Source organism: Massilia sp. Masssp94, from assembly GCF_059491305.1.
In genome coordinates, this window is the sequence record NZ_CP168501.1 from 3,582,034 (window position 1) to 3,694,394 (window position 112,361).

105 protein-coding genes, 1 tRNA gene, 1 pseudogene and 1 other annotated feature (2 of these 108 only partly in view) are annotated in these 112,361 nt (G+C 63.8%); of the genes and pseudogenes, 64 read left to right on the plus strand and 43 right to left on the minus strand.

Going from position 1 to position 112,361, the window contains the following annotated elements; genetic code table 11:
- The 4 genes in view from gmd to ACEN9G_RS15890 are tightly spaced (at most 25 nt apart) and all read left to right on the plus strand, a layout consistent with a single transcriptional unit that may run on beyond the window.
- Positions 1-279: the final stretch of a GDP-mannose 4,6-dehydratase gene (gene gmd / locus ACEN9G_RS15875; RefSeq protein ID WP_413342770.1), read on the plus strand. The gene continues 765 nt to the left of window position 1, outside the view; the window shows 279 of its 1,044 coding nt (coding positions 766-1,044); its start codon lies beyond the left edge, outside the window; it ends in the stop codon at positions 277-279.
- Position 280: 1 nt separating this feature from the next.
- The gene (locus ACEN9G_RS15880; RefSeq protein WP_082577100.1) at positions 281-1,222 is read left to right on the plus strand and encodes a GDP-mannose 4,6-dehydratase; all 942 of its coding nucleotides are present in this window, start codon (positions 281-283) and stop codon (positions 1,220-1,222) included.
- Positions 1,219-2,484, plus strand: coding sequence for a glycosyltransferase family 4 protein (locus ACEN9G_RS15885; protein ID WP_483126752.1), 1,266 nt, complete (start codon positions 1,219-1,221; stop codon positions 2,482-2,484). The genes ACEN9G_RS15880 and ACEN9G_RS15885 overlap by 4 nt, the downstream gene beginning before the upstream one ends.
- 25 nt (positions 2,485-2,509) lie before the next feature.
- Positions 2,510-3,661: a glycosyltransferase family 4 protein gene (locus ACEN9G_RS15890; protein WP_413345295.1), complete on the plus strand. Its 1,152-nt coding sequence runs from the start codon at positions 2,510-2,512 to the stop codon at positions 3,659-3,661.
- Positions 3,662-3,696: 35 nt separating this feature from the next.
- On the opposite strand, the gene ACEN9G_RS15895 is transcribed toward ACEN9G_RS15890, so the two are convergent.
- Together ACEN9G_RS15895 and ACEN9G_RS15900 are read right to left on the minus strand one after the other, a co-directional pair.
- Positions 3,697-4,719 (minus strand): response regulator, encoded by a 1,023-nt coding sequence (locus tag ACEN9G_RS15895; RefSeq protein ID WP_413345293.1) that lies wholly within the window; start codon positions 4,717-4,719, stop codon positions 3,697-3,699.
- A complete protein-coding gene (locus ACEN9G_RS15900) occupies positions 4,716-8,072 on the minus strand; it encodes an MHYT domain-containing protein (RefSeq protein ID WP_483126753.1) in 3,357 nt (1,118 codons plus the stop codon). Before ACEN9G_RS15900 ends, ACEN9G_RS15895 begins: the two co-directional genes overlap by 4 nt.
- 222 nt (positions 8,073-8,294) lie before the next feature.
- On the opposite strand from ACEN9G_RS15900, the gene ACEN9G_RS15905 reads away from it, so the two are divergent.
- Positions 8,295-9,035, plus strand: a complete 741-nt coding sequence (locus tag ACEN9G_RS15905; protein WP_413338595.1) for a substrate-binding periplasmic protein — start codon at positions 8,295-8,297, stop codon at positions 9,033-9,035.
- A gap of 64 nt (positions 9,036-9,099) precedes the next feature.
- On the opposite strand, the gene ACEN9G_RS15910 is transcribed toward ACEN9G_RS15905, so the two are convergent.
- A complete protein-coding gene (locus ACEN9G_RS15910; protein WP_413338593.1) occupies positions 9,100-10,209 on the minus strand; it encodes a helix-turn-helix transcriptional regulator in 1,110 nt (369 codons plus the stop codon).
- Between the two features lie 95 nt (positions 10,210-10,304).
- Here ACEN9G_RS15910 and ACEN9G_RS15915 point away from each other — a divergent pair, with 95 nt between their 5' ends.
- Together ACEN9G_RS15915 and ACEN9G_RS15920 are read left to right on the plus strand one after the other, a co-directional pair.
- The gene (locus tag ACEN9G_RS15915; protein ID WP_413338591.1) at positions 10,305-11,354 is read left to right on the plus strand and encodes a hypothetical protein; all 1,050 of its coding nucleotides are present in this window, start codon (positions 10,305-10,307) and stop codon (positions 11,352-11,354) included.
- Entirely contained in the window at positions 11,329-12,723 is a 1,395-nt protein-coding gene (locus ACEN9G_RS15920; RefSeq protein WP_413338590.1) for a hypothetical protein, read from the plus strand. Before ACEN9G_RS15915 ends, ACEN9G_RS15920 begins: the two co-directional genes overlap by 26 nt.
- A 390-nt stretch (positions 12,724-13,113) precedes the next feature.
- Here the strand turns inward: ACEN9G_RS15920 and ACEN9G_RS15925 are convergent, their stop codons facing one another.
- From ACEN9G_RS15925 to ACEN9G_RS15955, 7 genes are all read right to left on the minus strand, one after another.
- Complete coding sequence (locus tag ACEN9G_RS15925; RefSeq protein ID WP_483126754.1) at positions 13,114-14,031, minus strand: XAC2610-related protein; 918 nt, start codon at positions 14,029-14,031, stop codon at positions 13,114-13,116.
- Between the two features lie 56 nt (positions 14,032-14,087).
- Complete coding sequence (locus ACEN9G_RS15930; protein WP_413338587.1) at positions 14,088-14,699, minus strand: GAD-like domain-containing protein; 612 nt, start codon at positions 14,697-14,699, stop codon at positions 14,088-14,090.
- Between the two features lie 83 nt (positions 14,700-14,782).
- Positions 14,783-15,388, minus strand: a complete 606-nt coding sequence (locus ACEN9G_RS15935) for a GAD-like domain-containing protein (protein WP_413338585.1) — start codon at positions 15,386-15,388, stop codon at positions 14,783-14,785.
- Between the two features lie 84 nt (positions 15,389-15,472).
- The gene (locus tag ACEN9G_RS15940) at positions 15,473-16,078 is read right to left on the minus strand and encodes a GAD-like domain-containing protein (RefSeq protein ID WP_413338584.1); all 606 of its coding nucleotides are present in this window, start codon (positions 16,076-16,078) and stop codon (positions 15,473-15,475) included.
- An 11-nt stretch (positions 16,079-16,089) separates the two neighbouring features.
- Positions 16,090-17,514 carry a DUF6861 domain-containing protein gene (locus tag ACEN9G_RS15945; protein ID WP_413338582.1) on the minus strand — a complete coding sequence of 475 codons (1,425 nt, stop codon included), beginning with the start codon at positions 17,512-17,514 and terminating at the stop codon, positions 16,090-16,092.
- A 488-nt stretch (positions 17,515-18,002) separates the two neighbouring features.
- Positions 18,003-18,551 carry a DUF2726 domain-containing protein gene (locus ACEN9G_RS15950; RefSeq protein ID WP_413338580.1) on the minus strand — a complete coding sequence of 183 codons (549 nt, stop codon included), beginning with the start codon at positions 18,549-18,551 and terminating at the stop codon, positions 18,003-18,005.
- Between the two features lie 10 nt (positions 18,552-18,561).
- Positions 18,562-20,316 (minus strand): class I SAM-dependent methyltransferase, encoded by a 1,755-nt coding sequence (locus ACEN9G_RS15955; RefSeq protein ID WP_413338578.1) that lies wholly within the window; start codon positions 20,314-20,316, stop codon positions 18,562-18,564.
- 238 nt (positions 20,317-20,554) lie between these two features.
- Between ACEN9G_RS15955 and ACEN9G_RS15960 the strand changes: the two genes are divergently transcribed.
- Positions 20,555-20,689: a type IV toxin-antitoxin system AbiEi family antitoxin domain-containing protein gene (locus tag ACEN9G_RS15960; RefSeq protein ID WP_495605559.1), complete on the plus strand. Its 135-nt coding sequence runs from the start codon at positions 20,555-20,557 to the stop codon at positions 20,687-20,689.
- Positions 20,690-20,784: 95 nt separating this feature from the next.
- Here the strand turns inward: ACEN9G_RS15960 and ACEN9G_RS15965 are convergent.
- Positions 20,785-20,869, minus strand: a tRNA-Leu gene (locus tag ACEN9G_RS15965).
- Positions 20,870-21,009: 140 nt separating this feature from the next.
- Here ACEN9G_RS15965 and ACEN9G_RS15970 point away from each other — a divergent pair.
- Positions 21,010-22,968 carry an APC family permease gene (locus tag ACEN9G_RS15970; RefSeq protein ID WP_413338574.1) on the plus strand — a complete coding sequence of 653 codons (1,959 nt, stop codon included), beginning with the start codon at positions 21,010-21,012 and terminating at the stop codon, positions 22,966-22,968.
- A 6-nt stretch (positions 22,969-22,974) separates the two neighbouring features.
- Here the strand turns inward: ACEN9G_RS15970 and ACEN9G_RS15975 are convergent, their stop codons facing one another.
- On the minus strand, positions 22,975-23,448 hold the full coding sequence (locus tag ACEN9G_RS15975) for a hypothetical protein (RefSeq protein WP_413338572.1): 474 nt from the start codon (positions 23,446-23,448) through the stop codon (positions 22,975-22,977).
- A 285-nt stretch (positions 23,449-23,733) separates the two neighbouring features.
- Between ACEN9G_RS15975 and ACEN9G_RS15980 the strand changes: the two genes are divergently transcribed.
- Positions 23,734-24,339, plus strand: coding sequence for an FxDxF family PEP-CTERM protein (locus ACEN9G_RS15980; protein WP_483126755.1), 606 nt, complete (start codon positions 23,734-23,736; stop codon positions 24,337-24,339).
- 4 nt (positions 24,340-24,343) lie between these two features.
- On the opposite strand, the gene ACEN9G_RS15985 is transcribed toward ACEN9G_RS15980, so the two are convergent.
- From ACEN9G_RS15985 to hutC, 6 genes are all read right to left on the minus strand, one after another.
- A complete protein-coding gene (locus tag ACEN9G_RS15985; RefSeq protein ID WP_413381874.1) occupies positions 24,344-26,104 on the minus strand; it encodes an ArnT family glycosyltransferase in 1,761 nt (586 codons plus the stop codon).
- A gap of 180 nt (positions 26,105-26,284) precedes the next feature.
- Positions 26,285-26,554 (minus strand): type B 50S ribosomal protein L31, encoded by a 270-nt coding sequence (locus tag ACEN9G_RS15990; protein WP_056124537.1) that lies wholly within the window; start codon positions 26,552-26,554, stop codon positions 26,285-26,287.
- Positions 26,555-26,718: 164 nt separating this feature from the next.
- Positions 26,719-27,015 (minus strand): hypothetical protein, encoded by a 297-nt coding sequence (locus ACEN9G_RS15995; RefSeq protein WP_413673529.1) that lies wholly within the window; start codon positions 27,013-27,015, stop codon positions 26,719-26,721.
- Between the two features lie 124 nt (positions 27,016-27,139).
- Positions 27,140-28,402, minus strand: coding sequence for a transcription termination factor Rho (rho, locus tag ACEN9G_RS16000; RefSeq protein WP_413343042.1), 1,263 nt, complete (start codon positions 28,400-28,402; stop codon positions 27,140-27,142).
- 138 nt (positions 28,403-28,540) lie between these two features.
- Positions 28,541-28,867, minus strand: coding sequence for a thioredoxin TrxA (gene trxA / locus ACEN9G_RS16005; RefSeq protein WP_036236119.1), 327 nt, complete (start codon positions 28,865-28,867; stop codon positions 28,541-28,543).
- 280 nt (positions 28,868-29,147) lie between these two features.
- Entirely contained in the window at positions 29,148-29,867 is a 720-nt protein-coding gene (gene hutC / locus ACEN9G_RS16010; protein ID WP_413343044.1) for a histidine utilization transcriptional repressor HutC, read from the minus strand.
- A gap of 130 nt (positions 29,868-29,997) precedes the next feature.
- On the opposite strand from hutC, the gene ada reads away from it, so the two are divergent.
- Positions 29,998-31,080 (plus strand): bifunctional DNA-binding transcriptional regulator/O6-methylguanine-DNA methyltransferase Ada, encoded by a 1,083-nt coding sequence (gene ada / locus ACEN9G_RS16015; RefSeq protein WP_413673530.1) that lies wholly within the window; start codon positions 29,998-30,000, stop codon positions 31,078-31,080.
- Entirely contained in the window at positions 31,077-31,763 is a 687-nt protein-coding gene (locus tag ACEN9G_RS16020) for a 2OG-Fe(II) oxygenase (RefSeq protein WP_413345197.1), read from the plus strand. The genes ada and ACEN9G_RS16020 overlap by 4 nt, the downstream gene beginning before the upstream one ends.
- A gap of 9 nt (positions 31,764-31,772) precedes the next feature.
- On the opposite strand, the gene ACEN9G_RS16025 is transcribed toward ACEN9G_RS16020, so the two are convergent.
- Positions 31,773-32,441: a transposase gene (locus ACEN9G_RS16025; RefSeq protein ID WP_413345199.1), complete on the minus strand. Its 669-nt coding sequence runs from the start codon at positions 32,439-32,441 to the stop codon at positions 31,773-31,775.
- A 256-nt stretch (positions 32,442-32,697) separates the two neighbouring features.
- Here ACEN9G_RS16025 and ACEN9G_RS16030 point away from each other — a divergent pair, with 256 nt between their 5' ends.
- The gene (locus ACEN9G_RS16030) at positions 32,698-33,198 is read left to right on the plus strand and encodes a hypothetical protein (protein ID WP_413345201.1); all 501 of its coding nucleotides are present in this window, start codon (positions 32,698-32,700) and stop codon (positions 33,196-33,198) included.
- A 9-nt stretch (positions 33,199-33,207) separates the two neighbouring features.
- Here the strand turns inward: ACEN9G_RS16030 and ACEN9G_RS16035 are convergent, their stop codons facing one another.
- On the minus strand, positions 33,208-33,846 hold the full coding sequence (locus ACEN9G_RS16035; protein WP_483126756.1) for a glutathione S-transferase family protein: 639 nt from the start codon (positions 33,844-33,846) through the stop codon (positions 33,208-33,210).
- Positions 33,847-34,017: 171 nt separating this feature from the next.
- Between ACEN9G_RS16035 and ACEN9G_RS16040 the strand changes: the two genes are divergently transcribed.
- From ACEN9G_RS16040 to ACEN9G_RS16080, 9 genes are read left to right on the plus strand one after another with little or no spacing between them, the layout of a single operon-like run.
- Positions 34,018-35,688 carry an amidohydrolase gene (locus ACEN9G_RS16040; RefSeq protein ID WP_413342058.1) on the plus strand — a complete coding sequence of 557 codons (1,671 nt, stop codon included), beginning with the start codon at positions 34,018-34,020 and terminating at the stop codon, positions 35,686-35,688.
- Positions 35,688-36,338 (plus strand): hypothetical protein, encoded by a 651-nt coding sequence (locus ACEN9G_RS16045; RefSeq protein WP_495605439.1) that lies wholly within the window; start codon positions 35,688-35,690, stop codon positions 36,336-36,338. The genes ACEN9G_RS16040 and ACEN9G_RS16045 overlap by 1 nt, the downstream gene beginning before the upstream one ends.
- Positions 36,339-36,393: 55 nt before the next feature.
- The gene (hutU, locus tag ACEN9G_RS16050) at positions 36,394-38,100 is read left to right on the plus strand and encodes a urocanate hydratase (protein ID WP_413342054.1); all 1,707 of its coding nucleotides are present in this window, start codon (positions 36,394-36,396) and stop codon (positions 38,098-38,100) included.
- A 17-nt stretch (positions 38,101-38,117) separates the two neighbouring features.
- Positions 38,118-39,662: a histidine ammonia-lyase gene (gene hutH, locus ACEN9G_RS16055; protein ID WP_413342052.1), complete on the plus strand. Its 1,545-nt coding sequence runs from the start codon at positions 38,118-38,120 to the stop codon at positions 39,660-39,662.
- Between the two features lie 13 nt (positions 39,663-39,675).
- Complete coding sequence (gene hutG / locus ACEN9G_RS16060; protein ID WP_413342050.1) at positions 39,676-40,476, plus strand: N-formylglutamate deformylase; 801 nt, start codon at positions 39,676-39,678, stop codon at positions 40,474-40,476.
- Positions 40,473-41,834 carry a formimidoylglutamate deiminase gene (locus ACEN9G_RS16065; RefSeq protein WP_483126757.1) on the plus strand — a complete coding sequence of 454 codons (1,362 nt, stop codon included), beginning with the start codon at positions 40,473-40,475 and terminating at the stop codon, positions 41,832-41,834. The genes hutG and ACEN9G_RS16065 overlap by 4 nt, the downstream gene beginning before the upstream one ends.
- 25 nt (positions 41,835-41,859) lie before the next feature.
- The gene (locus ACEN9G_RS16070; RefSeq protein WP_413345854.1) at positions 41,860-42,477 is read left to right on the plus strand and encodes a HutD/Ves family protein; all 618 of its coding nucleotides are present in this window, start codon (positions 41,860-41,862) and stop codon (positions 42,475-42,477) included.
- A complete protein-coding gene (hutI, locus tag ACEN9G_RS16075; RefSeq protein ID WP_483126758.1) occupies positions 42,470-43,681 on the plus strand; it encodes an imidazolonepropionase in 1,212 nt (403 codons plus the stop codon). The genes ACEN9G_RS16070 and hutI overlap by 8 nt, the downstream gene beginning before the upstream one ends.
- 45 nt (positions 43,682-43,726) lie before the next feature.
- Positions 43,727-45,187 carry an ABC transporter permease/substrate-binding protein gene (locus ACEN9G_RS16080; RefSeq protein ID WP_413340351.1) on the plus strand — a complete coding sequence of 487 codons (1,461 nt, stop codon included), beginning with the start codon at positions 43,727-43,729 and terminating at the stop codon, positions 45,185-45,187.
- Here the strand turns inward: ACEN9G_RS16080 and ACEN9G_RS16085 are convergent.
- The 6 genes from ACEN9G_RS16085 to ACEN9G_RS16110 form a co-directional block, all read right to left on the minus strand.
- Positions 45,175-45,342 (minus strand): hypothetical protein, encoded by a 168-nt coding sequence (locus tag ACEN9G_RS16085; protein ID WP_371767179.1) that lies wholly within the window; start codon positions 45,340-45,342, stop codon positions 45,175-45,177. The two genes, ACEN9G_RS16080 and ACEN9G_RS16085, sit on opposite strands and share 13 nt — an antisense overlap.
- Positions 45,343-45,585: 243 nt before the next feature.
- A complete protein-coding gene (locus ACEN9G_RS16090; RefSeq protein WP_413340336.1) occupies positions 45,586-46,077 on the minus strand; it encodes a GNAT family N-acetyltransferase in 492 nt (163 codons plus the stop codon).
- Complete coding sequence (locus tag ACEN9G_RS16095) at positions 46,074-47,015, minus strand: DMT family transporter (protein ID WP_413340338.1); 942 nt, start codon at positions 47,013-47,015, stop codon at positions 46,074-46,076. The genes ACEN9G_RS16090 and ACEN9G_RS16095 overlap by 4 nt, the downstream gene beginning before the upstream one ends.
- Before the next feature lie 48 nt (positions 47,016-47,063).
- Positions 47,064-47,519 (minus strand): outer membrane lipoprotein, encoded by a 456-nt coding sequence (locus ACEN9G_RS16100; protein WP_036236083.1) that lies wholly within the window; start codon positions 47,517-47,519, stop codon positions 47,064-47,066.
- A 14-nt stretch (positions 47,520-47,533) separates the two neighbouring features.
- Positions 47,534-47,965 (minus strand): Mpo1 family 2-hydroxy fatty acid dioxygenase, encoded by a 432-nt coding sequence (locus ACEN9G_RS16105; RefSeq protein WP_056124490.1) that lies wholly within the window; start codon positions 47,963-47,965, stop codon positions 47,534-47,536.
- Positions 47,966-48,008: 43 nt separating this feature from the next.
- Positions 48,009-48,971 carry a LysR family transcriptional regulator gene (locus ACEN9G_RS16110; RefSeq protein ID WP_413340340.1) on the minus strand — a complete coding sequence of 321 codons (963 nt, stop codon included), beginning with the start codon at positions 48,969-48,971 and terminating at the stop codon, positions 48,009-48,011.
- Positions 48,972-49,128: 157 nt separating this feature from the next.
- Between ACEN9G_RS16110 and ACEN9G_RS16115 the strand changes: the two genes are divergently transcribed.
- The 6 genes from ACEN9G_RS16115 (at position 49,129) to ACEN9G_RS16140 (ending at position 57,026) form a co-directional block, all read left to right on the plus strand.
- The gene (locus tag ACEN9G_RS16115; protein ID WP_413340342.1) at positions 49,129-49,344 is read left to right on the plus strand and encodes a hypothetical protein; all 216 of its coding nucleotides are present in this window, start codon (positions 49,129-49,131) and stop codon (positions 49,342-49,344) included.
- Between the two features lie 2 nt (positions 49,345-49,346).
- On the plus strand, positions 49,347-50,201 hold the full coding sequence (locus ACEN9G_RS16120) for an alpha/beta hydrolase (RefSeq protein WP_413340344.1): 855 nt from the start codon (positions 49,347-49,349) through the stop codon (positions 50,199-50,201).
- Between the two features lie 139 nt (positions 50,202-50,340).
- On the plus strand, positions 50,341-51,552 hold the full coding sequence (locus tag ACEN9G_RS16125; RefSeq protein WP_413340346.1) for an efflux RND transporter periplasmic adaptor subunit: 1,212 nt from the start codon (positions 50,341-50,343) through the stop codon (positions 51,550-51,552).
- Positions 51,553-51,579: 27 nt separating this feature from the next.
- Positions 51,580-54,792 (plus strand): efflux RND transporter permease subunit, encoded by a 3,213-nt coding sequence (locus ACEN9G_RS16130; protein ID WP_413340348.1) that lies wholly within the window; start codon positions 51,580-51,582, stop codon positions 54,790-54,792.
- Position 54,793: 1 nt separating this feature from the next.
- The gene (locus ACEN9G_RS16135; RefSeq protein WP_483126759.1) at positions 54,794-56,299 is read left to right on the plus strand and encodes an efflux transporter outer membrane subunit; all 1,506 of its coding nucleotides are present in this window, start codon (positions 54,794-54,796) and stop codon (positions 56,297-56,299) included.
- Positions 56,300-56,528: 229 nt separating this feature from the next.
- A complete protein-coding gene (locus ACEN9G_RS16140) occupies positions 56,529-57,026 on the plus strand; it encodes a DNA-deoxyinosine glycosylase (protein ID WP_413337805.1) in 498 nt (165 codons plus the stop codon).
- 426 nt (positions 57,027-57,452) lie between these two features.
- On the opposite strand, the gene ACEN9G_RS16145 is transcribed toward ACEN9G_RS16140, so the two are convergent.
- Entirely contained in the window at positions 57,453-58,511 is a 1,059-nt protein-coding gene (locus ACEN9G_RS16145) for an alpha/beta fold hydrolase (protein ID WP_413337806.1), read from the minus strand.
- Between the two features lie 222 nt (positions 58,512-58,733).
- On the opposite strand from ACEN9G_RS16145, the pseudogene ACEN9G_RS16150 reads away from it, so the two are divergent.
- Positions 58,734-59,963: pseudogene (locus ACEN9G_RS16150) on the plus strand (IS3 family transposase).
- Positions 59,015-59,131 (plus strand) — a sequence feature (AL1L pseudoknot). (Overlaps the previous pseudogene by 117 nt.)
- Here ACEN9G_RS16150 and ACEN9G_RS16155 read toward each other — a convergent pair.
- Entirely contained in the window at positions 59,955-60,467 is a 513-nt protein-coding gene (locus tag ACEN9G_RS16155; protein ID WP_413337820.1) for a tyrosine-type recombinase/integrase, read from the minus strand. The pseudogene ACEN9G_RS16150 and the gene ACEN9G_RS16155 overlap by 9 nt on opposite strands.
- 267 nt (positions 60,468-60,734) lie before the next feature.
- Between ACEN9G_RS16155 and ACEN9G_RS16160 the strand changes: the two genes are divergently transcribed.
- From ACEN9G_RS16160 to ACEN9G_RS16170, 3 genes are all read left to right on the plus strand, one after another.
- Positions 60,735-61,676, plus strand: a complete 942-nt coding sequence (locus tag ACEN9G_RS16160; RefSeq protein ID WP_413337807.1) for a HamA C-terminal domain-containing protein — start codon at positions 60,735-60,737, stop codon at positions 61,674-61,676.
- Position 61,677: 1 nt separating this feature from the next.
- Entirely contained in the window at positions 61,678-63,867 is a 2,190-nt protein-coding gene (locus tag ACEN9G_RS16165) for a DEAD/DEAH box helicase (RefSeq protein WP_413337808.1), read from the plus strand.
- Positions 63,868-64,208: 341 nt separating this feature from the next.
- Positions 64,209-65,852: an RNA-directed DNA polymerase gene (locus tag ACEN9G_RS16170; protein ID WP_413337809.1), complete on the plus strand. Its 1,644-nt coding sequence runs from the start codon at positions 64,209-64,211 to the stop codon at positions 65,850-65,852.
- 262 nt (positions 65,853-66,114) lie between these two features.
- Here ACEN9G_RS16170 and ACEN9G_RS16175 read toward each other — a convergent pair whose 3' ends face one another.
- Complete coding sequence (locus ACEN9G_RS16175) at positions 66,115-66,750, minus strand: lasso peptide biosynthesis protein (RefSeq protein WP_413337810.1); 636 nt, start codon at positions 66,748-66,750, stop codon at positions 66,115-66,117.
- Positions 66,751-67,164: 414 nt separating this feature from the next.
- Between ACEN9G_RS16175 and ACEN9G_RS16180 the strand changes: the two genes are divergently transcribed.
- The 4 genes from ACEN9G_RS16180 (at position 67,165) to ACEN9G_RS16195 (ending at position 70,944) form a co-directional block, all read left to right on the plus strand.
- A complete protein-coding gene (locus tag ACEN9G_RS16180) occupies positions 67,165-67,689 on the plus strand; it encodes a DNA-deoxyinosine glycosylase (protein WP_413337811.1) in 525 nt (174 codons plus the stop codon).
- Between the two features lie 195 nt (positions 67,690-67,884).
- Positions 67,885-69,183 carry a hypothetical protein gene (locus tag ACEN9G_RS16185; protein WP_413337812.1) on the plus strand — a complete coding sequence of 433 codons (1,299 nt, stop codon included), beginning with the start codon at positions 67,885-67,887 and terminating at the stop codon, positions 69,181-69,183.
- On the plus strand, positions 69,170-70,345 hold the full coding sequence (locus ACEN9G_RS16190) for a hypothetical protein (RefSeq protein ID WP_413337813.1): 1,176 nt from the start codon (positions 69,170-69,172) through the stop codon (positions 70,343-70,345). Before ACEN9G_RS16185 ends, ACEN9G_RS16190 begins: the two co-directional genes overlap by 14 nt.
- A 218-nt stretch (positions 70,346-70,563) precedes the next feature.
- On the plus strand, positions 70,564-70,944 hold the full coding sequence (locus tag ACEN9G_RS16195) for a DNA-deoxyinosine glycosylase (protein ID WP_413337821.1): 381 nt from the start codon (positions 70,564-70,566) through the stop codon (positions 70,942-70,944).
- Between the two features lie 5 nt (positions 70,945-70,949).
- Here the strand turns inward: ACEN9G_RS16195 and ACEN9G_RS16200 are convergent, their stop codons facing one another.
- Together ACEN9G_RS16200 and ACEN9G_RS16205 are read right to left on the minus strand one after the other, a co-directional pair.
- Positions 70,950-71,435: an RICIN domain-containing protein gene (locus tag ACEN9G_RS16200; RefSeq protein ID WP_413337814.1), complete on the minus strand. Its 486-nt coding sequence runs from the start codon at positions 71,433-71,435 to the stop codon at positions 70,950-70,952.
- A gap of 41 nt (positions 71,436-71,476) precedes the next feature.
- A complete protein-coding gene (locus ACEN9G_RS16205; protein WP_483127737.1) occupies positions 71,477-74,437 on the minus strand; it encodes an EAL domain-containing protein in 2,961 nt (986 codons plus the stop codon).
- Between the two features lie 386 nt (positions 74,438-74,823).
- Here ACEN9G_RS16205 and infA point away from each other — a divergent pair, with 386 nt between their 5' ends.
- Positions 74,824-75,087 carry a translation initiation factor IF-1 gene (gene infA, locus ACEN9G_RS16210; RefSeq protein ID WP_056124464.1) on the plus strand — a complete coding sequence of 88 codons (264 nt, stop codon included), beginning with the start codon at positions 74,824-74,826 and terminating at the stop codon, positions 75,085-75,087.
- 49 nt (positions 75,088-75,136) lie between these two features.
- Here infA and ACEN9G_RS16215 read toward each other — a convergent pair whose 3' ends face one another.
- Positions 75,137-76,315: a tetratricopeptide repeat protein gene (locus tag ACEN9G_RS16215; protein ID WP_413337816.1), complete on the minus strand. Its 1,179-nt coding sequence runs from the start codon at positions 76,313-76,315 to the stop codon at positions 75,137-75,139.
- Positions 76,316-76,397: 82 nt separating this feature from the next.
- Positions 76,398-77,270, minus strand: coding sequence for an HDOD domain-containing protein (locus ACEN9G_RS16220; protein ID WP_413337817.1), 873 nt, complete (start codon positions 77,268-77,270; stop codon positions 76,398-76,400).
- Positions 77,271-77,420: 150 nt separating this feature from the next.
- Between ACEN9G_RS16220 and ACEN9G_RS16225 the strand changes: the two genes are divergently transcribed.
- A complete protein-coding gene (locus ACEN9G_RS16225; protein WP_413337818.1) occupies positions 77,421-77,990 on the plus strand; it encodes a DNA-3-methyladenine glycosylase in 570 nt (189 codons plus the stop codon).
- Positions 77,991-77,994: 4 nt separating this feature from the next.
- Here the strand turns inward: ACEN9G_RS16225 and ACEN9G_RS16230 are convergent, their stop codons facing one another.
- Together ACEN9G_RS16230 and ACEN9G_RS16235 are read right to left on the minus strand one after the other, a co-directional pair.
- Positions 77,995-79,677 (minus strand): methyl-accepting chemotaxis protein, encoded by a 1,683-nt coding sequence (locus tag ACEN9G_RS16230; RefSeq protein WP_483126760.1) that lies wholly within the window; start codon positions 79,675-79,677, stop codon positions 77,995-77,997.
- 81 nt (positions 79,678-79,758) lie between these two features.
- Entirely contained in the window at positions 79,759-80,217 is a 459-nt protein-coding gene (locus ACEN9G_RS16235) for a cache domain-containing protein (protein WP_413342364.1), read from the minus strand.
- Positions 80,218-80,514: 297 nt separating this feature from the next.
- On the opposite strand from ACEN9G_RS16235, the gene ACEN9G_RS16240 reads away from it, so the two are divergent.
- Genes ACEN9G_RS16240 through ACEN9G_RS16250 form a run of 3 tightly spaced genes read left to right on the plus strand, consistent with a single transcriptional unit; the run spans position 80,515 to position 84,065 of the window.
- Positions 80,515-81,921 carry a KamA family radical SAM protein gene (locus ACEN9G_RS16240; protein ID WP_413342363.1) on the plus strand — a complete coding sequence of 469 codons (1,407 nt, stop codon included), beginning with the start codon at positions 80,515-80,517 and terminating at the stop codon, positions 81,919-81,921.
- 16 nt (positions 81,922-81,937) lie between these two features.
- Positions 81,938-83,245: an MFS transporter gene (locus ACEN9G_RS16245; protein ID WP_413342361.1), complete on the plus strand. Its 1,308-nt coding sequence runs from the start codon at positions 81,938-81,940 to the stop codon at positions 83,243-83,245.
- Entirely contained in the window at positions 83,214-84,065 is an 852-nt protein-coding gene (locus ACEN9G_RS16250; RefSeq protein WP_413342360.1) for a fumarylacetoacetate hydrolase family protein, read from the plus strand. The genes ACEN9G_RS16245 and ACEN9G_RS16250 overlap by 32 nt, the downstream gene beginning before the upstream one ends.
- A 20-nt stretch (positions 84,066-84,085) precedes the next feature.
- On the opposite strand, the gene ACEN9G_RS16255 is transcribed toward ACEN9G_RS16250, so the two are convergent.
- A complete protein-coding gene (locus ACEN9G_RS16255) occupies positions 84,086-85,420 on the minus strand; it encodes an aspartate aminotransferase family protein (RefSeq protein ID WP_413342358.1) in 1,335 nt (444 codons plus the stop codon).
- Positions 85,421-85,512: 92 nt separating this feature from the next.
- Between ACEN9G_RS16255 and ACEN9G_RS16260 the strand changes: the two genes are divergently transcribed.
- The 6 genes from ACEN9G_RS16260 (at position 85,513) to ACEN9G_RS16285 (ending at position 91,465) form a co-directional block, all read left to right on the plus strand.
- Positions 85,513-86,067, plus strand: coding sequence for a carboxymuconolactone decarboxylase family protein (locus tag ACEN9G_RS16260; protein WP_483126761.1), 555 nt, complete (start codon positions 85,513-85,515; stop codon positions 86,065-86,067).
- A 117-nt stretch (positions 86,068-86,184) separates the two neighbouring features.
- Positions 86,185-86,748 (plus strand): transcriptional regulator, encoded by a 564-nt coding sequence (locus tag ACEN9G_RS16265; RefSeq protein ID WP_440966234.1) that lies wholly within the window; start codon positions 86,185-86,187, stop codon positions 86,746-86,748.
- An 8-nt stretch (positions 86,749-86,756) separates the two neighbouring features.
- The gene (locus tag ACEN9G_RS16270; RefSeq protein WP_413345695.1) at positions 86,757-87,788 is read left to right on the plus strand and encodes a sensor histidine kinase; all 1,032 of its coding nucleotides are present in this window, start codon (positions 86,757-86,759) and stop codon (positions 87,786-87,788) included.
- Positions 87,785-88,522 (plus strand): LytR/AlgR family response regulator transcription factor, encoded by a 738-nt coding sequence (locus ACEN9G_RS16275; protein WP_483126762.1) that lies wholly within the window; start codon positions 87,785-87,787, stop codon positions 88,520-88,522. Before ACEN9G_RS16270 ends, ACEN9G_RS16275 begins: the two co-directional genes overlap by 4 nt.
- Positions 88,523-88,547: 25 nt before the next feature.
- The gene (locus tag ACEN9G_RS16280) at positions 88,548-89,573 is read left to right on the plus strand and encodes a S41 family peptidase (protein ID WP_413337748.1); all 1,026 of its coding nucleotides are present in this window, start codon (positions 88,548-88,550) and stop codon (positions 89,571-89,573) included.
- Between the two features lie 191 nt (positions 89,574-89,764).
- Positions 89,765-91,465 (plus strand): tetratricopeptide repeat protein, encoded by a 1,701-nt coding sequence (locus tag ACEN9G_RS16285; RefSeq protein WP_413337749.1) that lies wholly within the window; start codon positions 89,765-89,767, stop codon positions 91,463-91,465.
- 85 nt (positions 91,466-91,550) lie between these two features.
- Here the strand turns inward: ACEN9G_RS16285 and ACEN9G_RS16290 are convergent, their stop codons facing one another.
- Genes ACEN9G_RS16290 through yjgA form a run of 4 tightly spaced genes read right to left on the minus strand, consistent with a single transcriptional unit; the run spans position 91,551 to position 93,625 of the window.
- Positions 91,551-91,748, minus strand: a complete 198-nt coding sequence (locus ACEN9G_RS16290) for a hypothetical protein (RefSeq protein ID WP_105376471.1) — start codon at positions 91,746-91,748, stop codon at positions 91,551-91,553.
- A 2-nt stretch (positions 91,749-91,750) separates the two neighbouring features.
- On the minus strand, positions 91,751-92,419 hold the full coding sequence (locus tag ACEN9G_RS16295) for an alpha/beta hydrolase (protein WP_413337750.1): 669 nt from the start codon (positions 92,417-92,419) through the stop codon (positions 91,751-91,753).
- Complete coding sequence (mog, locus tag ACEN9G_RS16300) at positions 92,416-93,036, minus strand: molybdopterin adenylyltransferase (RefSeq protein ID WP_413337751.1); 621 nt, start codon at positions 93,034-93,036, stop codon at positions 92,416-92,418. Before mog ends, ACEN9G_RS16295 begins: the two co-directional genes overlap by 4 nt.
- Positions 93,020-93,625, minus strand: a complete 606-nt coding sequence (gene yjgA, locus ACEN9G_RS16305) for a ribosome biogenesis factor YjgA (RefSeq protein ID WP_056124414.1) — start codon at positions 93,623-93,625, stop codon at positions 93,020-93,022. The genes mog and yjgA overlap by 17 nt, the downstream gene beginning before the upstream one ends.
- 93 nt (positions 93,626-93,718) lie before the next feature.
- Here yjgA and pmbA point away from each other — a divergent pair, with 93 nt between their 5' ends.
- The 3 genes from pmbA (at position 93,719) to nfsB (ending at position 96,882) form a co-directional block, all read left to right on the plus strand.
- Positions 93,719-95,071: a metalloprotease PmbA gene (pmbA, locus tag ACEN9G_RS16310; protein ID WP_413337752.1), complete on the plus strand. Its 1,353-nt coding sequence runs from the start codon at positions 93,719-93,721 to the stop codon at positions 95,069-95,071.
- 91 nt (positions 95,072-95,162) lie between these two features.
- Entirely contained in the window at positions 95,163-96,167 is a 1,005-nt protein-coding gene (locus tag ACEN9G_RS16315; protein WP_413337753.1) for a DUF4214 domain-containing protein, read from the plus strand.
- A 61-nt stretch (positions 96,168-96,228) separates the two neighbouring features.
- Positions 96,229-96,882: an oxygen-insensitive NAD(P)H nitroreductase gene (nfsB, locus tag ACEN9G_RS16320; RefSeq protein WP_413337754.1), complete on the plus strand. Its 654-nt coding sequence runs from the start codon at positions 96,229-96,231 to the stop codon at positions 96,880-96,882.
- A 29-nt stretch (positions 96,883-96,911) separates the two neighbouring features.
- On the opposite strand, the gene ACEN9G_RS16325 is transcribed toward nfsB, so the two are convergent.
- Positions 96,912-98,048, minus strand: coding sequence for a M14 family metallopeptidase (locus tag ACEN9G_RS16325; protein WP_413337755.1), 1,137 nt, complete (start codon positions 98,046-98,048; stop codon positions 96,912-96,914).
- Positions 98,049-98,154: 106 nt separating this feature from the next.
- Between ACEN9G_RS16325 and ACEN9G_RS16330 the strand changes: the two genes are divergently transcribed.
- Positions 98,155-98,409 (plus strand): DUF2442 domain-containing protein, encoded by a 255-nt coding sequence (locus ACEN9G_RS16330; protein ID WP_413337756.1) that lies wholly within the window; start codon positions 98,155-98,157, stop codon positions 98,407-98,409.
- Here the strand turns inward: ACEN9G_RS16330 and paaX are convergent, their stop codons facing one another.
- Positions 98,410-99,336 (minus strand): phenylacetic acid degradation operon negative regulatory protein PaaX, encoded by a 927-nt coding sequence (gene paaX / locus ACEN9G_RS16335; protein ID WP_413337757.1) that lies wholly within the window; start codon positions 99,334-99,336, stop codon positions 98,410-98,412. It lies immediately after the preceding gene.
- A gap of 101 nt (positions 99,337-99,437) precedes the next feature.
- On the opposite strand from paaX, the gene paaA reads away from it, so the two are divergent.
- From paaA to ACEN9G_RS16400, 13 genes are all read left to right on the plus strand, one after another.
- Complete coding sequence (gene paaA, locus ACEN9G_RS16340; RefSeq protein ID WP_413337758.1) at positions 99,438-100,427, plus strand: 1,2-phenylacetyl-CoA epoxidase subunit PaaA; 990 nt, start codon at positions 99,438-99,440, stop codon at positions 100,425-100,427.
- A 110-nt stretch (positions 100,428-100,537) separates the two neighbouring features.
- Positions 100,538-100,822, plus strand: a complete 285-nt coding sequence (paaB, locus tag ACEN9G_RS16345; RefSeq protein ID WP_036238302.1) for a 1,2-phenylacetyl-CoA epoxidase subunit PaaB — start codon at positions 100,538-100,540, stop codon at positions 100,820-100,822.
- An 8-nt stretch (positions 100,823-100,830) separates the two neighbouring features.
- Entirely contained in the window at positions 100,831-101,586 is a 756-nt protein-coding gene (gene paaC / locus ACEN9G_RS16350) for a 1,2-phenylacetyl-CoA epoxidase subunit PaaC (protein ID WP_413337759.1), read from the plus strand.
- Entirely contained in the window at positions 101,586-102,113 is a 528-nt protein-coding gene (paaD, locus tag ACEN9G_RS16355; RefSeq protein WP_413337760.1) for a 1,2-phenylacetyl-CoA epoxidase subunit PaaD, read from the plus strand. The genes paaC and paaD overlap by 1 nt, the downstream gene beginning before the upstream one ends.
- Before the next feature lie 7 nt (positions 102,114-102,120).
- Entirely contained in the window at positions 102,121-103,200 is a 1,080-nt protein-coding gene (paaE, locus tag ACEN9G_RS16360; protein ID WP_413337761.1) for a 1,2-phenylacetyl-CoA epoxidase subunit PaaE, read from the plus strand.
- A 16-nt stretch (positions 103,201-103,216) separates the two neighbouring features.
- Entirely contained in the window at positions 103,217-104,008 is a 792-nt protein-coding gene (paaG, locus tag ACEN9G_RS16365; RefSeq protein ID WP_413337762.1) for a 2-(1,2-epoxy-1,2-dihydrophenyl)acetyl-CoA isomerase PaaG, read from the plus strand.
- Between the two features lie 2 nt (positions 104,009-104,010).
- Complete coding sequence (gene paaH, locus ACEN9G_RS16370) at positions 104,011-105,501, plus strand: 3-hydroxyacyl-CoA dehydrogenase PaaH (RefSeq protein ID WP_413337763.1); 1,491 nt, start codon at positions 104,011-104,013, stop codon at positions 105,499-105,501.
- The gene (gene paaI / locus ACEN9G_RS16375) at positions 105,491-105,922 is read left to right on the plus strand and encodes a hydroxyphenylacetyl-CoA thioesterase PaaI (RefSeq protein WP_413337764.1); all 432 of its coding nucleotides are present in this window, start codon (positions 105,491-105,493) and stop codon (positions 105,920-105,922) included. Before paaH ends, paaI begins: the two co-directional genes overlap by 11 nt.
- Positions 105,923-105,937: 15 nt before the next feature.
- On the plus strand, positions 105,938-107,248 hold the full coding sequence (paaK, locus tag ACEN9G_RS16380) for a phenylacetate--CoA ligase PaaK (RefSeq protein ID WP_413337765.1): 1,311 nt from the start codon (positions 105,938-105,940) through the stop codon (positions 107,246-107,248).
- Between the two features lie 10 nt (positions 107,249-107,258).
- Positions 107,259-108,464, plus strand: coding sequence for a 3-oxoadipyl-CoA thiolase (gene pcaF / locus ACEN9G_RS16385; RefSeq protein WP_413337766.1), 1,206 nt, complete (start codon positions 107,259-107,261; stop codon positions 108,462-108,464).
- A 15-nt stretch (positions 108,465-108,479) separates the two neighbouring features.
- Positions 108,480-109,073 carry a phenylacetic acid degradation protein PaaY gene (gene paaY, locus ACEN9G_RS16390; protein WP_413337767.1) on the plus strand — a complete coding sequence of 198 codons (594 nt, stop codon included), beginning with the start codon at positions 108,480-108,482 and terminating at the stop codon, positions 109,071-109,073.
- 10 nt (positions 109,074-109,083) lie between these two features.
- Positions 109,084-111,135 (plus strand): phenylacetic acid degradation bifunctional protein PaaZ, encoded by a 2,052-nt coding sequence (paaZ, locus tag ACEN9G_RS16395; RefSeq protein ID WP_413337768.1) that lies wholly within the window; start codon positions 109,084-109,086, stop codon positions 111,133-111,135.
- A gap of 42 nt (positions 111,136-111,177) precedes the next feature.
- Entirely contained in the window at positions 111,178-111,771 is a 594-nt protein-coding gene (locus ACEN9G_RS16400) for a cupin domain-containing protein (protein WP_413337769.1), read from the plus strand.
- 15 nt (positions 111,772-111,786) lie between these two features.
- On the opposite strand, the gene ACEN9G_RS16405 is transcribed toward ACEN9G_RS16400, so the two are convergent.
- Positions 111,787-112,361 carry the 3' portion of an HAD-IA family hydrolase gene (locus ACEN9G_RS16405; protein WP_483126763.1) on the minus strand. Its footprint extends 97 nt past the window's final position, so only the last 575 of its 672 coding nucleotides appear in the window; its start codon lies off the right edge, out of view — the gene reads right to left on this strand; it ends in the stop codon at positions 111,787-111,789.

Below are 112,361 nucleotides of genomic sequence, written 5' to 3' on the forward strand. Positions count from 1 at the left end.
GTGCGCGACTTCGTCACCATGGCCTTCCGCGGCGCCAACCTCGACGTCGAGTGGAAAGGCAAGGGCGAGCAGGAAACGGGGCATTGCGCCCGCACCGGCAAGCTGCTCGTGCGCGTGTCGCCGAAGTTCTACCGTCCGGCCGAGGTCGACCTGCTGATCGGCGACCCGTCCAAGGCGCAGCAAGAGCTGGGCTGGAAGGCCGAGACGTCGCTCGAACAGCTGTGCCAGATGATGGTCGACGCCGACCTGCGTCGCAACGAGACCGGTTTTTCGTTCTGACATGAACCGCATGGTCACGGAAGACCTCGTCCGGATGGTTGAGCCCAAGGAAGGCGAGGGCAAGCGCGCCCTCATCACCGGCCTGCGCGGCTTCACCGGCTACTACATGGCGCGCGAGCTCACCGCTGCGGGCTATCACGTGTTCGGCACGGTGTTGCCGGGCAGCGAGACCGGACCGGACATCTTCACCGTCGACCTGACCGACCGCGCCGCGCTGGCCGCCGTCATCGAACAAGTGCGGCCGGACGTGGTGGTCCACCTGGCCGCCATCGCATTCGTGGCCCACAACGACGCCGAGCAAATGTACCGCGTCAACGTGGTCGGCACCCGTAACCTGCTGGAAGCGCTGGCGCACGGTGCGCACAAGCCGTCCAAGGTGCTGCTCGCGTCGTCCGCCAATATCTACGGCAACGCCGCGGTGCCCGTGATCGACGAATTCGTGCCGCCCGCGCCGGCGAACGACTACGCCGTCAGCAAGCTCGCGATGGAATACATGGCGCGCCTGTGGATGGACAAGCTGCCGATCGTGATCGCGCGGCCGTTCAACTACACGGGCGTCGGCCAGAACGAGAACTTCCTGCTGCCCAAGATCGTGTCGCACTTCCGCAAGGGCGCGCGCCGCATCGAGTTGGGCAACCTGGCGATCGCGCGCGATTTTTCCGACGTGCGCACGGTGGCGAAGAGCTACCGGCGCCTGCTCGCGGCGGCACCCGCCGGCGAAGTCTTCAATGTCTGCTCCGGCCGCTCGCACTCGCTGGAGAGCCTGATCGACATGATGAGCGACATCGCCGGCTACCGCATCGAAGTGCACGTCAACCCCGCCTTCGTGCGCGCCAACGAGGTGCTCACGCTGTCCGGCAGCAACGCCAAGCTGGCAGGCACGATCGGTACGATCGAGCCCACGCCGCTGGTCGACACGCTGCGCTGGATGTACCAGGCATGAACAGGGTGCCGACCGGCCTGGACACCACCATGATCGAACTGGGCCTCCCTAAACGACGACCGGACGGCACGCCCGCCCTGCAGGACCGCCTGCGCGCGCTCCCCGGTTCCGCCGAGGCCGCCAACGATGCGCTCTTGCAGCCGGACCTGCGCATCGGCATCGGCACGACCATGATCGAGCCGGCCTTCACGGGCGGGCACCTGGACGGCATCGGCGTCTATACGCAGGCATTGCTGCGCCACCTGCCGCACGCCGGCTGCGCGATGCGGCCGTATTCCTGGCCGCGCCTGCGCAGCGCCGGGCCCGTGACGAAGGGCGAAGCGTTGCCCCGTACCTTCGAACGCGCGTCCTTCGTCGACCTCCTGACCCCGGACGCGCACCGCGTGCACATGCCCGTCGACGTGTTCCACGTGACCGACTACCGCGTCGTGCGCATGGATTGCCCCGTGGTCGCCAGCCTGCACGATGCGCTGCCCGTGAAACATCCCGAGTGGTGCAATCCGCGCATGCGTGGCCTGAAGAACTGGCTGCAGCGCAAGGCCGCGCAAAAGGCCGACCACGTGATCGCGCTGTCGCACTTCGCCATCGACGAACTGGTCGACTGCTTCGGCATCGACGAGCGCCGCATCACCGTCGTGCCGTGCGGCGTGGATGAAGAATGGCTGGCGCCGCCGCCGGCGCATGCCGTGGCGATGACCCTGCAGGCCAACGGATTGCGGCCGGGGTATTTCCTGTTCGTGGGCACGCTGCAGCCACGCAAGAACGTCGAGCGCCTGCTGGACGCCTACCTGTCGCTGCCGCCCGCCGTGCGCGCGGAGCGCCAGCTCGTCATCGTCGGCAGTGCCGGTGCGCGCTCGGAAGACCTGCTGCGCCGCATCGCCGCCGCCGTGCAGGACGGGGCGAACGTCGTCTGGCTGAACCGGCTCACCGACAACACCGAACTGCGCCACGTGTACGCCGGCGCGGGCGTGTTCGTGTTCGCGTCGCTGTACGAAGGCTTCGGCATCCCGGTCGTCGAGGCGTTCGCGTCCGGCGTGCCGGTCGTCGCGTCGAACACGACGTCGCTGCCGGAAGTGACGGCCGGCGCGGCGCTGGAGGTCGATCCGCTCGACACCGGCGCGATCGCCGACGCCATGCTCGCGCTGGCGCGCGAACCCGCCGTGCGGGCGCGCTGCATCGCGGCCGGGCGGGCGCGCGCCGCCCAGCTGACCTGGAACGCGACGGCGCGCCAGACCGCCGCCGTCTACCGCTCTTTACTCTGACCAGACTGCCTCCATGTCCCAGCCCATGCGTGTCCTGCACTTCTACAAGACCTATTTCCCCGATTCGGTCGGCGGCGTCGAACAGGTCATCCGTCAGATGTGCGTGGGAACAGGGCGTCTGGGCATCACGAACCAGGTGTTGTCGCTGTCGCGCGACCGCCGCCTGGAACCGTTCGACTACGAAGGCCATACGGTGCACCGCGTGCCGCTGAACTTCGAGGTGGCGTCGAACGCGGTGTCGGTGCAGGCGATCGGCAAGCTGGCGCGCATGGCGGCGGAAGCCGACGTCGTGCACTACCACTTCCCGTGGCCGTTCATGGACCTGGCGCACTTCATCGCCCGCATCGACAAGCCGACCGTCGTCACGTACCACTCCGACATCGTGCGCCAGAAAGCGCTGCTGAAGCTGTACCAGCCCCTGAAGCACCGGTTCCTGGAAAGCGTCGACACGATCGTCGCGACGTCGCCCAACTACCTGGCGTCGTCGGCCGTGCTCGACCGCTACCGCGACAAGACGCGCGTGATCACGTTCGGCCTCGACAAATCCAGCTATCCGGAACCGGACCAGGCCCGCCTGGACCACTGGCGCGCGCGGGTCGGCCCGAAATTCTTCCTGTTCGTGGGCGTGCTGCGCTACTACAAGGGCTTGCACATCCTGCTCGACGCCGTGGCCGGCACGGATTACCCCGTCGTGATCGTCGGCGCGGGGCCGATCGAGGCGGAACTGAAGGCGCACGCCGAGCGCCTGGGCCTGAAGCGCGTGCAGTTCGTCGGCGCCGTGGACGACCTCGACAAGGCGGCGCTGCTCAAGCTCTGCTACGCCGTCGCCTTCCCGTCGCACCTGCGCTCGGAAGCCTTCGGCATCTCGCTGCTGGAAGGCGCGATGTACGGCAAGCCGATGATCTCCAGCGAGATCGGCACGGGCACCACGTACATCAACGTGCACGGCGAGACGGGCCTGGTCGTGCCGCCGTCCGACCACGAGGCGCTGCGCGCCGCGATGACGCGGCTGTGGCACGATCCGCAGATGGCGCAGGAGATGGGCCAGCGCGCGGAGGCGCGCTACTGGCAGCTGTTCACGTCGGCGCAGATGGCCGACAACTATGCGCGCCTGTACCAGGAACTGGTGGCGCGCCGGGCGGATGTGCGACTGGCTGCCGCGCCGCGTCTGGGCTAAGGTCACGCGTGGGCACGGGGTGCCCACCATGCATATCACGCCGCCACGGCGATCGGCGCCGGCACCGCGTCCTGCTCCGCCCACCGCTCGCGGATCGCGCGGATCGCCGGCATCTGCGCGAGAAACAGGTCGACCAGTTCCGCATCGAAGTGCTTGCCCTTCTGCTTGACGAGGAAGTCGAGCGCCTCTTGTTCCGTCCACGCCTTCTTGTACGGTCGGATCGACGTCAGCGCGTCGAACACGTCGGCGATGGCGCAGATGCGGCCTTCGAGCGGAATGTCCTTGCCGGCCAGGCCGTTCGGATAACCGCTGCCGTCCCATTTCTCGTGGTGCGTGAGCGCGATGTTGCGCGCCAGCGCCAGCACGCCGTGGTCGTGGTGGCCGATGATCTCGGCGCCGATGCGCGCGTGGCTCTGCATGATCTTCCATTCGTCCGGATCGAGCGGTCCGGGTTTCTGCAGCACGCGGTCGGGAATGCCGATCTTGCCCACGTCGTGCATCGGCGCGGCGTGCAGCAGGTCGTCCGCTTCCGCTTCCGTCATGCCGGCCGCGAGGCCAAGGATGCGCGCGAAGTGGCTCATGCGGATGACGTGCAGGCCCGTCTCGTTGTCCTTGTATTCGGCGGCCAGGCCGAGGCGCTGGACGATCTCCAGGCGCGACGCGCGCAATTCTTCCATGCGCACGAGCGACAGGTGGGTGCGCACGCGAGCGCGCACGATCGGCGGGCTGACGGGCTTGGTGATGTAGTCCACGGCGCCGGCCTCGAAGCCTTCCACCTCGTCGCTCGTGTCGTTGAGCGCGGTGACGAAGATGACGGGGACGGCGGCCAGCGCCGGATCGGCCTTGAGGGCGGCGCACACTTCGTAGCCGCTCATGCCGGGCATCATCACGTCGAGCAGGACCAGGTCGGGCGTCTCTTCGCGCGCCAGTTCGAGCGCGCGTGGGCCGTCCTTGGCGAAACGCAGGCGGTAGTGGTCTTGCAGGATCTGGCGCAGCAGCTGCAGGTTGCTGGCCTCGTCGTCGACCGCGAGGATCAGCGGTTGGTTGACGGTGGTCATTCGATGGTCTCCTGTGCCGGCTCGTCGATGGCGGCCAGCACGGTGTCAAGTTGTTGCAGGGCGAGGTCGAAGTCGAAATCGGAGATGGCGGCGTGGACTTGCGCGACGCGGGAGGCGAGCGGATGGCCGCTCGTGGCGGCGGCGAGGCCCGCCAGCGCGGCGTCGTCCAGGCCGCCGCGCTTGAGCGCGTCGCGCAGCACGTTGGCGGCGCGGCGTGCGCGGTCCAGGTCGGCCACGGGGCGGGCCGCCTGCGGCTTGGCGGCGGCCGGCTGGGGCAGGGCGGCGCGGATCGCGTCCAGCGCGGCGTCGAGCAGGCCGCAGAGGTCGTCCAGCGACGCTTCCAGCGTGGGCTCGGCGGCGGGATACAGCTTGCCGCTGTCGCCGTCGACGAGGCCTTCCAGCCTGGCCAGCGCATCGGCCAGCAGTTCCAGGCCGAGGTTGGCGGCGACGCCGCGCACCTTGTGCGCGTGCATGCGCAGCGCGCGGTAGTCGGCCGCCGTGGCTTGGGCCGCGAGCGTGGCGCCGAGGCCGTCGTGCTGGGCGGCGAAGTGGGCGAGGGCTTCCAGCCACGCGTCTTCCTTGTCGCTCCAGCGGCGCAGGCCGGCGTGGCGGTTGAGGGTCTGGCGTTCCTGCGCCGGCAGGTCGTCCGCTTGGTGGCCGGGGCCGAGGCCCAGCACGCGCGCGATCTCGTGCGACAGCGCGAACCAGTCGACCGGCTTGGTCGCGAAGCCGTCCATGCCCGCCTCGACGCTGGCGCGGCGGTGCTCGGCCAGCACGCTGGCGGTCATGGCGATGACCGGCACGCGCGTCCGGCCGCCGGCGGCTTCCTGTTCGCGGATCATGCGCGTGGCGGTGAGACCGTCCAGCGTCGGCATCTGGAAATCCATCAGGATGACGTCGAAGCGCTCGCGGGCCGCGATCTCGACGACGGCGGCACCGTCGCCGACGGCCGTCATCGTGTGGCCGCGGCGCGCCAGCAGCAGTTGCAGCAGTTCCTGGTTCTGCGGCACGTCGTCCGCCACCAGCACGCGCAGCGGCGGCAGGGCGGCGGCCGTGCGCACGCGCGGCTGCTGCGGAGCGAAGCGCGCCAGTACGAGCGGCAGCACGACGTGGAACGTCGTGCCGCGGCCTGGTTCGCTCTCGGCCCAGATGCGGCCGCCCATCAGCTCGACGAGCTGCTTGCAGATCGTGGTGCCGAGGCCCGTGCCGCCGAAGCGGCGCGTCATCGACGCGTCGGCCTGGGTGAACGGTTCGAAGATGGCGGCCAGGCGCTCCGGCGCGATGCCGATGCCGGTGTCGCTGATCGTGAAATGCAGGTGTTCGTCCTTCAGGTCGGCGCGCAGGGTGACGCTGCCCTGTTCCGTGAACTTGATCGCGTTGTCGAGCAGGTTGGTGAGCACCTGGCGCACGCGCAGCTCGTCGCCGCGCAGGCAGGTCGGCAGCGCCGGATCGTAATGGATGTCGACGTGCAGGCCCTTGGCGCGCGCGTTGGCCGCCAGCGTCGACGACAGCTCGTCGATCAGCGACAGCAGGTTGTAGTCGTTCTGTTCCAGCTCCACCGCGCCTTTTTCCAGCTTGGCGGTGTCGAGGATCTCGTTGAGGAGGCGCAGCAGGGCGCGGCCCGAGCTGCGGATCGTGTCCAGGTGGCGGCGCTGGTCGGCGTTCAGTTCGCCGTCCAGCAGCACGTCGGTGAAGCCGAGGATGGCATTCATCGGCGTGCGGATCTCGTGACTCATGTTGGCGACGAAGCTCGCGCGCGCCGCGGCCGCCTGTTCGGCGTTTTCCTTCGCCACCCGCAGCGCGTCTTCTATCTCGCGCCGCTCCGTGATGTCGAGGATGACGCCGTCCAGCCAGCACAGCTCGCCCGCCTCGTTGCGCACGCCGGTGCCGTTTTCCCACATCCAGCGAGTGCTGCCGTCCGCATGCAATAAACGGTATTCGACGAGGTACGGCCGGTCCTCGCGCAGCGCGGTGGCGATCGTTTCCGACACGCGCACGCGGTCGGCCGCGTGGATCAGCGGCGCGAACGTGCGGCGCGGCGCCGCGCCCAGGAAGTCGCGGCCCGGATAGCCGGTGATGCGCTCGACGGCGTCGCTGATGAACAGCATCGGCGCCTCGCCTTCGATCAGGCTGCTGCGATACGAGATGCCGGGAATGTTGCCGATCAGCGAACGGAACTGCTGCTCGCTGGCGCGCAGCGCCTGCTCCATCTTGCGCCGGTCGGTGATGTCGGTGATGAAGCAGACGAACAGGTCCTGCCCGTCCAGGCGCGCATGGCCGAGGGCGCGCCGGATCGGCACGATGCTGCCGTCCTTGCAGCGGCCCGTCACGTCGGCGCCGCGCGCGCCGGGGCTGATCTGGCCCGTGCGCAGCGAGTGCAGCAGGCCGACTTCCTCGGACGCGGTTTCGTTGCCGATCACGAGGCGGATGTTGTGGCCGACGATCTCGTCGCGGCGCCAGCCGAAGATGCGTTCGGCCGAGGCATTGAATTCGCGGATGGTGCCCTGGCGGTCGACCGTGATCACGCCGTCGACGGTGGTGGTGAGCAGTGCCCGCATCCACGCCTCGCTGCGCGACAGTTCGCGGAACAGCTGGCGGTAGCGCAGCAGGCCGTTGGCGGCCAGCACGAAGACGGTGAACGCGACGGTGATCAGCGTGATCGCCAGTGCGAGGAAGGTGCTGGTCGTGTGGGTCGCCGGCGTTACCGTGTGGCCGACGAAGCGCGCCGCGGCCATGCCCGTGTAATGCATGCCGGCGATGGCACAGCCCATCACGATGGCGGCCAGGAGCAGGCGGCGTTGTTCGCTCAGCCGGTGCGACAGGCTGGACAGGCCGAAGCGCACCCACAGGGCCAGCGTCGCCAGCACGACGGCGACGACGATCGACAGGCCGAACATGAGCGGGTCGTAGCGCAATTCCAGGCCCATCTGCATGCCGGTCATGCCCGCGTAGTGCATCACGCCGATGCCCGCGCCGACGATCACGCCGCCGGCCAGCAGGCCCCAGCCGCCCAGGCGCTCGCGCGCGATCAGGGTCAGCGCCACGAACGAGGCGCCGATGCTCGGCAGGCTGGAGAGGATGGTGGCGGACGGGTCGTAGTCGACCTCCGTGCACAGGTCGAACGCGAGCATGCCGATGAAGTGCATGGCCCACACGCCGGCGCCGAGCGCGAGGCTGCCGGTGGCGAGGATGATCCAGCGCTGGGCGCGATTGGCGGCGGCCTGGCCGGCGATCTGCAGGCCCATCCAGGATGCGAAGATGGCGACGAGGATGGACAACGCGACGAGCTTCGGCGTGTACAGCCCGTAGCTGAGCAGCGACGGATCGGAAGGAAGCGTGAACACGGACAGCATGGCGTGTGATTTTTGGTGAGAATGACCAAAGTATGGCACTTTCACCACTGAAAGTCTTGCTTGTAAGAATTAAATGCCGAACGAGCCGGCAAAATGTCGCAAATACGCTACCGGTGAGCAGTCAATATTGCCGGCTTGTTACGCGTTGCCGCGTTCTCGATGTTGCTGCTATGCTAGTTAAACGGGTTGTCCGCCGGGGACGCCCGCACTGGGTGCGAACGTATGAAAACGACAGTTCTTGCCGCATTGCTGGCGGTAGCCTGCGCGTGGGCGTGGGCGGAGCCGGCGCCGCGGCTGTACCTGACCACCGAGACCTCGGCACCGTACAGCATGCGCGAAGGCGACCGCGTGACGGGGATCGGTACCGACATGGTGCGCGAGATCATGGTCCGCTCCGGCATCGCCTATTCGATCGACCTGCTGCCCTGGAAGCGCGCCTACACGGCCGCGCTGGAACACAAGGACGCCTGCGTCTATTCGACCACGCGCACGCCCGAGCGCGAACCGCATTTCAAATGGATCGGACCGATCGGCGAGGCCGAATGGGTCCTGATGGGCCGCGCCGGCCGCCGCTTCGACGTGCGCACCCTGGACGACGCGCGCGCCTACCGCGTGGGCACCTACAACGGCGACGCGCGCGACCAGTTCCTGCGCGCGCGCGGCTTCAACGTCGACCCCGCGCCGAACGACCTGATCAATCCCCGCAAGCTCATGATGGACCGCATCGACCTGTGGGCCGCCAGCATCCGTCGCGGCAGCCTCACGCTCGACCGCCTGGGCTACACGGGCAAGGTGGTCCCCGTCCTCGTGTTCAACCGCATCCGCGTCTACCTGGCCTGCAACCGCGCCGTGCCGGATGCGCTCGTCGCGCGCATGAACGGTTCCCTGGAAGCCATGGAACACGACGGGACCTCGCGCGCGATCGTGCACAAGTACGACGACTGGGGCGTGAAGTCGCGCTGACCGTCCATGCGGCCGGGATCGGGCAGGCGACCGACATGCCGGTCAAGCCTGCCTGGCCGTTCCGTCAGTCGCCCTGTTGCAAGGCGAGCGCCTCGGCCAGGAAGGCGCATATCTCCTGTTTGAGATCGTCCGGCGCCAGCACCTTGGCTTCGCGGGCCATGCTTTGCAACATGCGGCGCAGCGTCGACGTATTGGTCACGGTGGCCATCAATTCCCGTTGTCCGGCCGTGTTGAGGAAGATGGTTTGGTCGTCGGACAACGGCATCTCTTCCAGTGTACGCGCGAAGACGTCCGCGTTCTCGCCGCCAGCGAAGCGCAGGTGCAGGGTGATACGGCCCTTCGACCACATCTCCAGCGTGCCGCGCGCGAGCGCCTCGTCCAGCGTGGGTACCCTGATGTTGCGCGCGACCGGATCGTCCAGGGTCGCTTCCCGCATGCGGTGAAGGTGGAAACTCTTGACCGTCATCGCCGCTGGATCCTTGGTGACATCGGCCTCGTCGACAGCCAGCAGGCGCAGCGTGCGATCATGGATCACGAGGCCGACGGGATACACGCGATGCGTCCTGTTCACCTCGGACCTGGCCGCGCGGTAGACGAGACGCAGCATCAGGTTCTTCATCAAGGCGTCGTTGACGGTCTGCAGATGCGCTGGAGCTACCTTGCCAGGTCCCATCGGCCGGCCGTCCGGCAGGCGGCGGATCTTGTCCTGGTAGGCGATGGCCTGCCGATGCGCGTCGGTCTGGTGCAGATGCCGCTGTTTCCGTTCGATCGTCGCGACCTGCTCGTCCAGCGCCCGGCGCGCGTCGCGCGGCAGGAACGGCCCCAGTTCCTGGCGGGCGAAGCTGGCCACCAACGCGTCGACGGCCGTCACGGATTTGAACAGGGGGATCTTGCTATGCGCGGTGGTGAACCATTCGTTGACCCTTCCGTCGTCCGCGCTGGGACGGGACTCCACCTCGAGGCCGAACTGTCGCCGCCACGGACCCTGCGGGTCGGCGAGGTCCCGCAGGTCACGTTCGAACGTGCGCCGATCCACCGCGAAGGCGTCGCCCAGCCTGGTAATGAGCTGGTCGACTGTCGCGCCCTGTCCGGTACCGTGCTCGGGCAGAAGGGGCAACAGGTCGATGATCGCCAGCCTGCGGGCCAGCTGTCGTTCGGTGGAATCTCTGGGCATGGTTTCCGGCGTATTTTGTCGCTAATCCGTCGCACTATATCGGTACCGGTGCAGGGCAACAAGCCGCGGGAACCGGATATCGAAAGGAGAACGCATTGAAGCAGACGACGATCACGCAGGCGACGAGCGCGCCATGCCTGCTGCGCGAACTGACGGAGCTGGGCAATCTCGTGTTCGGCATGTTTGCCGGTCCGCACGTAATCGTCCGGCACTGGCCAGTGTATTACCGCGTGTACGTCGAAGTCGACGGGCTTTGCCGTGAAGTCAACCGGCTGGCCGGACATCTCGCGCGCGGGTTTATCCACGCCGACGACACGGTCGACGCGGACAGGATCGCGGATGCGAATGCGTGCTTCGCCCGCGTCGACGGACATGTGCACACGACGGTGGCGCTACTCGCGGACGTCGTGCGCGACCGGCTCGTGATCCCCGGCAATCCAACGCTGGTACAAATCGTGGACCGCCATTTCGCGCCGGAGAGCCGGTGGTACCGCGGCGTGCAGGCGCACTACCGGTCGGGATGCGTCGCGCCGGACGGACGCACGCTGGCGCGCACCGTTCTGCCGATCGATCCACATCCGGCCCGGTGGGGTGGGGACGAGGCCTCCATCGAACAGCAGCAGTTCGAGCTGGCGCCGGCGTACGTGCGCACGCTGAACGACCGAACCATCCGGCAGGTGCAGACGGCTCTGAACCAGGTGTATGCCGCACTCGGCGGGTGTTTCGTCCAGCGGTGTCCGTCGGTGGGCGCCTTGCTGCATCCGCGTTCGACGCCCGGGCCCGCATCCATGGGTTTCTTCTACAGCGTCAGGACCCTGCACGAGGAGCATGAACCGGTCAGGGAGCTGCCGGGTGGCCTGGCCGTGTACGTCAGCCGCGACCATACGTTCGCGACAATCGGCACGCGCGGGATCCGGCCGGCGGACGGGACGCCGGGGCTGATCATCCACGTAACCGTCGACATCGCGGAAGAAGATCCGGCGAAGCGGTCGGCGCGCTTCATTCCCGCGCAATCGCATCACAACGGCGAATACACCGCGGCCAGTGCGGATGAACTCAGGACTTTGCTCTTCCGCACATTGATCGACGCCGGCCTCGTGCCCCCGGGCGCCAGGTTCGATGACGAGCGCTGGCGTTATTTTTGACCGATACGCGCGCTCGACCCGCATTGCTATAATTCGGATTGTAGTTTCTTTAAAGAAAGATTTTCGCATGAACAGAAACGCATTTATCGCGTCGTCGGACGTCGCCGCATTCACGGACTGGCTGGCTGAACACTACCGTAGCCTGTCGATCCGGCTCGACATCAAATCGTCGCGCTTCGTCCCCGGCGGCATCCGTACGGACGCATCTGGACTGGACTTGCTGCGGCATTACCGCTGGCGTACGAAGGGCAGCGAAACAGGCAACTGGCAGGAAACGCGGGATTACCTGCACGAGCTGGGCGATGCGTTGAAGCGGGCCATCGCCGGCCGCAACGAGGACGAGGTGCTGGACGCCTGCCGCCGGGTTCTCGCTTGGGGTGGCAACCGTAACGATGCAAAAGGCGCCATGCCGTTTCTGAAAGCGTTGCATGCGGAGGGAAAGCTGGCGGAATACCTGGGCACGTCGAGCCGCGCATTCGCGCTCGACGTCGCCGTCGTTGACGCCAGTCGGCCGCAGGCTACGAAGATGAATTCGATGCTGACCAAGGTCCACGCGCTCGCATCGCACGATGGATTGCCGATTTACGATTCGCGGGTCGCGGCGGCGATCGCTGCGCTCGTCGAGTTGTGGCGCCGCTCGCAGGGCAAGGCAGGCGCACCGCTGCCGTCCGAACTGGCCTTTCCGGCGATACCGTCCGACCGCTCCGTGCACAGCCTGTTCGCGGATGCGCAGAGCCCCGGCGTGCTGTCGTACGCGCCCGCCGCTGCCGCCGCGACGGCCGCCGACTGGTGCGGCGCAAAGATCCGGCTTGGCTGGCTGATGGCTGCGGTGTCGGAGAAGGCGCCCGGGCTGTTCGCGGGAGAGGCGGCCGAAGACCGCATGCATGCGTTCGAAGCGAGCCTGTTCATGATCGGCTACGACGTCAGCTGCCTGAAGCAGAACGCGCCGGGTGCGGGCATCGACGAGCGGCAACGCAAGCACATCCAGCGGGCGGGCGCAGCACGGCTCAGGCGCGATCATGCGGGTTTGCCGCGTACGCTGATCAGCACGCTGAACGGCAAGACACCCAACATCAGCTACGCGGGCAACGTCCACATCGGGTTTTCGGGTGACTGGAGCGAGACGCCATTCACCATCGACAGCGACTTCCTGCAGGATTTTCTGAACGATTTTCCAGCGGGCGCGGAAGCTGGTCTCGGTGCCAACATGACCGGCGATGTCGAGCCCGACACGCTTGGCTACTGGATCGATCAACACTACCCGGCCAAGTCGCGCAGGCTGGCGTCCGTGCTGGCGCCGATTCTGGTCGCTGAAGGCTGCGTGGAATCCATCACTGGCGTATACCCGATCCGCTTGCGTTTTCTCTGAACGCAGTGAATCCGGCGGGCGCCGCGCAATCAGGAGCGGACTGCTGATTCAAACTTCGGCGCGCAAAAAAACCGCGTTCCCGGAGGGAGAAACGCGGGTTCTTGGACTTTGCGGGTTACTACGGATGAGTAGGTTCCGGCCGGAATCGATGAGTCGGCTGGCGGACGCGCGGCAGCTGGGTTTTCTTGGCAAGCTCATCTGTGGCATGGATACACGTGTGGATACACAGCCGTTTAGGGTATGGGTGCGGGTTTCTAACGCGGAATCCCGCTGATCACTTTGACCTTTGTCGCGGATCTTGGTTCACTGTCGTTTCTAGGCAAATGCGAGCAGCAGCGGGACGGTCTGCGTTACGACGCCGACTGAAGCGCATCACTACCTCGCGCGCCGTCAGTCTTCCTTGGCCTTGCATTGCGACACTGGATATTTTTTCGTGCTGGTCTTCGCTGTCTCGGGTTCGCCGGACACTGTGGTTTCCTCGATCGGGCAATATTTGCCGCCCGCGTATTTGTAAACATTCATACCTTTAGACTTTGACCCGCCGCTCCACTCCTCGATGATTTCATTGGTGCTGTACCGTGTGTGCGTGACGTTAATGTCGCGCAGCGACGCCGGCGCGTCCACGTAGCGGAGTTGTGCCGGGTCGTACAGCCAGTAGAGTTGTTCTCCATTCTCGACTGGTACCGCGAGATCGGGATAACCGTCGAAATTCATGTCGCGGTTGTCGTACCGGAGATTCGGGAGCGATGTGAAGATGTTGGCGTCGGCCGGGAGCGATTGCGTCAGCTTCTGGTCGCGATAGATGTCGATTCCCTTCAACTTCATGTCGCCGTTCGTACGCGCGACACGGGCGAAGATCTTGAGATTGCCTGGCACCCCGACGGCGGTCGCCGTGAATTCCAGGCTCTTGCCTTCCGGCGAACGCCACATCCCCGAAAAGACGTTGCCGGCGATTTTGCCGTCGAACTGGCCCGTCATTTTATCCTTGAATTTTTCGACCAGCGTCACGCTGCCAATGGCTGTCGCGGTGCCGTTCAAATCAATCCAGCGTGGTGCTTCGTTGGCGCCTTGTTTCACGTAGGCGTAGGCGCCCTCGACAGTCGCCCCCTGCTGTGACAGAACCATCAGGATGCGCTTGTTGGACAGAGTCCCTTCGTAGCGTGTCGGCGGTTTGCGGACAGCGTTCAGCGCGACGCTTTCTATCTTCGACGGTTCGTTTGCCGCGAAGGCGGACGGCATGTTTAAGAAGGCGCCGGCCACGGCCAAGCACGAGAAGCGTTTCTTCATGTTGTCGACTTCGTCTTTCATTTAAAAGCGGGGACTGGACCAAAGGCCGATCACACGGCCGGATGGCGCCCGCCCGATCAGATTCCGGTTTCGGTCACGTAAAGGGGCTCGATCTGCGCTAGGATAACGAGGTGCTCGACCGCCTTGACCTTTTTCAGGTTGGCTAGCGTGGGCGCGCCTCCGAGCGCCAATGCGGGAACGAAGCCGTACATTTCGTCGTGTGCCAGACGGCCCAACTGCTTGAGCGCCGGCGCGAATAGTCCTTCGACGTCGTTAGTGTCGCGCCACAGCGAACCAAAGAAGACGCGCATTTGGAAATCCCGATCGACGTCGTTGTCAGCCGCCGATGAGAAACCGCATGACGCAGGCGCAAAGATACGCAGCGTGTCACCGGTTTGCTCGCCCCAGAGGTAAAGCGTGCCGAACGCACTTCGGGCGATGACGTGATACACGTCCTGTTCCATGAACGGCGTATCGCCGATCCACGCACCGAGCGCAGGTTCGTATTCCTGAGGATCGGCGGTCCAGAACAACCCATCCGCATAGCCGCACCAGCCGTACTCGTCCCAGTACGCTAACAACTGGTCCGGCAGTTTGCCTCGATAGCGCGCGATCGTCGATGGCGGCACGTAGCGCTTATCGATTGCCGGTCCAAACTCTGCCAAGAAGCAGGCGAAATCTTCATCCATATCAAGGGTCCTTTGGCAGGAAGCGGCTGCGCCATCACGGCCTGGACTGAGGCCGGTCACGCGGCTAGACGGCGCCCGCCCGATCACATTACGGTTACGTCAAGCGGCGCAAGCTGTGCAAGGAGGACGAGGTGCTCGACCGTCTTGACCTTGCGCAGGTTGGAGAGCGTTAGAGCGCCGCCCAGCGCGAGCGCCGGAACGAAGCCGTACATTTCGTCGTGCGCGGGGCGCCCTAATTGCTGCAGGGCCGGCGCGAACAGGCCCTCGACGTCAATGCCCTTGCGCGACATTCCCCCAAAGAACAAACGCATTTCGAAATCGCGGTCGATGTCGTTGTCGGGAGACGATGCGAAACAGGTCGAGGCTGGCGCGAATATGCTGAGTGTGTCCCCGGTCTCTTCGCCCCAGAGGTAAAGCTTACCGAAAGCGCTGCGTGCGATGACGTGGTAGGCGTCCTGTTCCATGAATGGCGTATCGCCGATCCACGCTTCGAGCGCAGGTTCGTATTCCTGAGGATTGACGGTCCAGAACAACCCATCCGCATAGCCGCACCAGCCGTACTCGTCCCAGTACGCTAACAACTGGTCCGGCAGTTTGCCGCGATAGCGCGCGATCGTCGATGGCGGTACGTAGCGCTTATCGATCGCCGGTCCAAAATCTGCCAAGAAGCAGGCGAAATCTTCGTCCATGTCAAGCGTCCTTTGACGGGAAGCGGCTGCGCCAGCGCGAGCCTACACTGAGGCCGGTCACGCGGCCGGACGGCGCCCGCCCGGTCAGATTTCAGTTACGTGAAGCGGTGCAAGTTGTGCAAGGATAACGAGGTGCTCGACCGCTTTGACCTTGCGCAGGTTGGAAAGCGTTAGAGCGCCACCGAGCGCGAGCGCCGGAACGAAGCCGTACATTTCGTCGTACGCGAGGCGCCCCAACTGTTGCAACGCCTGCGCGAACAGGCCCTCGACATCATTGGCCCCGCGCGACATCCCCCCAAAGAACAAACGCATTTGGAAATCACGGTCGATGTCGTCGTCGGGAGGCGAGGTGAAACAGGTCGAGGCCGGCGCCATCACGTTGAGTGTGTCGCCGGTCTCTTCGCCCCAGAGGTATAGGGTGCCGAAAGCGCTGCGTGCTATGACGTGGTAGGCGTCCTGCTCCATGAACGGGGTCTCGCCGATCCATGCCTCCAGCGCCGGCTCGTACTCCTGGGGATTCACGGTCCAGAATAACCCATCCGCATAGCCGCACCAGCCGTACTCTTCCCAGTACGCCAGCAACTGGTCAGGGAGTTTTCCGCGGTAACGATCGATCGTCGAGGGCGGCACGTAGCGCCTGTCAATCGGCGGTCCAAAATGCGTCAGAAAAAGAGCGAAATCCTCATCCATATTGGGCATCCTCATTTGCAGCGTTCAAGTTTTGCGTTCATTTTCATCGTAGTGCGCAGCGATTCGGGTACGCGTTCGGCGGCTTTGTCCAGCTCGGCCAGTCGAGTGGTTCTCATGCCGTTCTCTTTAGTCCACGCCTTCCATTGTGCTCCGATACGCGAATTGATCGAGCGGTCGCCAAACCCGGCGATCACGTCCCTCCCGCCGGCGACCATATCCGGATTATGCAGTGCGGCGAGGACTTTCATCTGGTCGGTCGCCATCTCGGCGGCCTTCGCCGTCGCTTCGAGGCCAGACAATCCCTGATTGCGCAGTGTGTTGAAGAACTTGCGTTCCAACTTGCCTTTATGGGTTGCACGGGCCGTGCGCGCCATATTCGGATTGCGCACCACCGTGCGGGTTTCGAACGCGTCGCGACCATCGAGGTAATCGGCCACCGACATGGCGTTGAGCCCGGTCTCCTGCCCGGCCAGCTGGCGGTCGAATTCAGGAAAGCGTGTCGACGGCAAGCCGTTGGTCTTGAAACACGGAACCCTCGCCGTCGGCATCAGGAGCGGGCGGGAGCCCTCGCTCTCGCGTCGTCCGTCACGCGGCCGCGATGGCGGCGGCTCCTGCGCCGTCCCGTGATGACCGCCAGCGCCTCCATGGGTCGCCTGCAGCGCCGGTTGGCGGCGCAGCCGTTCTTCGTTCTGCTCGACCCAGGCCGCGACGCGCGGACCAAGCCGGGGGCTACGCTCGATTTCGCTCAGCAGGACCGCCCGGTCAGCCTTCCCTCGCGACATATACGCCGTCATGACGGACAGGATCGCCATCATCACGATCACGTGGCCGTTGGCGAGGTCGAACGCTGCCGCGGCCGTGTCGCCGCGCACACCCAGGCCCAGACGCAAGCGGTCGTCCTGCCGCTCGGGGCCCCATGCCTCCGCGATTCCCTTCTGGTAGTGCCGCAGCGCGGCTGGTATCGCCTCTGCGATGCCTTCCACCAGCGACTTCAGGCCCAGCACGCTCAAAACAAGGCCGCCGACGTAGCTGCCCGCCGCAGCGCCGGCTGCGGCGCCCGGTACTGCGCCGATACCGCCGAAGAAGGCGCCGCCGATACCGCCGATGAATCCACCGATAACGGTCGAGCCACCGTAGATCAGTGCCAGGTCCTGGCACGCCGATACGAGGATGGACGCGATCATCGACAAGTCGATACCAGCGAGGCGCTCGACGATCATGCGCTGCGCCAGCGGCCCGGAGTCGTGCAGCGCCTTGCGCACACGGCTTACTCGGCCGAGCTGGTCATAGCCCCACGCGCCGCCCAGGTGAGCCGAGGTGCCGGCGGTCCGCCCCATACTGTCGTACTGTTCGCCGTGACCAGGATAGCCACCGCTCCACGTCAACTGGTCTTCTTTTCGCTTCAGATCGTTCCAGACACGTGACACTTCCTGCATCGTCAGTCCCCTTGCGCACACCGTCCGATATCGCCCACTGCACGTCGCCCGGAGTCGCAGCTGTCGTCGACAGAACTACGTTGGCGCCGCCAAAAAGAAGGCGGCGACACGGAGCAGACGCACCTGCAGACGACAGCGCTAACTCGGTCGAGTTACCGCCCGGCATGATATCCGAATGCCCCGGCTACCCGCGCTCGATAGACAAGAACCTTAGGCTCGCCGGCATGGTTGCTTAGAGCCCTTATTCGTGTCATCCATTTATTTGCAGCGATACCCAGTCGGGAATGGAGGGGCCTTGCATCAGGGAGAGCATCTTTACAAGCGATGCTAAGGAAGGATGCGTACAAATTTCGTCGCGACGAAATCCGGATGTTCACCATGACCGCGCTGCAGCTTCAAGTCGCTCTTGTTCGAAGAGAAGGAGCAACTGGCATCGCGGCGGCCCGGACCACAAATTTCGTCATGACGAAATCTGGCGCGCGGGCGGACTATTGCGGAATGAACGGCGTAGCGCCGGCAGGGGTGGCACCCTGACCAGTGTGTTCGGTCGTGGCCTTGCCGGCTTTGGTCATCGTGGGGCCGAGAATCATGCTCCGGATGGCCTCGACCTTTGGCTTGTTACGGGCCTGGAAGCGGACGGTCCGTATCCCCGCCTGTTCGAGTCGTGCGTCCCGCAGTTCATCCTTTGCGCGTGAGTGCGTTTTGTCGTCCAGTTCGACGACGGCGACTACCTCGCAGCGTCGGGTGCAGACGACGTAATCGACGCGCTGCTGGGCGATGCTCATCCTGTCGCTATGGGCTTCCTTCTTGTCGCTGCTTGCCGCATCCAGCAAGGCGGACATTGCGACTTGCGGGAAAATGTAGTGATCGGGAAGCGCCACGACGAGCCGGCCGAAAAACTCTTCCTCGTTATCGGTCATAAGTTTGCGCTGGCGGTATGTCCCGGTCCGGCTGGTTTTTTTCGCACTCTTCGACTGTGCAGCGACGACGGCGACCAGCAGCACGGCCAGCACGAGGAGGATCAGGATAATTTTCATGTTGGCGAACTCATTCGATAATCGGTTGATGCATTGAAGGGAGGCTTGCGGCCGCAGCCCGGTTGCGACCGGCAGCATAGGCGGGCTCCCAAGGGCGCAGTCCCTGATCCTTGCTCAACCTGATGCGATGGACTTTCATCGCGTCGATGACGTCGGCCGGCTCCGGCGTGGCCACGAGAATCGGCAGCGTCTGCGACGCCTCGAGGAAGAACTGGCGCCTCAGACCGTCGCCCTGGCTCAGGAAGGCGTCGTTCCACCAGCTGCTGATGGTGTCGCTGGCGCGTTCCAGCGCGGCCTGGGTGACGAGCCGGTTCGATTTCTGGATGTTGACCTGCCGTGATGCCGGCATCAGGTTCCACGCGTCTCCGCAGGGCCAGGCAGCGAACGGGAAGCAGTGGTCGACGTCGTACTCGTCGCGCAGGCGCGCGCCGGACCAGACGCAGTACACCGGCTTGCCGGCCGCGCGCATGCGGTCGACCGCCGCCCTGGCGAAGCTGGTGTCGCGTGCGGGATCGACCCATGCGAGCAGCGAGTGGGCGAGGGCGCGAACGTCCGGTCGACCGTCGTTGCAGTAGGACTCGATCAGCCTGACCCACTCCGACACGAGCACGGGCTCGATCCACACGTTGTAATGCGTGAGCGCATGCCAGATCTCGAGTGGGATGCGGAAGTCGCCGAGACTCCACAGGAAGGCTTCGTCGATTTGCAGCGGGGACGGCGTCGGCACCATGCGGCGCCGCGTGACGTCGAAGATCGGCTTGTCGCTCGCGGGCCAGCGCAGGTAGTTCGCGGGCATATTGCGGATCACCTGCGAAATCTCGGAAAGACTCTGGTGCAGGTGCTTCGCCGTCTGGTCGCCGAACACGGAGCCGATCCGCAGTTCGACCGCGGTCACGGACCGCAGCGAGGTGAAGCTGTTGGTGACGAAACCGGGGCCGGTCCTCTGCGGCATCTGGGGCAGGGCATGTTCGATCAGGGGCTTGTACATGCGCAGCCAAAAGAGCGATACAAGACCCAACGGCACGACCACGGATTCCGCGTCGTAGCGGGCCAGCCCCGCCGCGGTATCCGCGATGCGGGCCAGTACGCGCAGCAGCGCGATCTTGTACGTCGACGACTTTTCGTCCACGAGGATCAGGTGCCGCAGCAGGGGCAGGGCACCCAGGCCGTCGTCGGGGAGCCCCAGCACGACGTTCGTCCACGACACTTCGCTTCGTCCCAGCTTGTCCTGGCTGTCGCTGGCGTGGACGATGCGTAGCCCGAATTGCTGGGCAAGGCCGGCCAGTTCCAGTAGCGAGACCTCGTGCATCGCGCGTTCGGTGTCGGGCGCACCGAGCCGGAGACTGATCGCGATGCGTCCTTTCGGCGCCAGCAGCGTCGCCAGCTTGCGCAACGCACGCTGGCGATCGGATGGAGGAATGTGCATCCAGACGGCGGACAGCAGGATGAGGTCGAAGCTCAAGCCGAGGCGGCGCACGTTCGCGAGGTCAGGCAGGCTGTCGGACAGCCATTGGATCCGGCTCGACGTGTGTTTTGCGCGCGCGTGGGCGAGCATGGCTTCGGATGGCTCGACGGCCACGACGTCGTATCCCTTTGCCGCGAGCCACGCCGCGTCCCGGCCGGAACCTGCGCCGATATCGAGGACCGTGCTGCCCGGCGCCGGCAGTATGCCGATCAGGTCCGCGTGAACGTCCTCAAAAGACAGCGACTCGTATTGAGTAACCAGCCGAGTTGCGTGCTGTTCGTAATAGGGGATAGCTGACATCGACTGTTGTCGTTGCTGTTGAGCTAATTGCTATTGTAATGCGGAGCTGTTCAATATCTATATTTTTGATTCAAATGGGCAACCTTTGGCAAGGTTGGCAGGACAAATTCCGTCATGACGAAATCCCGCCTCTTTGCGCGACGCCGGTCGAGGTTTTGTATGGGGTGGTGAGATAAACCTCCAGGCCGACCAAATTCTTGAGCTGGCACGATCCAAGGGCGTGCCGAGTACACGCGCTGTGGACTGCGCCGGCGTATCGCTCGCACTACTCGCGTCGCTGACCGACGAAGGCCGGCTGCTCGAGCTGGGTCGCGGCTTGTATGCTTTGCCCGACAGCGCAGCATCCGCCTACGACAAAAACGATGGCTGGTAATGGACGAGCTCAAACTTCGGCGCACAAAAAAACCGCGTTCCCAGAGGGAGAAACGCGGTTTCTTGGACTTTGCGGGACTACTACGGATGAGTAGGTGGTGCCTCCGGCCGGAATCGAACCGGCACGCCTTTCGGCGCTTGATTTTGAGTCAAGTGCGTCTACCAATTCCGCCACAGAGGCTGCAAGCGCAGGCGCGCATATTAGCACATGGAATGCAAAACTGACCAGAGTGCGTGCGCCCGCAGTGGGCGCAGGGGGCGTTCCGGCGTATGATCTTGCCTACCTGAGCAAACGCGCCGTCCGGCAAGGCGGCCTGTACGATGAAGAATAAGAAAATACGCGAGATCATCCTCGGCAAGCCGCTCGACCCCATGAAGAGCGAGACGCGTCACTCGATGGCCCTGGTCGCCTTCCTTGCCTGGGTCGGGCTCGGGGCGGACGGCTTGTCCTCCTCGTCGTACGGTCCGGAAGAAACCTTTCGCGCGCTCGGCGCCCACACCCACCTCGGCCTTTACATGGCCGTCGCCACCGCCGTCACCGTCTTCATCATCGCGCTCGCCTACAACCAGGTGATCGAACTGTTCCCGACCGGGGGCGGCGGCTACCGCGTGGCCACCAAGCTCGTCGGGCCGTATCTCGGCCTCGTGTCCGGCGCCGCCCTGATCCTCGACTACGTGCTGACCATCGCGATCTCGATCGCGTCCGGCGTCGATGCGCTCGCGTCGTTCCTGCCGCTCGGCTTCCAGCCCTATAAACTCTGGGCCGAGGCGTTCTTCATCGGCCTCCTGATCGTGATGAACCTGCGCGGGCTGAAGGAGGCGATCCAGATCCTGCTGCCGATCTTCCTCGGCTTCGTCGCCACCCACCTCGTGCTGATCGTGTACGGCATCGTCGCGCATGCGTCGCACCTGCCGCAGCTCGTGCCCAGTACGGTGGCCGAGACGGGTTCGCTGGCCGGCGAGATCGGCTGGGCCGGCGTGGCCGGCATGCTGCTGCTCGCGTACTCGCAGGGCGGTGGTACCTATACGGGCCTCGAGGCCGTGTCGAACAACGTCAACCTGCTGGCCGAGCCACGTGTCCGCACAGGCAAGATGACGATGTTCTACATGGCGCTGTCGCTGGCCGTCACGGCCGGCGGCATCATCCTGCTGTACCTGTTGTGGGATGCGCAGCCGACCGCGGGCGAGACGCTGAACGCGACCACCTTCCGCCGCATCATCGCCAGCATGGGCCTGGGCGGCGAACTGGTGAACCAGATCGTGCTGGCCGTCGTCCTCGCGTTCGAGGCCGGGCTCCTGTTCGTGGCGGCGAATACCGGCTTCCTCGGCGGGCCGTCCGTGCTGTCGAACATGGCGGGCGATTCGTGGGTGCCGCACCAGTTCCGCTACCTGTCCACGCGCCTCGTCACGCAGAACGGCATCCTCGTGATGGGCATCGCCGCGCTGGCGATCCTGTTCTGGACGCGCGGCCAGGTGACGCTGCTCGTCGTGCTGTATTCGATCTCCGTGTTCCTCACGTTCGCGATCTCGCTGTTCGGCCTGTGTTTGTACTGGTGGCGGCATCGCAAGGACGCGCGCTGGATCCGGCGCTTCCTGCTGTCGCTGACGGGCTTCATCATCTGTGCCGGCATCCTCGCCGTGCTGCTCGTCGAACGTTTTACGCAGGGCGGCTGGGCCACGGCGCTGATCATCGCGGCCATCGCGGGCCTGTGCATCTTCATCCGCAACCACTACCGCGAAACCAAGCGCGCCATCCGTTCCGTCGACCGCGTATTCGCCAACCAGCCGTTCGGCCCGGTGAAGGAAGCCGTCGATCCGGAACCGGATGCGCAGACGGCCGTCTTCATCGTCGGTAACTCGCGCGGCGGCGGCCTGCACGCGCTGCTGTGGGTGCTGCGCATGTTCCCCGGCCACTTCAAGAATTTCCTGTTCGTGAACGCACGCACGGTCGACGCCCACGCCTATGGCGGCGAGGGCGCGCTCGAAAAGATGCGGAAGGATGCGGCGCGGACGCTGGAATACTTTGTCGATTTCTGCCAGAGCCACGGGATGGCGTCGGCGTCCTACATCGGCTTCGGCACGGATGCGGTGGAAGAGGTGACCCGCATGTGCGAGCAGATCAACCGCGAGTATCCGAACTCGATTTTCTTCACCAGTAAATTGATCTTCGCATCCGATAACTGGTTCACGCGGCTGCTGCACAACCAGGCGTCGCTGGCGGTGCAGCGCCGGCTGCACCTGGAAGGCCTGCAGATGGTGATCCTGCCGATGAAGGTGTGACGCGGGTCAGCAGCTGAGTTGCCGGCGCAACGCATGCAGCGTGCGCACGGGGCCGGCGACTTCGAGCATGTGGTCGCGCACCGTCACCGTGATGTCGGCGTTCTTTCCAGCGGGCCAGCGTGCTGCGCGCATGCGGTAGCGCACGGTGCCGGGGCCGCGTTCGGCCGGCGCGTAGCCGAGACTTTCCATCGCATCGTCCAGGGTGCCGACCAGGTGGCAGGCCGAAAAGCGGGTCGTGACCTCGAAGCGGCCAAGGAGCGTGGGCGCGATCGCCGGCAGCAGGCCGCCCAGCAGTACCGGCACGACGATGTAGCCGAGCGGCGCCGTCGGATCGATGAGGTGGAAGGCGAAGGCCAGCGCGGGCAGGCCCAGCACCATGCTCAGCAGGAGAAGTACCCGGTGTTGCGCGGGGGCGGGGGAGGTGGGGCGATGCGCTCCCTTCCGGACGCGCTCGATTTCGGAAAACGTCACGCTTTTCATGTCGCACTCCTTACGTTCAACGACGGCAGGGACCGATTACAAACCCCATTTTGATCAAGCGCCCCCGGGGCGGATTGACCTTCCTCAAATTCGCCTTTTCCGAGAAGAATTGTTCTGGAATAAAAGGTTCCTGGTCGGAAAATTCTTTTCTATTCAGAAATGATAGAAATTTGTGCGAGATCTAACGGTTAGTCAGGCTTTCGGAACTTAAGCTGTTCCGACGGATCGGTGTAAAGACACCTGCTCCTGGATAGCGAGTCCGATTAATCTCTCAACGGAACTATCATGAAACTCAAATCTCTCGTTCTGGCCATGGTCGCGGGCGCGGCCCTGATGGCGCAAGGCGCGGGGGCGGCGACGGTCAACCGCACGGCCCCGGTCGTCACGACGGACGATGGCCTGGGCGGCTTCAACGCGCATTTCGGCGACACGTTCGCGCAGTCGACCACCGGCAGCACCTTCACCGACGTCTTCACGTTCGACGTCGGCACGCCGTTTGACGCGGCCGCCTCGCTGACGTCGTCCTACCTGAACACGCCGCAGACGAAGGACCTGCTGATCACGGGCTGGTCTCTTTACCGCTACGATCCGGTCACGAAGGCCATGCTGGGGACCGCCATCGCGGGCATCGATCTGACGGGTTCGGGTGCCGATGCGCCGGATTCGTGGGCGCTGTCGGGCTTTGGGCTGGCGAGCGGTTCCTACGCGATCCAGGTGAATGGCGAGGTGCGCGGTGTCGGGGGCGGGGTGTTCGGGGCGGATCTGACGATCTCGCCGGTGCCGGAGCCGCAGGCCTGGGGCATGCTGCTGGCCGGCCTGGGCGTGTTGACGACGCTGGCATGGCGCCGGCGCCAGCCCGCGCGCGTGCGCGCGGACGTGCGGCGCCGCTGAGCGCTCAGCGCACGCGCCGGTACAGGCGGAAGCGTTCGTCGCGGTCGGACGGGCGGCGGCCTTCCCACAGCAGCGTCCAGTCGCGGCCGTGGAACGGCAGCGCCGCACCGCCGCGCACGAGCGCGCCGTTCTGCATCGCGCCCGACTGGGCAGGCACCTTCTGGCCGACGCTGTCCTGCAGCAGCAGATAGCTGCACGCGCCGCCGTCGACGGGCGCGAACGGCAAGTGGCCGAAGTAGGCGAACGACGCACGCTGGGGCGCGCCGACGTTCGTGTCGATGCAGTCCGCGCCGGCCGGCAGGCGCGCGGCGATCTGCTGGGCCACGCTGGCGTAGCTCTTGCCGTAGTTCAGGTCCGGCAGGAACAGCGTCATCAGCAGCACCCACAGCAGGATCAGGCCGCCCGACGACAGCACCACGGCCCGCCACAGCACGGAAGGCTGGCGCGACAGGCGCCAGTGCACGAGGAAGATCCAGCCGACCGTCGTTGCGGCCGCGACGAGGAAGGCGACGATGCCGAATTCCGGCTTGAAGCCCGGGACCAGCTTGAGGGCGTTCTTGGCGAATTGCGCGGGCCAGCCCGTCAGCTTGGCGATCCAGAACACCCAGACGAGGCCGCCCAGCAGCGTCAGAACCATCACGGAGAACCAGTCGATCGCATTGATCGCGCCGCGCTTCATCGTCGGCAGGCCGAACGCGGCCATCAGCGCCATCGGCGGCAGCAGCTTCAGCAGGTCGCCGCTTTCGGGAATCGGGTCGCACAGGATCACGAGCGTCAGCACGCCGACGAAGCAGGTCGGCAGGATGATGTGCAGCAGCCCGTGCTGGCGGCGCCAGGCCCAGGCGGTCCAGGCGGCGAACGGCCACGCCGGCCAGAAATACCAGATGCCGACGCGGAAGAAGGCCTTGATCGCATGCCAGCCTGGCACGCTCAGCTGCTCGGCATTCCAGGCCAGCCAGCCGCCGACGGGCGACAGGCCGTACGGATGCGCCAGCGTGGCCGGGATGGCCCATACGAGCGTGATGAGCAGCGCGGTGCCCGCGGCCTGGCCGAGATGGCGCAGCAGGGAGGCCGACGGCAGCTTGAGGAAGCGGATGCACAGGTACAGGGCGGCCAGCAGGGCCAGCGGCGGCGCGAAGCCGCGCGTCAAGGTGAGCAGGCCCAGCGCTGCGCCGACGTACACGGCGTTGCGCGGCGTGCTGTCCTCGATATAGCGCACCGAGCGGAACAGGAACCACGACAGCAGCGCGCCCTGCAATGTGACGGCCAACGTCTCGTGGCTGTGCAGCAGCAAGCCCAGGCAGCCGAGGTAGATCAGGACGGCCGTGTCGGCCAGTGTGCGGCCATAATCGTCCGGCTCGGGCTGGCCGCCGAAGGCCAGGCGCAGCGGCTGGGCTTCCGAACGCCGGCCGAGGTGGAATGCCGTGTGCCACAGCGATACCGTGCCGAGCGCGAAGATGCCGATGGTCGAGATGCGCGCCCCGAGCACGTCGCCCAGGAGCCAGCCGAACAGTTTGATGCACAGTGCGCCGAGCCAGAACGCCAGCGGCCCTTCCTCGGGCGCGGGAAGGCCGGCGATGTGCGGCATCAGCCAGTCCTGGATGCCGCCGTGCGCCATCGTCCACATGATGCCGAAGCTGGCGGCATCATCCTTCCACGGGTCACGCCCGATCAGGCCCGGCAGGATGTACAACAGGCCGAGTGCGTACAAAGCCCAGCGTGGCAGCGCGAGGGTGGCGGCGGCGGGTAGGCGGACGGGTTTCATCGATAGCGCGCGAAGTAATGCAATAAATTAATGTCGCGTAGTATAAGGGGACCGTGGCAAAGCGTCGCGGGTGGTATTGCTACGAGGCGTAACGTGGGTGGGCAACGACGAAAAAAAAGGAAGCCCCCGGGCTTCCTTTGGGGAGGCCCGAAGGCTTCCCGGATGTTCGCTCGTCGGGAATTAGCCGTTGGCGACGCTGGTCTTCGAACCGACCGAGCCGAACTTCTGGCGGAATTTTTCAACGCGGCCAGCGGTGTCGACGATCTTGTGCTTGCCGGTAAAGAACGGGTGCGATTCAGCGGACACCTCGATCTTGACCAGCGGGTAGTCTTTACCTTCGAAATTGATGGTTTCGCGGGTAGAGATGGTCGAACGGGTGATGAATTTGAAATCGCAGGACAGGTCGTGGAACACGACTTCGCGGTAATCCGGATGGATATCGGTCTTCATGGTTTTGCCTTGGTTAGGTTGGTAGCCAAACGGCACTTCGTCGGTCGACCTGCTTCTTGACCCGATTGCCGATCACTTGCCAGGGTTGGATACGGAACCGGCGATTATAAGCCAGCCCTGCGCCCAAGGCAACCGGCGCTGTTGCTGCGCCGTTTCTGCACCGTTCAGGCGCCATGCAGGCGCGACATCATGGTGAGGATCATGCCGCCGAAACCGAGGCCGAAGCCGATGAGCATCGTGATGGCGGTTGCCGCCATCCACTTGCTCAGGTGGGCCGATTGGCCATGGATGTCAGCCTTGAGTTCGGCCTTCAGTTCCGACAGGTCTGCTTTGTTGGGTAACATGGTCAGCGTGGTGTCGAAGCGGGTTTCGAGAACCGTCAGCCGGCGGTCGAGCACGACGTCCTTGTCGTGCCGCGCCGGGACGTCGCGTAATTCGTTGAAGATCATCTTGGCCTCCATGGTTGTCTTGGTGCGGATTTTCCGCGCCCGTACCACCCTCGGCTTGACCTAGATGAATCGTACCGCATAAAGCAGAAAAGGCGAGTACGACTCGCCTTTTCCGTTCGATGCCAGGGCTGGAGGATCAGCCGCCGCGACGCATCAGGTCGAAGAATTCGACGTTGGTCTTGGTCGCGCGCATCTTGTCGAGGATGAACTCCATCGCCTCGATCTCGTCCATCGAGTACAGCAGCTTACGCAGGATCCAGATCTTCTGCAGCTGGTCCGGCTTGATCAGCAGTTCCTCGCGGCGGGTGCCCGACTTGTTCAGGTTGATCGCCGGGTAGACGCGCTTCTCGGCCAGGCGGCGCTCGAGGTGGACTTCCATGTTGCCGGTGCCCTTGAATTCCTCGTAAATCACGTCGTCCATGCGCGAGCCGGTCTCGATCAGCGCGGTCGCGACGATCGTCAGCGAGCCGCCTTCCTCGACGTTACGCGCGGCGCCGAAGAAACGCTTCGGACGCTGCAGCGCGTTGGCGTCGACGCCGCCGGTCAGCACCTTGCCCGAGGCCGGGATCACGGTGTTGTAGGCGCGTGCCAGGCGGGTGATCGAGTCCAGCAGGATCACGACGTCCTTCTTCATCTCGACGAGGCGCTTGGCCTTCTCCAGCACCATCTCCGCGACCTGCACGTGACGGGTGGCCGGTTCGTCGAAGGTCGACGCGACGACTTCGCCGCGCACCGAGCGTTGCATCTCCGTCACTTCCTCGGGACGTTCGTCGATCAGGAGGACGATCAGCGTGCAGTCCGGGTGGTTGGCGGTGATCGCGTGGGCGATGTGCTGCAGCATGACCGACTTGCCCGACTTCGGCGAGGCGACCAGCAGGCCGCGCTGGCCCTTGCCGATCGGCGAGATCAGGTCGACGATGCGGCCGGTGATGTTTTCCGCGCCGTTCATGTCGCGCTCGAGGCGCAGCGGCTCGTTCGGATGCAGCGGCGTCAGGTTCTCGAACAGGATGCGGTGTTTCGAGGCTTCCGGCGATTCGCCATTGACCTTGTCTACCTTCACCAGCGCGAAGTAGCGCTCGCCGTCCTTCGGCGTGCGGACCTCGCCTTCGATCGAGTCACCCGTATGCAGGTTGAAACGGCGGATCTGCGATGGCGAGATGTAGATGTCGTCGGTGGAAGCCATGTAGCTCGCATCCGGCGAACGCAGGAAACCGAACCCGTCCGGCAACACTTCGAGCGCACCGTCGCCGAAAATCTGTTCGCCCTGTTTCGCGCGCTTCTTGAGGATCGCGAACATCAGTTCTTGTTTGCGCAGGCGAGCTGCGTTGTCGATATCCAGGCTGATCGCCATCTCCAGAAGGGCGGAGACGTGCATTGCCTTCAGTTCAGATAAGTGCATGTGTCGGGTGTCCCGTGACGGGAAAGTAAAGGTAGGGGAGGGAACTGCGTGGGTTAATCAAAGGGATAGGATCGGAATCGATCGCCTACCCGGTCCGGAACAGGCGGCAGTGCGGGCGCGCTGCCGCCACCTATGGTATCAGATGTTGCTATCGATGAAAGCAGTCAGCTGGCCTTTTGCCATTGCGCCGACTTTCTGGGCGGCTGCGACACCGTTCTTGAACAGGATCAGCGTGGGGATGCCGCGGATGCCGAACTTGGCCGGAACGGCCTGGTTCGCATCGACGTCCATCTTCGCGATCAGCAGCTTGCCGTCGTATTCTTTCGCGACTTCTTCCAGGATCGGCGCGATCATCTTGCAGGGGCCGCACCACTCGGCCCAGAAGTCGACCAGGACCGGGCGCTCGGATTTGAGCACGTCGGTTTCGAAAGATGCATCGCTGATGTGTTTGATGTTTTCGCTCATGTTTTCCTCAAGAGAGGTAAGTAATTAACGCCTGCAGGTCTTTCGGACTCTCGTCGATCCTGCTCGGTAGTGTCAGCCGGTTCCCGTACTTGTCAGACTGGCTTGCTGCACAAAGGTGGTGCCAATGTGTGCAATATTCAATAGTGGAAGAGCTGCAAGAGGATGTCAGGCGGGGTTTAATCGGAATAATAACCGATTTTTTTGGAACGTGTTCGTGAGCTTTGTACAAAATCTCAACATGCTCAAGGTTCCTGATTGACCTCACCAATTATCACCACAATCAGCCGACGCTGCCCGTGAATTTATATAAATGTCCCGGGTGCCACATCGTCACGACCGAGGCCACCCGGCCGCCCGACGTCGTGCGGCGCTTGAGCACGAGGCACGACGTGCCGGGTGCGACACCGAGCATCTCCGCCACTTCGCGCGGCGCCGGCAGCGCTTCGATGCTGTACGTGGCACCCTGCAGCGGCGCCGCTTCCATCAGGTGTTCGTTGGGCGTGATGCGCGCGAAGTCCTGGTCCAGGTAGGCGGGCGCGCAGGCCGGATTGACCCAGCGGTCCTCGACCTGGATCGGCTGGCCGTTCTCGTCGTGGACGATCAGCGAATGGAACAGCGGCGTGCCGGGTTCCAGTTCGAACTGGCGCGCCAGCGTCTCGCCCGCCGGGCTGTGTTCCAGCAGGCGCGGATGGCTCGCATGCACGTGGCCGCGCGCGCGCACCTCGTCGGCGATGTTGCGGATCTCGACCAGCGTCGCCTGGTACTTCTGCGGTGCGACGTAGGTGCCCGAACCCTGGCGGCGCGTGAGCACCTGTTCCGCCGTCAGCTCGCGCACGGCGCGGTTGACGGTCATGCGCGAGACGCCGAACTGGCGCACGAGCGCCTGCTCGGACGGCACCAGGTCGCCTTCCTTCCAGCGGCCCGACGCGATCTCGCCGAGCAGATAATCCTTGATACGCTGGAAAATGGGCGTGCTGTCTTGCGCGATCTGTTCGTCCAAACTACTCTCCGGAATCTGTCACCTCGTCGGGGAGGTGACATTCTAGCATCGCGAATTCGAAAGCAAGACCCGAAGTGTTTGCCGCAACGCCCGCGCTTACGATGGGGCCATCGAGAATCTGGAGACCGAGATGAACACCGCCACCATCCCCCAATCCGCTGCCGCCTGGCTCACCGACGACGAGCGCTGGGCCGCCGTGGTCGCCCGCGCGCGCGAAGCCGACGGCCAGTTTTATTATTCCGTGCGCAGCACGGGCGTGTACTGCCGGCCCTCGTGTCCGTCGCGCACGCCGCGCCGCGCCAACGTCGCTTTCCACGCGACGCCGCACGATGCCGAGGCGGCGGGTTTTCGCGCCTGCCTGCGCTGCCGCCCGGACGCGGCGCCGCTGGCCGAACGCCAGGCCGAGGCCGTGGCGAAGGCGTGCCGCCTGATCGAGGCCGCCGAGGAAGAACCGGACCTCGCCAGCCTGGCCGAGGCCTGTGGCATGAGCCGCTTCCACTTCCATCGCATCTTCAAGGCGCACACGGGCATCACGCCGAAGGCCTATGCGGCGGCGCGCCGGGCCGAGCGCTTGAAGCAGGGGCTGGCGCAGGCGGGCAGCGTCACCGCGGCCGCCTACGACGCCGGCTTCAATTCCAGCGGCCGCTTCTATGCCGCGTCGTCCGGCGTGCTGGGCATGACGCCGAAACGCTATCGCGCGGGCGGCGGCGGGGAAGCGATCCGCTTCGCCGTGGCGGCGTGCTCGCTGGGCGCGCTGCTCGTCGCCGCGACCGACAAGGGCATCTGCTGCATCCTGCTGGGCGACGATCCGGACGCCCTCGTGCGCGACCTGCAGGACCGCTTTCCGAAGGCCGAGCTGATCGGCGCCGAACCCGGCTTTGAACGCACGGTGGCGCAGGTCGTCGCCTTCGTCGAGGCGCCGCGTCTCGGGCTCGACCTGCCGCTCGACGTGCGCGGCACCGCGTTCCAGCAGCGCGTGTGGCAGGCGCTGCGCCAGATCCCGGCCGGGCAGACGGTCGGCTACGCCGAACTGGCCGCGCGCCTCGGCATGCCGCAGGGCGCGCGCGCCATCGCCGGCGCCTGCGCCGCCAATCCGGTGGCGGTGGCGATTCCGTGCCATCGCGTGGTGCGCAACGACGGCTCGATCTCCGGCTACCGCTGGGGCGTCGAACGCAAGCAGGCGCTGCTCAAGCGCGAGGCCGAGGCATCATGAGTATCGACTGGGACCGCGTCGCCGACGACCTCGACGCCTTCGGCTGCGCCGTGCTGCCGTCCCTGCTGGATGCGGACCAGTGCGCGGCGTATGCGGCCGGCTATGCTGACGACGCGCGATTCCGCAGCCGCGTCGTGATGGAGCGGCACGGCTTCGGGCGCGGAGAATATCGCTATTACGCGTATCCGCTGCCGCCCGGGCTTTCGGGCCTGCGCACCGCGCTGTACCCGCCGCTGGCACGCATCGCCAACCGCTGGCAGGCGGCGCTCGGGCTGGAGGAGCGCTACCCGGACGCGCACGGCGATTACCTGGCGCGCTGCCACGCGGCCGGCCAGTTGCGGCCGACACCCCTGTTGCTGCAATACGGTGCGGGCGATTACAACTGCCTGCACCAGGACCTGTACGGCGATTTCGTCTTCCCGTTGCAGGTGGCCGTACTGCTGTCGCGCCCCGGCGTCGATTTCAGCGGCGGCGAATTCGTCCTGACGGAACAGCGGCCGCGCATGCAGTCGCGCGTCGAAGTGGTGCCGCTGGGGCAGGGCGATGCCGTCGTCTTCCCCGTGCACACGCGCCCCGTCAACGGCACGCGCGGCATCTACCGCGTCAACATGCGCCACGGCGTCAGCCGCGTGCACAGCGGGCAGCGGCATACGCTGGGAATCATCTTCCACGACGCTAGTTGAGAACCGGGGTCAGAGCCCGATTTTTGGAAATTGCTCCAGCGCGCTGTCTGACGTCGTCTCTCTTGGTGCTGCCGTGCCAAGAGGACGATTGCCGTTGCTGGCGCCCCTGATTTCGGAGATGAGTTGATCGGGCAATGCGTCTTCGCATAGCTGCCTGTATACAGCCTGGCGCGTGATCGTTTCATGGTGCAGGCGCAAATATGCGAGATGCGGTTTGACCAGCGGGCTATCGTGTCCGAGGGCATTTGTTTGGTAGCTGGACCAGGGGTAATGTTCTGGCTTGACCACCATGCGTGCGCGCACAGGATTCAACTCGATGTAGCGCTGGCATGCCAGAAAATAGTCCTCGTCGAGCACGAGGCAGGAACGAAAGCGGCCTTCCCACAAGGTGCCCGTACGCGTGTGGCGACGGTTGAAGTATTGCACGTAACGCTGGCCCAGGCGCCGCATCAATACGCTGGCTCCATGCTCATCATCTGGAGACAAAAGCAAATGGACGTGATTGGTCATCAGTACATAGGCATGCAAAGCACAACCGCAGTCGTATGCGCATTCACGCAATATGTCGAGATACACCAGATAGTCGCTTCGACAGGTGAAGCACGGAATCCGATTGTTTCCTCGCTGGATGACATGGAGCGGTACCGACGGCAGGACAAGGCGGCGCGGACGTGGCATGGCGAAAGCGAAAGGGACGGAAGACGAGACGATACAAAACCGTCGTCCGGAGAGAGCGAGGAAAATCAACTGTGCAACGGTATTCGGACCATTTTCAGGCGGATCTTTCCAAAAACCGGGCTCTGACCCCGGTTTTATGAAATGTGCTAAGGGAAGTAGAATTTTTATCAGATGTTAGGCATGCATACGTTTCCGTCGTAGCATCGAGGAACCTGCACCTCAGCAGGCTTACAACGATAATCCAACGGAGACAACCATGAGCGTATCGCGTCGCCTGTTCCTGGCCGCCCTCGGCGTGGCCAGCGTGTCCGGCGGGAGCCTGGCCCGGGCCGGGGACCTGCCGCAACCCCTTGTCATTTACGATGACGAATTGAAGAACGGTTTCCAGAACTGGAGCTGGGCGAAGACGCAGTTGTCGGTGCCGGTCGGGAACGGCAAGCCGATCCGCGTCGAAGGGGAGCCGTGGAGCGCGCTCGCCCTGCACCACGAACCGTTTTCCACCGAGGGCTACAGCAAGCTGACCTTCGTCATCAACGGCGGCATGAATGGCGGCCAGACCCTGATGGTCAAGGCCATGGCCGACGGCAAGGCGATCGAGGCCGACTTCGTCATCCAGCTGAAGGCGAAGACGTGGGCCGCCGTCGAAGTGCCGCTGAAGGACATCAACGCGGCCGGCAAGACCATCGACACCCTCATCTGGCAGGGCCAGGGCGCCGCCTACCCGGGGTACTACATCACGCGCGTCCAGCTCGAGTAAGCCCGCCCTTCACGGCAGCTCGCCGCCCGCAAACGGATCGATCGAGTACGGGTACACGGTGCCGAGGAATCCCGGTTGTGCACGCACGCGGACGATCCACCCGACGATGCCGGGATAGTCGGCCAGCGCCAGCCCGGCCTCGTCGGCCCGGTGGACGTACGCAAACAGCGACATGTCGGCGATCGTGTACGCGGCGCCCGCGATGAACGGGCGCTGCGTCAGTTCGCGGTCGAGGATCGCCAGCGCCTTGTCCGCGACGCGGCGCAGGCGGTCGACCAGCGCCGGCGCGCGCCGCGCCAGCTTGCCCGTCAGCGTCCAGTGGCGCAGCGTCGCGATCGACGCCACGTGGTCCTGTTCGAACGACAGCCATTGCTGCACCTTCGCCCCGCCGAACGGATCGGAAGGCAGGTACGGCGTGCCGTGCGCCAGGTACGTCAGGATGGCGTTCGACTCGGCCAGCGTGCGGCCGTCGGACAGGCGCAGCGCGGGCACGGCGCCGGTCGGATTCAGCGCGAGGAAGTCGGGGCGCTGGCCTTCGCCTTCGAAGATGCGCACGATCTCCGTGCGATAGGGGATGTCGAGATGGTTCAGCAGCAGGCGGACTTTCCAGGCGTTCTGCGAGGGCAGGTAATCGTACAGGGTGAGCATCGTTATCTCCGGTGAAAAAACACGATTGGACCACCGCGTAAAACGCCGCACCCTCCGGTTCTTGCGATCGAACCACAGGCCCGCGATTGACCACAATGTAAATTTCTATACACTCTGTTTCTTGCTATTGAGCCGTACCCCGGTTCATCCACAACGACAACGGAGACCCCGATGCGCCCCCGCCACAAGCAACTCAGGCACACCCTGATCGCCCTGGCCCTCGCCACCGCCACGGCCCACGCCACCACCGTCATCGACAACGCCAACGGCTACACGCTGAACGCGAAGGGCGACGTCGTCCAGTTCGCGTCGCTCGCGTTCGATGACGCCGGCCGCATCCTCGCCGTCGGCACTGCCGCCGATGTCGCCGCGAAGGCTCCGCAGGCGAAGCACGTCGACATGGCCGGCCGCACCGTGCTGCCGGGCCTCATCGATGCGCACGGCCACGTGTTCGGCCTGGGCGAGATGCTGACGCAGCTCGACCTGTCGGCCACGACGTCGCTGCCGCAGGCGCTGGCCGCCATCGGCGACTACGCGCGTGCCGACGCCAAGGCCGCGTGGGTGCGCGGGCGCGGCTGGAATCAGGAGAACTGGAAGCTGGGTCGCTTCCCGACCGCACAGGAACTCGATGGCGTCGTGGCCGACCGGCCCGTGTGGCTGGAACGCGTCGACGGCCACGCCGGCTGGGCCAATGGCCGCGCGCTGGCGCTGGCCGGCATCACGGACCAGACGCCGGACCCCGTCGGCGGCAAGATCGTGCGCGACGCCGCCGGCCATGCGACGGGCGTGCTGGTCGATGCGGCGCAGGCGATGATCCAGAAGGTGCTGCCGCAACCGACGGAACAGGAAGCGCGCGCGATGCTCGACCGCGCGCTGGGCACGATGGCCAGCGTCGGCCTCACGAGCGCGCACGACGCGGGGATCGGCATCGCCGAGGACCGGCTGTACCGCGATTACGCGGACCACGGCAAGCTGACGGCGCGCATCTACGGGATGATCAAAGGCACCGGCGCCGACTTCGACCGGCTGGCGCGAAACGGCCCGCTGGACACGTACGGCCACGACATGTACGCGCTGCGTGCCGTGAAACTGTACGCCGACGGCGCGCTGGGCAGCCGCGGCGCGGCGCTGCTGGCGCCGTACACGGACGATCCGCATTCGCACGGCCTGCTGTTCCATTCGAACGGCGAGATCGACGCGATGATCGCCAAGGCCATGAAGAAGGGCTACCAGGTCAACGTGCACGCGATCGGCGATGCCGGCAACCGCCAGATCCTCGACATCTTCGCGAAGGAGATCCCCGCCAACCGCGGCCAGGCGCTGCGCCACCGCATCGAGCATGCCCAGGTCGTGACCCCGGCCGACATCCCGCGCTTCAAGAGCATCGGCATCATTCCGTCGATGCAGCCGACGCACGCGACGTCCGACAAGAACATGGCCGAGCAGCGCATCGGCCCCGAGCGCATCAAGGGCGCGTACGCGTGGCGCACGTTCCTCGCGCAGGGTTCGCGCATCGCGTGCGGTTCGGATTTCCCGGTCGAGGCGCCGAACCCGTTCTTCGGCATCCACGCGGCCGTCACGCGCCAGGACGCGAGCGGCAATCCGATCGCCGGCTGGTATCCCGAGCAGGAGATGTCGCTGAAAGAAGCCTTCCGCTGCTTCACGCTCGACGCGGCCTACGCGGGCCACCAGGAAAAAACGCAGGGCTCCCTCGAAGCGGGCAAGTACGCGGACTTCATCGTCATCGACCGCGACCTTTTCAAAATCTCCCCGTACGACATCCACAAGATCGGCGTCCTCGAGACGTGGGTCGGCGGCCAACAGGTATATCGCAAACCATGATGAAAGCTCTCGTCGCCGCTCTCGCATTCGTGGCCGTTTCCCCGGCCTGGGCGCAGTCTTATGCCCGCATGGTCGTCATCGTCCCCAAGCCTGGCCAGGCCGAGGCGTTTGAAAAGGGCTACGAGCGCCACCTGCAATGGCACAAGGGCGTGCAGGACCCGTGGACGTGGTACGGCTGGACCTTCGTGCTGGGCAACCGCATCAACCGCTTCATGGACGGCACGTTCGGCCACGCGGCCGCCGACTTCGACGCGGCCGTGCAGCCCGCGGCCGACGCCGCCGACAACAACGTGAACGTGGTGCCATACGCCGACTTCGTCAGCCACGGCATCTACCAGCGCATGGACGCGATGAGTGCGGGCGAGCCGCTGCCGGACGCGTCGCCGTTCCTGAGCCTGACGACTTACCACATCCGTCCCGGCCAGGAGGCGGCGTTCGAGCAGGCGGTGGCGCGCGCGCGCGGCACGGCGCGCCAGACGTGGTACAGGCTGCAGGCCGGCGGCGAGGCCCCGGCCTACGTGCTGATGCGCGCCGTGGCGTCGTTCGGTGCGGCTGCAACGCTGGGGACGCCGTACACTTTGTCCGGCCTCGTCGACCGGGTCGATAACGAATTGCTGCGCTACCGTCCGAACCTCAGCTATCGCCCTTGACGAGGTTGTATAGACAACTTAGACTTCCTGGAAAACTTATGTCGAGGAGTCCGTCATGACCACAGCCTCTCCCAGCGGAGATCCGCGTTTCGATCCCACCCGCGTCATCCGCGCCCCGCGCGGCAGCGAGCTCACATGTAAAAGCTGGCTGACCGAGGCGGCCTATCGCATGTTGCAGAACAACCTGGATGCCGAGGTGGCGGAAAACCCGCAAGGCCTCGTCGTCTACGGCGGCATCGGCCGCGCGGCGCGCGACTGGGCCTGCTTCGACCAGATCCTCGCGTCGCTGCGCGATCTCGACGACGACCAGACGCTGCTGATCCAGTCCGGCAAGCCGGTCGGCGTGTTCCAGACGCATCCCGACGCCCCGCGCGTGCTGCTCGCGAACTCGAACCTCGTGCCGAAATGGGCGACGTGGGAGCATTTCAACGAGCTCGATCGCAAAGGCCTGTTCATGTACGGCCAGATGACGGCCGGCAGCTGGATCTACATCGGCACCCAGGGCATCGTGCAGGGCACGTACGAGACGTTCGCCGAGGCGGGCCGCCAGCACTTCGGCGGCGATATGTCCGGGCGCTGGATCCTGACCGCGGGCCTGGGCGGCATGGGCGGCGCGCAGCCGCTGGCCGCGACGTTCGCCGGCGCCGTGTCGCTGAACGTGGAGTGCCAGCAGAGCAGCATCGATTTCCGCCTGCGCACCCGCTACCTCGACAGGCAGGCGAAGGACATCGACGACGCGCTGGCCATGATCCGCGACCACAAGGCGCGCAAGGAGGCCGTTTCCATCGGCCTGCTGGGCAACGCCGCGGACGTGCTGCCGGAACTCGTGCGCCGGGCCAAAGAGGGCGGCCTCGTGCCGGACCTGGTGACGGACCAGACGTCCGCCCACGACCTGATCCACGGCTACCTGCCGCGCGGCTGGACCGTCGAGCAGTGGCTCGCGGCCCAGCGCGATCCGGCGCAGCACGCGGCCCTGAAGCAGGCGGCGGCCGAATCCTGCGCCGTGCACGTGCGGGCGATCCTCGACTTCAAGGCGATGGGATCGTACGCCGTCGACTACGGCAACAACATCCGCCAGGTCGCGTTCGACCAGGGCGTGAAAAACGCGTTCGACTTCCCCGGCTTCGTGCCCGCGTACATCCGCCCGCAGTTCTGCGAGGGCCGCGGTCCGTTCCGCTGGGTGGCGCTGTCCGGCGACCCGGAAGACATTTATAAAACCGACGCGAAGATCAAGGAGTTGTTCCCGCAGCACACGCGCGTGCACCGCTGGCTCGACATGGCGCGCGACCGCATCGCGTTCCAGGGCCTGCCGGCGCGCATCTGCTGGCTGGGCCTCGGCGAGCGTCACCTGGCCGGCCTCGCGTTCAACGAGATGGTCCGCACGGGAGAATTGAAAGCGCCGGTCGTGATCGGACGCGACCACCTGGACACCGGTTCCGTCGCGAGCCCGAACCGCGAGACGGAAGCGATGCGCGACGGCACCGACGCCGTCTCCGACTGGCCCCTGCTGAACGCCATGCTGAACACGGCCGGCGGCGCGACGTGGGTGTCGCTGCACCACGGCGGCGGCGTCGGCATGGGGTATTCGCAGCATGCGGGCGTCGTCATCGTGGCGGACGGCACGGAGGCCGCGGATAAACGCCTGGCCCGCGTCCTCGTCAACGATTGCGCGTCCGGCGTGATGCGCCATGCGGATGCCGGCTACGAACTCGCGATCGAGACGGCCAAGCGCTTCGGCCTGCGCCTCCCGATGATCAAGTAAGACGGAATCGAACCACCATGACTCAAGACCACCACGAACTGACCCTGAATCCGGGCGCCTTGTCCCTGAACGACCTGCGCGCCGTCTGGGGCGCGCACGGCCCGCTCACGCTTGCGCCGGCCGCATATGCCGCCATCGAGACGTCGGCCGCCACCGTGCAGGCCATCGTCGCCAAGGGCGATCCGGCCTACGGCATCAACACCGGCTTCGGCATCCTGGCCAAGCGCCACATCCCGCAGGCCCAGCTCGAACAGCTGCAGCAGAATCTGATCCTGTCGCATGCCGTCGGCACCGGAGAACTCCTGCCGGACAACGTGGTGCGCTTGATCCTGCTGACCAAGATCGGCAGCCTGGCGCGCGGTTATTCCGGCGTGCGGCCGCTGATCGTCGACACGCTGATCGCCCTGTACAACGCCGGCATCATGCCCGCGATCCCGTCGCAGGGGTCCGTCGGCGCGTCCGGCGACCTCGCGCCGCTGGCGCACATGACGCTCGCGATGCTGGGCGTCGGCCAGGTGCGCATGCGCGGCGAATTGATGGAGGCGCGCGCCGCGCTGGCCGCGGCCGGTATCGAACCGGTCGTGCTGGCGGCGAAGGAAGGCCTCGCGCTGATCAACGGCACGCAAGTGTCGACGGCGCTCGCGTTGAACGGCCTGTTCCTCGCCGAACGCCTGCTGGAGGCGGCGATGGTGTCCGGCGCGCTGTCTCTGGATGCCGCGCGCGGCAGCGACGCCCCGTTCGACCCGCGCGTGCATGAAGTGCGCGGCCAGCCGGGCCAGATCGCGGCGGCGAAGATTTATCGCCAGCTGGTGGCGGGCAGCGCGATCCGCGCGTCGCACCTCGTCGGCGACGAGCGCGTGCAGGACCCGTACAGCCTGCGCTGCCAGCCGCAGGTGATGGGCGCCGTGATGGACCTCATCGCCCAGGCCGGCCGGACACTCCTCATCGAATCCAATGCCGTCACGGACAACCCGCTCGTGTTCCCGGACTCCGGCGAAGTCATTTCCGGTGGGAATTTTCATGCGGAACCCGTCGCATTCGCGGCCGACACGCTGGCGCTGGCCATCGCCGAAATCGGCGCGCTGGCCGAGCGCCGCATCGCGCTGCTGATCGATTCGACGCTGTCCGGCCTGCCGCCGTTCCTTGTGCGCGAGCCGGGCGTCAATTCCGGCTTCATGATCGCGCACGTGACGGCGGCCGCGCTGGCGTCGGAAAACAAGTCGCTGGCGCATCCGGCCAGCGTCGACAGCCTGCCCACGTCCGCCAACCAGGAAGACCACGTCAGCATGGCGACATTCGCGGCGCGCCGTCTCGGCCAGATGGCGCACAATACGGGTGTCATCGTCGGCATCGAGCTGCTGGCGGCGGCGCAGGGGATCGAATTCCACCGCCCGCTGACGAGCTCCAGCCACTTGGAACATGTCCACGCAAAATTGCGCGAGCACGTGCCAGCGTTCGACGAAGACCGGTTCTTCGCGCCGGACATCGAGGCGGCGCGCCGGATGGTGATGGAAGGCGAACTGTCGGCCGCGTGCAAGGACTTGTTCGCCGCACTGCACTGATCAGGGAGTCACGATGGATTTCAGGTTCAAGCCGGGTTCCGTGCCGCTGCTGCTGTCGATGCCACACGCGGGCACCGACATTCCCGACGACATCGCCGCGAACATGGCGCCGTGCGCGCTGGTGCGGGCCGACACGGACTGGCACCTGCCCGACCTGTACGCCTTCGCGGACAGCATCGGTGCCTCCACGTTGTCCGCGCGCTGGTCGCGCTATGTCATCGACCTGAACCGGCCGCCCGAGGACACGAATCTGTACCCGGGCCAGGATACGACGCGCCTGTGCCCCGTCGACACGTTCGCCCGCGAACGGTTATACCAGGACGGCCGCGAACCGGACGCCGACGAAATCGAGCGCCGCCTTGACCTGTACTGGCGCCCATACCACCAGCAACTGCGCGCGGAACTCGACCGCCTGCTCGCGCTGCACGGGCAGGTGGTGCTGTGGGATGCGCATTCGATCGCGTCCGTCGTGCCGCGCTTCTTCGACGGCCGCCTGCCCGACCTGAACTTCGGCACGGCCGACGGCCGGTCATGCTCGCTGCAGCTGCAGGGCGAGATGATGCGCGTGGCCGGCTCCCAGGACCTGTTTACCTTCGTCTTCAACGGCCGCTTCAAGGGCGGCCACATCACGCGCTTCTACGGTGATCCGGCCGCCGGCGTGCATGCGATCCAGCTCGAAATGTGCCAGTGCCTGTACATGGACGAGGCGCCGCCGTTCGCCTATCAACCCGACGCCGCCGGCAAGGTGCAGCCTCTGTTGCACGAGCTGCTGGAATCGGCAGTCGGGTGGGCGAGGGCAGGGGGGCACGCGTGAACGCTTTATTCGCGCGCCACGCGCTGCTGGCCGGCGGCTGGGAGCGGGACGTGCTGCTCGAATGGGACGTGCGCGGCGACCTGACGAATGTCGCGCCGGAGGCGTCGCCGCCGCTCGGCGTGGCGCGCGCCGATTATGTCCTGCCCGGCATGATCAACCTGCATTCGCACGCGTTCCAGCGCGCCATCGGCGGATTGACCGAACGGGCGGGAAGTCGTCCTGACAGCTTCTGGACGTGGCGCGACCTGATGTACCGCGTCGCCAACCGCATCACACCGGAGCAGATGGAAGCGGTGGCCGCGCAGCTGTATGCGGAATGCCTGCGCCACGGCTACACGGCGGTCTGCGAATTTCATTACGTGCAGCGCGCGCCGGGCGGCCATCTGTATGGCCATCCGGCCGAGACGGCGCAGCGCATCGCCCAGGCCGCGCGCGAAGCCGGCATCGGCGTGACCCTGCTGCCCGTGATGTACGCGTACGCGGGCTTCAACGACACGCCGTTGCGCCAGGACCAGGAACGCTTCCGCACGGATCCCGCGCAGGTGCTGCGCATCGTCGAAGCGCTGGAACCCTTGCGCGGGCCGCAGCTGGAAGTGGGCGCGGCGCCGCATTCGCTGCGCGCCGTATCGGCCAGCCAGCTGCGCGAACTGGCGCAGGCGCTGCCGGCAGGCCGGCCGCTGCACATCCACATCGCCGAGCAGCAGCTCGAAGTGGCGCAGTGCGTGGAGGCGACCGGCATGCGCCCGGTGGATTACCTGATGGAGCAGGTGGACGTCGACGCGCGCTGGTGCCTCGTGCACGCGACGCATCTGTCGGACGGAGAACGGGACCGCATCGCGGCCAGCGGCGCCGTCGCGGGCCTGTGCCCGACGACGGAAGCGAACCTGGGCGACGGCCTGTTCCCGTTGTCTCCCTACATCGCGGCCGGCGGGCGCTTCGGCATCGGCAGCGACAGCCACGTGTCGCAAAGTCCCGTGGAAGAACTGCGGTGGCTCGAATACGGCCAGCGGCTCTGCTACCTGCGCCGCAATATCGCCGTCCATGGCGAGGAGCGCGACGTCGGCGCCTTCCTGTGGCAGCAGGCGCTGGCGGGCGGCGCGCAGGCGGCGGGGCGCCGTCTCGGCGTGCTCGCGCAGGGCCGGCGCGCCGACCTGCTCGTGCTGGACAGCGCGCACCCGAACCTGGACGGCGTGCCGCCGCACGAGGTATTGGGCCGCTTCCTGTTCAGCGGCAACGACAACCTCGTGCGCGACGTGCTGGCCGGCGGCCACTGGGTGGTGCAGGGTGGCCGCCACAAGGCGCAGGACGCGATCGCGCAGCGCTACAAGGCCGCAGCGCGTACACTGCACGCACATTGATGCCAACGACGAAGGGAAGCAAGCCATGACGATGCTGATTCCGTATGCGAACCTCGAACCGGTGTCGTGGAAGAACGGCGGCGGCAGCACGACCGAAATCGCCGTGTTCCCACCGGACGCCGACTTCGACGACTTCGACTGGCGCGTGAGCCTCGCCACGATCGCGAACGACGGCCCGTTCTCCATGTTCCCCGGCGTGGAGCGCACGCTGGTGCTCGTCGACGGTCCCGGCATGACGCTCGACATCGACGGCACGCCCACGCTGCTGTCGAAGGGCGAACCGGTCGCCGCGTTCGACGGCGAGTCGCGCGTGGAGGCCAAGCTGAACCGCGGCGCCAGCACCGACTTCAACGTGATGACCCGGACGGACCGCTGCTGGCACCGCTTCGGCCGCCGCCGGCTCGACGGCGACTCCACGTTCGTCGCGCGCGCCGACGTCACCGTGCTGTTCCTGGCCGAAGGCGACAGCCTGGAACTCTGCAGCGACGACCAGCGCATCAACCTCGTGCGCTTCGACGCCGTCGTGCTCGACCCGGACACGAAGTGGAAGCTGCGCGCGGAGCAGGGCGCCATCTTCATCGTCGACATCCATTACTACGACGACGAGGACGACCTCGACAACGAGGACGGCATGTATGAGTGAAGCCGTCGACGTCCTGTACGCGAATGCGCGCGTCGCGACGCTGGCGGATGGCTATGGGATCATCGACGATGGCGCCGTCGCCGTGCGTGACGGCCGTATCGCATGGGTGGGGCCGCGTGCCGAGGCGCCGCCGGCCTCCATCACGCACGATTGCAACGGTCTGTGGCTGACGCCCGGCCTCGTCGACTGCCACACGCACGTCGTCCACGCGGGCAACCGCAGCGACGAATGGGAAGCGCGCCTGAACGGCGCCACGTATGAAGACATCGCGCTGGCCGGTGGCGGCATCATGTCGACCGTGCGCGCCACCCGGGCGGCATCGGAGGACGACTTATTGAAAGCCAGCCTGCCGCGCATCCGTGCGTTGCTGGCCGAAGGCGTGACGACATTGGAAATCAAGTCCGGCTACGGCCTCGACGTCGAATCCGAAGCGAAGATGCTGCGCGTGGCGCGCCGCGTGGGCGAGCTGCTGCCGGTGACCGTCCGCACGACCTTCCTCGGCGCGCACGCGCTGCCGCCCGAGTACGCGGGCCGCGCGGACGACTACATCGACATGCTGTGCAGCGAGATGCTGCCGGCGCTGGCGGCGCAGGGTCTCGTGGATGCGGTCGACGCGTTCTGCGAGCGCATCGGCTTTTCGCACGACCAGACGGCGCGCGTGTTCGACGTCGCACGGCGTCTCGGTCTGCCCGTGAAGCTGCACGCGGAGCAACTGTCCGACCAGGGCGGCGCGGCGCTCGTGGCGCGCTATGGCGGGCTGTCGGCCGATCACCTGGAGTGGCTGTCGGACGAGGGCGTGGCCGCGATGGCGCGCGCGGGTACCGTCGCCGTGCTGCTGCCGGGTGCGTATTACTTCCTGCGCGAGACGCGCATGCCGCCGCTGGCGCAACTGCGCGCCGCGGGCGTGCCGCTGGCCGTCGCCACCGACTGCAACCCGGGCACGTCGCCGATGACGTCGCTGCTGCTCGCGCTGAACATGGCGTGCACGCTGTGGCGCCTGACGCCGCTGGAAGCCTTGCGCGGCGTGACCGTCAACGCGGCGCGCGCGCTGGGCCTGCTTGAGACCGGCACCCTGGCGCCGGGCCAGCGGGCCGACTTCGCGTTGTGGGACATCGCCCGGCCGGCCGACCTGGCATATGCGATTGGCGCGAATCCGTGCCGGGGCGTCGTCCGTGCCGGCGTGTGGCGCGATCGGGTATCCTGACGTCTCATCCACAACGCCACCGGAAACCGCATGCTGAGATTTGCCATGCTGGTGCTCGCCTGCGCCGGCATCCTGTCGTCCGCCCACGCGGAGGAACCCCTGCGCGTGGGCTCCAAGCGTTTCACCGAGTCGTACATCCTGGGCGAGATCCTCACCCAGACCGCGGCGCGCGTCGGGCCGGCCGAACACAAGCAAGGCCTGGGCAATACGGCCATCGTGCTGGGCGCGCTGCGCTCGGGTGCCATCGACGTCTATCCGGAATACCTGGGCACCATCGACCTGGAAATCCTCAAGAATGCGCAGCCGACGTCGCTCGACGCGATGCGCGCGGCGCTGCGCCCGCTGGGCCTCGGTGTCGCGGTGCCGCTGGGCTTTTCCAACGGCTACGCGCTGGCGGTGCGTGGTGATGCCAGTGTGCGCCGCCTGTCCGACCTGGCGGCGCATCCAGAAATAAAAATCGGGCTGTCGCATGAATTCCTGGGCCGCGCGGACGGCTGGCCGGGCCTCGCGCGGCGCTACGGCCTCGCGCAGCAACCGCGCGGCTTGGACCACGGCATCGCGTACGAGGCGCTGGCGCAGCGCCAGGTCGACGCCATCGACATCTATTCGACGGACGCCAAGATCCGCCAGTACGGCTTGCGCGTGCTGGACGACGACAAGCAATATTTCCCGCGCTATGACGCCGTGCTGCTGTACCGGCTCGACGTGCCGCAGCGGTTTCCGCAAGCGTGGCGTGCCATCGAGAAATTGGAAGGCACGATCAAGGCGGACGACATGATCGCGATGAACGCGGCGGCCGAACTGGATGGGCAGCCGTTTTCGGCGGTCGCACGCGCGTGGTTGTCCCATGACACTCAGGCAACGGTCCGCGATGGCCTATTCACCAAAACGTTCGGCAACGGCTTCATGAACCTTGCACGCCAGCACCTGCTGCTGGTCGTGCTGGCCGCCCTGCTCGGCAGCGCCGCCGGCATTCCGCTCGGCATCGTGGCCGCGCTCGTGCCGCGCCTGCGCCAGGCCGTGCTGGCCGTGGCGGGCGTCCTGCAGACCGTGCCGTCGCTGGCGCTGCTCGCGATCCTGATCCCGTTGCTCGGCCGCATCGGCACCGTTCCCGCGCTCGTCGCCCTGTGCGCGTATGCGCTGCTGCCCATCGTGCGCAATACATGCACGGGGCTGCTGCAGGTGCCGTCCGGCCTGCGCACGGCGGCGCTGGCGCTGGGGCTGACACGGCGGCAATCGCTGGTCGAGGTCGAGTTGCCGCTGGCCATGCCGACGATCCTCGCCGGCGTGAAAACGGCGGCCGTGATGAGCGTTGGCACGGCCACCATCGCCGCCTTCATCGGCGCCGGCGGCTTCGGCGAACGCATCACCACGGGCCTCGCGCTGAACGACAACGACATGCTGCTGGCGGGTGCGATCCCGGCCGCGTTGCTGGCCTTGCTGACCCAGGCAGTATTCGAACTGTGCGAGCGTCTTCTGGCGCAGCGCCGGCGCTACAGCGATTGAAGCTTGGAACGGGTCGTGGAGATCGCGCGGTGCAGGATGCGTTCCGCGTGGAAGTCGTTTTCGCGCTGGACGGCAATGGCGTGCAGGCTGCGGGTATAGGTGTCTATCCGGGAGCGGAGCCAAACCCGGTAGACCCATCGGGTGATCGTTTTCATGTCCATGTCCTCGTGAATGATCACATTGTCCCGCTCGACGCGTTCTTGCATTTGTGATCACTCAATCGAGTCCGGCCCACAAACCCCAGCTTTCTGTTACCGAGGTAAGCATTTGTAAGGAACCTGCACACACCGCGGTCGGGAGACTATATTGAAGCCACTGGATTCAAGTCTCCCCTCCCCATCGACGAATGGGTTCACCCGCGGCGCTGCGAACAGCCCGCGGGTTTTTTCTTGCCTGAATCAGCCTTGGGCCAGCGCTTCCAGCGGCGCGCCCGTGACGCGGCAGATGCGCCAGTCCGGCATGACCTCGGCGCCCATCGATTGATAGAAATTGATTGCCGGCGTGTTCCAGTCCAGTACGGACCATTCGAAGCGGCCGCAGCCGCGATCGACGGCCAGGCGCGCGAGATGCTTCAGCATGCGGCTGCCATAACCCTTGCCGCGATGCGATTGGCGCACGTACAGATCTTCCAGATACAGCCCACGCTTGGTGAGGAACGTCGAGAAATTGTGGAAGAACAGGGCAAACGTGACGACTTCGCCATCCGCTTCGCCGACGATGGCTTCGCAGGCCGGCTGCGGGCCGAACAGGCCTTCGTGCAATTTCTCTTCCGTCGCCACGACAAGGTGCTCGAGCTTTTCGAACACGGCCAGCTCGACGATCATCGATTGGATGTGGGGGACGTCGGCCGGCGTGGCGGGGCGGATCGCGAAGGTGGTATCAAGAGTCATGGCGTCGTTTCGATGCAATCGTTGAGGTTGACGGAAGCGGCTGGCCTGGCCGCAGGGGAACGTAATGCCCAGGCGACACTGCCCAGGCACACGGCCATGCCCAGCCATTCGGTCAGGCCGGGGCGGTAGTGTTCGAGCCTGATCGACAGCAGCACGGAGATCACGGGCGTGATCACGCCGATGTACACGGCCTTGTTCGAGCCGATGCGGTTGATCAGCGTGAAGTAGCAGATGAAGGCGACGACCGAGCCGAAGATGGACAGGTGCAGCAGGCCCAGCACGTAGCTGGCCGTGCGCGGGATGATGAAGGCCTGGCCGGTCGCCAGGCACCACGCGGCAACCATGCACGTGCCCCAGAACATCGACCAGCCCGTCGTCAGCACCAGGTTGTTCGATTCCTCGCGCACCTTGCCGACGACGATGCTGCCCGCCGAGCTGGCGATCGACGCGGCGATGCCGAGCACGAGGCCGAGGGTGAAATGGCCTTGGCCGCCCTGGCCCAGGTGGCGCAGCTCGGTGCCGATCGCATGCCAGAACAGCAGCGTGACGCCGGCGATGGCCGCGGCGCCGGCGCCCCACGTGCGGCGCGGGATCGGCGTGCCGAACGCGATGCGGGCACAGATCGGCGTCCAGAACACCATCAGCGCGAACAGCACGGCGACGAGCGCCGACACGACATATTGTTCGGCGTTGTACGTGCAGACGTACGACACGCAGAACGTAAAGAATCCTTGCAGCAGGGTCCAGCGCTGGACGCGCCAGGGCAGCCGCAGCTTGTCGCCGCGCATCAGACAGTAGGCGAACAGCGTCAGCGACGCGAGCGCGAACCGGTAGACGACCGACACCGCGGGCGGGACTTCACCCAGCTCGAGCGTGATCGCGAAGAAAGTCGATCCCCAGATCAGGGACGCAATGGTGAAGAGGACATAGGAGGGCATCGCGAAAGTATATCGCGATCCCTCTACCGTCGTGGCCGGTGGTAAATGTCAGTGCGTCACGCGCGTCGTGTACCCGTTGCTGAGCAGACGTACGCGTTCTCCCGGCCGGAACATCTCGTCGGCCGCCTGCGTGATGGAACGCAGTTCGCCGTTGTCGAGCTTGACGGTGATTTCGAAACCGGGCCGGTTGTTGGCCTGGTTCTCGACGCGGTTGCCGATGATGCCGCCCGCGACGGCGCCCAGGATGCCGACCGCGGCCGAGCCGTTGCCGCCGCCGACCTGCGAACCGCCCAGACCGCCCAGTGCGGCGCCCGCCATCGTGCCGACGCCGGATTCCGGATTCGCGATCGTCACGTTGCGGACGGATTCCACGGTGCCCATGCGCACCGATTGTTCATTCATCGTCTGGTAGCTGCTGTAGACGCTGCCCGAATTCGACGGGCCCGCGCACGCGGCGAGCAGGGCGGTCAGCGGGACGAGGGCGAGGATGGCGATGCGTTTCATATTCACTCCAATAATTAATATGCGACATGGAGGCGACGATACAAAAAACCAAGCACGAACAGCGGACCGATCAGCAGGAAGCGCACGTCGTCGAAGAACGACGGTTTCTTGCCTTCGATCTTGTGCCCGATGAATTGGCCGATCCACGCGACGACGAAGATCGCGATCGACAGCGGCAGCACGGTGAACGGCGGCATCAGCGCGAGCAGCGCCAGCATCACGGCGCTCATCAACAGCATGCCGAATGCGAACGGCGGCGACAGCCGGAAGTAATACACGAGTGCCGCAAGCACCGCCACGACGGCGACGGCCGGGTGGATGCTCCACAGGATGCCCAGCAGGGTGAACACGATCACGGGCACGCACACAATATGGATCAGCTCGTTGGTCGGATTGCGGTGGCTGTCGCTGTACTGGTCGAGCAGCACGTCGATGGTCCGGGGCATCGTGGTCTCCTGTCCTGTGGTGCTTTCGATTCTACACCCGTGATTACGCCGCGGCCGGGACAGGCGCAGAGGTCGCAGCAAATGAGCGTGGCAACGCGCCCATGTGCATGTACGGATTCGCGGCGAACAGCTCGGCCACCCATTCGACGAACACGCGCACCTTCGCGGACAGGTGGCGGTTCTGCGGATACACGACGTGGATCGGCAGCGGATCGCTGCGCCAGTCCGCCAGCACCTGCACCATGCGCCCCGTCGCCACGTGCTTGTCGAGCAGGTAGTCCGTCATCTGGATGACGCCGAGGCCCGCCAGTCCCGCTTCCACGTACGCGTTGGAATCGTTCAGCGCGATCACGCCGCGCATGGGCACCTCGATCCGTTCGTCGCCGCGGTTGAAATCCCAGTCGAAGATCTTGCCCGTCTTGGCCGAGAAATAATTCACGCAGCGGTGGCGCTCGAGGTCGCGCGGATGCTGGGGCATGCCGTGGCGCGCGATGTACGCGGGCGACGCCGCCGTCAGGAAGTTGACGACGCCCACGCGCCGCGCGATCAGGCTCGTGTCGCCCAGGGTGCCACCGCGCACGGCGCAGTCGACGCCTTCTTCGACCAGGTCCACCGGACGGTCGGAACTGCCCAGTTCCAGCATGATGTCGGGATAGCGCTCGAAGAAGTCGGGCAGGGCGGGCACGAGGATCTCGCTCGACAGCCCCGTCGGGGTATCGACCCGCAGCCGCCCGCTGGGCGACAGGCGCGTGCGCGACAGCGATTCCTCGGCGTCGCGCACGTCGGACAGGATGCGCAGGCAGCGCTCGTAATACGCGGCACCGTCCGTCGTCACCGTCACCTGGCGCGTGGTCCGGTGCAGCAGCTTGGCCGACAGCGCCGCCTCGAGCGCCTGCACGAGCGTCGACACCGTCGCCTTGGGCAGGTTCATCATCTCGGCTGCCCGGGTGAAGCTGCCGGCGTCCACGACCTGCACGAAAACTTCCATCGCTTGTAACTTGTTCATACTAGATCGGCATCATATAAACGGTGAGAATGCGTGATTGTTCAAAAATCTGAACAATCGATTCGTAATTGAGCTATTTATTAGATTCTAGTCGAAGTTTATAGTGTCGGTACGGTAGCTGATAGTTTCGATATTTGACACACCCAAGGAGAGGATCATGAAAGCGCATCGCGATGGAATCGCGGCAGTGTTCGGGCTGGTACTCGGCGTAGTGGCCATGGCAGGCACGGTACTCACCGACGAGTACGCGCATGCGGCCGGTGCCGAGGCACGCGGATACGATGCGTTGTTCCACGTCGTCGCCACGGGCGAACAATGCGATGCGACCGCGATCCCGTCCGTGCTGGTAGCGTCCAATGAGGTAAGCCGGTGAGCGTGGCACGCAAAGCCGACGACGGCCATACGCTGGCGGTCCGCGACCTGCAGGTCGTGGGCGCGGAAGGACCGCTGGCGGCCCGCCTGTACAAGGCTGCCGTCGACGGCAAGCGCGACGTGCTGATCGTGTTCTTCCATGGCGGCGGCTTCGTCGACGGCGACCTGGAAGATGCCGATCCGTTCCTGCGCCACCTGTCCGAGGCGAGCGGGTATCCGGTCGTGCTGTCGTCGACCTATACGCTGGCGACGGTGAAGCCGTTCCCGGCCGCCGCGGAAGATGCGCATGCCGTGCTGCTGTGGGCAAAGAAGAACAAGACAAAGCTCGGCTGGACCGGCAAGCGCATGCTGGTCGCGGGCATCGAGGCCGGCGCGAACCTCGCCGCCGTGTGCACCCTGATGGCGCGCGACCGGGGTGCGCCGCGGCTGGCCGGCCAGATCCTCTTGATGCCGATGCTGGACCCGGGCCTGTCGACCTGCTCGATGCGCGAGATGCCGACCTGCCCCGACAAGGCGAAGGTGTTCGACGAATGCGCCGCCGCCTACCGGGGCTATCTGCCGCACGCGGCGGACCGTAGCCATCCGTATGCCTCGCCGCTGCAGTCGAGCCGTTTGAAGAACCTGCCGCCGGCCCTGATCCTGTCGATCGAGGACGACCCGCTGCGCGACGAAGCGGAAGCCTACGGCGGCAAACTGATCCAGTCGGGCGTGCCGACGACGGTCAGACGCCTGCAGGCGGCGCAACGCCTGCAGGAGCCGAATGCGCGAGATACGTGTGCCTGTCGGGGCCATGCATTGAGCGAGATTGCCAACTTCATTGCCGGACTCGACGAGGAAGACGAACCGGCCAGCTGTTGACCTCGTAGTTCATCTGATTTACCACCAACGATAAAGACGTGCCCGCGAGGCACGGGAGACCTGTCTTTTCCTGCAAAAGCCTGGAAAGGACCGTTTTCGTCCAATCATTAAAAGCTAGTTAATAACCGGAGGGCTAACCATGAAAACGATTCAACAATTCCAGATGGCCGTGCGACCCGTCGTGCTGGCGCTGGGCGCAGCCGGCGTTGCGGCCCTGATTGCGGGCTGCTCGGATGCAACCGGCAAGGCAGCCGAGGCGCAAACCCAGGCGCAGGCAGGTCCGCCCGTGTCGGCGGCCGCCGTGCTCGAAAAGCCGGTGGCCGAAACGCAGGAATTCTCGGGCCGTCTCGAAGCCATCGAGCGGGTCGAGATCCGTCCGCGCGTGTCGGGCTACATCACCGCCGTCAACTTCAAGCCGGGTGCGGAAGTGAAAAAGGGCGACGTGCTGTTCGTGATCGATCCGCGTCCGTACCAGGCCGAAGCCGAGCGCGCCGTCGCGGCCGCCAAATCGGCCCGCGCCAAGGCCGACCTGGCCCGCACGGAACTGGCCCGCGCCGAGCGCCTGCTGGGCGACAAGGCGATCGCGCAGCGCGAATACGACGCGAGCCTGTCGAGCCAGAAGGAACTCGACGCCTCCGCCCGCGCCGCCGAAGCCCAGGCCGAAGCCGCGCGCCTGAACCTGTCGTACACCCGCGTGATCTCGCCGATCAACGGCCGCGTGTCGAAGGCCGAGATCACCCTCGGCAACCTGGTCGATGCATCGGCCGTGCTGACGTCCGTCGTGTCGCTGGACCGCATCTACGCGAGTTTCGACGGCGACGAAGAGACCTATCTGCGCGTCGCCAAGCAGGCGCACGACGGCCAGTCGGTGCCGGTGAAGGTGGGCCTCGTCAACGAAGAAGGCTACCCGCACGAGGGCAAGCTGGAATTCGTCGACAACCAGCTCGACTCGCAGACCGGTTCCGTGCGCATGCGCGCCACGTTCGAGAACAAGGACCGCAGCATGGCGCCCGGCCTGTTCGCCCGCGTGCAGATCGGCGGCGGCGAAGCCAAGCCCGCGCTGCTGATCACGGACCGCGCCATCGGGACGGACCAGAGCCACAAGTTCGTGTTCGTCGTGGGCGCGGACGGCAAGGCCGAGTACCGCGAAGTGAAGCTCGGCCCCGTCGTCGACGGCCTGCGCGTGGTGCGCGCCGGCCTGAAGCCGGGCGAGAAGATCGTCGTCAACGGCCTGCAGCGCGTGCGTCCGGGTGCGCCCATCACGGCGCAGACCGTGCCGATGGTCGCATCGCTGGCGCCTGCGAAAGCGCCCGGCAAGGACGCGAAGCTGGCCATGGCTGACACGAAGTAATCCCATAAGACCGAGGGACAAGAACAAATGAACATCTCACGCTTTTTCGTCGACAAGCCGATCTTTGCGGCCGTGCTGTCGGTGCTGGTCTTCGTGGCCGGCCTCATCTCGATCTTCGAGTTGCCGATCTCCGAGTACCCGGACGTCGTGCCGCCCTCCGTGGTGGTGCGCGCCCAATACCCGGGCGCCAACCCGAAGGTGATCGCGGAAACCGTCGCGACGCCGCTGGAGCAGGAAATCAACGGCGTCGAAAACATGCTGTACATGACGTCGCAGAACACCTCCGACGGCGCGCTGATGCTGACGGTGACTTTTAAAATCGGCACCAACGTGGAGCAGGCCGAGACGGCCGTGCAGAACCGCGTCCAGCGCGCGCTCCCGCGCCTGCCGGACGAGGTGCGCCAGATCGGCGTCACGACCGTCAAGAGCTCGCCCAACATCACGATGGTGGTCCACCTGCGCTCGCCGGATGGTCGCTATGACGACCTCTATCTGCGCAACTACGCCACGCTGAACGTCAAGGACGAACTCGCGCGCATCAACGGCATGGGCGAAGTCCAGCTGTTCGGTTCGGGCGACTACGCGATGCGCGTCTGGCTCGATCCGCAAAAGGTCGCGGCACGCAACCTGACCGCCAGCGACATCGTGAACGCGATCCGCGAGCAGAACGTGCAGGTGGCGGCCGGTGTCATCGGCCAGGGCCCGTCGAAAGGCGCGGACTTCCAGCTGACCGTCAACACGCAGGGCCGCCTGCAGTCGGTCGAGGAGTTCGGCAATATCGTCATCAAGACCAATGCCGACGGCGCGACCACGCTGCTGAAGGACGTCGCGCGCCTCGAAATGGGCTCGAACTCGTACGCCCTGCGCGCGCTGCTGGACAACCAGTCGGCCGTGGCGATCCCCATCTTCCAGGCGCCGAACGCCAACGCGCTGCAACTGTCGTCCGACGTGCGCGCCAAGATGAAGGAGCTGTCGAAAGATTTCCCGGAAGGCGTCGAATACAGCATTGTGTACGACCCGACCCAATTCGTGCGTGAGTCGATCAACTCCGTGATCCACACGCTGATCGAAGCCGTGATCCTGGTGGCCATCGTCGTCATCGTGTTCCTGCAGACGTGGCGCGCCTCGGTGATCCCGCTGCTGGCCGTGCCGGTGTCCGTCGTCGGCACGTTCGCGGTGATGCTCGCCTGCGGCTTCTCGATCAACACGCTGTCGCTGTTCGGCCTCGTGCTCGCCATCGGTATCGTGGTGGACGACGCGATCGTCGTGGTGGAGAACGTCGAGCGCAACATCGCGAACGGCCTGAATCCGCACGACGCGACCGTGCAGGCGATGAAGGAAGTCTCCGGCCCGATCATCGCGATTGCCCTGGTGCTGTGCGCCGTGTTCATCCCGATCGCGTTCGTCTCGGGCCTGACCGGCCAGTTCTACCGCCAGTTCGCGCTGACCATCGCCATCTCGACCGTGATCTCCGCGTTCTCGTCGCTGACGCTGGCCCCGGCACTGTCGGCCGCGCTGCTGCAATCGCACAATGCGCCGAAGGACCGCCTGACCCGCATGATGGACGCCGTGTTCGGCCGCTTCTTCGCCGGCTTCAACCGCTTCTTCGGCCGCTCGTCGCATGCCTATGAAGGCGGCGTGAAGGGCGTCCTGAAGCGCAAGAGCGCCACGCTGGGCGTGTACGTGCTGCTCGCCATCGCCGGTATCTTCATGTTCAAGGCGGTGCCTCCGGGCTTCGTGCCGGCGCAGGACAAGGCTTACCTGATCGGCTTCGCGCAATTGCCGGACGCCGCCTCGCTGGACCGCACGGACGCCGTCATCCGCAAGATGTCGGACGTCGCCAAGCAGATCCCGGGCGTGGAATCGTCGGTCGCGTTCCCGGGCCTGTCGATCAACGGCTTCACCAACGCCCCGAACGCCGGCATCGTGTTCACCACGCTGAAACCGTTCGACGAACGCAAAGGCAAGGAGCAGAGCGCCGACGCGATCGCCGCCGAGATCAACAAGCGCATGGGCGCCATCGAGGACGCGTTCGTGATGGTGCTGTCGCCCCCGCCGGTGAACGGCCTGGGTACGACGGGCGGCTTCAAGATGATGATCGAGGACCGCGCGGGCGTCGGCTACGACGAGCTGTATAAAGCCGTGCAGGCCGTGCAGGCCAAGGCGTGGACCGACAAGCGCCTGCAAGGCGTGTTCTCGGGCTACCAGATCAACGTGCCGCAGCTGTTCGCCGACGTCGACCGCGTGAAAGCGAAGCAGCTGGGCGTGCCGCTGGCCGAGATCAACCAGACCTTGCAGATCAACCTCGGTTCGCTGTACGTGAACGACTTCAACCAGTTCGGCCGCACGTACCAGGTGCGCGTGCAGGCGGATGCGCCGTTCCGTTCGCAGCGCGAGCAGATCGCGCAGCTGAAGGTCCGCAGCGACAAGGGCGAGATGATCCCGCTGTCCTCGCTCATGAAGGTCAAGGACACGTATGGTCCGGATCGCGTGCAGCGCTACAACGGCTACGTCGCCGCCGAGCTGAATGGCGGCCCGGCACCGGGCGTGTCGTCGGGCCAGGCGCAGGCCGCGATGGAAGAAATCGTCAAGGCCACGCTGCCGAAAGGGGTCTCGTACGAATGGACCGACCTGACGTACCAGGACATCCTGGCCGGTAACACCATGCTGTACGTGTTCCCGCTGTGCGTGCTGCTCGTGTTCCTCGTGCTCGCCGCGCAGTACGAAAGCTGGACGCTGCCGCTGGCCGTGATCCTGATCGTGCCGATGTCGATCCTGTGCGCCCTCATCGGCGTCAAGCTCACCGGCGGCGACAACAACGTGTTCACGCAGATCGCCCTGTTCGTGCTCGTGGGCCTTGCGTCGAAGAACGCGATCCTGATCGTGGAATTCGCGCTGGAGCTGGAACACCATGGCCGCAGTACCGTGGCCGCCGCGCTGGAAGCCTGCCGCCTGCGTCTGCGTCCGATCCTGATGACGTCGATCGCGTTCATCATGGGCGTGGTGCCGCTGGTGCTGTCGCACGGTGCCGGTGCCGAGATGCGCCACGCGATGGGCGTCGCCGTGTTCGCCGGCATGCTGGGCGTGACGTTCTTCGGCCTGTTCCTGACGCCGGTGTTCTACGTCCTGCTGCGCACGCTGGCCAAGCGTTTCGAGAAGCCGAAGCATGCCCACGCCCACGACACGGCGCCGAATACCGTCGTCGATGGCGACCATGCACCGGCCCTGGAAGGAAACTGATATGAAAACGATGATTGCAAGGGGCGTGGCCCCGCTGATGGCGGCCCTGCTGCTGACGGCGTGCGCCGCCCCGGAATTCAAGCAACCGAGCATCACGACGCCGACGGCGTTCAAGGAGTCGCAAACGGTGCCTGCCGGCGCAGCCAATGACGTGCGCAGCGCCGCCGACGGCACCACGTGGACCGTCGGCCGTCCGGCCGAAGCCCAGCCGCGCGGCGAATGGTGGCGCGCCTTCCACGACGAGACGCTGAATGGCCTCATCGCGGAAGCGACGGCCAACAACCAGAGCCTGACGGTGGCCGCCGCCCGCGTGAAGCAGGCCCGCGCCATCGCGGGCATCGCCGAAGCGGACCGCATCCCGCAGGTGGGCGTGGGTGTCGGCGCGCAGCGTGAACGCCTGTCGCCGCTGGAAGCGTCGCTGCCGAAGGGTTCTCCCGTCGCGCCGGCGAATGTCTATAGCGCGCGGCTGTCGGCCAGCTACGAGGTCGACCTGTTCGGCCGCGTATCGTCCAATGTGGCGGCCGCCCGCGGCGACGCCGGCGCGGTGGAAGCGACGTACCGCTCCGTGCTGCTGTCGCTGCAGGCCGACGTGGCGCAGACCTATTTCCGCCTCCGTTCGCTGGATGCGGAAATCGCGACCGTCAACCACACGGTGCAGCTGCGCGAAGAGAGCGTGCGCGTGACGGGCCGCCGCTTCGACGCCGGCGACATCGGCGAGTTCGACCTGTCGCGTGCGAAGACGGAACTGGCGACGGCGCGTTCGGAAGCGATCGGCCTGCAGCGCCAGCGCGCCGCGGCGGAGCACGCGCTGGCCGTCCTGCTGGGCAAGCCGGCGTCGAACTTCAGCGCGCCGTCGGCGCCGCTGTCGGATGTCGCCGCGCTGCCGGTGATCCCGGCCGGCCTGCCTTCCACGCTGCTGGAACGCCGTCCCGACATCGCCAGCGCCCAGCGCTCGATGGAGGCGGCGAACGCCCGCATCGGCGTGGCACGCTCCGCGATGTTCCCGGCGCTGAACCTGTCGGCGGGCGCCGGCGGCGTCGGCACGAGCTTCGCCGAGGTGTTCAAGTGGAGCAGCCGTTCGTGGCTGCTGGGCGCCGCGCTGTCGATGCCGCTGATCGACGGTGGCCGCAACCGCAACAACGTCGTGCGCAGCGAGGCCGCGCTGGAAGAAGCGGTCGGCGCCTACCGCCAGAGCGTTCTGACCGCGTTCGCCGAGGTCGAGGACAACCTGGCCGGCCTGCGCATCCTGGCGGGGCAGAGCGCCGAGATCGAGGCGGGCGTGGTCTCCGCCCGCCGCTCGGCCGACCTGGCGCAGAAGCTGTACGACGCGGGCCGCGGCAGCTACCTCGAACTGCTGGACGCGCAGCGCAACCTGGCGATCGTCGAGCGCAATGCCGTGCAGCTGCGCGGCGACCGTGCGATCACCACCGTGGCGCTGATCCGCGCGCTGGGTGGCGGCTGGGATGCCGCTGCCCGCGCGGACGATACCGCGCAGGCGCGCAACTGAAGACGAAGTCCCTGGCCTTACTGTGATTCCGGTAATGCCCTTTGCGGCGGTACGTGCGAGCGTATCGCCGCTTTTTTCGTGTTTAAGATCCGTCGTTCCCGGACTAGGCGTCCCCCTTGGCGGGAACCCATGCGAGTGCCCGAAGTAGAATCAGCATGGATTCCCGTGTGCACGGGAATGACGTGTTCATGTACCGTCATAGCGCCAGACTGCGCGCTACAATGTTTTCATGTCTGCACCTATCGACTCCGCCCAACTCGCCGGCCTCGCCCCCGTCATCGCCCCCGACACGCGCATCCTCGTCCTGGGCAGCTTCCCGGGCGCCGCATCGCTCGCGGCGCAGCAGTACTATGCCCACCCGCGTAACGCGCTGTGGCCGATCCTGTCCGCGCTCACCCATGAAGACCTGGGCGGCCTGCCTTACGCCGACCGGTTGCCGCGCCTGCTGGCGCACGGCATCGGCCTGTGGGACGTGCTCGCCGCCTGCGAGCGCGCGGGCAGCCTCGATGCGAATATCCGCAAGCCGGCGGCCAACGATTTCGCACGCCTGCGCCGGCTCTGCCCGCTTCTGGAAACGGTCGGCTTCAACGGGCAGGCGTCGGGCCGGTTCGCGCCGCAGTTTGCCGCCGCCGGTTACCGCACCCTGGTGCTGCCGTCGACCTCGCCGGCGCACGCGGCGCTGTCGTTTGCCCAGAAGTTGGTCATCTGGCACAGCTTAATCAACTAAGAAATTCGCACCATCCGTGGAGACTTGCTAATTGGCCTTACGGTCATGGAGCGCTCCAAGTGGAAGTCGCTGCCGAAGACCGTGCTTGGGGACGACAGCAGGAAAAGCTGGAACACCAGAGCAGCGTCAGCAGCATTCACAGTCGCTACCTGTCAAGACCCGGCTGGTTATACATACGCTTCCTGAACAATTCAGGGCGTTTTTTATGCCAATCCTTGAGAGCACTGCGGTGGTGAGCCAATATTCAAGAAGAAACGGTCGATTCAAAATTGCGTGTATTAGTTGCCTCTCGGAAGAAGGCGCCTTTAAGCGCCCTGCCTTGAGAGAATATAGCCTTGATTTCCAGAAAATTGAAAAGTAAAAATTGACGTTTAGAGTAAAGCGAGATTTCATAATGAAGTCGCTGCCTCCTGATGAAATGATCTATTATTCAGTTATCGTGTTTCGGTTGGCGGTCGAATAAAGTGACGCGCAATTTTCCCAATCTATTTCTTTGGCGACTGATTCCGGCACATTCTCTACAAAAAACCTCCGTGCCTGCTCGTCATCTCCAACAGTCATTGCTATTACTGTAAGAGCTCTGGTCATTTCATAGATTCCGTGTTCTTGGACTGGTGGAAGTGACCGAAGTTTGTAATCAAACAGGTTGTAGTTGCCCAGCTCAATCGGGCCCTCTAGACGCATTCTCAAATACGGGCCAAAAAGCACGTCCAAGACTTCACCTCGTTCATACAAAATCGTCTTTTTGTTTAATTTTGAATATCGATCTGCTGCAAAAAACGCACGCGGCGATGGATTGAATGCGACGGCCTCAACGTTCTGGAATCTCGCTGCCATGTTTAGGGCGATGGCCCCACCGAGTGAATGCCCAACGACGACAATTGGAATCGAAGGGTAGTTGTTGCGGATGTCGTATAAGTGATCGAATGCCTGCTTGAATTGCAGTGGCTCTGAGATGGCGAAGTTCGTCTTCCAATCCTTGAGCGAATAAAAATCAGTGCCGCGATAAACTACGGTAGCCTTCTTGCTAGACCCCCAATCTTTCGCATCTAGATACACGTCTACGTCGAGGCCGCTTTCACTAGATAGACGTGAGACCAATGTCCAACCAGGGACGGCGAAGGTTGGTTTGGTTTGGGGAGTCTTATAAACATTGTTTGCCATCGCAGCGTGTTCGAAATGGCTTCGCGCTAGTTCCACACGATCCTTAATACACTGATCATCACTGCATTCCTTGTTCCTAAGGGTCGAATAAAAGTGCCCGTTTTTGTAGCTGTCTGTGCACGCCATGTGGAATAGGCCATCTTTGTACGAGTCAGAGTAGGGCTTCGACAGTTTGTGTGAACTAACTGCGAAGTTACCATCGACAGGTTTGAGCGGCGGCTGTGTGCAGCCGGCTAGCATCAATCCGCATAACGAAACAAGTAAGCGATACATCTCATCCCCTTTTTCTTCTTTTGTAAGATGAACAACGGTATCACTCAATTTGCCCTAGATTCTCTCATATTGTCACGATGTGTTGCGCAAGCAACGCGAGTCAGCAAACGCCATAAGCGAATGGATGACTCGCGACGACGTCCGATGCAGGAACTTCGTCCCATGTCGAAGGCCCCGGTTATACACAACTTCCTTGCCCGTTACCTTGACGGCCGTAATTTGAACCGCACCGGATTTGCTGGAGGCTCCAACTCTTGAGAGAATGGACCCATGAACAAAAAACCAAGCAAATTTTCGCCCGAGGTCCGTGAACGCGCAGTCCGCCTGGTAAGGGAGCAGCGAGATGAACATCCATCCCAGTGGGCGGCAGTTGAATCAATTGCAGCGATGATCGGCTGTAGCCCGCAAACGCTGCATGAATGGGTCAAGCGCGACCAGGTTGACCAAGGAGAGCGCTCCGGAGTGACAACAGAGGAACGAGAGCGGCTAAAGGCCCTTGAGCGCGAAAACAAGGAGCTGCGGCGCGCCAACGAAATCCTGAAGCTGGCGAGTGCGTTTTTCGCCCAGGCGGAGCTCGACCGCCGGCTGAAGTCCTGAAGGCGTTTATCGATCAGCATCGCGACACCTTCGGGGTCGAGCCGATCTGCAAGGTCTTGCGGATTGCCCCGTCGGGTTATCGGCGCCATGCCGCACAGCTTCGTGATCCGTTAAAGCTGTGTGCCCGGGCGAAGCGCGATGAGATCCTGTGCCCGGAGATCAGCCGGGTTTGGCAGATCAATATGCAGGTCTGCGGCGCGGCCAAGGTTTGGAAGCAGATGAACAGGGAACGCATCGTCGTCGCCCGCTGCACGGTGGAACGCTTGATGAAGAGACTGGGATTGCAAGGTGCTGTACCCGGCAAGCGAATCCGGACAACGATTCCCGACGTTACCGCACCACATCCGCTGGATCGGGTCAATCGGCAATTCTCTGCTGACCGGCCAAATCAGCTGTGGGTGTCGGACTTCACATACGTCTCGACGTGGCAGGGCTGGGTGTACGTGGCATTTGTAGTGGACGTGTTCGCCCGGCGAATCGTCGGCTGGCGTGTCAGTTCATCGATGACCACTGATTTCATTCTCGATGCGCTTGAACAGACACTGTATACCCGCCAACCCGGTGACAAAGGAACGTTGGTCCATAGTTCCGACAGAGGTTCTCAATATTTAAGCATCCGCTACAGTGAGCGTCTTGCCGAAGCGTGTATCGAACCGTCGGTCGGCAGTCGGGGTGATAGTTATGACAACGCGCTGGCTGAAACGATCAACGGCTTTTACAAGACGGAATTGATTCACCGTCCGACCTGGAAAACTGGGGAATCCGTAGAACTAGCAACCCTGGGTGGCCTGGTTCAACCACCATCGGCTGATGGAACCACTGGGCAATATTCCGCCCGCCGAAGCTGAGGCAAACTACTACAAGCAGCTCAAAATCGCTGCCGATGAAGCCGCATTAACTTAAACCAATCAGCCTCCACGATTCCCGGTGCGGTTCAGCTTTGATATCGGCCCCAGCTTCGATTAGCGACGTCGCGAAGGTTCGGCGTCCCGAGTGGCTCGACGCCTGGTCCAGTCCAGCAGAGATGTACATGCGCTTGAACAGCATCTGCATCGTATTGGGACTGAAAGGCCCGCCTTTCCTCGATTTGAACAGTGGTGCATCAGGGCGGACCACGGCTGCGCCGTTGTCACTTCGTTCACGAAGATACAAAGAGAGCGCTTTGCGAAGCTCCTTATTGGTGAGGTAGATAAGGCGTTGCTTCCGCCCCTTGGTTGTGCTGCGCGTAAGCAGTACTTCATCCTTGATCGTACCGTTCGGTGCCAACACATCCTGAACTTTCAGCAAGCTCATTTCTTTGGCGCGAAGCCCCAACGCGACTGAGAAGTAGAGGAGTGTAACGTTACGATTCGCCTGCTCATGTGTTCTCGCTGTTGCGACAACTTGGCGGAACTCCCGTTCAGACAGGACTGGGCCTTTTTCTCAGAGGTCATAGCTTTCCAATGTGTTAAAAATATTGCTAATATAAATTGCAACACTTTGGGCGTACATTGAATTGATAGATGGTCCTAAGCTATTGATAACATTGGCTTTGTTTTAGAAGAGCAATTTGTAAACATTGAATACTGGTATTTTGTACAGTTATTTCAACAAGCGAGTTTTTCATGTATCGTGGGAAACAATATTGAGCTTTGCAGTATTTTTCTTTATCAGTCCCAAGCTGGGAGACGTGCAGTGAAATCCGGAATTTTTGGTGCGCAATCGGTTATTGAACACCCTCTGTCTTTTGGCAATGCGAGAGGATACTTGGTCGGCTTTGATTTAAACGACGCAGGTGAGAGCTCATATCGGTGGAGCGCATTAATGAAATGTTTGCTCGCCGCAATTCATGAGTTTGCGTTTGGATTTCACGAGGGAACCTCTACTCAAAATACCGAAACCGCATTGAAGGTCGTTGACGCTGCGCGTTCAATCTACAAGATATCCCACTTCGACAGAGTTAGAGAAATTTATGAGAAAGGTGATCATATTGCAGATGATCTTGAAGATAAATTTTTACGTCGTGGAGAATTCGGAGAATTAATTCTTCATTTACTTCTCAGAGAGTTTTTCAACACAATTCCATTGTTGTCAAAAATTTATTTTAAAGATTCGCTTGGTCATGCAGTACATGGCTTCGATTGTGTGCATATCGACCCGGCGAACAAGACCTTGTGGCTAGGAGAATCGAAACTCTATCTCGATCCCAAAAAGGCACTGAAAGAATTAATTACCGATGTTCAGAGCCATTTTCGTGCAGATTATATGGAGGCCGAGTTTTCGCTTATTGCGAAGAAAATCAGACTCTTCGACAACATTCCGTTAATTGACGAATGGAAAAATATTTTTGCTTCTACAACGAAACTAAAGGATAAGTTCGAAAAAATTAATATCCCGCTGCTTTGCACATACTCCTGTGACCTATTCGAAAAACACAATGATGAAACAAGTCCAGAATTCAAGGTTGAGTATGAGAAAAAATTAGTTGAGCTGAAAGCATATTTTGATAATGCCTTTAGTCATCCCTTTGCCGATAGGCTGAACATTGTCGTACTTCTCTTTCCCGTGCCATCAAAGGTCGAATTGGTTAAACGCTTGCACCGTAAGTTAAGTCTTCTGCAAGAAGTTGGGGACTGATATGTTAGACAGAATTTTATCTATCGAAATTTCGAATTCTTTTGATTATTCTTCAACTTTCGAGATTTATCGGGAATGCGCAAATAAGTTTGTGACGCACGAGGCCGAAGGAGTTGAGCTTTTAGTAAATATCCTCCAAGCTAGACACAAATTCGATGAAAAGCTCGATCCGATGCTAGCTGATTTGATTGAGGCGGTGGGTTTTTATCCATATTTGCGTAAGGAAAACTTGGAGTTGCAGTCGACCAGTGCGTTAGTACGCATGAGCTCAAATCATTCACATCACGTCAGTGATCGGGTTTTTCACGATGAACAAAAGCTCGTTTTTGATATTCTGAATGCCGGTAAGAACCTTGTGGTAAGTGCCCCGACCAGCTTCGGAAAAAGTTTGCTCATTGAGGAAATGGTCGCAAGCAAAAACTTTAAGAATATTGTTATTATCCAGCCTACACTAGCCTTGCTGGACGAAACACGGAAGAAATTAGGAAAGTACCGCGATTCATACAAATTAATTCTACGGACATCACAAGAGCCCGATCAAAATCGCGGCAACATATTCTTGCTTACGGCGGAGCGGGTCAATGAATATCGAGATTTCCCCAAAATCGATTTTCTAATCGTTGATGAATTCTACAAGATAAGCGCGAAAAGAGATGATGAGCGAGCTGATGCTCTCAATAACGCTGTGTTGTACCTACTCAAGACCTTTGAGCCGCAATTTTATCTCGCCGGTCCTAATGTTGATAAGGTTTCGCAAGAATTTCTTGAAAGGTATAACGCCGAATTTTTTCTTGCTAGTTATACGTTGGTCGGGACCAAGATTGAAAATGTTTACGAGAGGCATCCGAACAAATTTGGCGACCTTGGGAAAAAGAAAACGTACAAAGAAAATGTATTGTTTGAACTTCTCGATGATTTATCCGAGGAACAGACTCTTGTTTATTGCGCTTCACCAAGCCGCGCACGATCGCTGGCTCGATCTTATCTCGTGCACCTTAAAGGTAGGGGTCTAAAGGCGCGCAATAACAAGTTGCCTATTTATGACTGGATATCCGAGAACGTTTCACCGCTATGGAGCCTTATTGAACTAATTGAGTATGGTATTGGTTTCCATGACGGTGCTTTGCAGCGGCATATCACTACTACGATAATTGACTACTTTGACGTTTGTCGTATAAGCGTGTTGTTTTGCACTTCGACAATTATTGAGGGAGTAAACACAAACGCAAAAAATATAGTTTATTTTGATCAGCGTAAAGGAAAAGAATTACCCATCGACTATTTCGACTATGCAAATATTCGCGGACGTGCCGGAAGGTTAATGGAGCATTATATTGGTCGAGTTTTTAACTTCGGAGCACCACCTGAAAAAGATATAATTTATATCGACGTGCCATTTGTTGATCAGGCACCAATTTCCGATGAGGTTTTGATTAATCTCGAGAATAACGAAATTAAGGATGACTCTACAGAGCAGTACAAATACATCAGCCAATTTAGTAGTTCTGAGCGAGAATTATTTGCCGCAAATGCAATATGTGTTCGCGGTCAAGTAGACTTGTTGCAAAGCGTTCGTGAAAATATTCGTGCCAATCGAGAGCTTCTATGTTGGGATGGTACGCCAACATATGAGCAACTTGAATATACGCTTGGCCTCGCTTGGGACTGTTTGCTACAGGATGTGGAATCAGTCAAGCCTATGACCAAAAAATGGATTATCAAACTTACTTTTGACTACGGGCTCAATAAAAGCATTAATGCGATTGTGAAAGATCGATTCGATTATGCTAGAAGGGATCCAAAAAAGGCGAAGAAAAGTGATGCTATACTTATGGATGACGCTATCCGGGATTCATTTCAAATAATGAGGCACTGGTTTCAATATAAAATTCCGAAGTGGTTATTGGTTGTTGACAGAATACAGCGCTTTGTTTGCGCCGAGATAGGCCAAAGGCCAGGAAATTATGTTTACTACGCCACGCTATTAGAAAATGATTTTATTAGAGAAAATTTATCGATTTTATCTGAATTTGGCATACCTCGTTCTGCTATCGTTAAATTAGAAAAGTATATTAGGCCCGACCTAAGTCAAGATGAGGTTATCTCATCCATCTCTGCACGCCGCCTATATCGAGCTCCGCAGCTCACGGACTATGAGCGTGAGAAAATCGAGTTAGCTATTGTTAAGTAAATGAATCATCTAAAAGGTTGTTGCGAGCATGGTGTGCTTAAATTCATTTGCTTCATGAATTTCTAAATATGCGGCGATGACATCGCCGTGAGATACAAGTCGTTTGCAATGACACCTAACATGTTCGTGATATGGTTGAGTGGCATCTGTCAAAGTAACAGCAGTGGTTGTAAGTGTGGCTTATGAATGGATTAGCACGCGGAACAGAGAAATGGTAGAGATTGATCGCGCTAAATTGTATTGGCTTGTTAGCGCAAGATGATAGACTACTTGTTTAATGATTTACTCCAGGTAATCAAGAATTTCGTATAATCGTCAACATATCGTTTGAGTGAGAAAATATGGCGCAAGTAAAACCGGGTCAGCCATTTGGTCTCGATCCTGAAATTATAAAAAAAATCGATTGGGATTTGGCGTTGCAACGTGTTCGTCACGATCTTCGTTCAGATTTTTTTTACGCTCCTCATCTTAGCTTTATATATGCTAAAGCAGGCGATGAAATTATTCGCCAAGTTAAAAAAGATTTGGAAGACGGAAAATTTAATCCTGGCGTTCCTATGACAATAGAGGTCCCTAAAACTTATCGTATGCCGGTTGGCGTTGGGGCAAAGCGTCTTGGGCCAAATTATTCTCGCCCCGGCAGCATACTTATGCCTAAAGATCGGCTTCTTTATCAGGCGCTGGCTGATGAGGCAGCTCCGATAATCGAGAGCGAAACCGACCATGAACGGTCTTTTAGTCATAAGCCAGCAAAGCCTGCAAGCGGAAATATGTTTGTCGCTACGCGAACTTCATGGAACGCTTTACAAAAGGCAAATGCAAAATTTGCACAGGAGAAGTCAGTAAAATATGTAGTGCGTATTGATATTGCCAATTTCTTTGGTTCTCTAAATCAACATACTTTGGTAAACGTACTTGCTGACGCAGGGTATCCTTCTGCGCTTTCCTCAAGATTGGAAAATCTACTGGCTGGATATGCGGGAGAGCGTAGTTCCCGAGGAATTCTTCAGGGCATGTATCCATCAGATTTACTAGGTAATTTTTATCTTGCGCCTATTGATCAGTTCTTGAAAGAGAAGAAGATAATTTCTACCCGATACGTTGACGATATGTATATATTCATCGACAGTGTAGACTCCGCAGATAGTTTAATGCAGGAACTTATACCGGAGTTAAGAAGTTATGATCTTGGCTTAAATGAGGCAAAGTGCAAGATCTTGCCAGCGAGTGCACTTATTACAGAAGAACCTGATCTTGAGGCTTTGTTCGAGGCTGCTGTTGCGGAAGTCTCTGAGCAGCTGTCCGATGAGGATTTTGACGTCGATTATGGATTTCAGGCGGAATGGGAAGATTCCGATGATGAAGATTCAGAAGTTGACGAGGAGATTGATCTTGAATTGGCGGCGACACGAATCCTCTTTGAATCTATTCCTCAGTATCCGGGTTATGAAGAAAATATTGAAAGATTTTGTCTTCCTTTATTTGCAATGTCAGACTCGGACCATGCAGTCTCACATGTAATTGATGCATTTAGAAAGCGTGCTTCAATGTCGCAAATATACTCTGCCTATCTTGCTGAGTTTATTGATAACGAAGAGGTTGCAGAGTTTATGGTGAAATCTTTAGAAGATGCATCTCTAATGGACTGGCAAAAGGTCTGGATTATTGCAGCACTTATGCAAAGAGGAGATGGGCTATCGGATGCCGTCAAAGCTTCGTTAGATCTTCTGCGCGATGCGACGCGTCACGAAGCACTTCGTGCTGTAGCTGCCGTATACGTTGGTCGCTATGGAGATCATTCACGGCGGAAGACGCTTAGAACTCTTTACAACTCAGTGTCCCCTTACATACAGTGCGCTATATATTACTCGTCTCGAAATTGGCAGGGGGCAGAGAGGTCTACAGCCAAAGCAAGTTGGGGGACGCATAACCCGCTAAATCAACTTCTGACCATTGCGATGGAGAATAAGCCAAAGAAAGTATAGGTTCAATGCTGATGCGTAATTTACAGGAGAGCATTTTTGCTTTATAAGCTGCTAATGGATGCCGATTCGCCTACGGCATCCAATTCGCAATTTATTTTACGTGACCAATAAGAGATCAGTTGGGGCAAATTTCGACATTGTACATTTCACTACCCTATGGGAGGAATGCAAAGCGCGCTGGCCGGAGCGCGCCCGAAGACTGTGAACGCTTCATTGTGAAAAAAGATTGACCCTTTTGTTGAAGGTTTTCTTGCGGGCCGTTTTACAACGGCCTTTCAGGCGTTTGAATTCTTACTGATCGCAAGTGATCGCTATATTTTGTCGCTAAACTGGAGGCACGAACAGAGATTCCGAGCTCGATCAACAAATTGGCAGTGATCTCCCAGAGATGCTCGTTTCCTCCAGGCAGACGAGTAAACTCCCCGAGCGGCACACCATACACTGCAAGTGCAAAATCTGTGAAGCCCTTACCGTCATCGTAGGCGTAGTCGAGTTCCATTTGATTGTTGTAACCTAAGTCAATCGACCCGAACACTGGGAAACTGCAGAGACCTCCATCAATCCTTGGCAAGCTTATAGCCGCGTCGATAACCTTTCCGTCTACCTCGACCCACGAATGGTCTAAATAAGGACCGTTGGGCACCTTCACTTGGCCTACGCAGAGTTCGGAAGCTTGCCCAAGCTCGGCAAGCATTATGTACATGATAGCGGAAGTATCATGACAAGCGCCTAGATAAGGCTTCTCCCAAACATCCCTTAGCACCACCTCGAAAACACGGTAAGCAAGCCCGTCTTTTCCGCACTCGTTGCGATGAGTAAATGCACTTGCTAACCAAAGGTGCAGCTGAGATTGTCCCCAGGAAAGTACACCGTCAAGATTATCTTCAGTAAGTGTCATGAATGGTCAGATCGTAATGAACAGGGGGAGTAGTGTAACCCAAGGAAAAACACTGGTGGTAACGCCGTTTGGCCTTCAAAAGAGCACTAAGGGTACAGACGTTGAAGAGCTGAGCGCAGGTCGTCAGAATTGATTAATCGCCAACAAAGTCAGTTGCTTGCTCATCTATATGCCCTCAGCCATAGTGCTTTTTCAGGGGTTGCTTGCTTTTTAGGCCATCTCGACCGACGCACGACAAATTGATGACATTCATGCACGCACCATATCACTAGCTGTTAAACAAGAGTCCAATCATTCGAGGTGGCAACATACGGAGAAATGTTTATAAAAAACCATTGTTGTAATGGATATTCGATGGATTGGTGTCAAATTAACCAAAACATCATGGTTGGCGCGCTTAGTAAAATCTAGTTCATGAATCCATCAGGCCGCAGTCCGGACATACGTAAACGCTGTTTTGCACCGGTGAATAATAAGCGGACGCGCTTGCTGATATCGGGAACCTTGCCGGGCGATAAGTCGCTGACTGTCCAGGAATACTATGGAAACCGCGAGAACAAGTTCTGGGACATGGTGGGCACGGTCATCGGTGCCGACTTGCGCGGCATGGCTTACGACGCTCGCCTGGCTACCTTGCTGTCGCATGGAATCGGCTTGTGGGACATCGTAACTGAAGCTCACCGGCAAGGGAGCCTGGATAGCAATATCAAAGAACGTAACGACAACGATTTGCTGGGATTACTTAAGCGTTATCCCGGCATCAAGGCATTGGAATTCAGCGGCGGAACAGCTGGGGAATTAGGCATGAAGGTGCTGGGTGCGAGAGCATCAGCTTACCAAGTCGTAAAGCTACCTTCGAGTAGCCCGGCATATACGTTGTCATATGTAGAAAAGGCAATGCGGTGGCAGGCCATGCAGTCAATCGTGGCCGACACGTAGTTGGTCGTCAAGCTGCGCTAATTTATACAGACCGGCGGGGATGTACACAGTGAAATTGTAACGATTAGTGGTTACAATTTTATGCTCGATTATCTGTGTGTGATATTTTGCGTATCTTTCTCACTGGTAAGAATGCTATCCTTCAGCAATTGGCTGAGTTCTGCCAGTAGTTGTGAATTTAAAAGAGGAATTTTAATGGATCAGGAAGCTATCGGACGGAGGGCTCAAGACGTGCAGTCTGGCCTTCGAGACGTGTCAGATTTGCGCGTGTCAGCCACCATACCGATCACGCGACAGATCGGCATGGCTGCTCAACTCGCTGTTCACATCCGTGGTCTGGACTCCATCGAGAACATCGTCGGATTCCACGGCTTTTGCAGCAATCTCGGAATCTCGTCTGATTCGCTGCCTACTGTGCTGGGCACACTGGAGCAGATTGGTTGGATACGCGTTGTTCCAAATATCTATGCGCCGACCCGAATTGAGGAGACCATCCCGTATTTTCAGGAAGTCTACGGCGCGCTTGGCGAGCAGTGGTCATTGCGCAGACCCGGTGAACTAGAGCAAGCGACGATGGCCATTATCGATCGCCTCACCGTAGCGCCGGTGCCGCTCGAAACATTGGCGTCCGAACTGGGTCTGAAGGCGGCTGAAATCCAAACGGTCGTGGACATCGGCGACCTCGGCGGCTACCTGCGCCAGTACGACTCGCCCAAGGACCGGGTGCCGATTCTGTACGCGCCTCTATTCACCGAAGAGAACCCGGAGACTCTGCTTAATTTTATTGCAAAAAACCCAGGCACGCACCATGAGATCGAGGCAGTCTTTCGAGCGGCAAAGTCACATCCTGGTGCGCCGATCAGCACGCTGGAACAAACCAATCCCTTGGTTCTCGAATTGGTCAACGAGAACATCTTGCGCGCACCTGCCATCGTCTCATCGGGTGGAGCGCAGTCGTTTGCATTCGCACCATTCAAGACGACCCATCCTCGTGCTATCTTGGAAAAGGCGCGGATTATCCTATCGTGCGTTCGCTATGGTGAAGGTTATTCTTCTATCACCAAAATTTCGGACCCGAGTGCGATCCTCAGAGGACTGAGAGACAGGAAGATGATCGGCCGCACACCCCATTCAAATATCCAATCTCAATATGCGGCTGCGGCAAACATGGGGGTGGGGTGGATTGAGCCTGAAAACGGGCGCTTCCGGTTCCGTCTCTATGACACCGAGGACAACTTGGCTGCGGTAGATCTAGCTATTGCCATGTGCTCGGGCCAGAGCGAGGATGTGTCGTCGTCACTGCTGCTTCCAGCTGAGGTGAAAGGATATTTCTCCAGTTCTGAGCCTGGCGGATTGCTCCTCCCCGAAGCAAACAGAAAGCGCGCTCGCGATGTGATTGCCACGCGCAAATTGGATCCCAAAACCAGCACCGCTGCCCGGCTCGGTCGCGCGCTGCTCGACGACTTGCGAGGAATTCATCGTGTCATCAAGTGATCAAGATCATTCCTATAAGTTGTTGGGCAAGCGCATGGCGTGGGCCTTGGGCTATATACCATTTCTCAATGTCCCCGTGACTCTTCCTGCGGATACAAATTCACGGGCCGGTACGGACTTAACTGATGCAGACGTGTTCGGTTTCCGTTTCAGTGCCAGCGGTGGAGTGTCGCGACTCTTGATCGATTGTAAGACTGCCAGCGGTCGCGCAGTTGATCGTGTGTTGTGGGTCAGGGGGTTACAGGATGTGCTTCACCTTGAGGAGCTCTATCTCTTCAAGAAGAAGATTCCTGAAAGTGCACGGTGGCTGGCGCGTGAACTAAACGTGAATTGCATCGACGATACCGAATTGCATGAGCTCGATGCTCGACTCGGATTAAGTCGCTTGAAGGGACCATATTTTGATGGAGTTGGTTACGACAGTATCGACACGCTGCTCACGTTTCCCAAGGGTAGCGAATACCGCGCTTTGGCGCAGTTTCTCACCACAACTCTTTGGACGCTGAAGCCTGCGCACAGGGTGTTAACCTTGTTGAACCTTGGGCAGCAAAATCATTTACACCGAAAGCTTCGGCCGGACGACCGGGCTCACGTTGGTCTTATCCTTCTTGCAACTCGCTCTCTTGCGATCAGTCTAGGTTTGCTGATAAGTGAGTTGAACGTGCTAGACGTGCTCAAAATCGAAGACCGGCTCCGTGAGGAGCTTCATGGAGGGGCAGAGTCTCTGGCGCAAAAAGTACGTTTTGCAGATGCCATCTACCGACTAACCGGTGAAGTAGATTCAGAACAAGCCATCGATCACAAGGGGTTCCCACTACTTCTTGAGGAGGTCAACCGACTTTTAATCAGGCGCTATGCCCTGAACGATGCCATTCGGATCACCGATTTGGCATTACATTACTTTGCTGCGGGTGCGGGATCCTTACCTCGCCATTTGAGCGGGAGTGACTCTAATCTCTCAGCGAAGATGGCATCTGACATGCTTGCTCTGTTCGTGAAGAGCAACTCGCTCGACACCAGCTTTTCTCGGGCTATCATCGGATTACTGGCGACTGCGCCAGAAGCCGCTGCTGATTCTGCTGATGAACGGCGCACGGAAAGCAAAGACATCGGAGGGCAGATTCCATTGCTAGCACCGCTGCCGCCGTTGGAAGGGAATTAACCTCGTGGCTGAACCCATGAGGAAATAATTCGAGCGCAGTAGGTCAATCATCAAGCGCCGATTTTCGATAATCGATCTTGGCTGATGGTACCGATATTCCAGTACGTTCAAGTTCATTTTTTAGCAGCATGGCCATGCGGAAGTCGAGACGGAAATATCACTTTTGAGTGAATTCATACAATAAGCGAAGAAGTGAATGATATCCGCGCAGGTGTCAAATTAACCAAAATATCAACCAGTTCTGGAAACTGGTCGGCACGCTGGTCGGCGAGGACCTCTATTCACTGCCTTATGCGGACCGCCTGCCGCGCCTCCTCGCGCATCGCTTCGGCCTGTGGGACGTATTGGCCGCGTGCGAGCGCGAAGGCAGTCTCGATTCCGCGATCCGCAGTCCGGCGGCCAATGACTTCGAACGCCTGCACCGGTTGTGTCCAGAGCTGGAAACGGTCGGGTTCAATGGGCAGACGTCGGGCGAGTTCGCGCCGCAGTTCGCGGCGCGGGGCTATCGGGCCGTCGTGCTGCCGTCATCGTCGCCGGCGCACATGGCGCTGACGTTCGAGCAGAAGCTGGCAAGCTGGAGGCGGTTGCTTGGCGATTAAACCCGTCAGCGAGAACCGCGCCTGCTCCAGTACTGGCCCGAATAATTGCCGCATGCTGCAAGGTGCACGCGGCCGCTGCCGTCGTTGACGATGTCCAGGCATTTGCCCAGGCCCGTGAACTGGTTCCACAAACGCACGCCCGGTCCTGGGCCGGTCTGGTCCATGTGCCACTGCTGGCCCGTCACGTTGGCGCAGGATGCCATGCGCACTTGGTCGTTGTTGCCGTCGTTGACCACGTCCAGGCACATGTCCGCGCCGGTAAAGCGCGTCCGCAGGCGCACGAAGCTGTTCTCGGCGTCGGGCGCAATCTCCCACATCTGGCCCGAATAGCGGCCGCAGCGCGCCATGCGCAACTGATCATGGTCGCCCGCGTTGACGATATCGAGGCAGTTGGTGCGCCCGGTAAAGTCGGTGTGCAGGGTCACGGTGGACGGGGTGGCGCTGGCGGCTTGGGAAACGGCAGCGAACAGGAGGGGGAGCAGTCGTCGCATTGTCTTCTCTTGAGTGAATAAATCGGTTGGCGCGGAGGGCGCTATGCCTCCGCCGCGACCAGCGCGGCCAGCACCTGCGCCTCGAATTCGCGTACCGGCAGCGGCCTGCCGAACAAATAGCCCTGGAAGGAATGGCATCCGTGCGCGACGAGAAAATCGCGTTGCGCGGCCGTCTCCACGCCTTCGGCGATCACGTCCAGACCCAGGCCCCGCCCCATGGCGATGATCGTCTGGGCCACCATCGCGTCGCGCTGGCTGGCCGGCAGCTCGTCGACGAACGACTTGTCGATCTTGAGCTGCGTGAGCGGCAGCTTGGTCAGGTAGTTGAGCGAGGAATTGCCGGTGCCGAAGTCGTCGAGCGAGATGCTGAAGCCGTTGACCCGGAGGACGTGCAGCTTGCGGATCGACGCGTCGAGGTCGCCGAACGCGAGGCTTTCCGTGACCTCGAGCTTCAGCTTGTCCACGGGCGCCCCCGTACGCCTGACTTCGGCCAGGATGTCGTCGACGAAGCTGGCGGATTCGAACTGGCGCGCACTGATGTTCACGGCAAGGGTCAGGCCACGCATGGCCTCGTGATGCGCCCATGCGGCGAGCTGACGGCAGGCCGTGGCGAGCACCCAGCGTCCGATCGGTTCGATCAGTCCGGTCTCCTCGGCCAGAGGAATGAACGCGGCGGGAGAAAGGGCGCCGCGTTCGGGGTGCGTCCAGCGCAGCAGCGCCTCGGCCCCGATCGGACGTCCGCAGGCATCGACCTGGACCTGGTAATGCAGCGTCAGCGCGTCGTCGCGGATGGCGTCGCGCAACGCTTTCTCGAGCCAGTTGCGGCCGTCGAGCTCGGCCTGCATCTCGTCCTCGAAGGCGCGCACCGTATTCCGTCCGCTCTGCTTGCTCTTGTACAGGGCCAGCTCGGCCTGGCACAGCAAGGCATCGGGGCTGTCCGCGCCGTCGCGAAACAACGTGACGCCCAGCGAGCCGGTGCAGGTCAGCCGGTGGCCGTCGAGCATCATCGGCTCGGCGATCGCCGTCCTGATGGCGTCGGCGGCGAGCAGGGCGCGGGCCGCCGCCGTATTCCGGTCCGTGCCGAGGCGTTCGGTCAGCAGCACGAAGCTGTCGCCGCTGAACCGGCCCAGCGTATCGTCGTCGCGCATGATCGAACGGATGCGGCGCGCCACTTCCACGAGCAGCCGGTCGCCCACGGCATGTCCAAGGGAGTCGTTCAGCTTCTGGAAGTGGTCGAGGTTCACCATCATGACGGCGCCGAACTCCCGGGCGCTGCCGGCACCGGCCATGGCCTGGGCCATGCGGTCTGCGAGCAGGAAGCGGTTCGGCAGGTCGGTCAGGTGATCGAACGACTTGAGGCGCTCGGCAAGGGCATGGGCCTGTTTTTCCGCCGTGATGTCCTGCAGGTTGCCGACATAATGGATCGTCCGGCCCTGCGCGTCCGGTACCGCCGTGATCGAGAGCCGCGCCGTGTACGGGCTGCCGTCGCGATGCCGGTTGATCACCTCGCCGGTCCAGTACCCGGTCGCCGTCAGCGTCGACCACATGGCGTGGTAAAAACCGTCCTCGTGCAATCCGGAGCGCAGGAGCCGCGGACTCTGGCCGATGGCTTCCAGGGCTGCGTAGCCGCTGATGCGGGTGAAAGCGGCGTTGACGCGCTCGATGTGTCCCTGGGCATCGGTGATCAGCATGCCATCCTGGCTTTCGAAGGCGACCGAGGCGACGCGCAGTTCGCGTTCGGCGCGGCGGCGTTCGGTGATGTCGCGCGCGACGGCAAGGACACCCGCGGTCTCGCCGTCGTCCGCCCGGATCGGCACCTTGATCACTTCCAGGTCGCGCAGGGTGCCGTCCGGCGCGGCGATCGCTTCCTCGTACCTGTGCGGCTGGCCCGTGCGCAGGACCTGCTCGTCGCTTTCCTTGCTGAACGCGGCGAACGCCTTGTCCGCGAACAGGTCGTCGTCGGTGCGCCCGATGATCCTGTCCTCCGGCAGGCCGAGCAGGGACTGGGCGCCGGCATTGCAGTGGACGTAGACGTTGTTCCTGTCTTTCAGCGCCATGGCATCGGGGCTGTTTTCGACCAGCGTGCGGAGCTGGGCTTGCTCGACCATGAGCGCGCGGGCGGTCCGCTGGATCTCGGCGGTGCGCGCATGGACGGCGCGGCGCAGGAACCGGATCCACAGCAGGGTGGCGGCCAGCGCCGAGAGCGCGCCGAGGATCACGAACGCGAGGATGCGCAGGTAGGGCCGGAACTGTATCGGCTGGTTGAACCACTTGTGCCGCAGCGCTTCGCGCTCCGCCGGCGTGATGCGCGCCATGCCTTGCTCGACGAGATCGAAGGTCGCCTTGTCGCCCTTGGCGACGGCCCAGCGAAACTGCCCCGAATACAACGTAAAGGTTTTGGCGAACTTCTTCTGGTCGCGGTAGAGATAGAGATAGTAGTTCGCCGGACTGTCGTCCATGCAAAAGATCTTGATGTCGCCGGCGCGGACGGCATCCAGGATGGCGACGTAGCCGGGGTAGGCGACCTGGTTCGTGATGCCTTGCCTGGCCAACTGTTCGGCGCAGGCATCGCCGCGCTGCACGCCGACCAGGAAGCCGTTCAGCGACTGGACGTCATGGATGCCTGAAATCGACGGATCGACATAGATGCCGACCGTCTGCGTGTCGTACGGCCGGGAGAAATCGTAGAACGCATCGCGCCCCGGCGTCCGGAAAATCATGTCGATCACGTCGGCCCGGCGGTCCTGCATCGTCTGGAGTGCGTTGCTCCACTGCATGGGCTGGAGGTCGACGTGGACGCCTGTCTTTTGTTCCCACAGGTGCCAGAGGTCGACGATATATCCCTCGGGGCGCCCGTTCGTGTCCAGGAAAAGATAAGGGGGATAGTTGTTGTCGGTAACGACGTGCAGGGGCCTGGCATCGGCGTGCAACGCGTATGCCAGCAGCGCGCAAACCAGCACGAGCTGGCGGCGCAAGACGCTTCCCGGCGAGATGGAAGCCATCAAGCCCATTGAGTTCCCTCCGCACGCTGTGCCTCGGCTGCGTGCCGGTGCCGGCCCTGGCAGCACGGCGGTTATCTGTCTTGTGTGGGTCGAGGCTTTATATGCTGACCTGTTTTTTTGATTAAAAGCTTAACATGGATATTGGGAAACTTTACAAGATTATGGCTTCGTGGCAACAAAAGCTGGAAGTGCCCTTTTTTTTCGCAGCAATGTCCCCATATCGGTCCCATCCCCATTCACGGCGCCACGACACACCCAGGCGCCGCTTTTTCCCGACCCCAGCAGGCAATGCGTGACCAGCGTCCCGAGGATGACGCTGCGATAGCTATTTCGCTATCCCGGGCGCATGCCAGACGAAGGGGCGGGATCACATTGAAAGGAAACCCATGAAAGAAGATCTGATCGAAATGAATGGCAAGGTTACCGAAGTGCTGCCGGAGATGCGTTTCCGCGTGGACCTCGAGAACGGTCACCAGCTGGTCGCGTACACGTCCGGCCGGATGAAGAAGAACCACATCCGCATCATCGCCGGCGACCGCGTCACGCTGGAGATGTCGCCGTATGACCTGAACAAGGGGCGCATCGTGTTCCGCCATCTCGAAACCCGCGGCACCCCCGCGCCGTCGGCCGCGCGCCAGCGCCGCCGTTGAGCGGCGGGCGATAGCAACACAACGGCCGCCGACGCGGCCGTATTTCGTTCTAGTAGATGCGGACGCTGTTCGCGCTCTGGCGTTTCAGGTGCGCCAGCTTGGCGGAGTACAGCTGGCGATTATCCGACTTCGTGCTCGTGTCGATCGCCAGCGCGAGCTGTTCGCGCGCTTCTTTTGCCTCGCCCAGCTGCAGCAGCGTCACCGCCAGCCAGAAGTGGAACTCGTCGTAGTAGGGCGCGCGTTTGATTTCGCGTTCGAACAGTTTGCGCGCGGCGTCGTAGTCGCCCGCCTTGAGCGCGACCATGCCCTTGTCGAAGTACTGGAACGGCGGGACCGGCTCGATGCTGGCCACGCGCCGCGCCATCTCGGCCGCTTCGGCCGTGCGGCCCGTCGCGGCCAGCAGGGGACCCAGGTTCTGCATCACGACGAGGCTTTCCGGTTCGCGTTCGAGGGCCGTGCGCAAGGCCCGTTCGGCCATGACGAGGTCGCCGTGGCGCTGGTAGATGACGCCCAGCGTGTTGTAGGCGATCGCGTTCGGCGGATTGGTCGCCACCGCGGCGCGTGCCCACCAGTAGGCGTCGTCGATCTTGCCCTGCACGAGCGACTCGGCGGCGCGGTTGTTGAGGTACAGCGCGACGATGTCTTCTTCTTCCAGCTGGCGCGTATGGAAGCGGCTCGCGTCCGGCGGCGGCAGGAAGTCGACGACCAGTTCGTGCTCCGACGTTTCGTCGTACAGCAGGCCGTTGCGCTTGCGGTGGCCGAGCGCGATGTTGACGTGCGACGCCACGAGATAGATGCCGCCGTCGCGGCTCCAGGTCTCGTCCGCGAGCACGCTGCGGAAGCGCACCGTCATGCCCAGTTCGCGCGCGAAGGCGGCCGTCATGACGACGAGCGACAGGCAGTTGCCGGCGCGCGCCTCGTACGTTTCGGCCGCCGTGCGGGTGCGGCTGGAATCGTACTCGAGCTTCAGGTCGGTCTTGCTGTACAGCGCGTCGATCAGGCCACGTTCCAGCCCCTTGTTGCGCAGATGCGCTTCGAAGGCGGGACTGTGCAGGTAGGCCTGCATGGCGGGGCTCAGCGTGAACAGGTTGTGTGCGCCGATGGTCTCGGACGGCGGCTTGAACGACGCGTCGGCGAACAGCGGCGGCGGGGCGGATAGTTGCGGTGTGCTGGCGCAGCCGCCCAGCAGCAGGGGTAATACGATCAGCAGGGACGCCAGGCGTTTCATGTCTCCTCCTCGGCCGGCGGTTCGTCGATTCTAGGTCTTGTGAATCAAGTATCTGCCCGTCCGGGGCGGAAGTAAAGACGCGCTACTGGTCGTCGTGGAAGGCTTCGTGCAGTTCGTCGAGCAGCTCGGCCGTTTCCTCGTCGGAGAGGCCCAGGTAGGCGAGCGCGCGCGCGCCGCCCTTGTTCCATTCGAGCGATTCGGCGTCGCCCTGGTATTTGCGGATCGCGCTTTCGGCCAGCAGCGACAGCGCGACGAGCGAACGCACCGTCGACGTCGTGTTGGCGTCGTCCAGCACCGCGTAATCGTGGTGGTGCAGGATGGACCACGCGACGTCTTCCGACAGGCCCCAGTTGCGCGCCAGCAGGGTGCCGATGGCCGTGTGGCTCGTGTTGTGGCGCTCTTCTTCCAGCGCCGTGAACGGACGGTCCGTCTCCAGCGACGCCGCGGCGTACGTGCCGGCGTAGTCGGGGAAGCGGTCCATCAGCAGCGGCACGCCGGTATCGCAGAACAGGCCGAACGTGTGCGCCACGTCGGCCTCGCCGATGCGCAGGCGGCGCGACAGGAACACCATCGCCTCGGCGCGGCGGCTCGACACTTCCCAGAAGCTGGCCAGCGCCGCGCTGTTGGCCGGGATCGCCCGGCGCGCGAGCAGGCCCGTCATCAGCGACGCGACCTGGTTAATGCCGAGGAACAGGATTGCCTGCTCGATCGACTTGGCCTTGCGCCGGCCCCCGAAGATGGATGAATTGGCAAGTTTCAGCAGCGCGCCCGACATGCCGACGTCGTTGGCGACGATGCGGCCGATGGCGGCCGGGCTCGGATCGGACGACGCGAGCTCCCGTTGCAGGTCGGCGAGCAGGCTGGGACGCGGCGGGATCCGGATCGACTTGATCAGGGCGTCGACGGGATCCTCGGCGAAGGCGCTTGGGCGCGCCAGGGCAGCTGCTGTACTCATGACGGGAAGGGAACAAAATGATGCTGCACGGAAATCCATGCGGAGTTTGTCACTATAAACCAGTGTCGTTGAAGTTGCAGCAAAGTATTGCTTTTGTGTAGCGAAACCGACAGTGCGACCTGTCAAATCTTAACAATATAGAATTGCTCCATGTCCTCAACCATCCTTGCCGACATTGATTTTCTAGCACCCTCGCATCTGGTGGCGCGCCAGCTGATCGGCGTCACGGTGCTCGTCGACGGCGTCGGCGGCCGCATCGTCGAGACGGAGGCCTATGACGGCGAAGATCCCGCCTCGCACAGCTATTCCGGCCCCACCGACCGCAACTTCGCGATGTTCGGCCCGCCGGCCCACGCCTATGTCTACCGCTCGTACGGCATCCACTGGTGCCTGAACTTCGTCTGCCGGGAAGAGGGGCATGGTGCCGGGGTGCTGATCCGCGCGCTCGAACCCGTGACGGGCATCGAGACGATGGTCGAGCGGCGCGGCACGCGCGACCACTGGCTGTTGTGTTCCGGGCCTGGCAAGCTGTGCCAGGCACTGGGCGTGACGCGCGACCTGAACGGCCGCTCGCTGGCCGCGGCGCCGTTCGAACTGGCGCCGGCACCCGCCGGCATCGACGTGGTCAGTGGGCCGCGCATCGGGATTTCGAAAGCCGTCGACGTGCCCTGGCGGTTCGGCCTGGCCGGGTCGCGCTGGGTCAGCAAGCCGTTCCGCTGAACGGTCAGCGGCCGTTGGCGGCCCGCCTCGGTCGTGGCGCTTCTTCCTCGTCCTGCGTCGCATGATGCGCGAGCGCGGGCCGGACGCGCATCGGACTGTCGGCGGCACGCCGTTCGATCGGGGCTGGTGCATCGTCCTGAGCATCCTCGATGCGGAAGATTGCCACGGCGCGTGCCAGGTTGACGGTCTGCTCGTGCAGGCTGGCCGCCGCCGCCGCGGCCTGTTCGACGAGCGCGGCGTTCTGCTGCGTCATGTCGTCCATCTGGCCGACGGCGAGATTGACTTCGGCGATGCCCTCGGCCTGCTCGCTGCTGGCGGCGCTGATGCGGTTGATGATGTCGTTCACCTGCTGCACCGACGCGACCACGCTGCCCATGCTCGAGCCCGCCTCGTTGACGGAAGCGCTGCCGTTGTCGATGATCGCCACCGAATCGGCGATCAGCGCCTTGATCTCCTTGGCGGCCGATGCGGAGCGCTGCGCGAGCGTGCGCACCTCGCTGGCCACGACGGCGAAGCCGCGTCCCTGTTCGCCGGCGCGCGCCGCTTCGACGGCGGCGTTCAGCGCGAGCAGATTGGTCTGGAACGAGATGCCGTCGATGACGCCGGTGATCTCGACGATCTTGCGCGAGCTGGCGCGGATCGACTCCATCGTGGCGACGGCGCGGTCGACGGCCTGGCCGCCGCCGGCCGCCAGCCGCGCCGCCTCGGCCGCGAGTTCCGTCGCCAGGCGCGCGTTGTCCGCATTGCCCTTGACGGCCTGGGTCAGCGTCTCCATCGCGCTCGCGGTCTGCTGCAGGGAACCGGCCTGCAGCTCGGTGCGGGTCGACAGGTCCAGGTTGCCGCTGGCGATTTCCTTCGATGCCGTGTCGATCGAGCGCACGGAATCGAGCACGCTGCGCAGCGTCGTGTTCAGGTTGGCGATGGTCTGGTCGAGCGCGCGCGCCGTATCGGCGATTTCGTCGCGGCCGTCGTTGTGGACGCTCGCGCACAGGCGGCCTTCGGCCAGTTCGCCCATGACGGCCGAGATGGTCCCGATGTCACGCAGCATGGCGCGGCGCACGAACATGGTGACGGCCAGCGACGCGGCGATCGACAGCAGCACCAGCATGGCCATCCACGTGCCCAGGTTGTGGAATTCCGTGCGCGCGGCCGCATAGGCCTGTTCGCTGAGCGTCTTTTCCAGCGCGGCCAGTTGGGCCAGCTGCTGGTTCAGCACCATGAATTCCTTTTCCGCCTTCTGCATCGAGTTGGTGGCGATCGACTGGTCGACCTGCGCCATCTCGATGGTCTCCTGCACCGCCTTGCGGTAGGCCGCCAGCGCGGCCAGCGACGCGTCGACGGGCTTGCGTTCCGCGCCGTCGGTCGTGCGCGCGAGTTCCTGCAACTGCGCCTGCACGGCGGCGTGGCGCTTGCCGATGTCGGCGATCAGCGCGTCGAGGCGGTTCTTGGCGAAGCTGCCGTTGATCCAGGCCAGCAGTTGATAAGCGTTGGCGTGGACGTACTTGGCGTCGCCGGCCACGTCGGCCACGTTTTTCAGGCGCGCCGCGCGGACCTGCACCATGTTTTCCAGCGACGCGTTCTGGCGCACCATCCCGTACCAGGCGGCACCGGACAGCATCAAGAGCAGCACCAGCACCATGCCGGGCGCCAGCAGCAGCTTCGGACCGATCCTCAGTTTTTTCAGCATGTTGCGCTCCCGCTTAAAAAAGAACGCGGGCATGCCGCCCGCTCGAACACCGAACGCGGCCATGCCGCCCGCGTGCACGTCCTATTGCTTCTTGTATAGCCCGGCCTCGAGCACGACGCCGTCGACAAGCAGGATGTACGTCGTCTTCGGCTCGATCTTGCCCGTGGTCGGATTCTTGTACTGGTAGTCGACCCAGCCCTTGCCCTTGGCGGCGGCCAGTTCGATGATCTCGCGGCGGTATTTCTTGCCGTTCGCATCGGGCACGTCCGTCAAATCCTTGCCGACGATCGACGGGTTGTACGGGTGAGCCAGCACGATGCCGGTCTTGACGTCGCGCATGTCGATGTACAGCGAGCCCTGGACGAATTCCGGGTCCTTGGCCGTGATGCGTTTCATGACTTCTTCCTTGCCCTTGGCCTTGACCATCGAGGCGCCACGCTCGGCCATGGCGATCGCATCTTTCTCGGTCGGTTCGGCCGCCAGCGCGCCGGCGCAGGACAGGGTCAGGGCGGTAGCGACTACGGTTGCGGTCAGCTTCATAGGATGTCCTTTCGGGAAGGGGAAAGAGATAGGTCTGAATGTTGCCTATTTGCATTTCGTACTCTACGCCGCGGCCCCAGCCGGGTTGTTGTGCTAACGCAAGTAGCGCCCGATGTGCCGCCGCAACGGCAACGCTGATCTTTCGCAGTGCATGTGGAAATCAGTGAGAAACGGAATCAGAACTTGACTCCGGGCAACTCAAAGGCAAGTCCGTCTCCCTACCATCGGTTCCTGTCGGCAATTATTTCCGTGCGTCACCTTTTGCTGCCGCCAACCACTTCCCTCAGGAGAAATCCCGTGACCCTCGACGCAACCCCCGCCAAGTTCAAGCCCTATACCCGCCAGTCGATCCAGAACGCCCGCCAATGGCAATGGCTGAGCCCGGATCTGCAGGAAGCCGTGCAGGTGGTGTCCCACGTGCTGCCCTTCCGCACGAACGAATACGTGATGGAGCAGTTGATCGACTGGAGCAATGTTCCGGATGATCCAATCTATCGCCTGACGTTCCCCCACCGCGACATGCTGCCCGCGCGCGAATACGAGCAGCTACGCGACCTCGTGCTGGTCAAGAAGGACGACGCCGCGGTCGCGCAACTCGTGCACCAGATCCGCATGCGCATGAATCCGCACCCGGCCGGGCAGATGACGCACAACGTGCCGCGGGTGAACGACGCGCCGCTCAAGGGCCTGCAGCACAAGTACAAGGAGACCGTGCTGTTCTTCCCCAGCGCGGGTCAGACGTGCCACGCCTATTGCACCTTCTGCTTCCGCTGGCCGCAGTTCGTGGGCATGGAAGAGATGAAGTTCGATGCGCGCGAGTCCACGGAACTGGTGTCCTACCTCGGCACGCATCCAGACGTGACGGACGTCCTGATCACGGGCGGCGATCCGATGATCATGAATACGCGCTCGCTGGCCGAGTTCATCGAACCGCTGCTGGCGCCCGAACTGGCGCATATCCAGAACATCCGGATCGGCACCAAGTCGGTCGCATACTGGCCGCAGCGCTACGTGTCGGACAAGGACAGCGACGACCTGATGCGCCTGTTCGAAAAAGTCGTCAAGGCCGGCAAGAACCTCGCGCTGATGGGGCATTACAACCACGCCGTCGAGCTGCGCCAGCCGGTGGCCCAGCAGGCCGTCAAGCGCATCGTCGGCACGGGCGCCACCTTGCGCATGCAGGGGCCGCTGATCCGCCACATCAACGAAGACCCGAACAGCTGGGCCGAACTGTGGACGACGGGCGTGCGCCTGGGCGCGATCCCTTACTACATGTTCGTCGAACGGGATACCGGTCCGCGCGAGTACTTCGCGCTGCCCCTGGCGCGCGCGCACGAGATCTTCCAGTCCGCGTACAGCATGGTGTCGGGCCTGTCGCGCACCGTGCGCGGGCCGTCGATGAGCGCGTTCCCGGGCAAGGTCGTGATCGACGGCGTCGTCACCATCAACGGCGAAAAGCTGTTCGCGCTGCAGTTCCTGCAGGCGCGCAATCCGGACTGGGTGCGCCGGCCGTTCTTCGCGAAATACGACCCCGACGCCACCTGGCTCGATCACCTGAAGCCGGCGTTCGGCCGCAAGAAATTCTTCTTCGAGGGCGGCGAGGACGATCACGACACCTTCGGTGCGGCGGGCCGCGTGATCCCGATCCAGGCTGTCCACGCGCAGGACCGGCGTGCCAGCGACAGCCAACCCGACGCGGCCTGACCCGCAGGAGATGTCCATGGAAACCGACCAGAGCCAGTCGCGCCTCAACGGGGTGGCAGTGTTTTTCTACGTGTTCCTGCCGTTCGCGCTGGGGCATTACCTGTCCTCGCTGCTGCGCAACGTGAATGCCGTGCTGGCACCGCATCTGGTCGGCGCGCTCGCGCTGACGCCGGGCCAGCTCGGCCTCCTCACCAGCGCGTTCTTCTTTGCGTTCGCCCTCGTCCAGCTCCCGGTCGGGATCGCGCTCGACCGCTACGGCCCGCGCAAGGTGCAGGTGGTGCTGCTGATGCTGGCGGCGACGGGCGCGCTGCTGTTCGCCACCGGCCGCTCGTTCGGCCAGCTGGTGCTGGCGCGCGCCATCATCGGCTGCGGCCTGGGCGGGTGCTTCATGTCGGCCGTGAAGGCGATCTCCACCTGGATCTCGCCCACGCGCCTGCCGTCCGTGCAGGGTTACCTGATCGCCGTGGGCGGCCTGGGTGCGGCCTCCGCCACCATGCCGGTCCGCATGCTGCTGCAGCACACGGACTGGCGCGGCCTGTTCATGCTGCTGGCCGCGTTGACGGCGTGCAGCGGCCTGCTGATCTGGCTCGTCACGCCCAGGTCGAAGGCACCCGGCGGCGCGCTGCCGACCGTGCGCTCGGTGCTGGACGTGTACCGCGCGCCCGCGTTCCGCGCGACGATCTCGCTGGTGCTCGTGCCGCATGCGATCTTCTTCGGCATCCAGGGCCTGTGGATCGGGCGCTGGCTGGCCGACGTGGCCCGGTTTCCGGACGCCGCCGTCGCCTACCTGCTGTACATGGGCATGGCGTCGGTGATCTTCGGCGCCATCGCGGTCGGCATGATCACGGAATGGGCGGGGCGGCGCGGCATCGAGGCGCTGGACGTGGCCGCCGTCGGCGTGTTCCTCTTCATCGTCGTGCAGGTGGTCATCGTATTGAACTGGCGACCCAGCCTGCAGCTGCTGTCGGTGCTGTTCACGCTCGTGGGGACGATCACCGGCATCGAATACGCGATCGTGGCCCAGAGCCTGCCGCGCACGCTGACGGGACGCGCGGCGACGTGCCTGAACCTCCTGATCTTCATCGGCGCATTCCTCGTGCAGGCGGGGTTCGGGCTGATCGTCGGCCTGTGGCGCCCCGACACTGCGGGCCACTTTCCGGCGCTCGCCTACCGCGTCGCATTCGGCGTGCTGGTGGCGCTGCAGATGCCTGGCCTGCTCGGCTACTTCCACGACTTCCTTCGGCGCCGTCAAGTAAAATGCGGCATCGCTTTGCTCACCCAGAAGGAAGAATATGAGATTGGTTCGTTACGGTCGCCCAGGTAAGGAAAAACCGGGCCTGTTCGACGAAGAAGGCCGCCTGCGCGACCTGTCCGGCGTCATCGAGGACATCGACGGGTCGGTGCTGTCGGAAAAGGCGTTGCGCAAGCTCGCCAGGGTCGACTGGAAAACACTGCCGGTTGTCCGCGGCAACCCCCGCTTCGGCGTGCCGGTCAAGGGCGTCGGCAAGTTCATCGGCATCGGCATGAATTACTCCGACCACGCGGCCGAAGTCGGGGCCTTGACCCCGAAGGAACCGATCATGTTCATGAAGGCGACGTCCTGCCTGAACGGCCCGGACGATCCCATCCAGCTGCCGAAAGGCTCGAAAAAGACCGACTGGGAAGTCGAGCTGGGCGTCGTCATCGGCACCCGCGCGCAATACGTCGACGAGAAGGATGCGCTGAAATACGTGGCCGGCTATTGCGTCGTCAACGACGTCTCGGAACGCGCCTACCAGTTCGAACTCGGCTCGCAGTGGGATAAAGGCAAAGGCTGCGACACCTTCGGCCCCGTCGGCCCGTTCCTCGTCACCAAGGACGAGATCTTCGACGTGCAGGACCTCGACCTGTACCTCGACCTGAACGGCAAGCGCGTGCAGACCGGGAATACGTCGAAGATGATCTTCACGGTGGCGCAAATCGTCAGCTACCTGTCGCGCTTCATGACCCTGGAGCCGGGCGACATCATCACGACGGGCACGCCGCCGGGCGTGGGCCTCGGCCGCAGCCCGCAGCGCTTCCTCAAGAAGGGCGACAAGCTGCGCCTCGGGATTGCGGGGCTGGGCGAGCAGCAGCAGGAAGTGCTCGCGTACCCCAAGGCTTAAGAAACACAGCGTGGCGACGATTACGTCGCCACCTGCTTCAACGCCTGTTCCACCGATTCCTTCAGCCGCCCCACGATCTCGCCCAGGTCCCCCTGTGTGACGACGAACGGCGGCGCCAGCAGCACATGATCCCCGTGGCGGCCATCGATCGTGCCGCCCATCGGATACACCAGCAACCCGTTCTCCATCGCGCGCGCCTTGATCGCCGCGTGCAGTTTCAGCTCCGGCGCGAACGGTGACTTGGTCTCGCGCTCGCGCACCAGTTCCAGCGCCAGGAACAGCCCGCGGCCGCGGATGTCGCCCACGTGCGGGTGGTCTTCGAATTCCTCGTCCAGCATGGCCCGCAGCTGCGCGCCGCGCAGGCGCACCTGCGTGAGCAGGTCGTCGCGCTCGATCACCTGCTGGACCGCGAGGGCCGCCGCCGCCGCGACCGGGTGCCCGATGTAGGTGTGCCCGTGCAGGAATGCGCCGCTGCCGGCGCGCAGGCGTTCGATGATGGCGCCGTTCACGAGCACCGCACCGATCGGCTGGTAGCCCGCGCCCAGGCCTTTCGCCACGGCGATCAGGTCGGGCGCCACGCCGTCCTGCTCGATCGCGTACATCGTGCCCGTGCGGCCCATCCCGCACATGACTTCGTCGGCGATGAACAGGATGCCGTACTTGTCGCACAGCGCGCGCACGCCGCGGAAGTAGCCGGGCGTGGGAGGGATCGCGCCGCCGGTCGCGCCCACGACGGGTTCGGCACAGAACGCGATCACGCGGTCCGGGCCGGCCTGCAGGATCGCCGCTTCCAGTTCGTCCAGCAGCATCGCGGTGTACTGGTCGACGGTCTGGTCCTCGGCGCGGTTGCGGTATTCGTAGCAGGCCGACACCCGCTCGACGTCGATCAGCAGCGGGGCGAAGGGCTGGCGGCGCCATTCGTTGCCGCCCACGGCCAGCGCGCCCAGCGTATTCCCGTGGTAGCTCTGGCGCCGGGCGATGAACAGCGAACGTTGTGGTTCTCCGCCTTCGACGCAGTACTGGCGCGCGAGCTTGAGCGCCGTCTCCATCGCTTCCGAACCGCCCGACACGAGGTAGACGCCCGCGATGCCGGCCGGCGCGTTCGCCACGAGGCGGTCGGCCAGCTGCTCCGCCACCTCGGTCGTGAAGAACGCGGTGTGGGCGTAGGCACACCGGTCTATCTGGCGGTGCATGGCCGCGATCACGTCCGGATGGCCGTGTCCGAGCGACGACACGGCCGCGCCGCCGCTCGCGTCCAGGTAGCTGCGCCCGTGGCTGTCGTACAAATAGACGCCCGCGCCGCCGACCGCGACGGGCGGCGTCTGGCGCAGGCTGCGATGCAGGATATGCGTCATTGGAAGCTCCCCAAAAAGTTGACGTTTGACAATAAGCGGGAACCGTCGGGATTCTTTTGATTTTTGCCTCAAGGCATGCGAATATTTTCGTCATGACAGACCGCCTTCGCCCGATTCCGCCCGAAGACTGGACCGACGCCCAGCGCGCCGCGGCCCAGGAGATCATCAATGGCCCGCGCGGTGCGCTGTACGGCCCGTTCGTGCCGCTGCTGCGCAGTCCCGAACTGATGGGCCATGCGCAGCGGGTCGGCGAGTACCTGCGCTACCGCAGCGCCATCGGCGTGCGCCTGTCGGAGTTGGCGATCCTCGTCACGGCGCGCGAATGGGACCAGCAGGTCGAGTGGGCGATCCACGCGCCGATCGCGCAGCAGGTGGGCGTCCCGCCGGACGTCATTGCCGCCATCGCCCGGCGCGAGCGGCCGGCCGCGATGCTCGTCGACGAAGCCGTCGTGTACGACTTCTGCCTCGAACTGCACCGACACAAGCGCGTGTCGGACCGCGTCTACGACGACGCGCTGGCCCTGTTCGGCGAGCAGGGCGTCGTCGACCTGATGGGCGTGAACGGCTACTACACGTTCCTCGCGATGGTGATGAACACGGCGCGCACGGAAGCGCCGGCGTCGAGTGCGGCGCCGCTGCCCGATTAGCTCGTCGGCCCCTGGCCGCGTTCGTCGCGGCGCGGTAGTCGTCCGTCGCATTGCCCGGCGCATCGCCGGCGCCGGCGGCATAGTGACGGCTCCCAACCACTCGTGAAAGACAAACCGATGAAACCCCATTACATCCTCGCCGCCGCGGCGGCCGCCACGACCGTCCTGGCGCTGGCCGCGACGCCCGCGCCGTTGCCGCCGAGCTGGCACGTGACCGGTGCAAATCCCGACAAATTCACGGCGGGCGTGGACACGTCGCCGGAAGGGCGCGGGGCCAAGTTCTTGCGCAGTAAGACGAACGATCCCAAGGCGTGGGCAGCCCTGGTCCAGCCTGTCCAGGCGCAGCGCTACCTTGGCCAGCGCGTGCGGTTCCGCGCGCGCCTGCGTACCGAGGCGATAAGCGACTGGGCGGGATTGTGGATGCGTGTCGATACGCACGAAGGCAAGACGGTCGCCTTTTATAACACCAAGAGCCAGCCGGTCAAGGGCACCACCGGCTGGCAGGAGCGCAGCATCGTGCTGGATGTCCCGGTCAACGCGGCGCTGATCGTGTTCGGCGCCATCGGCGGCGGCACGGGCCAGGTGTGGATGGAGCCGGTCGCATTCGAGACCGTCGGCAACGAGGTCCCGGTCGACAAGATGCCGCCACAGGCCGCCATCCCGACCACGCCGACCTTGTGAGCGAATCGATGACCGGCGACGACTGCGCCCGCGCCATCCGCCGCCAGTACGGTTGCACGTGGCGCCAGGGGCTGCTCAGCCTCCTGTGCCTGGCGCTCGTCGCGGGCGGCGCGCTGCTGCTGGAGCGCTACGCCTTGCTGGCCTTGTTCGGCGCGATCGTGGTGCCGGGCTTCGTCGCGTGCATGTTGCTGCTGCTGGCCGCGCGCCGGCTCGGCTGGACCGGGGCCATGATCCTGCTGCTGGCCGCGACCGGCGCCGGCGCGTGGGCCGTGCTGCCGGCATACCGGCACGTGCTCGCGGCGTGGGACGTGCAAGCGCTGCCCGACCAGCAACTGCTGGCCTGCGTCTTCGGCGTGAACGTGGCCGTGCTCGGATTGCCGCTGTGGTTCGCCCGCACCCGCGCCCGCGCGCAGCAGCTGGCGGACCTGCGCAACGCGGCGCTCGCGGCGGAGCTGAAAGCGCTGCAGGCCCAGGTCGAACCGCACTTCCTGTACAACACGCTCGCCAACACGCGCTACCTCGCGCGCCACCAGCCGCCGCGCGCCGTCGAGATGCTGGAACACCTGATCGCCTACCTGCACAGCGCACTGCCCGACATGCGCAGCCAGGCGTCGACGCTGGGCCGCGAATTCGAACTGGCCGGCCACTACCTGGCGCTGATGGCGATCCGCTTCGGCGAGCGGCTGCAATGCCGGCTCGATTGCCCATCCGACCTGGCGGCCGTGTCGATGCCGCCGCTGCTCCTGATGACGCTCGTGGAAAACGCCGTGCGCCATGGCGTCGAGCCGAAGCCGGGCACCGTGCGCATCGCCGTGACTGCCGGCCGCGAGCACGGCGTGTTGACCATCGTCGTCGCCGACGACGGCGCCGGCATCGGCGAGACCACGCTGGGCAGCGGCGTCGGCCTGCGCAACCTGCGCGAGCGCTTGCAAGCGTTGTATGGCGCGCGCGCCGGCTTCGTCCTGCGCCGCGGCGACGGCGGCCTGACGGAAGCGGTGCTGACGCTGCCGGCGACCGCCGCGCTGGAGGTGATGGCATGACGGCGCCCCGCATCCTCGTCGCCGACGACGAACCGCTGTTGCGCGCGGAACTCGTCGAAGCGCTGGAACGTTTGTGGCCGGACGCGCAGATCGCCGCCGCGCAGGATGGCATCGAGGCGCTGCGCCTGGGCCGCGAATGGATGCCGGACGTGGCCTTCCTCGACATCCGCATGCCGGGCCTGGACGGCCTGGAACTGGCGCGCGTGTTCGGTGCGCGGACGCACGTCGTGTTTGTGACGGCCTACGGCGAACATGCGCTCGCCGCCTTCGAGGAAGGGGCCGTGGACTACGTGGTCAAGCCCATCGCGCTGGAACGTCTCGCGCGCGCGGTCGAGCGCGTGCGCGCGCGCCTGGCGTCGCCGCCGCCGGACCTCACGCACCTCGTGTCGCGCTTGCGGCCCGCCCCCAGGGCGCCCGCGTGGCTGCAGGCCACGGTCGGCAACACGATCCACTTCATCGACCTGGCCGACGTCGTCTATTTCTGCGCCGACGCCAAGTACACGCGCGTGGTGACGGACGGACTCGAAGCCCATATTCGCCTGAGCCTGAAGGAACTGGCCGATTCGCTCGATCCCGCAGCCTTCTGGCAGATCCACCGCGGCTATATGGTGGCCGTGCGGCGCATCGCGAGCGCCGCGCGCGCCGAGGATGGCGCCTTGTGGGTGCACCTGCGCGGTCATCCCGCGCGACTGCCGGTCAGCCAGCGTTTTCAATATCTGTTCCGCGGCATGTAGCCGCCTCATTGAACAAGGAGACACCATGAATCGCAACATGTTGCGGGCGGCCGTTTGTGCCCTGTCGTTTGTCGCATCCGGCGTCGCAGGCGCCTCGGAGACCATACCCCTGGCCCTGGCGCGCGATGTGACCACGCGGGCCATCGAACTGGTCGAGAGCAAGGGCATGTATCCGCTGCGGCAGGAAGACTATGCGCAGGCGAAGCAGCGTTTGCTGGCGCTCGTCGACGGCAAGGCGCAGGCCGTCGACCGGGGTGACCTGTATGCGCGCATCAACGGACTGCTCGCCACGCTGGACACAGACAAACATTCCTTCGTGATGCCGCCCGTGGCGACGGGACAGTTCACCAGCGCCGCGACGGCCCGCCCGCGTGTGCCGATGTTCCAGCTCGTCGCGACGACCCGGGGCACGGTGTTGCGCTTCGTGCCGCCGCCCATCACAGCCTCCACGCCCGAGGCCATGGCGGCCTACGTGCAAGGCGTGTATGACGAGGCGGTTGCGCTTCCCGGTAGCCGTGGGGCGTGCGCCCTCGTCGTCGACCTGAGTGAACAGACGGGCGGCAATGGATGGCCGCCGCTCATCGCGATGTATCCGCTGTTCGGCGACGCGAACAAGGCGCGCTGGGTGGAGCGCGACGGCAACCCGATTCCGTTGGTGCACCGCGGGTACCTTGAATCGAAGGCCGGTCACGATGCGCCCGGCCACGTGAATCCGTTCGCCTCCTTCGCCGCGGATCCGCTGGCCGTGCTGGTCGGCGCGAAGACGGCAAGCGCCGGCGAGATGCTGCTCGTCGCGTTGATGGGAGAGGCAAGGGTGCGGACGTTCGGACAAACGTCGTACGGGATGTCGACGGCGAACATGACGTATACGCTGCCGGACGGCGCGCTGTTCGTGTTGACGCAGGCGCGCTCCGCGCTGGCCGACGGTCCGGTCTTCCGCGGCGGCATCGCGCCCATGCAGCCGGCGCCGAAGGGGGAAACGGCGGACGTGTCGCTCAAGACGGCTGCGGAATGGGCGGCAGCGAATTCGCCGCGCTGCGCGCCGAAGTAAGCCGGCTTACGCCAGCGCTGGCGACCAGGTGGTGTTCGAGCTCGATGCACCAGTGAGTCAGCGTCTCGTCGTCGAGATGTTCTTTCTTTGCCATTGTTCAGCCTGGCACTTTCATCAGCCGCAGCGTATGCACTGTTTCGTCCGCCGTGGCATCGTTTATCGCTACTGGTCCGTAATATGCAGAGGAACGAATGACCATACCCAAGTACGCATTCTCCCTGCTCGTGGCAATCGCGTTCGTGCCGGTTGGTGCATCCGGGAACGAATCGCCCAAGGTCGTCGTCAAGGGCAAACACGATCCCTCCACGGTTGTCGTCAAAGGCGTACGCGATCCATCGTCATGGTTCCGGATCGAGAGCCAGCATCTGGTTGTCTATTCGGACGGCGATCCGGATGACGTCATCGAACTGGTCAATAATCTGGAGCGGCTCGACTATCTTTTACGCCTGTACCTGAATCCGTTCCTGGACAAGCAGGAGACAATGCCCAGGTTTACGCTGTACTTCCAGGATCGGGCAAGCTGGCAGCCGGAAATCGGCGAGCATTCTCCCCTGGCCGTCGGGATGGTCAACAGCTGCGTATCTGCGACGCAGGCATTCACTTACGGTGTGGGAAAAAGCTGGAAGCTCAATAATTCGTCGCTGCTCCGCGCAGAAGACGATTTCACGCTGATGACGAATCTGACCCTGTATGCCGAGAATTTCCTGTATCGACATACCCGCATTCGGGCACCCATGTGGTTCATCGTCGGCTTTACAGCGTATTTCGGCGGTGCGCGTTTTACCGATACCCAGATGGCAATCGGACGCGATGCGGGCACCGCCTATAACTGGTTGCAAAGGATCGACGAGGGCAAGGCAGGAGCCCGTCTTTCTTTCGATGACGTATTGAATTACAAGGGCTCGTCCGAGCTCTTCAAGGCCGGCACGCCCTCCTATTTCGACCAATATGAATATCTTGGACGGGCCTTCAACCTTGTCCACTACATGCTCTCGTCTGAGGAAAACCGTAACAAGACGGCGAAATACCTCGACCTGGTCAATAACGGCGGCAATTCCGCCGCGGCGTTTGCCGACGTGTTCGGCCTGTCGGGCCGCGATCTCGATGCGGCAATGTTGCGTTACCGGCGCGCGTCCTTGAAAATCCTTCAGGTCGACGTGCCCAGCCTGCCCAAGGCCAACATCGATTTCACCCGTCTGAGCCGTATCGAGGGCGAATTCGTCATTGACAACGCCTTGCTGAAGACTTGCCCGACGCCCGCAGTCGGCAGGAAGTTGTTGGAGCGTCTGAAGCGTACGGCCGCCAAGGCCCCGGCCGTCGATCTCGCCCAGATCACGTTGAGCCGCGCCCAGGTCGAATGGGGCGATCCGCGCGACGCTATCGGCTACCTGTCGCGCACCGTGGAGAACGATCCCTACCATCCTGAGCCATATTATCTGTTGGGGCAGGCATATGCGAAGCTGGCAGAAAGCGCAGGCCCAAACAGGCAAGACTTGCTGGCGTCGGCACGGGCCAGTTTGACGCAGGCCGCCGCCCTGGCGCCCGACGCGCCCGAGATATCGTATGCGCTGTTCCGCGTTGGGCTCATGGGCGCAAGTCCGACCGGGAAAGATATTGCATGGGGGATTAAAGCTTGGCAACACGGGCGCGATGTCGCCGCATTCGCACGTGCGGCCGCGCTTGCCTATGCCTGGGACGGCGATTCCGCCAATGCCTATCAGACATTCAATACGTTGGTAAGGAGCAAACGGGACCCCGGGAACGCCTCATGGGCCGCAACCTGGCTCGCCAGGCTGGAACAGGGCGTGACGCGGGATGCGCTTCTGGCGGCGATGCGTAGCGAAAACGCGGCACTTCCCAATTTCAGAGCGTGGAGCTACGACGACCGGTAGGGCGCCACGGGTCGTCATGCGAAGGCCCTGCAAGATCTGGCCACGTTCTGGCAGATCCACCTGTTCCGCAGGAGGTAAGGCGTGCTTACGCCAGCGCTTCCTTCGCGGCCTGCTCGGGCGTGAGGCCTTCGTAGAACATGTCGGTGAACCACTCGACCTGTTCCTCGATGTGTTCCTGCGCCTGTTTCTGCGTGGCGCCGCCGGCGACGAGGTGGTGTTCGACCTCGATGCACCAGTGGATCAGCGCCAGCGTCTCGTCGTCGAGTTGCTCTTTCTTTGCCATGGTCAGCCCAGTACTTTCTTCAGCCACGCGGAGATGTGCTGGACTTCTTCCAGGCACAGCGTGTGCTGCATGGTGTATTCGTGCCATTCGAGCTGGTAGCCCAGCGAGACGAGCAGGTCGCGCGACGCTTCCGCGCGATTGAACGGCACCACGTTGTCGTAGCGGCCGTGGGCCATGAAGATCGGCGTGGACTTGCTGGCGTCGGTGCGTTCGGTCGCCACATTGGCCGACAGCGGCACGTAGCCGGACAGGCACAGCAGGCCGGCCAGCGGTTCCGCATGGCGCAGGCCCGTCTGGATGGCCATCGCGCAGCCCTGCGAGAAGCCGGCGAGGATGATGCGCGAGGCGGGAATGCCGCGCGCTTTTTCGCGCTCGATGAAGGCTTCGATCTCTTTCTGCGACGCGCGCAGGCCGTTCTCGTCCTCGCGCCGCCCAAGTTCCAGGCCCGTGATGTCGTACCAGGAGCGCATCACGTAGCCGTTGCTGATGGTCACCGGCATCGTGTTCGCGTGCGGGAAGATGAAGCGGATGCCGGGCAGGCCGTCGAGGTCCAGTTCGCTCACGATCGGCACGAAGTCGTTGCCGTCCGCGCCCAGGCCGTGCATCCAGATGATGGCGATCTCCGGGTTGTCGTTGGTCTCGATCTGGATGTGTTCGAGCAGGTCGCTCATGCGGTGTCCTTCTGTCGTTGCGCCGACTTCGGCCGGAAGGCCTTGCAGACGGCCGGGTCGGTCTCGGCGTATGGGCCGCCGATCAGGTCGATGCAATACGGGACGGCCGCGAAGATGCCGCCGACGATGCTTTGACCGTCCGCATCCTTCAAGCCTTCCAGCGTTTCCTTGATCGACTTCGGCTGGCCCGGCAGGTTCATGATCAGGGCGGCGTGGCCATCGGTCTCGCGGATCACGGCCGTCTGGCGCGACAGGATCGCGGTCGGCACGAAGTGCAGGCTGATCTGGCGCATCTGCTCGCCGAAGCCGGGCATCTCCTTCGTGCCCACGGCGACGGTCGCTTCCGGCGTGACGTCGCGCCGAGCGGGGCCCGTGCCGCCCGTCGTGAGCACGAGGTGGCAGTGCACGGTGTCGACCAGCTCGACGAGCGTCTGCTCGATGCTGGCGCGGTCGTCCGGGATCAGGCGCGTCTCGACGCGGAACGGGGTGACGAGGGCGGCTTCCAGCCACTCGCGCAGCGCGGGTATGCCCTTGTCTTCATAGACGCCGCCGCTGGCGCGGTCCGAGACCGACACCAGGCCGACGACCAGTTCTTCGACTTTATTGTCCAGACTCATCGTCTTCGTCCTCGTCCCCGGAGGCTTCATCGGCAGGCGCGGCTTTCGGCGCCTTCGCCAGGTCCTTCAGGATCTGGAAGATTTCGCGGTAGGCCTTGGGGGGCTTGTTCTCGGCCTGTTCCTTGCGCGCATTGCGGATCAGCGTGCGCAGGTGCTGCACGTCCAGGTCCGGATGTTCTTCCAGCAGCTGGGTGAGGGCCTTGTCGTCGGCCAGCAGCTTGTCGCGGCGGCGCTCCAGCGCGTGCAGCGCGGCCGCCTCGGCCTTCGACGTGCCCTTCCAGCTTTCGATGGTGCGCTGGATGACGGCGACCTCTTCCTCGTCGAGCGAGCGCATCAGCTTGCCGACGAATTGCAGCTGGCGGCGCCGGCCCTCGTGGTTCGTGATGGTCTGGCACATGAGGATGGCGTCGCGGACTTCGTCCGGCATCGGGACGCGCTTCACGCGGTCGCGCGGCGCCTCGATGAGTTGTTCGCCGAGCTTCTGCAGCTCGTTACTCTGGCGCTTGAGTTCGGACTTGGAAGGGCGGTCGTATTCCTGGTCGAACTCGTCGGAGCGGAAGCCGACGGAGCCGCGGTTGGCATTTGGCATGATGATCTAGATTCGGCAGGCACGAAGCCGGCCGGTAAAAACAGTAAACGGCTGCTATGATAACTGTTTTAGGGCTCGCTACGAAAAACGCACATGACCGATACCGTCTTCACCCATACCCAGGATCAGCTCAAGCAGCTTGCACAGGACGTGCTTGCCATTGCCAAGGAAACGGGCGCCAGCGATGCGTCGGTCGAGATCAGCGAGGGTAGCGGGCTGGCGGTGACGGTCCGCAAGGGCCAGATCGAGACCATCGAGCAGAACAAGGACAAGGGCATCGGCGTGACCGTCTACTGCGGCCAGCGCCGGGGGCACGCCAATACGTCCGACTTCTCGCGCGATTCGCTGCGCGCCACCGTCGAGGCGGCGTACAACATCGCCCGCTTCACGGCCGAGGACCCGGCCGCCGGCCTGCCGGATGCCGACCTGCTGGAAACCAACCCGCGCGACCTGCGCCTGTGTTACCCGTGGGACATCAGCGCCGAGGACGCCGTCGTGATCGCGCAGCGCTGCGAGGCGGCCGCGTTCGCCGTCGACAAGCGCGTCACCAACAGCGAAGGCGCCAGCGTCTACGTGCAGCAGTCGCACTTCGTGGCGGCCAACTCGCTCGGCTTCTGCGCCGGCTACCCGTTCTCACGCCACACGCTGTCCGTCGCGCCGATCGCGGGCAAGGGCGCTCACATGCAGCGCGACGACTGGTATTCGTCGGCGCGCGATCCGAACAAACTGGGCGATCCGGAAAAGATCGGCCGCTACGCCGCCGAACGCGCCCTCGCGCGCCTGAACGCGCGCAAGCTCGACACCCGCACGTGCCCCGTGCTGTTCGAGGCACCGCTGGCCGCCGGCCTGCTGGGCGCGTTCGTCCAGGCCACCTCGGGCGGCGCCCTGTACCGCAAGTCGAGCTTCCTGCTCGATTCGCTGGGCAGCAGCATCTTCCCGTCCCACATCCAGATCGTCGAAGACCCGCACCTGATCGGCGGCGTGGGCTCGGCCCCGTTCGACGAAGAAGGCGTGCGCACCCAGCGCCGCAAGGTCGTCAGCGACGGCGTGCTGCAAGGCTATTTCCTGTCGTCTTACTCGGCCCGCAAGCTGGGCATGCAGACGACGGGCAATGCCGGCGGCTCGCACAACCTGGAAATCATCTCCAAGGAAACGAAGATCGCCGACGACTTCGAAGGCATGCTGCGCAAGATGGGGACCGGCCTGCTCGTCACGGAACTGATGGGGCAGGGCACGAACTACGTCACGGGCGATTATTCGCGCGGCGCGTCCGGCTACTGGGTCGAGAACGGCGTCATCCAGTACCCGGTCGAAGAGATCACCATCGCGGGCAACATGAAGGACATGTTCCAGGCCATCGTCGGCGTCGGCAACGACGTGCTCACGCGCGGGAACAAGTCGACGGGCTCCATCCTGATCGAGCAGATGGTGGTCGCGGGCAATTGATTTCACATTCCCCATGAGGTCGTGACAATCTATTGCAAAAACGTCATAACCATGTGTTACATTGACGTCTTTCTATGTCACGGGAGACGTCATGGCAACACTCCAGACCTTCGGCCCGCACCTCGACCTGATCGGCAGCACGGCCGTGCAATGGAAAATCATCTCGACCTCGTCCAGCAGCGTCATTCTGGAAAACGGGCTCCAGCACCTGTCCATCCTGGGTAACTTCGCGATCGGCCCGGCCGGCGACGTGAGCGGCACCGCGACGGCGGTGAACCTGGTCCAGCTGGGCTACTCCGGCCTGCCGGTGTTCCAGGCGACGGACCTGACCATCGATGGCGGGACGTTCCTGGACACGGTCCTCGAGGCCACCACCGATACGCAGATTTATACGGCCCTGCTGGCCGGCTCCGACACCATCACCGGCAGCGCCGGCAAGGATATTCTGAAAGGCTTCGCGGGCAGCGACGTCATCCGGGCCGGCGGCGGTGACGACCGCATCGGCGCCGATGCGGGCAGCGACGTGATCGACGGCGGCGCCGGTTTCGACACCGTCGCCTACCAGGGCGCCTACGCCGACTACCGGATCGAACGCACGGGCGCCGCGTGGACGATCGCGGACCTGAAGGGCACCGGCGGCATCGACACGTTGACAGGCGTCGAACGCGTGTATTTCGACGACAAGGACGTCGCGCTCATCAGCGTCGACAACACGGGCGGCCAGCTGTTCCGCTTGTACCAGGCGGCATTCGGCCGCAATCCGGACGAGCCGGGCCTGGATTTCTGGACGCAGCAGATCGATGGCGGGGGCGCGACACTGGCAGGGATCACCGGCGCCTTCCTCGCATCGGCGGAATACCAGAAGCTGTACGGCGGCCTCTCCAACCGCGACCTCGTGGTCAAGTATTACGAGCACATCCTGCACCGCGCGCCGGACCAGGCCGGGCTGGACTTCTGGACCGACGCCCTGGACCGCAAGATCGCCACCCGTGGCGAGGTTCTTGCCGGCATCAGCGAGAGTCCGGAAAACGTGGACCTGAGCGTGCAGCTGATCGGCAACGGCCTCGTGTTCGACACGCCCATCATGACCATGTGACGCACGCGTTTTTCGGGTTCCTGCAATAATGTGCAGATACGCATTTTTGAAAAGGAACCCGATGGACATTCTTGCCGCTGCCCGCAAGCGCTACACCGCCAAGGCCTACGACCCGACCCGCCGCGTCCCCGAAGAGACGATGCAGCAGATTTATGAAGTGCTGCGCGCGAGCCCCTCGTCGGTGAATTCGCAGCCCTGGCACTTCATCGTCGCCAGCACGCCGGAAGCGAAGGCGCGCCTGGCCAGGGGCGTGCAGGGTCCGTACAGCTACAACGAAGCGAAGATCCTGAACGCGTCGCACGTGATCCTGTTCTGCACGCGCGTCGACGCCGAAGGCGGCCACCTCGAGCGCCTGCTCGAGCAGGAACAGCGCGACGGCCGCTTCAAGGACGATGCCGCCAAGGCTGGCCAGGCCAAGGGCCGCCAGGGCTACGTCAACCTGCACCGCTACACGCTGAAGAACCTGCCGCAGTGGTTCGAGAAGCAGGCCTATATCGCGCTGGGCAACGCCATGCTGGCCGCCAGCGCGCTGGGCGTGGACACGACCCCGATGGAAGGCCTCGACCCGGCCGCGCTGGACGCGGAACTGGGCCTGCACGAGAAGGGCCTGTCCAGCCTCGTCCTGCTGAGCTTCGGCTATCACGCCGACAGCGATTTCAACGCAAGCCTGCCGAAATCGCGTCTCACGCAGGAACAGGTGTTCACCTTCCTGTAAGAGCAATAACGGGGCTTGTGCCCCGTTGCTTATTCTTCCAGCCGACGGACCGCCTGCAGCACCGGCTGCAGCACCGCGGCGCCGAGGCGCGCGCTGCGGGCACCGTCCCAGCCGACCTGCGGGTCCGGGTCGTTGGCATTGTCCTTGAACGGCAGTTCCAGGGTTAGCGACAGGCAGCCGAACGCGTGCGTGACGTACGGCGAGCCCATCGTCAGCACCTCGTCCGTGTACGGCTCTTTCGGGTAGCCATGCACGTCCTGGAAGTCCGGGCTGGCGATCATGAAGGCGTCCGAGAATGCCTTCTGCGCGGCGGCCTGTTCGGCCGAGAAGGTCGGCAGGGCATCGCTGCCGGCGATGAAGACGTAGGGCAGGCCCTCGTCGCCATGCACGTCCAGGAACAGGTCGACGCCCGTCTCTTCCATCTTCTTGCGGACCAGGAACACTTCCGGGCTGCGCTCCAGCGACGGATTCAGCCACTCGCGGTTCAGGTTGGCGCCGGCCGCGTTCGTGCGCAAGTTGCCCCGTACGGACCCGTCCGGGTTCATGTTCGGCACGACGTAGAACACGGTTTCTTTCAGCAGCTGGCGGCCAAACGGGTGGGCCGGGTCGAGCAGGGCGTCGAGCATGCCTTCGACGAACCATTCCGCCATCGTCTCGCCCGGGTGCTGGCGTGCGATGACCCACACTTTCTTCTTGCTCGCCGCCTCGTCGCCGATGACGAGCATATTCAGGTCGCGGCCGTCGACGGTCGAGCCGAGGTCCAGCATGCGCACGTGTTCGGACAACTGGGCGCGGTCGAGCAGCTCCAGGTGGCGTTCCCACGAATACGGCTCGAAATAGGCGTAGTAGACGCTGTCCATCGCGGGCGTGTGCTCGATCGTGAGCACCTGGCCGTCGAAGCTGGTCGGCACGCGGAACCAGTTGACGCGATCGTAGCTGGCCATCGCGTGATAGTCTTCCCAGCCCTTCGGATACGCGGACTTGCCCGCGTTGAGCAGGCGGATCGTGCACGGCTGCGCCTGCGCGCCCTGCAGGCGGAAGTAGAACCACTGCGTGATGTCGGCGTGGGAGTCCTTGCGGATGTTCAGGTCGATGGCGTTCGCGCTCGTGGCGTTCACGATATCGATGGCGCCAGCGTCGAACTGGCTGCTGATCTTGATAGACATGGTGCGTCCTGTTGTTGTTGGGTGTCAGGCGGCATGATACCGCTTAAGGGATGATGCCAAAGGGTTTGTTACTGTTCTTGCTTGGCCTCATCGAGGGGGAGGGAACATGATGACTATCCATGTGGCGCGGCCGGAAATCACGACCATCGACCGGCGCGGCTTCTGGCTGCGCTGGCGCGACGAAGAGCTCTATGTGCCGTTCGCGCTGTTCCCCTGGTTCGAGCACGCCACCGTGGCGCAGTTGTGCCATATCCAGCCCCTGGGCGGGGAATGCCTGTACTGGCCGGGGCTCGACCTGGAACTGGCGCTGGACCGCATCCGTCATCCGATGGCGGCGGCGCAGTTTGCGCTGGATTGCTGATCAGCCCAGCCCGCCGAACCGTTCGGCCAGCCCCGCATCCGCCGCCGGCGCGGCCGCATCCTCGCGCCGCAGCACGTCCATCAGATGCCGTTCGGCCGGTGCCCACACGAGGCGGTAGATCGCCTGCGCCAGCGTATACGCCTCCGACCCCGGCCACGGTTGTGGCAGCAGCGCGAGCGGCAGCATCGGATCGTGCAACTGGACACGGCGGTACGCATGGATCAGCAGGGTGCGCATGGTGAAGGCGAGTTGCGGATCCGGCGCTGGTTCGTTGCGCAGCACGTCGAGCAGCGGCGTGAACTGATCGATGAAACGGCGGTAGCCCGCCACGACGGCGGACAAATTCCACCCTTCGCGCACCAGCTCCGCCAGCGGCCGCGCGCCGACGCCCGGCAGTTCCGTCGCGGCGCAGACGAAGATCTTGCCGCCGCCCTCCACGCGCCGCAGCACCTCCGCCACGCCGTCCGGGTCGGCCGCAGGATGCGCCAGCAGGCCCGGCGCCAGCATGGCGAAGCCTTCCCATTCGAGTTCCTTGCGCACGGCCGCGCGCAGGGCGGTGTCGATGCTGCCGTTGGGCGCGAGCAGCAGGGTCCAGCGGCCGTCCCAGTCGATGCCGGGCGGCGCGTAGATACGGCGGTTGGCGCGCGCGAAGCGGGGCGCGGCGTCGGGCTGCAGCGCATAGCTGCTGCGCCGGCCTTCACGATTCGCGACGAGCCAGCCTTCCTGCACGAGCCGGAACACGCTCGTGCGCACGAGCCGGTCCGTGACGCCGAGCGGCGCCACCAGCTCGATCAGGCTGCCCAGCCACAGGCTGCCGCCATGCGGCGCGATGGCGTCGCCGAAGATCGTCATCACGAGGGATTTGGAACGCGGCGGGTCGGTGCCGAGGAAGTGGGCGATCCACTGATGGCTGCTGGATTCGGTCATGACGGCGATTTTACCCGGTCTCAATATGATTCAAAATTTCGCTATACATCGCTATTCTTGTATCGTATTATGAATCGACACAGAACCCAGGGAGACCAGCCATGTATGCCCAGATGGTTGAAACCGGCCTGAAACAGGTCCAGACCCGCGCCGACATGAGCGAGGAAGAGCAGGCGTTCCAGGCGCGCATCGACGCCGGCGTGAAGATCGAAGCCAAGGACTGGATGCCCGAGGCGTACCGCAAGACGCTGATCCGCCAGATTTCCCAGCACGCGCATTCCGAGATCGTCGGCCAGCTGCCGGAGGGTAATTGGGTGACGCGCGCGCCCACGCTGAAGCGCAAATCGATTTTGCTGGCGAAGATCCAGGACGAGGCCGGCCACGGGCTGTACCTGTACAGCGCGGCCGAGACGCTGGGCGTGTCGCGCGACGAACTGCTGGCCGCGCTGCACTCGGGCAAGGCCAAGTACTCGAGCATCTTCAATTACCCGACCCTGACCTGGGCCGACATCGGCGCCATCGGCTGGCTGGTGGACGGCTCCGCGATCATCAACCAGATTCCGCTGTGCCGCTGCTCGTACGGTCCGTATGCCCGCGCGATGATCCGCGTGTGCAAGGAAGAGTCGTTCCACGCGCGCCAGGGCTACGACATCATGATGAAGCTTGCGCAGGGCACCCCCGAGCAGAAGGCGATGGCGCAGGATGCCCTCGACCGCTGGTGGTGGCCTTCCCTGATGATGTTCGGCCCGTCCGACGCGGAATCCGTCAACAGTGCCCAGTCGACCGCCTGGCGCATCAAGCTGTTCTCGAACGACGAGCTGCGCCAGCGCATGGTCGACCAGACCGTGCCCCAGGCCGAATTCCTCGGCCTCACCATTCCCGATCCGGACCTCAAATGGAACGAGGAGCGGGGCCATTACGATTTCGGCGAGATCGACTGGGAAGAGTTTTATAACGTCCTCAAGGGCAACGGGCCGTGCAACAAGGACCGGCTGCGTACGCGCGTGAAGGCGTACGAGGATGGCGCATGGTTCCGCGAGGCGCTCGTCGCGCACGCGGACAAGCAGGCCGCAAAGAAGGCCGCCGCATAACAATTCACCTCCGTCATTCCCGCGCACGCGGGAATCCATACTGAGCATCCGAAGCCGATTCAGCATGGATCCCCGCTTCCGCGGGGACGACGGCTCTAATGGAGACAGCAATGAGCAAGGAATGGCCCCTGTGGGAAGTCTTCATCCGTAGCCAGCACGGCCTCGCCCACAAGCACGTGGGCAGCCTGCACGCGCCGGATGCCGAGATGGCGATCAACAATGCGCGCGACGTCTACACGCGCCGCAACGAAGGCGTGTCGATCTGGGTGGTGAAGGCCGCCGACATCGTCGCGTCCAGTCCGGCCGACAAGGACGCGCTGTTCGAGCCGTCGAACAGCAAGGTCTACCGCCACCCGACGTTCTTCCCGATGCCGGAAGACGTCAAGAACCTGTGAGCGGCGTCATGGACGCGAACAAGTTCGAATACCTCCTGCGCCAGGGCGACAATGCCTTGATCCTGTCGCAGCAGTTGTCGCAGCTGTGCGGCAAGGGCCCGGCGCTGGAAGAAGACATGGCGCTGACCAACGTCGCCCTCGACCTGCTGGGCCAGACCCGCATGTGGCTCACGTATGCGGGCGAGATCGAAGGCCACGGCCGCGACGAGGACCGCCTCGCCTACCTGCGCGACACCCGCGACTTCCGCAACTGCCTGCTCGTCGAACAGCCGAACGGCGACTACGCGCAGACGCTGACGCGCCAGTTCCTGTTCGATACGTGGCACTACTTCCTGATGCGCGGCCTGTTGTCGTCCAGCGACCGCCGCATCGGAGAGATCGCGGAAAAATCGATCAAGGAAGTGACGTATCACCTGCGCCGCAGCGGCGACCTCGTCGTGCGCCTGGGCGACGGCACGGATGTCAGCCACCGCAAGATGCAGGACGCGCTCGACGAACTATGGACCTACGCCGGCGAGATGTTCATCTACGACGACGTCGACCTGGCGATGGTCGCGCAGGGCGTGGCTCCGGCCGCGGAGCCGCTGCGCGATGCATTCCTGGCCCACGTGGCCGAGGTGCTGATTGAGGCGACGCTGACGATGCCGCCCGTGGATGCCTATGTCCAGCGCGGCGGCAAGCAGGGCCGGCACACGGAGCGCTTCGGCTACATCCTCGCCGAGATGCAGTTCCTGCAGCGCGCCTATCCGGGCGTGGAATGGTGATGACCGCGGCCGCGTCACCGATCACGGCCGACCGGGTCTGGTCCTGGCTGGGCGAGGTCCCGGATCCGGAGATTCCCGTGATCTCCGTCGTGGACCTGGGCATCGTGCGCGATGTGGCGGTGGCCGACGACGGCGAATGCGTCGTCACGATCACCCCGACGTATTCCGGCTGCCCCGCGATGGAAGTCATCGCCGAGGACATCGGCAAGGCCTTGCGTGCACGCGGCGTGGACCGCCTGCGCATCGTCACCCGGTTGTCGCCCGCATGGACGACGGACTGGATGAGCGATGCCGGCAAGGCCGCGCTGAAGGGCTACGGCATCGCGCCGCCGGTGCAGCAGGTGATCGACATCAGCGGCCTGGCGCGCGGCGTGAAGCGCCATGCGATCCAGCAGCCCGACGTGGCCTGCCCGCACTGCGGCTCGATGCACACCCGTCTCACCAGCCAGTTCGGCTCGACCCCATGCAAGGCGCTGTACCAGTGCCTCGATTGCCGCGAGCCGTTCGACTACTTCAAATGCCATTGAGGCCCACATGAGCAAGTTCTACCCATTGACCGTGGTGCACGTGAAGCACGAGACGCGCGACGCGATCGCCGTCACGTTCGACGTCCCGCCGCCGCTGCGCGAGGCCTTCCGTTACCGCCAGGGCCAGCATCTGACAGTGCGCGCGATGATCGACGGCGAGGACGTGCGCCGCTCCTATTCGATCTGCTCGGCCGTGCAGGACGACAAGCTGCGCGTCGCCATCAAGCGCGTGCAAGGCGGCCTGTTCTCGACCTGGGCCAACGAGTGCATCCGGCCCGGCGTCACGCTCGACGTGATGCCGCCGGAAGGCCGCTTCAACCTGCCGCTGGAACCCGAGAGCCGCCGCCACTACCTGGCCTTCGCGGCCGGCAGCGGCATTACGCCGATCCTTTCCATCGTCAAGACGACCCTGATCGCCGAGCCGCACAGCCGCTTCACCGTGTTGTACGGGAACCGCGCGTCGTCGTCCGTGATCTTCCGCGACGAGCTGGCCGAGCTGAAGGACCAATACCTGGAACGCCTGAACCTCGTCTACGTGATGAGCCGCGAGCAGCAGGACATCGAGCTGTTCAACGGCCGCATCACGCAGGACAAATGCCGCCAGCTGTTCCAGCGCTGGCTGCGCGTGGAAGACGTCGACTACGCGTTCGTCTGCGGTCCGGAAGACATGATGCATGGCGTGTCCGCCGCGCTGCAGGAAGCGGGCATGCCGAAGGAGCGCATCCGCATCGAGCTGTTCGCCGCCGTCGCCGCGCAAGAGCCGCGCAAGCCGCGCCGCCAGGCCGCCGGCGAGACGCAGCACCACACGGAAGTGACCGTGATCATGGACGGCAACCATGTCAGTTTCACGATGGACCGCGACAAGGAATCGCTCCTCGACGCCGGCCTGCGCGCAGGCATCGACATGCGCTACTCGTGCAAGGGCGGCGTGTGCTCGACGTGCCGCTGCAAGGTGCGCGAGGGGCAGGTCGACATGGACGTCAACTACGCGCTGGAAGACTACGAGGTCGCGCGCGGCTTCGTGCTGAGCTGCCAGAGCTTCCCGGTGACGGACAAGGTCGTCGTCGATTTCGACGTCGTGGAATAAAAACGAGGAGACACGCATGACCTACGAATCCATCCTGTTCACGATCGACGCCGGCATCGCGACACTGACCCTGAACCGCCCCGAGCGCCTCAACAGCTTCACACAGGCGATGCACCTGGAGGTGCGTGACGCGTTGAAGCGCGTGGAGGAAGACAAGACCGTGCGCGTGCTGCTGCTGACGGGGGCCGGCCGTGGCTTCTGCGCCGGCCAGGACCTGAACGACCGCGCCGTGGAGCCGGGCGCGCCGGGCGTCGACCTGGGCGAATCCGTCGAAAAATTCTATGCCCCGCTCGTGCTCACGCTGAAAAGCCTGCCGCTGCCCGTGATCTGCGCCGTCAACGGCGTGGCCGCCGGCGCCGGCGCCAACCTGGCGCTCGCGTGCGACATCGTGCTGGCGGCACAGTCGGCATCGTTCATCGAAGCGTTCTGCAAATTGGGCCTGATCCCGGACACGGGCGGCACGTGGGCCTTGCCCCGGCTGCTCGGTCCCGCGCGTGCCATGGGTCTCGCCCTGCTGGGCGACAAGCTGCCGGCCGAGAAGGCCGAACAATGGGGCCTGATCTGGCGCTGCGTACCGGACGAGTCGCTGATGGACGAAGCGCTGGCACTGGCCCGCCACTTCGCCACGGCGCCGACGAAGGGTCTCGCATTCACGAAGCGGGCGATGCTGGAAAGCTGGGGCAATACGCTGGAACAGCAGCTGCAACTGGAAGCGGAGATGATGCGCGAACTGGGCTACAGCCATGATTACCGGGAAGGCGTCGCCGCGTTCATCGCCAAGCGCCAGCCCGCGTTCAAGGGGGAGTAAGCATGGCCCAGGCATTGGAGAAAAACAGCGTCGTCGCCGTCGTCGGAAGCGGCGCGATGGGCTCCGGCATCGCCCAGGTGGCGGCCGTCGCCGGGCACACCGTGCGGCTGTTCGATACGCGCCCGGAGGCCGTCGAAAAGGCCATCGCCGGGATCGGCAAGGCGCTCGCGCGGCTCGTCGAAAAAGGCCGCATGGGCGCGGCGGAAGCGGATCTCGCGCGCGAGCGCATCCACGCGACGCGCTCGCTCGATGAAGCGAAGGATGCCGCGCTGGTGGTCGAAGCCATCGTGGAGGACCTCGACGCCAAGCGTGCGCTGTTCGCCGACCTGGAAGGCATCGTCGGGCCGGACTGCATCCTCGCCACGAACACGTCGTCGATTTCCGTCACCGCGATCGGTGCGACATTGAAGCGCCCCGAACGCCTCGTCGGCATGCACTTCTTCAATCCCGTACCGCTGATGGCGCTCGTGGAAGTGATCTCCGGCGTGGCCACCGACAAGGCCGTCGCCGACACGGTCTATGCGACGGCCGCGGCCTGGGGCAAGAACCCTGTGCACGCGAAGTCCACGCCGGGCTTCATCGTCAACCGCGTGGCGCGCCCTTATTATGCGGAGGCGCTGCGCCTGCTGCTGGAACGGGCTGCCGATCCGGCCACGATCGATGCCGTGATGCGCGACTGCGGCGGGTTCCGCATGGGCCCCTTCGAGCTGATGGACCTGATCGGCCACGACGTCAATTATTCGGTCACGCAATCCGTGTTCAACGCCTATTACGGCGACCCGCGCTTCGCGCCGTCCGTCGTGCAGCAGGAGCTGGTGAATGCCGGTTTCCTGGGGCGCAAGACGGGCCGCGGCTTCTACCGCTACGGCGATGATGTGGCGCCGCCGCAGGCGCAGGCGGAGCCCGCGCAGCAAGGGGCCGAACACGCAACGCTTGGCGGCGCCGATCCGGTGACCCAAGCCCTGAAAGAGCGCCTGCACGTGGCCGAGGGCCCCGCCACGATCTTCCTGACCGACGGCCGCAGCGCCACGCAGCGTGCAGCGGATGAAGGCCGCCCGGACACGATCCTGTTCGACCTGCTGCTCGACCCGGCCAAGGCCACGCGCATCGCGCTGGCCAGCGCGGACCAGTGCAGCGCCGTCGCGTGGAACGCCGCCGTCGGCCTGTTCCAGCAGGCCGGCTTCACGGTGACGCGCCTCGACGACGTGCCGGGCATGGCCGTGATGCGCACCGTCGTCATGCTGGCCAACGAAGCGCTCGATGCCGTCAACCAGGGCGTGTGCTCGGCGGCGGCCGTCGACATCGCGATGCAGAAGGGCGTGAACTACCCGCGCGGTCCGCTGGCGTGGGCCGATGCGATCGGCCTGCGTCATGTGTTCACCGTGCTGGCCAACCTTGGTGCGACGTATGGCGAGGACCGCTACCGCGTGTCGCCGCTGCTGCGCCGCAAGCTCGCCGCCAATCCCGCCGGAGCCCGCATCCATGCCCAATGATCCGCAAGCGCTGGCCGAACTGGCCGGCAAGACGATGTATGAACGCGATGCGGCCAGCCAGGCGCTGGGCATGACGCTCGACGCCATCCGCCCCGGCTACGCGCGCATGCGCATGCGGGTGCGCGAGGACATGCTGAACGGCCACGGCACCTGCCACGGCGGCTACATCTTCATGCTGGCCGACAGCGCGTTCGCCTTCGCCTGTAATTCGCACAATTTGAATACCGTGGGTGCCGGCTGCACGATCGACTACCTCGCGCCGGGCCGCGCGGGCGACGTGCTCGTGGCCGAAGCGGTCGAGCAGGCGCTGGCCGGCAAGACGGGGGTCTACGACGTCGTCGTGACGGACCAGGACGGGCGCAAGGTCGCGCTGTTCCGCGGGAAGTCGCATCGCGTCGCGGGCCACGTCGTCGAACTATAAACGGAGGAGACAACGATGGTGCAACGCATTCCGCAACCGGGCGAGCTGGATCCGATCGAGCGCGCCAGCCGCGCCGAACTGCAGGCCCTGCAACTGGAACGGCTGAAGTGGAGCCTGAGGCACGCCTACGACAACGTGCCGCACTACCGCCGCGCGTTCGACGAGGCGGGCGTGCATCCGGACGACCTGAAAACGCTGGCCGACCTGGCGAAATTCCCGTTCACGGACAAGAAGACGCTGCGCGACAATTATCCGTTCGGCCTGTTCGCCGTGCCGCGCGAGCAGGTCGTGCGCGTGCACGCGTCGTCCGGCACGACGGGCAAGCCGACCGTCGTCGGCTACACGCAGCGTGACATCGACACTTGGGCCGGCGTCGTCGCCCGCTCGATCCGCGCGGCGGGCGGGCGGCCTGGCGACATGGTGCACATCGCCTACGGCTATGGCCTGTTCACGGGCGGCCTCGGTGCCCACTACGGCGCCGAGCGTCTCGGCTGCACGGTCGTGCCGATGTCGGGCGGGCAGACGGAAAAGCAGGTCCAGCTGATCCAGGACTTCAAGCCTTCGATCATCATGGTGACGCCGTCGTACATGCTGAACATCGTCGAGGAATTCAGGCGCCAGGGCCTCGATCCGGCCGCGTCGTCGCTCAAGGTCGGCATTTTCGGCGCCGAGCCGTGGACGGACGCCATGCGCCGCGAGATCGAGGAACGCGCCGGCATCGACGCCGTCGACATCTATGGCCTGTCGGAAGTGATGGGCCCCGGCGTCGCCGGCGAATGCATCGAAAGCAAGGACGGCCCCGTGATCTGGGAGGATCACTTCTACCCCGAGATCATCGACCCGGACACGGGCGAGGTGCTGCCGGACGGGAAAGAGGGCGAGCTCGTGTTCACGTCGCTGACGAAGGAAGCGCTGCCGATCATCCGTTACCGCACGCGCGATCTCACGAAACTGCTGCCGCCCACGGCACGCTCGATGCGCCGCATGGGCCGCATCAACGGCCGTTCGGACGACATGCTGATCATCCGCGGCGTGAACGTGTTCCCCAGCCAGGTCGAGGAACAGATCCTGCAGATGCCGGCGCTGGCGCCGCACTACCAGCTCGTCGTCACGCGCGACGGCCACCTCGACGCGCTGGCCGTCCATTGCGAGCTGCGCGAAGAGGGTGCCGACAGCGTGGATGCGCTGGCCCGCGAGCTGCAGCACCGCATCAAGACGTATATCGGCGTGACGACGACCGTCACCCTGCTGCCCGCGCAAGGCATCGAACGCTCGCTGACGGGCAAGGCGCGCCGCGTGGTCGACAAGCGGCCCAAGAACAACTGAGGAGATTCCAATGACCGATGCATTCATCGTCGACGCCATCCGCACCCCGTTCGGCCGCTTCGGCGGCGCCCTGTCCGGCATGCGTGCGGACGACCTGGCCGCGCTGCCGATCGCCGCGCTCATCGCCCGCAATCCAGGTGTGGACTGGGCGCGGGTCGACGACGTCCTGTACGGCTGCGCGAACGGCGCCGGGGAGGACAACCGCAATGTCGCGCGCATGGCCGCGCTGCTCGCGGGCCTGCCGCCGTCTGTGCCGGGTTCCACGATCAACCGCCTGTGCGGCTCCAGCCTGGATGCCGTCGGCAGCGCCGCGCGCGCCATCCGCGCGGGCGAGGCGAACCTGGTCATTGCCGGTGGCGTCGAGAGCATGACGCGCGCGCCGTTCGTGATGGCCAAGGCGGACAGCGCGTTTTCGCGCACGACGAAGATCGAGGACACGACGATCGGCTGGCGCTTCGTGAACCCGAAGATGAAGGCGCAATACGGCATCGACTCGATGCCGGAGACGGCGGAAAACGTGGCGCGCGACTTCGGCATCGCGCGCGGCGACCAGGATGCGTTCGCGCTGCGCAGCCAGCAGCGCTGGGCGGCGGCACAGGCGGCCGGCGTGTTCAAGGACGAGATCTTGCCCGTGACCTTGCATGACAAGAAAGGTAATGCGCGTGTATTCGACACGGACGAGCACCCGCGCCCGGAAACGACCCTGGAATCGCTGGCCCGTCTGAAAGGCGTCGTGACGCCGGACGGCACGGTCACGGCGGGCAACGCGTCCGGCGTCAACGACGGCGCCTGTGCGGTGCTGGTGGCATCCGGTGCGGCTATCGATAAATTCGGGCTGACGCCGCGTGCCCGCATCGTCGGCATGACGACGGTGGGCCTGGCGCCGCGCATCATGGGCTTCGGCCCCGCGCCCGCGACGAAGAAACTGTTGGCCATGACGGGCCTGAGCATCGGCCAGATGGATGTGATCGAACTGAACGAAGCGTTCGCGTCGCAGGGCCTGGCCGTGCTGCGCGACCTGGGGCTGCCGGACGACGCCGAGCACGTGAATCCGAACGGCGGCGCGATCGCCATCGGCCATCCGCTGGGCGCATCGGGCGCGCGGCTCGTGACGGCGGCCGTCAATCAGTTGCATCGCACGGGTGGCCGCTATGCGCTGTGCACGATGTGCATTGGCGTCGGTCAAGGCATCGCAATGATCGTGGAACGCGTGTAAGGAAGAGAGAACGTCATGGTGAAAGTCTATGAAATCGACGGACTGCGTCCCGTCGTGCACCCGACCGCGTACGTGCACCCGACGGCGGTGCTGATCGGCGACGTGATCGTCGGTCCGCGCTGCTATGTCGGGCCGCTGGCGTCGCTGCGCGGCGACTTCGGGCGGCTGATCCTGGAAGAGGGCGCGAACGTGCAGGACACGTGCGTGATGCATGGCTTTCCGGAAGACGACACGGTCGTCGAAGTGGACGGCCACATCGGCCACGGCGCCGTGCTGCACGGCTGCCGCGTGGGAAGGAACGCGATGGTCGGGATGAATGCGGTCGTGATGGACAAGGCCGTCGTCGGCGCGGAATCCATCGTGGGCGCGGCGGCGTTCGTGAAGGCGGGCATGGTGATCCCGCCGCGCAGCCTCGTGCTGGGCGCGCCGGCGAAGATCGTGCGGGCCGTGTCGGACGAAGAGATCGCGTGGAAGAGCTATGGCACGCGGCAGTACCACGACCTGAACGTCAGGTCGACGAAGACGATGCGCGAAGTCGAGGCGTACACGGAGGCGGAACCGGACCGGCCGCGCATCGTGTTCGACGAGCCGCACAAGCCAAAGACATAAGGAGACGAGGATGCACACCCCAACCACCCTGCAAAGCCTGATCGCCGGCCGCTGGCTCGGCACCGAAGCGCACCAGCCGCTGCACAGCGCCCTGGACAACCAGCTGATCTACCACACGCACGCCGACAGTATCGACTTCGGCGAAGCCGTCACGTATGCCCGCAAGACGGGCGTGCAGGCGCTGATGCAGATGGACTTCCAGAAGCGCGCCCAGCGCCTGAAAGCCCTGGCGGCTTACCTGATGGAGCGGAAGGAAGAACTGTACGAGGTCTCGCACCTGACGGGTGCCACGCGGCCGGACAGCTGGGTGGACGTCGAGGGCGGCATCGGCACGCTGTTCGCGTATGCCGGCATCGGCGGGCGCGAGCTGCCGTCGTCGAACGTGCTGCACGAAGGGCCGGCCATGGCGCTCGGCAAGCGGGGCGGCTTCGCGGGCACGCACATCCTCGTGCCGCGTGGCGGCGTCGCCGTCCACATCAACGCTTTCAATTTCCCGATCTGGGGCCTGCTGGAGAAATTCGCGCCGAGCTTCCTCGCCGCGATGCCCTGCATCGCCAAGCCGGCCACCGCCACCAGCTATCTCACGCATGCGGTGGTCAAGATGATGATGGAGTCGGAACTGCTGCCGGAGGGCTGCCTGCAGCTCGTCATCGGCTCGACGGGCGACCTGCTGGACCGCCTGAGCGGCTTCGATGCCGTGACGTTCACCGGGTCCGCCGACACGGCTGCCAAGCTGCGCGGCAACGCGAACCTGATCCGCGAATCCGTGCCGTTCACGGCGGAGGCCGATTCGCTGAACGCCGCCATCCTCGCGCCGGACGTCACGCCCGATGACGAGGAAATGGACCTGTTCGTCAAGGAAGTGGCGCGCGAGATGACGGGCAAGGCGGGCCAGAAGTGCACGGCGATCCGCCGTGTGATCGTGCCCGAACACCTGGCGGACGTCGTCGGCGAGCGCCTGCGCGCGCGCCTCGCGAAGATCGTCGTCGGCAATCCGAAGGTCGAGGGCGTGCGCATGGGGGCATTGGCGTCGCTGGACCAGCAGCGCGACGTCAGCGAGCGCGTCGAGATGCTTGCGCGCGGCAACGAGGTGCTGTTCAGCGCCCGCGACGGTTTCAATCCCGTCGGCGAAGGCGTTGCTGCCGGCGCGTTCTTCGCGCCCACCTTGCTGCTGTGCCGCAACGGCATGACCAACGACGCCGTGCACGACATCGAGGCGTTCGGCCCCGTCAGCACGATGATGACCTACCGCGACATCGACGAAGCGCTGGCGCTGGCCGCGCGCGGCAAGGGCAGCCTCGTGACCACGCTGGTGACGAAGGACCCGGCCATCGCGGCGCATGCGGTGCCCGTCGCGGCGGCGTCGCACGGCCGCGTGCACATCCTCGACCGCGTCGCGGCCGTGGACTCGACGGGCCACGGCTCGCCGTTGCCGATGCTCAAGCATGGCGGCCCGGGCCGCGCCGGCGGTGGCGAGGAACTCGGCGGTATCCGCGCGGTCAAACATTTCCTGCAGCGGGCGGCGGTGCAAGGTTCACCGACGATGCTGGCGGCCGTCACGGGCGAATACGTGCGCGGCGCGGCCGTCAAGGAATCGGAGGTGCACCCGTTCCGGCGCTATTTCGAAGACCTGGAGATCGGCCACTCGCTGCTGACGCACCGCCGGACGGTCAGCGAGGCGGACATCGTCAACTTCGGCGGCGTCTCGGGCGATTATTTCTACATGCACTTCGACGAGATCGCGGCCAAGGACACGCAGTTCGGCAAGCGCATCGCGCACGGCTACTTCGTGCTGTCGGCGGCGGCGGGCCTGTTCGTGTCGCCGGCGCCGGGCCCCGTGCTGGCGAACTATGGCCTGGACAACCTGCGCTTCGTGGCGCCGGTGGCGATCGGCGACACGATCCGCGCGCGCCTCACCTGCAAGCGCAAGGTCGACCGCAACCGCACGGACGACCAGGGGCGCGGGCAGGGCGTGGTGGCGTGGGACGTGCAGGTGACGAATCAGAACGACGAACTCGTCGCAAGTTACGATATCCTGACGCTGGTGCAAAAACGCGGCTGAGGAAGGGCCAAGGCCGCGCGCAAACCTGATAAGGAGTTGTCCATGTCGCGGCTAGACCTGAGCAGTATTCCCGTGCTGACCGGTACCGGGTATCCCGATCCCTTTGCCGAAGCCGTCAACGGCCGCAGCAAGCAGGCGCTGGGCGATGCCGGCGGCCTGACGCAGTTTGGCGTCAACCTCGTCGAGCTGTTGCCCGGCGCCGCCTCGTCGCAGCGCCACTGGCACAGCCACGAGGACGAATTCGTGATGGTCGTCTCTGGCGAGCTGACGCTCGTCACGGACGAAGGCGAGACCCTGATGCGCGCGGGCGATTGCGCCGCCTTCCCGGCCGGGCGGCCGAACGGCCACCAGCTCATCAACCGGGGTTGGGGCAATGCGCTGTTCCTGTGCGTGGGCTCGCGCATTCCGGAGGACCGGGCCGAGTATCCGGACATCGACCTCATGTACGACGGCAAGACCGACAGCTATTCCCACCGCGATGGCACGCCGTATCCCAAGCGTGACACGCGCAAATCGGCCATGCCGGCTGCGGCGCAAGGCGCAGCCATCGAAACGGACGAAAAGACGCTGGACCCGCGGGTGTTCCGGGCCGACCACGGGGAGCAGGCCGGCATTGCGCCGGACGAGCCCCGCTAGCGGCGCCTGTCGCCGTTACGCCCGGCGCTGTACGCGCAGCAGGCCGTCGGACGTCGTCACGGCGCGCAGGTCCGCATAGTCGAGGACCGCGGTGACATCCGTGTCGAGCGGATGCGCGTGGGTGACCGTCACGACGATGCTGTCCATGCCGGCGGCGGCGGCCGAACGCAGGCCGGCCAGCGTGTCCTCGAACACGAGGCAGTCTTCCGGTTTCACGCCCAGCTTGCGCGCGCCCAGCAGGAAAGGATCGGGCGCGGGCTTGCCCCGTTCGACGTCCTCGGCGGCCACCAGCACGGCCGGCAGCGGCAGGCCGGCCGCGGCGATGCGCGCTTCGGCCAGCGCCCGCGGCGCGGACGTGACGATGGCCCAGCGTTCGGCCGGCAGGCTCGCGATGAAGGCGGCGGCGCCCTCGATGGCTTCGATCCCGGCCACGTCATCGATCTCCGCGCGCGTGATGAACGCGGCTTCCGCTACCGGATCGACGCCGGGCAGTTCCAGCGCGCGGATGGTTTCCTCGGTGCGCTTGCCGTGGATGGTGGGCAGGAAGGCGGCTACGTCGAGCCCGTGGCTGGCGGCCCAGTCGCCCCAGA

Coding starts and splice junctions, on each gene's coding strand:
- ACEN9G_RS15880 (WP_082577100.1), top strand. CDS start 281: ATGAACCGCATGGTCACGGAAGACCTCGTCCGGATGGTTGAGCCCAAG.
- ACEN9G_RS15885 (WP_483126752.1), top strand. CDS start 1,219: ATGAACAGGGTGCCGACCGGCCTGGACACCACCATGATCGAACTGGGC.
- ACEN9G_RS15890 (WP_413345295.1), top strand. CDS start 2,510: ATGCGTGTCCTGCACTTCTACAAGACCTATTTCCCCGATTCGGTCGGC.
- ACEN9G_RS15895 (WP_413345293.1), bottom strand. CDS start 4,719: ATGACCACCGTCAACCAACCGCTGATCCTCGCGGTCGACGACGAGGCC.
- ACEN9G_RS15900 (WP_483126753.1), bottom strand. CDS start 8,072: ATGCTGTCCGTGTTCACGCTTCCTTCCGATCCGTCGCTGCTCAGCTAC.
- ACEN9G_RS15905 (WP_413338595.1), top strand. CDS start 8,295: ATGAAAACGACAGTTCTTGCCGCATTGCTGGCGGTAGCCTGCGCGTGG.
- ACEN9G_RS15910 (WP_413338593.1), bottom strand. CDS start 10,209: ATGCCCAGAGATTCCACCGAACGACAGCTGGCCCGCAGGCTGGCGATC.
- ACEN9G_RS15920 (WP_413338590.1), top strand. CDS start 11,329: ATGACGAGCGCTGGCGTTATTTTTGACCGATACGCGCGCTCGACCCGC.
- ACEN9G_RS15925 (WP_483126754.1), bottom strand. CDS start 14,031: ATGAAAGACGAAGTCGACAACATGAAGAAACGCTTCTCGTGCTTGGCC.
- ACEN9G_RS15930 (WP_413338587.1), bottom strand. CDS start 14,699: ATGGATGAAGATTTCGCCTGCTTCTTGGCAGAGTTTGGACCGGCAATC.
- ACEN9G_RS15935 (WP_413338585.1), bottom strand. CDS start 15,388: ATGGACGAAGATTTCGCCTGCTTCTTGGCAGATTTTGGACCGGCGATC.
- ACEN9G_RS15940 (WP_413338584.1), bottom strand. CDS start 16,078: ATGGATGAGGATTTCGCTCTTTTTCTGACGCATTTTGGACCGCCGATT.
- ACEN9G_RS15945 (WP_413338582.1), bottom strand. CDS start 17,514: ATGCAGGAAGTGTCACGTGTCTGGAACGATCTGAAGCGAAAAGAAGAC.
- ACEN9G_RS15950 (WP_413338580.1), bottom strand. CDS start 18,551: ATGAAAATTATCCTGATCCTCCTCGTGCTGGCCGTGCTGCTGGTCGCC.
- ACEN9G_RS15955 (WP_413338578.1), bottom strand. CDS start 20,316: ATGTCAGCTATCCCCTATTACGAACAGCACGCAACTCGGCTGGTTACT.
- ACEN9G_RS15970 (WP_413338574.1), top strand. CDS start 21,010: ATGAAGAATAAGAAAATACGCGAGATCATCCTCGGCAAGCCGCTCGAC.
- ACEN9G_RS15975 (WP_413338572.1), bottom strand. CDS start 23,448: ATGAAAAGCGTGACGTTTTCCGAAATCGAGCGCGTCCGGAAGGGAGCG.
- ACEN9G_RS15980 (WP_483126755.1), top strand. CDS start 23,734: ATGAAACTCAAATCTCTCGTTCTGGCCATGGTCGCGGGCGCGGCCCTG.
- ACEN9G_RS15985 (WP_413381874.1), bottom strand. CDS start 26,104: ATGAAACCCGTCCGCCTACCCGCCGCCGCCACCCTCGCGCTGCCACGC.
- ACEN9G_RS15990 (WP_056124537.1), bottom strand. CDS start 26,554: ATGAAGACCGATATCCATCCGGATTACCGCGAAGTCGTGTTCCACGAC.
- ACEN9G_RS15995 (WP_413673529.1), bottom strand. CDS start 27,015: ATGGAGGCCAAGATGATCTTCAACGAATTACGCGACGTCCCGGCGCGG.
- rho (WP_413343042.1), bottom strand. CDS start 28,402: ATGCACTTATCTGAACTGAAGGCAATGCACGTCTCCGCCCTTCTGGAG.
- trxA (WP_036236119.1), bottom strand. CDS start 28,867: ATGAGCGAAAACATCAAACACATCAGCGATGCATCTTTCGAAACCGAC.
- ada (WP_413673530.1), top strand. CDS start 29,998: ATGAACACCGCCACCATCCCCCAATCCGCTGCCGCCTGGCTCACCGAC.
- ACEN9G_RS16020 (WP_413345197.1), top strand. CDS start 31,077: ATGAGTATCGACTGGGACCGCGTCGCCGACGACCTCGACGCCTTCGGC.
- ACEN9G_RS16025 (WP_413345199.1), bottom strand. CDS start 32,441: ATGCCACGTCCGCGCCGCCTTGTCCTGCCGTCGGTACCGCTCCATGTC.
- ACEN9G_RS16030 (WP_413345201.1), top strand. CDS start 32,698: ATGAGCGTATCGCGTCGCCTGTTCCTGGCCGCCCTCGGCGTGGCCAGC.
- ACEN9G_RS16035 (WP_483126756.1), bottom strand. CDS start 33,846: ATGCTCACCCTGTACGATTACCTGCCCTCGCAGAACGCCTGGAAAGTC.
- ACEN9G_RS16040 (WP_413342058.1), top strand. CDS start 34,018: ATGCGCCCCCGCCACAAGCAACTCAGGCACACCCTGATCGCCCTGGCC.
- ACEN9G_RS16045 (WP_495605439.1), top strand. CDS start 35,688: ATGAAAGCTCTCGTCGCCGCTCTCGCATTCGTGGCCGTTTCCCCGGCC.
- hutU (WP_413342054.1), top strand. CDS start 36,394: ATGACCACAGCCTCTCCCAGCGGAGATCCGCGTTTCGATCCCACCCGC.
- hutH (WP_413342052.1), top strand. CDS start 38,118: ATGACTCAAGACCACCACGAACTGACCCTGAATCCGGGCGCCTTGTCC.
- hutG (WP_413342050.1), top strand. CDS start 39,676: ATGGATTTCAGGTTCAAGCCGGGTTCCGTGCCGCTGCTGCTGTCGATG.
- ACEN9G_RS16070 (WP_413345854.1), top strand. CDS start 41,860: ATGACGATGCTGATTCCGTATGCGAACCTCGAACCGGTGTCGTGGAAG.
- hutI (WP_483126758.1), top strand. CDS start 42,470: ATGAGTGAAGCCGTCGACGTCCTGTACGCGAATGCGCGCGTCGCGACG.
- ACEN9G_RS16080 (WP_413340351.1), top strand. CDS start 43,727: ATGCTGGTGCTCGCCTGCGCCGGCATCCTGTCGTCCGCCCACGCGGAG.
- ACEN9G_RS16085 (WP_371767179.1), bottom strand. CDS start 45,342: ATGAAAACGATCACCCGATGGGTCTACCGGGTTTGGCTCCGCTCCCGG.
- ACEN9G_RS16090 (WP_413340336.1), bottom strand. CDS start 46,077: ATGACTCTTGATACCACCTTCGCGATCCGCCCCGCCACGCCGGCCGAC.
- ACEN9G_RS16095 (WP_413340338.1), bottom strand. CDS start 47,015: ATGCCCTCCTATGTCCTCTTCACCATTGCGTCCCTGATCTGGGGATCG.
- ACEN9G_RS16100 (WP_036236083.1), bottom strand. CDS start 47,519: ATGAAACGCATCGCCATCCTCGCCCTCGTCCCGCTGACCGCCCTGCTC.
- ACEN9G_RS16105 (WP_056124490.1), bottom strand. CDS start 47,965: ATGCCCCGGACCATCGACGTGCTGCTCGACCAGTACAGCGACAGCCAC.
- ACEN9G_RS16110 (WP_413340340.1), bottom strand. CDS start 48,971: ATGAACAAGTTACAAGCGATGGAAGTTTTCGTGCAGGTCGTGGACGCC.
- ACEN9G_RS16115 (WP_413340342.1), top strand. CDS start 49,129: ATGAAAGCGCATCGCGATGGAATCGCGGCAGTGTTCGGGCTGGTACTC.
- ACEN9G_RS16125 (WP_413340346.1), top strand. CDS start 50,341: ATGAAAACGATTCAACAATTCCAGATGGCCGTGCGACCCGTCGTGCTG.
- ACEN9G_RS16130 (WP_413340348.1), top strand. CDS start 51,580: ATGAACATCTCACGCTTTTTCGTCGACAAGCCGATCTTTGCGGCCGTG.
- ACEN9G_RS16135 (WP_483126759.1), top strand. CDS start 54,794: ATGAAAACGATGATTGCAAGGGGCGTGGCCCCGCTGATGGCGGCCCTG.
- ACEN9G_RS16140 (WP_413337805.1), top strand. CDS start 56,529: ATGTCTGCACCTATCGACTCCGCCCAACTCGCCGGCCTCGCCCCCGTC.
- ACEN9G_RS16165 (WP_413337808.1), top strand. CDS start 61,678: ATGTTAGACAGAATTTTATCTATCGAAATTTCGAATTCTTTTGATTAT.
- ACEN9G_RS16170 (WP_413337809.1), top strand. CDS start 64,209: ATGGCGCAAGTAAAACCGGGTCAGCCATTTGGTCTCGATCCTGAAATT.
- ACEN9G_RS16175 (WP_413337810.1), bottom strand. CDS start 66,750: ATGACACTTACTGAAGATAATCTTGACGGTGTACTTTCCTGGGGACAA.
- ACEN9G_RS16180 (WP_413337811.1), top strand. CDS start 67,165: ATGAATCCATCAGGCCGCAGTCCGGACATACGTAAACGCTGTTTTGCA.
- ACEN9G_RS16185 (WP_413337812.1), top strand. CDS start 67,885: ATGGATCAGGAAGCTATCGGACGGAGGGCTCAAGACGTGCAGTCTGGC.
- ACEN9G_RS16200 (WP_413337814.1), bottom strand. CDS start 71,435: ATGCGACGACTGCTCCCCCTCCTGTTCGCTGCCGTTTCCCAAGCCGCC.
- ACEN9G_RS16205 (WP_483127737.1), bottom strand. CDS start 74,437: ATGGCTTCCATCTCGCCGGGAAGCGTCTTGCGCCGCCAGCTCGTGCTG.
- infA (WP_056124464.1), top strand. CDS start 74,824: ATGAAAGAAGATCTGATCGAAATGAATGGCAAGGTTACCGAAGTGCTG.
- ACEN9G_RS16215 (WP_413337816.1), bottom strand. CDS start 76,315: ATGAAACGCCTGGCGTCCCTGCTGATCGTATTACCCCTGCTGCTGGGC.
- ACEN9G_RS16220 (WP_413337817.1), bottom strand. CDS start 77,270: ATGAGTACAGCAGCTGCCCTGGCGCGCCCAAGCGCCTTCGCCGAGGAT.
- ACEN9G_RS16225 (WP_413337818.1), top strand. CDS start 77,421: ATGTCCTCAACCATCCTTGCCGACATTGATTTTCTAGCACCCTCGCAT.
- ACEN9G_RS16230 (WP_483126760.1), bottom strand. CDS start 79,677: ATGCTGAAAAAACTGAGGATCGGTCCGAAGCTGCTGCTGGCGCCCGGC.
- ACEN9G_RS16235 (WP_413342364.1), bottom strand. CDS start 80,217: ATGAAGCTGACCGCAACCGTAGTCGCTACCGCCCTGACCCTGTCCTGC.
- ACEN9G_RS16245 (WP_413342361.1), top strand. CDS start 81,938: ATGGAAACCGACCAGAGCCAGTCGCGCCTCAACGGGGTGGCAGTGTTT.
- ACEN9G_RS16250 (WP_413342360.1), top strand. CDS start 83,214: ATGAGATTGGTTCGTTACGGTCGCCCAGGTAAGGAAAAACCGGGCCTG.
- ACEN9G_RS16255 (WP_413342358.1), bottom strand. CDS start 85,420: ATGACGCATATCCTGCATCGCAGCCTGCGCCAGACGCCGCCCGTCGCG.
- ACEN9G_RS16260 (WP_483126761.1), top strand. CDS start 85,513: ATGACAGACCGCCTTCGCCCGATTCCGCCCGAAGACTGGACCGACGCC.
- ACEN9G_RS16265 (WP_440966234.1), top strand. CDS start 86,185: ATGAAACCCCATTACATCCTCGCCGCCGCGGCGGCCGCCACGACCGTC.
- ACEN9G_RS16270 (WP_413345695.1), top strand. CDS start 86,757: ATGACCGGCGACGACTGCGCCCGCGCCATCCGCCGCCAGTACGGTTGC.
- ACEN9G_RS16275 (WP_483126762.1), top strand. CDS start 87,785: ATGACGGCGCCCCGCATCCTCGTCGCCGACGACGAACCGCTGTTGCGC.
- ACEN9G_RS16280 (WP_413337748.1), top strand. CDS start 88,548: ATGAATCGCAACATGTTGCGGGCGGCCGTTTGTGCCCTGTCGTTTGTC.
- ACEN9G_RS16285 (WP_413337749.1), top strand. CDS start 89,765: ATGACCATACCCAAGTACGCATTCTCCCTGCTCGTGGCAATCGCGTTC.
- ACEN9G_RS16290 (WP_105376471.1), bottom strand. CDS start 91,748: ATGGCAAAGAAAGAGCAACTCGACGACGAGACGCTGGCGCTGATCCAC.
- ACEN9G_RS16295 (WP_413337750.1), bottom strand. CDS start 92,419: ATGAGCGACCTGCTCGAACACATCCAGATCGAGACCAACGACAACCCG.
- mog (WP_413337751.1), bottom strand. CDS start 93,036: ATGAGTCTGGACAATAAAGTCGAAGAACTGGTCGTCGGCCTGGTGTCG.
- yjgA (WP_056124414.1), bottom strand. CDS start 93,625: ATGCCAAATGCCAACCGCGGCTCCGTCGGCTTCCGCTCCGACGAGTTC.
- pmbA (WP_413337752.1), top strand. CDS start 93,719: ATGACCGATACCGTCTTCACCCATACCCAGGATCAGCTCAAGCAGCTT.
- ACEN9G_RS16315 (WP_413337753.1), top strand. CDS start 95,163: ATGGCAACACTCCAGACCTTCGGCCCGCACCTCGACCTGATCGGCAGC.
- nfsB (WP_413337754.1), top strand. CDS start 96,229: ATGGACATTCTTGCCGCTGCCCGCAAGCGCTACACCGCCAAGGCCTAC.
- ACEN9G_RS16325 (WP_413337755.1), bottom strand. CDS start 98,048: ATGTCTATCAAGATCAGCAGCCAGTTCGACGCTGGCGCCATCGATATC.
- ACEN9G_RS16330 (WP_413337756.1), top strand. CDS start 98,155: ATGATGACTATCCATGTGGCGCGGCCGGAAATCACGACCATCGACCGG.
- paaX (WP_413337757.1), bottom strand. CDS start 99,336: ATGACCGAATCCAGCAGCCATCAGTGGATCGCCCACTTCCTCGGCACC.
- paaA (WP_413337758.1), top strand. CDS start 99,438: ATGTATGCCCAGATGGTTGAAACCGGCCTGAAACAGGTCCAGACCCGC.
- paaB (WP_036238302.1), top strand. CDS start 100,538: ATGAGCAAGGAATGGCCCCTGTGGGAAGTCTTCATCCGTAGCCAGCAC.
- paaC (WP_413337759.1), top strand. CDS start 100,831: ATGGACGCGAACAAGTTCGAATACCTCCTGCGCCAGGGCGACAATGCC.
- paaD (WP_413337760.1), top strand. CDS start 101,586: ATGACCGCGGCCGCGTCACCGATCACGGCCGACCGGGTCTGGTCCTGG.
- paaE (WP_413337761.1), top strand. CDS start 102,121: ATGAGCAAGTTCTACCCATTGACCGTGGTGCACGTGAAGCACGAGACG.
- paaG (WP_413337762.1), top strand. CDS start 103,217: ATGACCTACGAATCCATCCTGTTCACGATCGACGCCGGCATCGCGACA.
- paaH (WP_413337763.1), top strand. CDS start 104,011: ATGGCCCAGGCATTGGAGAAAAACAGCGTCGTCGCCGTCGTCGGAAGC.
- paaI (WP_413337764.1), top strand. CDS start 105,491: ATGCCCAATGATCCGCAAGCGCTGGCCGAACTGGCCGGCAAGACGATG.
- paaK (WP_413337765.1), top strand. CDS start 105,938: ATGGTGCAACGCATTCCGCAACCGGGCGAGCTGGATCCGATCGAGCGC.
- pcaF (WP_413337766.1), top strand. CDS start 107,259: ATGACCGATGCATTCATCGTCGACGCCATCCGCACCCCGTTCGGCCGC.
- paaY (WP_413337767.1), top strand. CDS start 108,480: ATGGTGAAAGTCTATGAAATCGACGGACTGCGTCCCGTCGTGCACCCG.
- paaZ (WP_413337768.1), top strand. CDS start 109,084: ATGCACACCCCAACCACCCTGCAAAGCCTGATCGCCGGCCGCTGGCTC.
- ACEN9G_RS16400 (WP_413337769.1), top strand. CDS start 111,178: ATGTCGCGGCTAGACCTGAGCAGTATTCCCGTGCTGACCGGTACCGGG.